This is a genomic window from Bradyrhizobium sp. SZCCHNRI3043 (assembly GCF_032377735.1).
Lineage (GTDB): Bacteria > Pseudomonadota > Alphaproteobacteria > Rhizobiales > Xanthobacteraceae > Bradyrhizobium.
Map to the genome: position 1 here is coordinate 56,679 of NZ_JAUHID010000016.1, position 86,936 is coordinate 143,614.

Here is an 86,936-nt window from a genome sequence, read left to right on the forward strand (position 1 = left end):
TTCATCCGGTGCACGGCGGCTCGGCCGCATGATTCTCTCCGTGAAAGCGCGCGAAAGACCGACTTTGACCGGCCTTGTAGGAGCCGCGACCGGCAGCGGCAAGGGCTTATCAAGGGTTTATCATGGCCTCGTCGCGCCCGAGAGCGCGCGACGACCGGCTTGCCACCGAGCCGCCGCATGGACACATTATAGGCAGCTGCGAGGAGAGCATCTGGTGGCCCACCACGATCCGATCAACCTGATGACACCGCCGGCCGGTCTGGCGCAGCTCAACGAGCGCTCGCGCGAGATCTTCCGGCAGATCGTCGAAAGCTATCTGGCGACCGGCGAGCCGGTCGGCTCGCGCAACATTTCGCGGCTGATCGCGGTTCCGCTGTCGCCGGCCTCGGTGCGCAACGTCATGGCCGATCTCGAGCAGCTCGGCCTGATCTACGCGCCGCACACCTCGGCCGGCCGGCTGCCGACCGAGGCCGGCCTGCGTTTCTTCGTCGATGCCCTGATGCAGGTCGGCGACATGACCGAGGCTGAGCAGCAATCGATCCAGAGCCAGCTCGCCGCGGTCGGGCGGGCGCAATCGGTCGAGGCCGCCCTGGACGAGGCGCTGACCCGGCTGTCGGGTCTGACCCGTGCCGCTGCCGTGGTTCTGACCGCCAAATCCAACACCCGGCTGAAGCACATCGAGTTCGTCAGGCTCGAGCCCGAGCGTGCGCTGGTCGTGCTGGTGGGCGAGGACGGGCAGGTCGAGAACCGGGTTCTGGTTCTGCCGCCGGGCGTGCCATCCTCGGCGCTGACCGAGGCGTCGAATTTCCTCAATGCCCGCATCAGAGGCCGGACGCTGGCGGAAGCACGGCTCGAGCTCGAGACGGCGCTGGCGCATGATCGCGCCGAGCTCGACCTGCTGACGCAGAAGGTGATCGCCGCCGGTGTCGCGAGCTGGTCCGGAGGGGACAGCGACGAGCGGCAGCTCATCGTGCGCGGCCATGCCAACCTGCTCGAGGACCTGCATGCGCTCGAAGATCTCGAGCGCGTGCGGCGGCTGTTCGACGATCTCGAGACCAAGCGCGGCGTCGTCGATCTGCTCGGACGGGCAGAGAGCGCGGAAGGTGTCCGCATCTTCATCGGCTCGGAGAACAAGCTGTTCTCGCTGTCGGGCTCGTCGACGATCGTGTCGCCCTATTCGGACGCCACGGGTCGCATCGTCGGCGTGCTCGGCGTCATCGGTCCGACCCGGCTCAACTATGCCCGGGTGATTCCGACGGTCGATTATGCCGCGCGTCTGGTCAGCCGGCTGCTGGGCGGCTGACGCGTGAGTTGGTTAACCCGCGGACAGCGCCTCCGGGCGCGATGGTCAGGCTGCGCTTGATTTTCGACGCCCAAAGCACGATATCCCGCCCCATATCCCCCAAACCCGTCAGCCGAACTTGCGAGTCTGTCCATGACCGATCCCGACCTGCACAAGAATGATCCGGAAAACCCGGCGCAGGCCAGCGAACCCGTCGTCTCCAAGCCCTACATCATGCCCGACGATCCTGAGACCGGCTCGGCCGAGGCCCTTGCCAAGGAGGCGGCCGACGCGCGCGACAAGATGCTGCGCACGCTGGCGGAGATGGAGAACCTGCGCAAGCGGACGGCCCGTGAAGTCGCCGATGCACGCATGTACGGCATCACCGGCTTCGCGCGCGACGTGCTCGACATCGCCGACAATCTGCAGCGCGCGCTCGATGCCGTGCCGGCCGAGACACGCGCCAATGCCGATGCAGGCCTCAAATCGTTGATCGAGGGCGTCGAGCTCACCGAGCGCTCGCTGCTCAACACGCTGGAGAAGAACGGCGTCAAGAAGTTCGATCCGACGGGACAGAAGTTCGACCCCAACTTCCAGCAGGCGATGTACGAGGTCCCGGATTCGTCGGTGCCGTCGGGCACCGTGGTGCAGGTCGTGCAGGCCGGCTTCATGATCGGCGAGCGCATCCTGCGTCCCGCGCTGGTCGGCGTGTCCAAGGGTGGCGCGAAGGCGGCGCCCGCGCCGAGCAACGATCAGTCGAACAGCGCCGCGTGACGGCGAGCATTAGGCAGGCCTTCTCCTGCCGTCCTGTCAGTCCAACGAAGAAGCCACGGGCGGTGATGCCCGTGGCTTCTTGTTTGTCGGCGCGAGTTTGTAGTTCGTGTCGCGGCAAGTGGACCGCGGCCGATGAGACCGCGGCGTCCGGATACCGAGTTGGGCTTAGCCTCTCGGCTGGATGCCGTCGCGGACGGCGCGGAAGCGCGGGAAGGCTACCGACCACTGATCGCGCGGCGCGCTGCCGATGATCCGCAGCGTATTCGGCCCGCCGAAGCGCAGCCATTGCACCACGGTCACCGGCGTATTGTCCTTGCCGCTGGTGGCTTCGAGCCGGGTCTCGTAGGCCGGCTGGCCGTCGATGCGGATCGGCTCGGACATCGTGATGCGCGCTTCGCGGACGCCCGGAATGGTGGTGGCCGCCTGCTGGGCGACACGCGCGCGGTCGCCCGCCTCCGGGGCCACCCCGGCCACGAGCCCGATCACCACGAAGGGCGCGGCTTCGAAGCCCTTGTCCTCTTCGCCGTCGGCCAGGATCAAGGCACCCGGCCCGAGCGTGCGGATGGTTTTGAACCCGGAGAGCTCGGTCACCTTGAACGGCATCATCGCGAGCTGCTCGTCGACGGGAACGTCCTTGCGGACGACGGCGGAGGCGAACATCTGACGCACGGCATCGTCGGTGTAGATCCGGCTCGCGGTCTCCGGGATCTGCACGGCCACGTAGCCGGAGAAGCCGTTGCCGGGCAGGATCATCGAGTAGCGCCGCACCGGCGTGGCGCCATCCCGACCGTTCTCAACCGTGTAGTAGGCGGTGCCGGCGGCGGTCTCGATGCTCTCCGGCTTGACGTTGCCGGTCCCGGCGGGATTGGCGGTAAACGCATTCTTCACCTCGCCATAGGCGGCCGCCGGCAGTTCGGTCAGCAGCACCTTGACGCTCTGGTCCTCGGTTTCGAAGCCGGAAAACGTCTTGGCCTTGGCGAGCCCTACCAGCGGCGCGAGCCCGATGCGGACGCCGGGCGGAAATATGGCTTCGGCGGCCATGGCGGAGTGCAGCAGCGACATCAGCAGGGTAGCCGCGGCGAAGAATCGAACGATCATCATCAAACATTGCCTCGTTGACCGAGGCCTCGCGCCGAGGCGGTCGGGGGTCCTCGCCAGCGTGGTCTTCGGCGGCACGCTTTTAGCGGCTTTGCGCCCCCCGCAACAGGCCGGGCGCGCGGTTTTGATCGCCTGCGGCGATCAGCGCGCCCTACGGGTCGCATTTCCCAGGTCATTTCGCCTCGAAAGGCGGGCTGATGGCGGTGCCGTGCTAGCCGCGCTTCAGGATTTCGACGCCATCGACGGTCTGCACCAGCACATAGGGCGCGAGCAGAGCCCTGATCTCGGGGTCGGAACGCGCCCAGTCGCCCCAGTCGCTGTTCTGATTGTCGATCAGGACGACGTCGGGCGGTTGCCTCCGGAAGTCGGCGATGATCCCGGCGCGTTCACGTTCCACATAGGGCGCGAGCCTCTGCGCAGTTTGTGAATCGATGGTTCCGTCTTGTTGCGACCGGCGAACGATTTCCCGGACCCAGAACGCCTCCTGGCGCGAGATCCAGGTGCCATCAAGGGTCCGCACCATGGGGTGCCCGATGACCGCCGCCGCGCTGAGCACCAGCATGCTCGGGCGCGGCCCGAGCCGGGCCACCTGGGCTTCGATCTGCTGGACGTCGACACTACCATTGAACCAGAAGCAGGTCTGCACGAAGAGCACGGCGCCGGCGAGAGCGGTGGCGACACGCGGCCAGCGTCGCGCGTCGCGGCTGGCGTCGATCGCCGACACGGCAAGGCCGGCGGCAAGCAGCGCCAGCGCCACCATCGGATAGGCATGGTAGCCCCAGCCCTTTTGCTGCGCGACGAATGACACCAGGAACCCGAGTGATGCGGCCAATGTGGTGAACGATGCGGCGTCGCGCTCGTGCTGCGTGCGCTGAAGAATGAGGATGATGACTGCTGCAGCCAGCCACAGGCCCATCGGCAGGGTCACGAGGATGGTCGGCACGGGCGCCTTCAGAAGCAGATAGACGTCGCGGACCAGCGGATAGATGACCGTGAAATATTCGGGAAAGAACAGGTAGATGCACGCCGCGTTGATCAGCACCAGGGCCGCGGCGATCCAGTTCTCCAGCGCGAACAGCACGCGCCAGTCGCGCGCCTGAGCCGCGGCGGCGAGTATGCAGAAGCCGACGCTGAAGGCGAAATAAGGCTTGAAGCTCATCGTGAGGCCGGCACTGAGCCCGGCGATGAGCATGGCCGCCGGGGCCACCCGCTCGCGCCTGGCGCGCAGGATGTACACCGCGATCGCCGGCAATATCGTGATCAGGGCCAGATGTTCCCGCTGGCCGAAATCATACATCGGCGCGATCAGAAGCAGGGCGGTCGTCCACCCCGCCAGCCTGCCGTCGGCGAGGCGATGGCGCAGGGCCGATGTCCGCAGCACCAGCCATACCAGCGTCAGGGATGCCGCGGTCAGCACGAAGATCAGGATATTCGTCGCCAGCTCGGGCCTGAGATGGATCGCACGCGCCAGCGCGACGGCCAGCAGATAGACCGACCCAGCCATCGGCGGGTTGGTCTCGAGGATGTCGACGTAGAGCCGCTGTCCATCGAGCATGCGCTCGCCGACGAGGAGCCACCAGCTGACATCGACATTGAGGGGAAGGACGTACCGCAGCCACGCCGCTGCAACCACGATGGCGCAGATCAGCAGTCCCGGGAACGTGGCTTGGCCGGCTTCGCGCGCGCGCTGCGGAAAGCTCCAATCGGAGTCGATGACCATGCCTCATTCCCGTCCCAGGAGTGCGGCAGGCTAGGGCCCGTGGGTTAACAACGCATTTCGGTCATTGGGGCAGATCAGCGGTACCGGATTTGTCGCACTTGCCCGCGACCGCACCTCCTATTTCGCACGGGGCCATTCGACGTGCCGGCAGGTGGATTCGCGCAGTCGCCTCCGGTCCGAGCCGCCGTTTCGCGTCGCCGCCAATTCCGATGGGCCGCTCTGATGTCTCCATGAGGTCGTTCGGCGACGGCCGTGATTTTCGTTGGGTCGAACCCCTGGTCCGGTCCTTGCGGGCCAGTCCCCCCCTCCTATATGACGCTCATCGTCGCAATATCGCGAGCATTTGATCTGAGGGGGTTTTGGATGGGGGCGCCGTCAGGGCCCCACCCAACCTGCCGCAAAAAGAAGGAATATGAGACCATGGGAAAGGTCATCGGGATCGATCTCGGCACCACGAATTCGTGCGTGGCCGTCATGGACGGCAAATCGTCGAAAGTCATCGAGAACGCCGAGGGCATGCGCACGACGCCGTCGATCGTCGCGTTCAGTGACGATGGCGAACGCCTGGTCGGCCAGCCGGCCAAGCGCCAGGCCGTGACCAACCCCGAGCGCACCTTCTTCGCGGTCAAGCGACTGATCGGCCGCCGCTACGACGACCCGATGGTCGAGAAGGACAAGAAGCTCGTCCCCTACAAGATCGTCAAAGCCGGCAACGGCGACGCCTGGGTCGAGGCCGACGGCAAGACCTATTCGCCCTCGCAGGTCTCCGCCTTCATCCTGCAGAAGATGAAGGAGACCGCGGAAGCCCATCTCGGCCAGAAGGTCGATCAGGCCGTCATCACCGTCCCCGCCTACTTCAACGACGCCCAGCGCCAGGCCACCAAGGACGCGGGCAAGATCGCGGGCCTCGAGGTTCTGCGCATCATCAACGAGCCGACCGCGGCTGCGCTCGCCTACGGCCTCGACAAGACGAAGGCCGGCACCATCGCCGTGTACGACCTCGGCGGCGGCACCTTCGACGTCTCGATCCTGGAGATCGGCGACGGCGTGTTCGAGGTGAAGTCGACCAACGGCGACACCTTCCTCGGCGGTGAAGACTTCGACATGCGTCTGGTCAGCTACCTCGCTGACGAATTCCAGAAGGAGCAGGGCATCAACCTGCGCAACGACAAGCTCGCCCTGCAGCGCCTCAAGGAAGCTGCCGAGAAGGCCAAGATCGAGCTGTCGTCGACCACGCAGACCGAGATCAACCTGCCCTTCATCACCGCGGACCAGTCCGGTCCGAAGCATCTGACGATGAAGCTGACCCGTGCCAAGTTCGAGGCGCTGGTGGCCGACCTCGTCGAGAAGACCATCGAGCCGTGCCGCAAGGCGCTGAAGGATGCCGGCCTGACCGCCGGCGAGATCGGCGAAGTGGTGCTGGTCGGCGGCATGACCCGCATGCCGAAGATCCAGGAGATGGTGAAGCAGTTCTTTGGCAAGGAGCCGCATAAGGGCGTCAACCCCGACGAGGTGGTGGCGATCGGTGCGGCGATTCAGGCCGGCGTGCTGCAGGGCGACGTCAAGGACGTGCTGCTGCTCGACGTGACGCCGCTGTCCCTCGGCATCGAAACCTTGGGCGGCGTGTTCACCCGCATCATCGACCGCAACACCACGATCCCGACCAAGAAGAGCCAGGTGTTCTCGACCGCCGAGGACAATCAGAACGCGGTCACCATCCGGGTCTTCCAGGGCGAGCGCGAGATGGCGGCCGACAACAAGATGCTCGGTCAGTTCGACCTGATGGGCATTCCGCCGGCCCCGCGCGGCATGCCGCAGATCGAGGTGACCTTCGACATCGACGCGAACGGCATCGTCAACGTCTCGGCCAAGGACAAGGCCACCGGCAAGGAGCAGCAGATCCGCATCCAGGCCTCGGGTGGTCTGTCGGAAGCCGACATCGACAAGATGGTCAAGGACGCCGAGGCCAATGCCGCGGCGGACAAGAAGCGCCGCGAGGCGGTCGACGCCAAGAACCATGCGGACGCGCTGGTGCACTCCACCGAGAAGGCGCTGGCCGAGCATGGCTCGAAGGTCGCCGACACCGAGCGCCGCGCCATCGAGGATGCCGTCAGCGATCTCAAGGAAGCGCTGAAGGGCGACGATGCCGAGGCGATCAAGGCCAAGACCAACACGCTGGCCCAGGCGTCGATGAAGCTCGGCGAGGCCATGTACAAGCAGCAGGCCGAGACCGATGCGGCCCGCGACGCCGCCAAGGATGACGTGGTCGACGCGGAGTTCACCGAGGTCGACGACGACAAGAAGAAATCTGCTTAACTGAGGCAGAGGTAGTGACCATGACCCCCATGCCAAAGAGCGCACTTTGCGGCTCGTTGGATGGGGGTCATTTTCATTGACCGGAACGCGCGCGGCGATCGCGCCAGCCGTTCCTATTGGGCGAAGTTCGGGCGGGTTTGATTGATGTCCACCAAGCGCTGCTACTACGAGACCCTGGAAGTCGAGCGCGACGCCGACGAGACCAAGCTCAAGGCCGCCTTCCGCAAGCTGGCCATGAAGTGGCATCCGGACAAGAATCCGGGCGATGCCTCCAGCGAAGTGAAATTCAAGGAAATCAACGAGGCCTACGAGGTGCTGCGCGACGCCGACAAGCGCGCCGCCTACGACCGCTATGGCCACGCCGCCTTCGAGCAGGGCGGCATGGGCGGCGCGCACGGCTTCGGCGCCGGCTTTGCCTCCTCGTTCTCTGACATCTTCGAGGACCTGTTCGGCATGGCCGGGCAGCGACGCGGCGGCACCGGGCGCGAGCGCGGCGCCGATCTGCGCTACAACATGGAAATCACCTTGGAAGAGGCGTTCCAGGGCAAGACGGCGCAGATCGAGATTCCGGTCTCGGTGACCTGCGAATCCTGCTCCGGCACCGGCGCCAAGGCCGGCACCAAGCCGAAGACCTGCTCGATGTGCGGCGGCGCCGGCCGCGTGCGGCAGGCGCAGGGCTTCTTCACCCTGGAGCGGACCTGCCCCGGCTGTCACGGCCGCGGCCAGATGATCGAGGACCCCTGTCCGTCCTGCTCCGGCTCTGGCCGCGTCACCCGTGACCGCACGCTGTCCGTCAACATTCCCCAGGGCGTCGAGGACGGCACCCGCATTCGTCTTGCCGGCGAGGGCGAGGCGGGGCTGCGCGGCGGACCGCCCGGCGATCTCTACATCTTCCTGTCGCTGACCCAGCACGAGTTCTTCCAGCGCGACGGCGCCGACCTGCATTGTCGGGTGCCGATCTCGATGGTGACGGCGGCGCTTGGCGGCGAGTTCGAGGTGCCGACGATCGACAAGGGCAAGACCAAGGTGAAGATTCCCGCCGGCGCGCAGTCCGGGCGCCGGTTTCGGATCGCGGCCAAGGGCATGCCGGTGCTGCGCTCGCGCCAGACCGGCGACATGTATGTCCAGATCGTGGTCGAGACGCCGCAGAACCTGACCAAGAAGCAGCAAGAGCTGCTGGCCGAGTTCGAGAAGCTGTCCTCGGGAGCGACCCAGCCCGAGGCGGCTGGCTTCTTCACCAAGGTCAAGGATTTCTTCGGCAAGGCGGCGAGCTGAGCCGTGAGTTCAAGCAAGCACGGCCAGGTGGCCTCGCCGAATGACTTCGGGATTCATGTGTCGAGCGAATTTGCTGCTTTGCACATGCAAAAAATTATCGAATGCAACTGTAAGAGCGCGGACCCGCCAGCCTTAATCGTACGTTACGGTTCGGCTTGACCGCCCCGCCTGCGCCCTATACGTCTTTGTGACTCTTTTCTGACATCGCCGTGAAGACGGTCCCGTCTGGTACTGAGATGCCCTTGCAAACGTCCGTGCGTGCGTCGAAAAAGCCTCTCCGTCTGGACGACGAAGTGCGCTTCCTCCGCTCATGGATCGAAAAGCCGCTGCACATGGGCGCCGTCATGCCGTCGAGTCGGCTGCTGGCCCGCACGATGGCGCAGTACGTCGATCCGCACGGGACAGGCCCCGTCATCGAGCTCGGACCGGGCACCGGCGCGATCACCAATGCGCTGGTCGAACATGGGATCGATCAGAAGCGGCTGGTGCTGGTCGAGTACAATCCGAGTTTCTGCGCCCTGCTGCGCGATCGCTACCCGCAGGCCAAGGTGGTCCAGGGCGATGCCTATCGCCTTCGTGACACGCTCTGGAACGTGCTGGGCGCCCCGGCCTCCGCCGTCGTCTCCGGCCTGCCGCTCGTGACCAAGCCGATGCTGACGCGCATGAAGCTGATCCGCGATGCGTTCGCGGCGATGTCGCCGAACGCGCCGTTCGTGCAGTTCACCTATTCCGTCGTACCGCCGATTCCGAAGTCGCTGCCCGGCGTCACCACGCAGGCATCCGAGCGCATCTGGATGAACCTTCCGCCGGCGCGCGTCTGGGTGTATCGCAAGCCCTGACCGGCGGCCGCGATCCTTCGTGGCGGGTCGTTGACCGACCTCACGATGTCCGCGCTGAAGATCCTCATCATCCCCGGTTCGACGCGGGTCGGCTCGCACAACGCGAAGCTCGCCGCGGCAGCCGCCTATCAGTTCGTGCAGGCCGGCGCCGACGTCACACGCATCTCGCTCGCCGACTTCCCGCTGCCGATCTACGACGCCGACCTCGAGGCGCAATCGGACATTCCATTTCACGCCGTGAATCTGACGCGCATGATCGGCGTTCATCATGCCGTGCTGCTGGTGACGCCGGAATACAACGCCTCGGTGCCGCCGCTGCTGACCAACGCCATCACCTGGATCTCGCGCGTCGACGAGCCGCCGGGCAGTCGCGGCGCGGTGTTCCGCAGCAGGCCGTTTGCGATCGCTGCCGCCTCCGAGAATCGCTTCGGCGGCGTGCGTGCACTCTCGGCGTTGCGGCTGATGCTGACTGCCTGCAACGCGACGGTGATCCCGAGCCAGCTTGCGCTGGCCTGCGCCGACAAGGCCTACAACGACATGGACCGGCTCAAACTGCCCGCCGACATCACGGCGCTCGACGCCCTGGTGCGGGAGCTGATCGTTGTCGCGCAACATACGATGTGAGGTGACATGCCGACCGAGATTGCTCCCCGCGACCGCCTGATCGTGGCGCTCGATCTCCCGAGCGTGGCGGATGCCGAAGCCATGATCATCAGGCTCGGCGACGCCGTGACATTCTACAAGATCGGCATGGAGCTGACCTATGCCGGCGGCCTCGGCCTCGCCGAACGGCTTGCGGCCGAGGGCAAGCACGTGTTCATGGACCTCAAGCTGCACGACATCCCGACCACCGTCGAGCGCGCCACCCGGCAGATCGCCAGGCTCGGCGCGCGCTTCCTCACCGTGCACGGCTTCTCCCAGAGCATGAAGGCCGCGCTCGCCGGCGCCGCCGGCTCCAGCCTCGAGCTGCTCGCCGTCACCGTGATGACGTCCTACGACGATGCCGACCTCGCCGCCGCCGGCTACGCCATGGGCGTCAAGGAGCTCGTGGCGCACCGCGCCAGGCAGGCCAAGGAGATCGGCATCCACGGCCTGATCCTGTCGCCCGAGGAGACCCAGCTGGTCCGGCCGCTGGTCGGCCCCGACATGCAGCTCGTGACTCCCGGGATCCGCCCGGCGGGATCAGACGTTGGCGACCAGAAGCGCATCATGACCCCGGCGCTGGCGATCGCCGGCGGCGCCGACCGCCTCGTCGTCGGCCGCCCGGTCACCGCCGCCGCCGATCCGGCAGCGGCCGCCGAGAGCATCGTCGCCGACATCGCCAGCGCCGTCGCGCTGGTCGGCAAGACCAACCGAGCTTGAGCAAGAGGGCCAGAGAGCAAGGAGACGACAGGGATGCCCAAGGCCTATTGGATCGCGCGGATCGACGTGCACAACATGGACGGCTACAAGGACTACGTCGCGCAGAACGGCGCCGTGTTCCACCAGTACGGCGCCAAATTCCTGGTCCGCGGCGGCCAGTACGAGACCAAGGAAGGCACCTCGCGTTCGCGCAACGTCGTGATCGAGTTCAAGGACTACGCGACCGCGCTGGCGTGCTACAATTCCCCTGAATACCAGCGGCTGGTGGCGATGCGCGCGCCGCATTCGCAAGGCGACCTGGTGATCATCGAGGGCTATGACGGACCGCAGCCCTGAGTGCGGCCCGGCTGCCCGCCGGCCTCGGTTGCCGCCGCTATCAGCCCCGGCTATAGCCCTTGAAGGGGCGGAGGAGTCGACATGTCCGAGATGCGCTTGATCGTTGCCGGAGCCGGTGGCCGCATGGGCCGCGCCTTGGTGCGTGCGATCGCCGAGACCGACGGCGCCGTGCTGGCGGGCGCGCTTGAAGCCCCCGGCTCGGAGCTGATCGGCAAGGACTCCGGCGCCCTCGCCGGCCTGCCCGCCAACGGCATCAAGCTGTCGGGCGACCTCTGGACCATGTCGGCGGAGGCCGACGGCATCCTCGACTTCACCGTCCCGGCCGCGACCATCGCCAACGTCGCCATCGCCGCCGAGCGCGGCATCGTCCACGTCGTCGGCACGACCGGCCTGTCGTCGTCGGACGACGCCGTCATCAAGAGCGTCACCAAGCGCGCCGTCGTCGTGCAGTCCGGCAATATGAGCCTCGGCGTCAACCTGCTGGCGGCACTGGTGAAGCAGGTGGCGAAGTCTCTCGACGCCGGCTTCGACATCGAGATCCTCGAGATGCATCACAAGCACAAGGTCGACGCGCCCTCCGGCACCGCGCTGATGCTCGGCCGCGCCGCGGCCGAGGGCCGCGGCATCGCGCTCGACGAGCATTCCGCCCGCGGCCGCGACGGCATCACCGGCGAGCGCCGCAGCGGCGACATCGGCTTCGCCTCGCTGCGCGGCGGCACGGCGGCGGGCGATCACAGCGTCATCTTCGCCGGTCCCTCGGAGCGGCTGGTGCTGTCGCACCAGGCCGAGGACCGCATGATCTTCGCCCATGGCGCGCTGAAGGCGGCGCTGTGGGCGCATGGCAAGCCGCCGGGCTACTACACGATGGACGACGTGCTCGGCCTCAAGGACCTTTTCTAGTTCAACGTCGATGGAAGCGAACTGATGAGCGAACGTCTCCTGGTGCTGGTGCGCCACGGCCAGAGCGAGTGGAATCTGAAGAACCTGTTCACCGGCTGGAAGGATCCGGACCTGACCGAGCAGGGCGTGGCCGAGGCCAAGGAGGCCGGCCGCAAGCTGAAGGCCCAGGGCCTGACCTTCGACGTCGCCTTCACCTCGGTGCTGACGCGCGCCCAGCACACGCTCGATCTGATCCTGACCGAGCTCGGCCAGACCGGCCTGCCGACCAGCAAAAACCTCGCGCTCAACGAGCGCGACTATGGCGACCTCTCCGGCCTCAACAAGGACGACGCCCGCGCCAAGTGGGGTGAGGAGCAGGTCCACGTCTGGCGCCGCTCCTACGACGTCCCGCCGCCCGGCGGCGAGAGCCTCAAGGATACGCTGGCCCGCGCGCTGCCCTACTACGTCCAGGAGATCCTCCCCGGCGTCCTCCGCGGCCAGCGCACATTGGTCGCCGCCCACGGCAACTCGCTCCGCGCCCTGATCATGGTGCTTGAGAAGCTGACGCCGGAGGGCATCCTGAAGCGCGAGCTGGCGACCGGCGTGCCGATCATCTACCGGCTGAATGCGGACTCCACGGTGGAGTCGAAGCTGGATCTGGCGGGCTGATCGCGCGCCCAAAGCGTTCCGTCTCCGATGCTCCCGCATCGCCTTGAGAACCATGAGGCCAAGGTCCGGGCCTCGCCCTTCGAGACGCCCGCCTGCGGCGGGCTCCTCAGGGTGAGGGGCGCAAGTTGCTCCGGAGCTCGACCCTTCCATGAGCACGCTGCTCATCGTCAATTCGCAGCTCCGAATGCGAAGCCGCCCCTCATGGTGAGGAGCGTCGCCCTTGCGACGCGTCTCGAACCATGAGGCCCGCGACGATGCGGAGGGAATCGGCCAGTGCGATCACCGGCACGCCGATCTTCTCCCCGATTCACATCTCAAACAGCCCCGCCCACGGCTCCACGATCTCGCGGCGCATCTCGCCCGAGTCCTGCTGCAACCATGTCCCTCCGAAATCCGAGAGGGCGCGGGGAATGCCGGATGCTGGCCGCACCCATGGCCCGCCTGCAGAAAAAAAGCAGGCGGCAGTCACCACAGGTTCAGCCGGAACAACCGGCATTCCCCGCGCGACGGTCTTAACGCTTATACGCAGTCTCCCTGGTGCGCCGGGCTTGTTGGCCACCATCACCACGCGGCGCGCTTCTGGCGCCCTCGCGGCTTGACACCAGCATCGGGGTGTCAGGACCCTGCGACTTCACGTCCGCAACCAACCGTTCGTCGGCGCGCCCGAAGACACGCTGCGGCAGACCGCGGCCATCGCTCCCCGCCCCGCGTGTCGTGACGATCGCGCGCAACGCCCCTCTCGTCGAGGCGGGATAAGCGGAGATAATCACTATTTCTGAAAAATAGCAAGTCGATTTTCGTAATCCGAAGATTTGGGAGGCGACCCTGTGCGGCGCAAACAGACGCGGGACCATAGATCGAGGAATAGCGGGGACAACATCATTTTTTTGCTGGCCATCTGCTGCCCGCTATCCCGTTACGAACAATGGATAATTGTCTCACTCACAGCAAATAACTTTCTTATATTTCAATGCGTTAGCAGGCTGATCGTCTGGACTTCTTGACGGCGAATCACTATCTCTTATTCTATGGCGTACCCAACCAACCATGTCCTGAACGCTATTCTCCAACGTGCCTTCAAAGAAGCGCGCACGGACGTGACGCCTATGAAGGCTCAGAAGCTGCTGTTCTATACGCACGGCTGGCACTTGGCGACGACTGGTCAACCGGCGATTGACCAGCCATTCGAAGTTTGGCAGTGGGGTCCTGTGGTGCCTGTCGTGTACCACGAATTGAAGCGTTTCGGCGGTTCCCCTATTACAGCGTACGTGAAGGACCCGGTTGCTGATAAGCCCTATGTGGTGAACGACAGCTGCAAACCGTTTTATGATGCGCTCGATATCGCATGGGAAAAGTATATCGGTATTAGTGGTATGCGGCTGTCAGCGATGACCCATGAACCGGGTTCACCCTGGGATATAGCCAAGCGCCAAGGCGAGACCGTTATTAGTGATGATCTCATCAGACAGTACTTCGTCAGGCTCGCCACCGGCGGCGCCACAGCCGGTTGGCCAGCCGCCTGAAACTGTTTCGGTTGATCAGGCCCGCCGCGCAGAGCCAACGGTTCGCGAACCTGATTCCCTTGCGCTTATCGAGCTAAAAAATGCTCACGAACAAGCGACTCAAAAGAACGAGCAGGGTGTAATCGGTCGGTGGCTCGGGTCGCGCGGCGAGAAGGCCGGAAACATTGCTTTTATTGTTATCCTAATTTGCTTTAGCTTAATCGCCTTCGCATTCTGCAAAATGGATCTACAAAAAGACTTCGATTCGTTCATGAAGTTCTCGGGTGCTATGTTCGCGATCATTACTGGCGCGCTCGGCTATTTGTTCGGGTCTAGCAATCACAGCAAGAATGATTAGCCAACGTAGCATTGCTTGAAGTCTCCCATCGCCCTAAATGGGCGGTAGCCGAAGTGTCCGAGGTCTGTGGACCGTCCTGCCGTTGCTGATCCAGGTGCTTCTTGCGCAATGGAAAATCGCTCGCATATTTTGTCAAATGATACTCGGCGACTTGATGGCAGCGCAGATATCGACACGTAACCGCAGGTGCGAGGAAGACGACGGTGCTTGTCTTCAGGAGGACAGGCATAGTAGGTATCGTCGCGGTCGAGGCTGATGCCTCGGGATAGAGTCTGGGGCAAATCGAAAGGTTGCTCGATCCAGTTACCCTATCCCCACCTGCCCAGCCTCCCACCCAAGCATCGCCTGCTTGCGTGTCAGCCCCCAGTGATAGCCCGTCAGCGCTCCGCTCTTGCCGAGCGCGCGATGGCACGGCACGACGAACGAGATCGGGTTCTTGCCGACCGCGGCGCCCACGGCGCGCGAGGCCTTCGGGGACTCCAGTCGCGTCGCGATGTCCGAGTAGCAGACGGCGCGGCCCATCGGGATCTTGAGCAGGGTCTCCCAGACGCGGACCTCGAAATCGGTGCCGATCAGCACGACGCGGAGCGGCTGGTCGGGGCGCCACAGGGTCTTGTCGAAGATGCGCTGGGCGAGGCCGGCGGTGCCGGGGACGTCCTCGACGTAAGCTGCGCGGGGCCAGCGGCTCTTCATGTCGGCGAGCGCTCCAGCCTCCTCGCCGGGATCGGCGAAGGCGAGGCCGGCGAGGCCGCGCGGGGTGGCCATCACCAGCGCGATGCCGAACGGACAGGGGTGGAAGCCGTAACGAAGCGTGGTGCCGGCGCCGCCGGTCTTCCATTCGCCGGGCGACATCGCTTCGTGGGTGACGAACAGGTCGTGCAGGCGGCCGGGGCCTGATAGCCCCGAGTCGAGTGCGGCGTCGAGCACGCTGGCCGAGCCCTTGAGCAGGCCCTTGGCGTGGTCGAGCGTCAGCGCCTGCATGAACGCCTTCGGCGTCAGTCCGGCCCAGCGCCGGAACAAATGATGCAGCTCGTCGGGCGTCAGGCTGGCGGCGTCGGCCATGTCCTCGATGGCCGGCTGCCGGCGCCAATGCTCGGAGATGAAGGCGATGGCGCGGCGCACCGCGTCGTAGTCGCGCAGCGCCGCCGTCTGTTGCGGGCCCGGCTTGGCCAGGGCGGAATCGTGAATGGCGAGGGTCATCATGGGCTTGGATGTAGGGCGGCCGGGGCGGGTACTCCACCCGATTTCTGATCGGGGGGCTATGGCGAATGTGATCGGCTGGGCTGATCGTTTCGGGCCTCATGGTTCGAGACGCGCCGCTTGGGCGGCGCTCCTCACCATGAGGGTCAAGCGCCGCAAACGGCCGCTGCACGCAAAACCACGAACACGCCGACAGCGTGTTCATGGCGAGGGAATGGACCACTGCTTATCGCCTTGGGGTCTCTTTGCGGGCGAAGGTCTTCCCCCCGAAAGCCGTTCTGCGCGCTGAGAGAGCCTGCAGCGCATCGAGATCGCCGCGGATCAAGGCCTCTTTCTTGGCGCGACTCCATTTCTTCAGGCGGCGTTCGCTTTCGATGGCATCCGTGATCCGCTCGAACCGCTGCGAGTAGAGCAGTTTGACGGGACGCCGGGTCAACGTGTACCCGCCGAAGGTCCCGTCATTATGCTGGGCGACCCTCAGCTCCAGCGATGTCCTCGTGGTTCCGACGTACAGGCGTCCGTCGGCGCAGAGCACGATGTAGAGATACGCGCCTTCGGTCATGACGATCCTCGTGCCCTGTCTCTCCTCACCCTGAGGAGCCCGCCGAAGGCGGGCGTCTCGAACGGCGAGGCCCGTGCTGTGGCCTCATGGTGCGAGACGCAAGGACGGCCGCGGGGTTGCTCCTCGTTCCCCAGGGGAGTGCTGGCCGAGATAACGCCCTACAGCGGATTATACACCGGCCCGCGTTTCGCGGCCTGCAGCCCCGCCGTCAGCGCCTTGGCGAAGCTGGCCTTTTCCTCCGGGCCCAAGAAGCTCGCAATGGCCACGCGCTGGCCGCGGGCGACGAGGTAGAGGCGCTCGATGCCGAACTCCTCGTGGGTTTCCTGGTCGAGCCGCACCCAGAGCGGGTTGAAGCGCCATTCCATGACGTGGCCCTTGTGGCTGACGCGGCGCAGGCGCAGCTCGGTCAGGGTGATCGAGACGTCCTCATAGGCGTTGGCGCGGCGGAAGTTGACCTTGAAGGCCCAGTAGATCGCCAGCGCATCCAGGCCGAAGAAGCCCAGCACGGGCCAGGCGCCCATCAGCAGCGAGGCGAGGCCGCCGATGAAGCTGATGGCGCAGACCACGACCATCAGCACCAGAAAGCCGGTGTGGCTGAGCGAGCGATGCGGCGTCAGCCGGGCCGCGAACAGCTCGGGATCAGCGGCGTCGGTGCCGGTCTCCTGATACGCAAAAGCGTTGCCTGGCGTCATGGGGCCTCAGTATACCCGGATCATGGCCAAAATCACCCGCCCCCAACGCGCCAAGCCGGCGCCGGTTCGCAGCCCCTTGAAGAAGGCCGCTCCCAAGGCCGCTCCCAAGTCAGCCCCTAAGGCCGCCTCGAAACGGTCCGCCAAGAAGGCCCCGACGGCCAAGCCGAAGAGCCCTGCCCCGCCGGTCAAGAAAGCGTTGAGCGCGGCCAGGCCGTGGACCCCGGCCGAGATCCGCGAGGCCTTCAGCCGCTTCGCACAGGCCAATCCGGAGCCGAAGGGCGAGCTCGAGCACCTCAACCCCTACACCCTGCTGGTCGCCGTGGTGCTGTCGGCGCAGGCGACCGACGCCGGCGTCAACAAGGCGACGCGGCCGCTGTTCGCCGTCGCCGACACGCCGCAGAAGATGATCGCGCTCGGCGAGGACAAACTCCGCGACACCATCAAGACCGTCGGCCTCTACCGCACCAAGGCCAGGAACGTGATCGCGCTGTCGCAGAAGCTGATCAGCGAATTCGGCGGCGAGGTGCCGCGCACGCGCGCTGAACTGGAATCGCTGCCGGGCGCCGGCCGCAAGACCGCGAACGTCGTGCTCAACATGGCGTTCGGCGAGCACACGATGGCGGTCGACACCCATGTGTTCCGCGTCGGCAACCGCACCGGCTTGGCCCCCGGCAAGACGCCGCTGGAAGTCGAGCTCGGGTTGGAGAAGGTGATCCCGGCCGAGTTCATGCTGCACGCGCATCACTGGCTGATCCTGCACGGCCGCTACACGTGCCTGGCGCGCAAGCCGCGCTGCGAGCTGTGCCTGATCAAGGACCTCTGCCGCTGGCCCGAGAAGACCGCCTGATACGTTGTGCGTGACGAACGGTTTCGCCTGAGAACGCGTTTGACAGTCACTATTGTGTCACGGCGCGACGCCGTCTCACCATGGCCGGGCCACATCGCCGCCCGCATTGGACATAAGATGACACCCATAATCCGGGGCGATGTGAGTGGCGCGTGACGATTCCCGCGTTCTCGGACCTTTCTGCGCCGGGACGTTGAAGGATCAGCCGCATGGACCATACCGCCGCACTCGTGTCGCTCGCGACCTCGGTGCCACCGCATCAGTTCCGCCAGAACGAGGTGATGGAGGCCGCCCGCGTGGTGCTGTCGCCGCGCTTTCCGCAGTTCGATACGATGGCGAGCCTGTTCGCCAACACCGGCATCCGCCAGCGCTACGGCGTCAAGCCGATCGAATGGTACATGGAGCGCCGCGGCTGGCCCGAGCGCACCGAGGCCTATCTCGAAGGCGCCGAGGCGCTGTTCATCGATGCGACCAACAAGGCCCTGGCGCAGGCCGATCTCGCAGCCGCCGACATCGACACCATCGTCACCGTGAGCTCGACGGGCATCGCGACGCCGACGCTGGAAGCGCGCGTCGCCGGGCGCCTGGGTTTCCGCGCGGACGTGTCGCGCGTGCCGGTGTTCGGGCTTGGCTGCGCCGGCGGCGTCTCGGGCCTGTCGATCGCGGCGCGGCTGGCGCAGGCCCGGCCCGGCACCAATGTGCTGTTGGTGACCTTCGAATTGTGCACGCTCGCCGTGCGCCATGATGAGTTGACGAAAGCCAACATCGTCGCGCTGAGCCTGTTCGGCGATGGTGCCGCAGCGGCGATCCTGCGCGCCGGCGATGGCGGCGCTATCAGGGTCGAGGCGACCGGCGAGAAGCTGTGGCCGGATACGCTGGATATCATGGGCTGGAGCGTCGATCCCGAAGGCTTCGGCGTGATCTTCCAGCGCACCATTCCCGATTTCGTCACCGAGAACATGGGCCCGGCGGTCACCGAGATATTGGAGCGGATGAAGCTCGCGCCTGCCGACGTCGACCGCTTCGTCTGCCATCCCGGCGGCGCCAAGGTGATCACGGCGCTGGAGCGCGCGCTGTCGCTCGGCCAGGGCACGCTGGATCATGAGCGCGAGATCATCGCCGACTACGGCAACATGTCCGCGCCGACGGTGCTGTTCGTGCTGGAGCGCGCCCGCGCCCGGGGCTTGCCGCCGCGCTCGGTGCTGACTGCGCTCGGACCTGGGTTCACCGCAAGCTGCGTATCATTGAGGAACGCCGCATGACCTTCGCCGCCTTCGTCCTCGCCCTCGTCACCATGCAACGGCTCGGCGAGCTCGTGCTCGCCCGCCACAACACCAAGCGCCTGCGCGCCATGGGCGCGGTCGAGGTCGGGGCGGATCATTATCCGCTGATGATCTCGATGCATGCGGCCTGGCTGGTGTCGCTGTGGCTGCTCGGCGCCGACCAGGATGTCGACCCGTGGCTGCTGTCGGGCTTCGTGCTGCTGCAGGGTCTGCGCTGGTGGGTGCTGGCGACGCTCGGTCCGCGCTGGACGACGCGCATCATCATCCTGCCCGGTGCGCCGCTGGTGACCGATGGTCCGTATCGTTACATCTCGCATCCGAACTATCTGGTGGTCGCAGCCGAGATCGCGCTGCTGCCGCTGGCGCTGCATCTGCCGCTGATCGCGCTGATCTTCTCAGGCCTGAATGCGGCGGTGCTGTTCATCCGCATCCGCGCCGAATCGGAAGCACTCACCGGCATCGGCGGCGGCCAGACCGCATGAGCGCATCGGCCGCGCCGCAGGATCGTCCGAGCCTCGCCACCTGGCTCGGCTTCATCCTGATGTGCGTCGGCATGTTCATGGCGATCCTGGACATCCAGGTGGTGGCGACGTCGCTGCCGACCATCCAGGAGGCGCTCGGCATCACGCCGGACGCGATGAGCTGGATCCAGACGGCGTATCTGATCGCCGAGATCATCGCCATTCCGCTCACCGGGCTGCTCACGCGCGTGTTCACGTTGCGCTGGCTGTTCGTCGGCGCCGTTGGCATCTTCACCGCCGCCTCGCTCGGCTGCGCGTTCAGCGGCGATTTTCACACGCTGCTGGCGTTTCGCGTGCTGCAGGGCTTCTTCGGGGGTCTCCTGATCCCCGTCGTGTTCTCCGCCGTGTTCCTGCTGTTTCCACCGCGCCTGCACGCGGTCGCGACGACGATCGGCGGCGTGGTTGCGGTGCTGGCGCCGACCATCGGCCCGGTCGTCGGCGGCTTCATCACCAACACCTGGTCGTGGCCCTGGCTGTTCCTGATCAACATCGTGCCCGGCATCATCGCCGCGTTGATGACGCCAAGCCTGCTGCCGAAGCAGCGCATGGATCTCGCGGAGCTCGACAAGCTCGACCTGTTTGCGCTGCTGCTGCTCGCGGTGTCCCTGGCCAGCCTCGAGCTCGGGCTGAAGGAGGCCCCGAAGGGCGGCTGGCTGTCGTCGAACTGCATTGCGTTCCTGGTGCTGAGCGCGTCATGCCTCACTTTGCTGATCCAGCGCCTGCTGGCCTCGCCGCATCCGATCCTGCGGCTCGGCAGCTTTCAGCGGCGGTCGTTCACGCTCGGCTGCCTGTCGAGCTTCTGTCTGGGTATCGGGCTGTTCGGCTCGGTCTATCTGATGCCGGTGTTCCTCGCCTTCGTACGCGGCCACGACGCGTTCGAGATCGGCAAGATCATGCTGGTCACCGGCGTAGCGCAACTGATTGCCGCTCCGCTGGTGACGGCGCTGGACGGCAAGGTCGACGCGCGTCTCCTGACGGCGTTCGGTTTCGTGCTGTTCGGCTTCGGTCTGGCCGCGAGCGCGTTCCAGCCGCCGGCTGCGGACTATCAGGAAATGTTCTGGCCGCAGGTGGTGCGCGGCGTCGGCATCATGTTCTGCCTGCTGCCGCCGACGCGGATCGCGCTCGGCGACCTGCCGCAGGCCGAGGTCGCCGATGCCAGCGGGCTGTTCAACCTGATGCGCAATCTCGGCGGCGCCATCGGCATCGCGCTGATCGACACCATCATCTATGGCCGCGTCGCCATGCATGCCCAGGCGTTTCGCGACCGCCTGCTGGCCGGCGATACCGCGGCGGCCAAGGCGATCGGGCTCGCGCCGGAGCTGCTGCGCAACCGGCCGCGCGGCGTCTCGGAGGAGCAGGCGATCGCCTATGTCCGGCCGCTGGTGGAGAAGGCCTCGCTGGCGCTGTGCGTCAACGAGGCGTGGTCGCTGCTCGCCGGCGTCGCGCTGCTCGGCTTCCTGCTGATCCCCTTCGCCCGCAGCAAGGCGGCGAGCCTGTCGCCGCGGATGATGGCGCTAGAGGCTGCGCAGCCGGCGCTCCGACGACGGCTCGATCAGTTCGGGCCGCGGTCCGGATAGGCGCTTGTGCAGGTGGACCATGAAGGCCATGCCGAACAGCGGCGTCGCCAGGTTCACGATCGGGATGGTGACGAAGGCCGCGATGATCAGCCCCGCGGTGAACACGGTCACCGCATTGTCGCGCCGCATCGCCTTGGCCTCCGCCGGTGGCCGGAATCGCATCGCGGCCAGCTCGAAATATTCGCGGCCGAGCAGCCAGGCCGTGGCGAGGAAGAAGATCACGAAGCCGGCGCCGGCCAGGAACACGAAGGGCAGGGCGACCAGATAGACCAGGATGGTGAGACCGGCGGCCTTGAGGCCCTCGATGATGGCGACGCCGAAGGGCAGGGCGACGCCGGGGCGCTCGGCCGGATAATGCTCGCGCTCGACGAGGTCCGCGACGTCGTCGACGAACAGGCTCGCGATCACCGAGGTGATCGCCGGCATCAGCATGATGCCGCCGAACACGACGCCGAAGCCGGCGGCGATCGAGATGATCCAGGTGAGCACCTCCAGGGTGCCGTGCGAGTTCGGCCCGAGCATGGCCTCCGCCCAGCCCTCGCCGGCGGTCGCAAGCCAGGTCAAGAGCCGCTGCAGCCCGATCGCGAGCACCGTGACCAGCACCAGCGCCAGCCCGATCGCGCGCCACAGGATCGAGCGCATCGGCGGCGACAAAATCTGCGAAATCGCCTTGATGGCGGCGTCGATCATGGCGGGGTCCCTCGCTGCAAAGCCCGCGGCAGAGGTAGACATGCCGGCGGGCTTCGGCAAGTCCGCCGGCATCGTATCAAAGTTCGGTCGCCCGCAGTCGCAGCGCGTTGCCGACCACGCTGACCGACGACAGCGACATCGCGGCGGCGGCGATGATCGGCGACAGCAGGATGCCGAACAGGGGATAGAGGACGCCCGCGGCGATCGGGATGCCGGCGGCGTTGTAGATGAACGCGAAGAACAGGTTCTGTCGGATGTTGCGCATCGTCGCCGCCGACAGCTTTCGCGCCCGCGCGATACCGCCGAGGTCGCCCTGGAGAAGCGTAATGCCGGCGCTCTCCATGGCGACGTCGGTGCCGGTGCCCATGGCGATGCCGACGTCGGCCGCGGCGAGCGCCGGCGCATCGTTGACGCCGTCGCCGGCCATCGCGACGATCTTGCCGCTGGCGCGCAGACGCGCGACCACCGCGCTCTTCTGCTCGGGCAGCACCTCGGCCTCGACCTCGGTGATGCCGATCTTGCGCGCGACCGCGGTGGCCGTGGTGCGGTTGTCGCCGGTCAGCATGATCACCTTGATGCCGTCGGCCGCGAGGGCCTTCAGCGCCTCCGGCGTCGAGGCCTTGACCGGATCGGCGATCGCAAACAGCGCAGCTGGCTTGCCGTCGACGGCCATCGTGATCACGGTGGCGCCTTCGCTGCGCAGCCGCTTGCTCTCGACGCCCAGCGTATCGGTGATGATGCCGAGTGAGGCCAGGTAGGTGGCGGTGCCGAGCACGATGGCTTTGCCTTCGACCTCGCCGCGGGCGCCCTTGCCGGTCGGCGCGTCGAAGCCCTTGACGTCGGCGAGCTTGATGTTGCGCTCGGTGGCATGACGGACGACGGCCGCGGCGAGGGGATGTTCGCTGGCGCGCTCTACGCTTGCCGCGAGCCGCAGCGCCTCGGTCTCGTCGAAACCATCGGCGGTGACGATCGCCGTCACCTTCGGCTTGCCCTCGGTCAAGGTGCCGGTCTTGTCGACGACCAGCGTATCGACCTTCTCCATCCGCTCCAGCGCCTCGGCGCTCTTGATCAGCACGCCGGCCTGGGCGCCGCGACCGACGCCGACCATGATCGACATCGGCGTCGCGAGACCGAGTGCGCAGGGACAGGCGATGATCAGCACGCTCACGGCGGCGACGAGGCCGAAGGCGAAGCGCGGCTCGGGACCGAACGCGTACCACGCGACGAAGGCGGCAATGGCAGCAGCGATCACCATCGGCACGAACCAGCCCGCGACCTGGTCGGCGAGGCGCTGGATCGGCGCGCGCGAGCGCTGCGCGTCGGCGACCATCTGCACGATCTGCGACAGCAGGGTCTCGCGGCCGACCTTGTCGGCGCGCATCACGAAGCTGCCGGTCTGGTTCAAGGTGCCGGCGATGACGCGCTCGCTTTCGGCCTTGGTCACGGGCATCGACTCGCCCGTCACCAGCGATTCGTCGAGCGAGGAGCGGCCTTCGAGAATGATGCCGTCGACCGGCACCTTCTCGCCGGGACGCACGCGCAGGCGATCGCCGACCGCGAGCTCGGCGATCTCCACCTCGTGGTCGTTGCCGTCGGTGTCGAGCCGCCGCGCCGTCTTCGGCGCCAGCTGCAGCAGCGCCTTGATCGCGCCCGACGTCGCGTCGCGCGCGCGCAGCTCCAGCACCTGGCCGAGCAGGACGAGAACGGTGATCACGGCGGCCGCCTCGAAATACACCGCGACCGCGCCGCCGTGGCCGCGGAACGCCGGCGGAAACGCCTGCGGCGCCAGGGTCGCGACCACGCTGTAGACATAGGCGACGCCCGTGCCCATGGCGATCAGGGTGAACATGTTGAGATTGCGGGTCTGGACCGATTGCCAGCCGCGGACAAAGAACGGCCAGCCGGCCCACAGCACGACTGGTGTCGCCAGCGCGAGCTGGATCCAGTTCGACAACATCGGATCGACAAAGCCATGGCCGCCGAGGAGGTGGCCGCCCATCTCGAGCACGACGACGGGAGCGGCGAGCAAGGTGCCGATCCAGAATCGCCGTGTCATGTCGGCGAGCTCGGGATTGGGCGCGTCGTCGAGGCTGATGACGTCGGGCTCCAGCGCCATGCCGCAGATCGGGCAGGTGCCCGGGCCCACCTGCCGGATCTCGGGATGCATCGGGCAGGTGTAGATCGTCCCCGCCGGCATCGCGGGCGGCGGCTCGCGTTCGCCGCGATATTTGTCGGGATCAGCCGCGAACTTGGTGCGGCAGCCGGCCGAGCAGAAATGGAAGGTGTGACCCTCGTGCTCGAGGCGATGCTTCGAGGTCGCGGGATCGACGCTCATGCCGCAGACGGGGTCGATGACCTTTGCCTGGTCATGCTGATGCGCATGGTGCTCATGACCGCCACAGCACGACTGCGCGGCTGCCGGTGCAGCGGCGGCTGCGAGATACTTGGCGGGATCAGCCGCGAACTTGGTGCGGCAGCCGGCCGAGCAGAAATGGAAGGTGTGTCCCTGATGCTCGAAGCGATGCGTCGAGGTCGCGGGATCGACCGACATGCCGCAGACCGGATCCGTCACCTTCGCCGGTTCAGGCGCAGCGTGGTCCGAGCCGCCGCAGCAGGCCCCCGAATCGCCGTCAGGCGCCGCGCCGGCACGATCGCTGCAACAGTTGTCCGCGGATGCTTGGTTGTGTCCGGTTTCCACCGCGCGCGCGTGCGATCCACAGCCGCATCCGCCCTCGCCGGCGGCCGCGCCACCATGCTCGTGTTTGGTTTCCGACATCGCCCAAGCCTCTTGAAACCTATACCCTGTAGGGGTATATAGGCCCCATGCGCGAGGACATCAAGACATCCTGTCAGAAACGTTTGAGCCGGATCGAAGGGCAGGTCAGGGGCTTGTCGAAGATGGTCGAGGACAACCGCTACTGCATCGACATCGTGACCCAGATCTCCGCCGTGAGGGCGGCGCTGCGCCGGGTCGAGGAGGAGATCCTGCGCGACCACGTCGCGCATTGCGTCGAGCACGCGATCGCTTCCGGCGACAAGGCCGATCAGCGGCAGAAGATCGCGGAGCTGATGGACGTGATCGGCCGGTCGGATCGCTGAGCAGAATGGATGACGATCAAATCGCGACCTTGCGCCGTCGGGCAGCCGCGCGCGGCGCGACCTGCCGCACCGGCTCGGTGACGAGGTAGTGCTCGTTGACGACGAGCCGTTCGCTGACTTCCTCGATCATCATTTCCTCAGCCGGAACCGGCTGCGCCGCCTCTTCGTCAGCCGCCTCAGGAACGAGCGGCGGCGCTGTGACGGAGCCTGGAAACACGGCGAACTCGCCCGCTACCTCCGCGAGCGGCTTCTGCTTGTCGGCCCAGTGCAGCGTCGTGTAGTCGAATCCATTGACGATGGTCGGCTTGATGATATCGAAATAGGGCGAGATGTCGAAGTCGCGCGGCATGTAGAGCGACGAATCGCGGATGTGCAGGATCTCGCGCTTGGCGCGCCGTGAGGGGGCCCGCGTGATCTTCGGCAGGATCGGATAGCGGACCGCGTCGAACGCCTGCGCGATCAGCGCCGAGCAGATCATCTTGGTCGGATCGCCCGAACCCAGCGCGATCATACGCCGCCGCCAGCGTTGCGGAACCGGCATCGGGATCAGATAGCGCATCAGGTCGATGATGTTCTTGGTGTCGTAGCCGAAGCCGATGCGATTGATGGCGTAGCGGCACACCGTGTGCCGGTCCTCATAGGTCAGGCCGACCGGACGGCACACGCGGGTATGATAGGCGAAGTATTTCGACAGCGGCGCCGAGATCACGCCGTCGCCGACATAGGCTTCGACCAGCACATGCGGCTCCCCGTCGGGCTCGACGGCGCCATCGATGGGGCCGACATAGAGCGCGGCGTGCGACCAGGTCGATTGCGTGAGATATTTGATGATGCCGGAGATGCGGCTGTTGCCCTCGACCAACAGCACGTCGCCGGGCTGGACGTCCTTGCGCAGGTAGTCCGGATCGCTCGGCGTGAACGGCTCATAGCCGGGGATCTCCTTCTGGAGATAGGCGGCAATCAGCTTGCCGATCTGGTCGAGCACGATACCCATAACGCTCCCCGGGCGACCTTGGCCGGTCGCCGGCTTTTCCCTTCTTCCATGATGGTCGATTGCGGTTGCAATTTGGTTCATAGTCGAAGCAGTCCGCACGGTATCGCGTTTACCATCCCGGTTGCCGCAGCGCGGCAGATACGGCAAATTCGGTCGGTATTCGTTTCGTTCAAAGCTTTCGGAAACCATGTCATGAACTTCACGCGCCGCGGCTTCCTCTCCGCTTCCGCGGCGCTGGCCGCGCTGCCCATCTCAGGCCGCGCCGCGCAGGCGGCTGTTCCGCGCGAGGCTGACATTGTCGTGATCGGGGCGGGTGCGGCGGGAATCGCCGCGGCCCGCCGGATCGTGGCCGCCAACCGCAAGGTCGTGGTGCTGGAGGCCGCGCCGCAGATCGGCGGTCGCTGCAGCACGGATGTCGCCACCTTCGGCGTGCCGTTCGATCGCGGCGCCCGCTGGCTGCTCAGCGCCGACAGCAATCCCATCGGAAGGCTCGCGCGCGGCGTCGGACTCGATCTCGTCGCGGCTCCCGTCGGGCAGAAGATCCGGGTCGGCCGGCGCAATGCGCGGCCCGGCGAGACCGAGCAGTTCCTGGCCGGGCTGGTGCGCGCCAATCGCGCCATCGACGAGGCGGCGCGCGGCAAGCTCGATACCTCCTGCGCCGCGGCGCTGCCGAAAGATCTGGGCGACTGGACCAGCACCACCGCGTTCGTGCTCGGCGCCAGCGCGACCGGAAAGGATCTCGCCGATCTCTCCGCGATGGACAAGGCGCGCGCACAGGGTCGCAGCGCTCCGCTGGCCTGCCGGCAGGGGCTGGGCACGTTCCTCGCCAAGCTCGGCGAATCGTTGCCGTCATCGCTGTCGACTCCGGCAACGCGCGTCGTGTGGACCAACCGCGACGTCGCGGTGGAAACGCCGGCGGGGCGAATCGCGACGCGCGCCATCATCCTCACGGTGTCGACCAACGTGCTGACATCAGGCGCCATCAAGTTCGTGCCCGAGCTGCCGAAGCGGCAGCTCGACGCCGCCGCCAAGCTCAGCCTCGGCAGCTATGATCACATTGCGCTGATGCTGGCGGGCAATCCGCTCGGCCTGTCGCGGGACGAGGTCATCATCGAGCAGAGCAATTCCAACCGCACGGGTCTGCTGCTTGCCAATATCGGTGGATCGTCGCTTTGTACCGTCGATGTTGCCGGCGCCTTCGGCCGCGAACTATCAGTGCAGGGCGAGGCGGCGATGGCCGACTTCGCCAGGGAGTGGATCGGCAAGCTGTTTGGAAGTGAAGCCGCCGCAGCGGTGAAGTCGTCAGCAGCCACGCGCTGGAACCAGGTGTCGGGCGTGCTCGGCGCGATGTCGGCGGCCACGCCCGGCAGCCAGGGCGCCCGCAAAATTCTCGGCGAACCGTTGGGCCCGCTGTTCCTGGCCGGCGAGGCCACGCACGAAACGCTGTGGGGCACGGTCGACGGCGCCTGGGACTCCGGCGAGCGCGCCGCGGAAGCCGCGCTGCGCCGGATCGGCGCGATCAAGGACGCCGAGCCGGAGCCGAGCAGTGAGCGGCAACGACCGCGCCGTCGCGGCAAGGTGCGCTCGGCCTCGCCGGAGGATTGACCGTCGATCCGCAAACTCATCAGCAAGATGGTGGGCACGGCGCAACTGCGATCTCAAGCGTTGAAATGGCACGGCTGCGCCTTTGCCCACCCTACGGCTGATGCAGGCGAGCTGCCGATTGAAGCACGCCTTGGCTACACAGGCAGCTTCAATTCCATCAGGTCTTTCGCGACCACGATGCGGCCCGTGTAGTTCTTCTTGACGTCCCGCGTCCAGTCCTCGTCCGTCACTTCGGGATCATCACCGGGTACGAAGTGGCTGAGCGCCAGCACTTTCACGCCTGCAGCCGCGGCGATGCGTCCGACGTCTTCCGTGGTCGTGTGACTGTCGAGCAGGTGCTTCTTCAGCGTCGAGCCGTTCTTCGTCTTGGCGACCAGCCGATCGACCGCGGGCACATAGAGGCATTCATGCACGAGCACATCGGCGCCCTTGGCAAACTCTGCAAGCTTCGGGTTATAGGCCGTGTCGCTCGAGAACACGATCGTGCCGTCGGGCGTCTCGAACTTGTACGCGAAGTTGTCGGTGATCGGCGGATGTGGCGTGCGGAACGCGGTTACCGTCACGTCCGCCGTCTTCAGCACGACGCCGTCCGCGTCGATATCCTTCGAGACCAGGAGTGGCCGCGGATCTGGCCGGCCTTCGTCCGCGATGCGGGTGTCGACGTCGAACTTGTTAGTTTCCCAGAAGCTCCTGGTCATCGCCTCCAGGCCCTTTGGTCCGAACGACTGGATCGGCGTCGACAATCCCGCGGCCCAGGCGTTGTAGAACAGGTTGCCGTATTCGAGATTGTGATCGGAATGGTGGTGGCTGATCAGGATGTACTTGACCGACGGGATCGGAACGCCCGCATTGACGAGCTGACGGCTGACGCCCATGCCGCAATCGATCACGAACGGCGTGCCGTTGACGACGACGAGATTGGCCGGATTCGAAGCGCCCACGCCGACGCGTGGGCCGCCCTTGGTGCCGAGGAAGACGATCCGCGTGCCGGTCTTTGCGCCTTGCGCGAACGCCGCGGGCGCCGCGATGGCGCCGGCCGTTCCCAGCGCGAGCTTGAGCATTGTTCGCCGATGGATCACGGTGGCCTCCCTGTCTGCTTCGTTGCAGGAAGGCTAACCCCGCCCGAGCACGCCGTCGAGGGCCGGCAGGCCGGCGATCACGGCGATTGCGATCAGCGCATAGCAGATGGCGCGAAACACCTGCTCGCTGGCACGGCCGAACAGCGACGCGCCGAACGCGACACCAAGCGCGTAGACCGGACCGATCAGCAGCGAAAGCTTCAGCGAATCCCAGGTGATCAGCCCGCTCATTGCGTAGCTCACCATGGCGAAGAAGTCCGATGCGCCGAAGAACAGCACGATATTCGCTCGCGCGATCTTTGGCGGGATCGGGCGTCCCAGCCAGTAGCCGACGATCGGCGGGCCCCCGGTCTGCGCCAGTCCGCTGCAGAATCCGGAGATATAGCCGACAGCGACCGACAGCGCGGTGTACTCCCTGCCGCGATAGCGCCAGCCGGACAGCAGCAGCGCAAGCAGCGCGATCACGAAACCGGTGATGATCCAGCGTACGGTGACAGGGTCCAGCCGGCTGAGGAAATAGGTGCCCACGGGCACGCCGACCAACGCACCCGCGACGATCACGGCGGTGGCCTTGCGGTCGGCCTCACGCCAGGCCGGCGCCACCATTGGGGCCATCGATACGAAGTCGATCACCAGCAGCAGCGGCGCGACCAGACGGGGCGTCGCAAAGCTGCTCGCGAGCGGCATGAAGATCAGCGCCGCGCCGAAGCCGGAGAAGCCGCGCGCGGTTGCGGCGATGAAAGCGACGATCGCCAGCGCGACCGCCGCGAACAGGCTGAGATCGGCAGGGATGAGCCCGGACAGGCTCATCCGCGCAACGTGCCGCCGGTCTTCTTGCCAACGTCGGCCGTGATCTTTGCCGTGACGGCGTCGATCTCCTCGTCCGTCATCGTCCTCTCGCGCGGCTGCAGGGTGACGGCGATCGCTACCGACTTCTTGCCGTCCTCGATGCCCTTGCCCTCGTAGACGTCGAACACGGCGACATCGGTGATCAGCTTCTTGTCGACGCCCTGCGCGGCGCGCACGATATCGCCGGCCTTGACCTTGCGATCGACGATGAAGGCGAAGTCGCGCGACACCGGCTGGAATGCGGACAGCTCCAGCACCGCCTTGGCGCGCGTCGGCTTCGCCTTGGCGGCCGGAATGCGATCCAGGATCACCTCGAAGGCGACGAGCGGCCCGTCGGCTTTCAGCGCCTCGAGCGTGCGCGGATGCAGCTCGCCGAAATGGCCGAGCACGTTCTGCGGTCCCATCTGGATCGTGCCGGAGCGTCCCGGATGCATCCAGGCGGGGCCGCCGGCGACGATCTGCAGCGACGCCATCGGCGCGCCGGCGGCCGCCAGCACGGCGAGTGCATCGGCCTTCGCGTCGTAAGCGCTCGCCGCTTGCGATCCCGTCCAATGTCGGCCGAGACCCTTCGCCGACGCGACGCCACGGCGGATGCCGCTCGCTGCCATGAGCTGGTCCGCGGGGCCATCGCCCTTGAAGATCTGCCCGACCTCGAAGATCGCGGCATCGCCGAAGCCACGATCGGCGTTGGCCTGCACGGTTGCGATCAGTCCCGGCAGCAGGCTCGGCCGCATGTCGGAGAGATCGGCGGCAATCGGGTTCGCAAGCGCGAGCTCGGCCTTGCCGCCGCCGAACAGCTCGGCCGCCGGCTTGGAAATGAACGACCAGGTCACGGCCTCGACCATGCCGCGCGCCGCCAGCGCGCGCTTGGCGCGCCGGGTGCGCAGCTGGATCGGCGTCAGCACCGGCTTGCGCGGGGCATCGCCGCGCTCGAACGGCGTCATCGGCACCTTGTCGACGCCGACGATGCGCACGACCTCCTCGACGAGGTCGGCCTTGCCATGCACGTCGCTGCGCCAGGAGGGCACCGCGACCTTCACGACCGGGCCGTTGCCGGCGACCACGAAGCCGAGATGCGTCAGGATCCGCCGCATCTCAGTCAGCGGCACCTCGATGCCCGCCAGCCGCTTCACCTCGGTCAGTGGGAAATCGATGATACGGTCATCACCAAACGGATTGCCGACGACGATGGTCTCCGACGGCGTGCCGCCGCAAAGCTCGAGCACGAGCCTGGTCGCCATCTCCAGGCCCGGCACCATGAAGGCCGGATCGACGCCGCGCTCGAAGCGGTAGCGCGCGTCGGAATTGATGCCGAGCTTGCGGCCGGTCTGGGCGATGTTGATCTCGTTCCACAGCGCCGATTCGATCAGCACGTCGGTGGTGCCTTCGTCGCAGCCGGAGGTTTCGCCGCCCATGATGCCGGCGAGCGATTCGACGCCGGAATCGTCGGCGATGACGCACATCGAATGGTCGAGCGTGTAGGTCCGGCCGTCGAGCGCGAGCAGGGTCTCGCCGTCACGCGCGCGGCGGACGACCAGATTGCCCTTCACCTTCTTGGCGTCGAACACGTGCAGCGGACGCGCGCGGTCGAAGGTCATGTAGTTGGTGATGTCGACCAGCGCGTTGATCGGGCGCAGGCCGATCGATGTGAGGCGCTGCTGCAGCCACTTCGGCGACGGGCCGTTCTTGACGCCGCGCACCAGTCGCAGCGCGAAGCCCGGACAAAGCTTCTCGTCCTCGACCGTGACCTTCACCGGGCAGGGGAGCTCGCCCTTCGCCGGCTTGATGCCGGGGTCCTTCAGCTTGCCCATGTCGGCGGCGGCGAGGTCGCGGGCGATGCCGTGCACGCCGGTGCAGTCCTGGCGGTTCGGCGTCAGGTTGATCTCGAACATGGGATCGCCGAGGCCGGCCCACTCCGCGTAAGGAGTGCCGATCGGCGCATCCTCCGGCAGCTCCATGATGCCGTCGTGATCGTCGGAAATCTGCAGCTCGGCCGCGGAGCACAGCATGCCACGGCTCTCGACGCCGCGGATCGTGCCGACCGAGAGCGTGATGTTCTTGCCGGGGATGTAGGTGCCGGGTGGCGAGAACACCGAGACCAGACCCGCGCGCGCGTTCGGCGCACCGCACACCACCTGCACCGGCGCGCCACCGTCACCGGTGTCGACCATGCAGACGCGTAAGCGGTCGGCGTTCGGGTGCTGCTCGGCGGAAACGACGCGCGCGATTCGATAGGGCGCGAGCAGCTTCGCTTTGTCCTCGAGATGCTCGACCTCGAGGCCGATCATCGTGAGCTTGTTGGCGAGCGTTTCGACCGACTCGTCTGTGTCGAGATGGTCCTTCAGCCAGGACAAGGTGAATTTCATGGCAGCGTTCCTGCGAAGTCAGTCCTGTTCCCTCCCCCGCTTGCGGGGGAGGGTCAGGGTGGGGGCTCTCGCCGCAACGGCAGCGGCAACGGTTTCAAGAACGCCGGCGCGATTGGCCAGTACGTCGTTGTTGGCAAAGCGCAGGACATGAAATCCTTTGGCTTCGATCACAGCTGAGCGCGCAGCGTCGCGCTGCTCGCCCTCTGTCGAGAAATGCTGTCCGCCATCGAGCTCGATCACCAGACGTGCCGCGTGGCAGACAAAGTCGACGATGTAGCGGTCGATCGGTGCCTGACGACGAAAGCCTGCGCCGAGCAGGCGATGGCCGCGCAGCTCCGACCACAAGATGCGCTCGGCATCCGTCGCGTTCTGGCGGAGGGCCCGTGCGTTTGATCGAAGCTTCGGCGCGACTGTCCAGGTGGGCTTGTCGTCGTCCATCGACGCCTCCTGCGCGGAGAGACCCCCACCCCAGCCCTCCCCCGCAAGCGGGAGAGGGAGTCCGACCACCCGTGCGGAGAGGTCGAGACGGATCACGCGCTCAGCCCTCCCGCCAAGGTCGGCACATCGAGCGGCTTGAAGCCGTAATGGGACAGCCAACGGACGTCGCCTTCGAACAATTGGCGCAGGTCGCTCATGCCGTATTTCAGCATCGCGATGCGGTCGATGCCCATGCCCCAGGCAAAACCCTGGTACTCGTCGGGATCGATGCCACAGGCGCGCAGCACGTTCGGGTGCACCATGCCGCAGCCGAGAATCTCCAGCCAGTCCTCGCCCTCGCCGAAGCGGATCTCGCCCTTGTCGCGGCGGCACTGGATGTCGACCTCGAGCGACGGCTCGGTGAACGGGAAGAACGACGGCCGGAACTTCATGTTGATGTGGTCGACCTCGAAGAACGCCTTGCAGAACTCGTGCAGGATCCATTTGAGGTGGCCGAGATGCGAGCCCTTGTCGATGACGAGGCCCTCGACCTGGTGGAATTGCGGCGTGTGGGTCGCATCCGAATCGATGCGGTAGGTACGGCCCGGGCAGATGACGCGGATCGGCGGCTTCTGGCTCAGCATGGTCCGCACCTGCACCGGCGAGGTGTGGGTCCGCAGCAGCATGCGCGAGCCGTCCGGCTTTGGATTGAAGAAGAACGTGTCGTGCATCTCCCGCGCCGGATGGCCTTCCGGGAAGTTCAGCTTGGTGAAGTTGTAGTCGTCGGTCTCGACGTCGGGGCCCTCGGCGATCGCAAAGCCCATGTCGGCGAAGATCGTGGTGAGCTCGTCCATCACCTGGCTGAGCGGATGGATGCGCCCGGTCTCGACCGGCGCGTCCTGCAGCGGCAGGGTGACGTCGATGGTCTCGGCGGCGAGGCGCGCATCCAGCGCGGCCGATTTCAGCACCTCGCGCCGTGCGGCGAGCGCCTGCGTGACCTTGTCCTTGGCGAGGTTGATTGCCGCGCCTTGAGTCTTGCGCTCGTCCGGCGACATCTTGCCGAGCGTCGCCAGCAGCGCCGAGATCGAGCCCTTCTTGCCGAGGGTGGCGACGCGCACGGCTTCCAGCGCGGCTTCGTCGCCGGCGGTGGCGATCTGGTCGAGGATCGAGGTTTCGAGCGAGGCGAGGTCCGACACGGGCAAATTCTCCGCGGAAAAGGCGGCTGGGTTGTCGCCGCGCGGGCGACACGGGTCAAGTGAAAGCGGGCAAGCAAAGCCGGCGAGCAAAGCCTTGTATTGCGCCGGATAGCAAAAAGCGGCCGAGATCATCGGCCGCTTTTGAAATCCTCGCGATGCGGAGGCGATCAGGCGGCGAGCGCCGCCTTGGCCTTCTCAACGATCGCCTGGAACGCGGCGGGCTCGTTGATCGCGAGATCCGACAGCACCTTGCGGTCGACGGTGATGCCGGACTTGGACAGGCCATCGATAAATCGGCTGTAGGTCAGCTCGAACGGGCGCACCGCGGCGTTCAGGCGCTGGATCCAGAGCGCGCGGAAGGTGCGCTTCTTGCGCTTGCGATCGCGGAACGCATACTGGCCGGCCTTCTCGACGGCCTGCTTGGCGGTGCGGATCGTGTTCTTGCGGCGGCCGTAATAGCCCTTGGCGGCCTTGAAGACTTTCTTGTGCTTGGCGTGGGCGGTCACACCGCGTTTGACGCGAGACATGCCGGGTATCCTTGGATTCAGAGATGACGATCAGCCGCGGCTTGGAGGCGGCCAGGGTTTCGGAAGCGAGAGGCCGGTCAGGCGTTCGGCAAGAAGTACTTCTTGACGTTGTCGCCGTCGGTCTTGAACAGCACGCGGGTGCCGCGCAGCTGCCGGATCTGCTTCTTCGTCCGCTTGATCATGCCGTGGCGCTTGCCGCGCTGGGCGTGCATCACTTTGCCGGTGGCAGTCACCTTGAAGCGCTTTTTGGCGCCGGATTTGGTCTTCAGCTTGGGCATTTGGCTCTCCTTCATGCCAACGGCAAGCCGCCCGCTAAAGCGGCGCCATCAGGCGAAAATGCTCGTTAGAGCGTTGGTTGTGCTCAGGTATTGGGTCCAAACAAGGATCCACCCGCACAGGGACATCGCCACGGCAGCCCTTGATCAGCCGGGCGACGAAGGCCGCGCTTATGCCAGAGACGGTGGCTCTTGGCAACGCTGAACCGCCGAATCGGCTCGTCCGAGCCATGGTCAGCCGACATGGTCAGCCGACATGCGAGCCGCGGGTACAGGTATCCCAGGGCGGCCCTCGGCCACCAGCACCGGCCCTGATCCGCGCCCGCAAAGAGCGGTTCTGACGGGGGCCTCAAGAGAAAAGCCCGCCAGACGTGTGGCGGGCTCGGTTTGGTGCGTCGGTGGCTGGCGACTAGCGCGGGGCCAGAACCATGACCACCTGGCGTCCCTCGAACCGCGCGTCCTGCTCGACCTTGGCGAAAGCCGCGACGTCGGACTTGACCTTGTCGAGCAGCTTGGTGCCGATCTCCTGGTGCGCCATTTCGCGGCCGCGATAGCGCAGTGTGATCTTGACCTTGTCGCCCTCTTCGAAGAAGCGCTGCATCGCCCGCATCTTCACGTCGTAGTCGTGATCATCGATCATCGGGCGGAGCTTGATCTCCTTGATCTCGACGACCTTCTGCTTCTTGCGGGCCTCGGCGGCCTTCTTCTGCGCCGAATACTTGTACTTCCCGTAGTCCATGATCTTACAGACGGGAGGATTGTTGTTCGGCGAAATCTCGACCAGATCCATGCCGGCATCAGCGGCCATCTTGATCGCAACCACGGTCTCGACAGTGCCGCGGTTGGTACCTTCTGAATCGATCAGCTGGATCTGCGCATTGCGAATCTCATCATTTGTGCGCGGCCCGTCTTTGACGGCAGCGGGCGGGGCTCGATTGGGGCGGCGAATGGGTAGTTCTCCAAGGTTGTGGAAGAAGGCGACTATTTTGAAGGAAGATGCCCTCGCGGGCAAGACAGCTGGCGTCCCGTGCGTCGAATTAACATCCGGCCGTCATGGCTCTTGCGTCGCACGCGCAGGACTTCGGCGCGGCCGTGCATTCCCCCAAAGAGACCGCATGGCCAAGAATGGCGATCAAAACCGCACTTTCGAGGCCTCGTGTCTCCGCTGGCGGACATAGAGTGCGCGGGGCCCTTTCGCAAGCGGCAGCGCCCGGTCGAGCGGATTGACGCGACCGGCTGGTTCGCCCACACAGCCCCCGAAATCGAGTAACGATCCATGAACCCTGCTGCAGAAAATGCCGATACGCCCGTCTTCGTCACCGTCGGCGCAGGCGAATCGTCGCGCCGGATCGCGGTGCGGGCGCGGCCAGGCCGCCCGCCCGGGCTGTTCTGGCTCGGTGGCTTCAATTCCGACATGAAAGGCACCAAGGCGCTGGCGCTCGACGCCTGGGCCGCCGAGCGCGGCCGCGCCTGCGTCCGTTTCGACTATTCCGGTCATGGTGAATCCGGCGGCCGCTTCGTCGACGGCACCATCGGCCGCTGGCTCGAGGAGAGCGTCGCGGTGTTCCGGCAAATCTGCCGCGGACCGCAGGTCGTGATCGGTTCCTCGATGGGCGGCTGGATGGCGCTGCTGCTGGCGCGCGAGCTGCTCAAGGACCCGGCGGAGGCGACGCTGGCTGGCCTGGTCCTGATCGCCCCGGCGCCCGATTTCACCGAGGAGCTGATGTGGAAGGGCTTCCCGTCGGCGGTCCGGACCGAGATCGAGACCAAGGGCGTCTGGATGCGTCCGTCGGAGTATGGCGAGCCCTATCCCATCACCAGGGCGCTGATCGAGGACGGGCGCAATCATCTCCTGCTCGGCGGTGCCATCAAGGTCGGCTGCCCGGTGCGCATCCTGCAGGGCGCGCAGGACCCGGACGTCCCCTGGCAGCACGCGTTCGCACTGACCCACCGACTGCCGGCCGAAGACGTGGTGCTGACCATGATCCAGGACGGCGACCACCGGCTGTCGCGTCCGCAGGACATCGCGCGCATGCTGGCCGCCGTCGGCGAGATGGGCTGAGGCGGCCCGCTTCAGCATCGGGCTTGCCATTCCGCGCGGACGCTCTCGTCGGTCTCCGACGTCAGCGCCGCCTCCGCACGCCGCGCGTAAGTAGCCTCGTCGAGCAGCCAAGCGAGCGCCCAGGCGGCGGCACCGCGCACCAGCGGACTCGGATCGGTCGCCAGCCGCTCGGCTGACGGCGTCAGCGCCGCATCGCCGGAGTTGCCGATCGCGATCAGCACGTTGCGCAGGAAGCGGTCGCGGCCGACGCGCTTGATCGGCGATTTCGTGAACAGTGCGCGAAACGCGGCGTCGTCGAGCGCAGCCAGCTCGGCGAGATCGGGGGACCGCAGCGATTCGCGGGCTGCCAGCTTCGCCTCGCGCCCCGCTTGCGCGAACTTGTTCCACGGGCAGGCGGCGAGGCAGTCGTCGCAGCCGTAGATGCGGTTGCCCAGCGCCCTGCGGAACTCGCGCGGGATCGGCCCCTTGTTCTCGATCGTCAGATACGAAATGCAGCGCCGCGCATCGAGACTGTAGGGGGCCGGGAACGCCGCGGTCGGGCAGCTGTCGAGGCAGGCCCGGCACGAGCCGCAATGATCGCGCTCCGGCGCATCGGCGGGCAGGTCCAGCGTGGTGTAGATGGCGCCGAGGAACAGCCAGGAGCCGAAACCGCGCGACACCAGATTGGTGTGCTTGCCCTGCCAGCCGAGCCCGGCCGCTTCGGCCAGCGGCTTCTCCATGACGGCCGCGGTGTCGACGAACACCTTCACATCACAACCAGCCTGTGCGACCAGCCAGCGGGCGAGCGTCTTGAGGTTCTTCTTGATGACGTCGTGATAGTCGTCGCCGCGGGCATAGACCGAAATCGCAGCGTTGCTGCGCTGGGACAGGACCGCGCGCGGATCCTCGTCGGGGCCGTAATTGACGCCGAGCATGACCACGCTGCGGACCTCCGACCACAACGTGGTGGGATCGGTGCGGCGGGACGGCTCGCGCGCCAGCCAGTCCATGTCGCCGTGCTGGCCGGCGGCGAGAAAGCGTTCGAACGCGGCGGCCCGCTCGGCGCTCACGACCGGGGCGGTGATGCCGATGGCATCGAAGCCCAGCCGTTGCGCCTCGGCGGCCAGCGCCGCCTTCAACGTCTCCGGCGTGGGCCTATCTGCGCTCAGAAGTCCAGGTCCACATAGGTCCGCGACGCCGGGACGCCCGCCAGCCAGTCGGAGAGCAGCGGCCGGAACGACGGCCGCGACTTCACCCGCGCGTACCACGCCTTCGCTGCGTCGTCCTCGATCCATGGCACGTCGCCCAGATAGTCGATCGCAGACAGATGCGCGGCGGCGGCCAGGTCGGCATAGGTCAGCCGGTCGCCGGCCAGGAAATTGCGCCGCTGCGCCAGCCAGCCGATATAGGCGAGATGATAGCGCACATTGGTCTTGGCGGCGCGAATCACGTCGGTCGATGGCGGCCCGCCGCCATCCTCCTCGCTCATGAAGCGCTTGTAGATGCGCTCGGTGACCAGCAGGTTCGAGGCCTCCTCGAAGAACTTGGTGTTGAACCAGTCCATCAGCCGGCGCACCTCGACGCGCTCGGCCGCCGACGCCGGCATCAGCCGGCGATCGCCCATCTCGGGCCCGCAGGTCTCGTCGATGAACTCGGCGATCACGCCGACACCGGGCACCGGCGGCAGGCCTTCGACCGACAGCACCGGCGTGGTGGCCGCGGGATTGAGCACGAGGAACGCCTCGCGGCGCTCCCAGGCGCGTTCCTCCACCAGGCGCAGATCAAGCCCGTATTCGCCGAGCACCAGCCGGACGAAGCGTGAATGCGGGCAGAAGGGATGGTGGTAGAGCGTGTACATGGAGCCTTTCGACGATTCCGCGGCTACGGCGCTTAACGAACAATCAACCATCGGTTCGCACCGACGCCTCGTCCCGATACCGGCGCGCGGGTGCGCTCGCGAATCGGACCATTAGCGCATGGTCGGCGAAAGTGTAAGCAGTAGGGCGACGGGCGGTCATGCGGGAAACGGCGCTTTCGGGAACAGCGATCAGCGCGCCCGATCCGCTGTCCGGCATTGCCTCGTTCTGATTCGCATGGCCGATCACACGCCGGTTCATTCATCGGATGTGGCCGGTTCGAGCGCTTTTTGCAATTGCGGGCGGGAGCCGAATAGGCGAGAAGGGCCGCGTTTTGCCGGCAATCCAGGATCCGATCAATGATGTCAGATACGCTGCGGGCGGTGCTTCTCGGCATAATCGAGGGCGTCACCGAGTTTCTTCCCGTATCCTCGACCGGCCATCTGTTGCTGGCGGAGCGCTTCTTCGGGCTCGGCGACGAGGGCTTCTGGAAGAGTTTTGCGATCCTGATCCAGCTTGGCGCCATCCTCGCCATCGTCGCGCTATACTTCTTCAAGCTGTCGCGCGTCGCCATCGGCGCGATGTCGAACGCTGACGACCGCCGCTTCATCATCGGCGTGCTGATCGCCTTCCTGCCCGCCGTCATCATCGGCCTCATCGCCGGCAAGTACATCAAGGCGCTCCTGTTCGATCCCTGGGTCGTGTGCTTCTCGCTGATCGTCGGCGGCGCCATCCTGCTGTGGGTCGATCAGATCGATCTCAAGCCGCGGGAGCACGACGCCACGCGCTATCCGCTGATGATGTATCTGTGGATCGGCGTCGCGCAGTGCCTCGCCATGATCCCCGGCGTGTCGCGCTCCGGCGCCACCATCGTGGCGGCGATGCTGCTCGGCGGCGACAAGCGCTCGGCCGCGGAGTTCTCCTTCTTCCTGGCGATCCCGACCATGGTCGGCGCCTTCGTCTACGACTTCTACAAGAGCCGCGCCGAGATGACGTCCGATCACCTCGGCCTCATCGCGATCGGCTTCGTCGTCTCCTTCATCACCGCCATGATCGTGGTGAAGGCCTTCCTCGGTTACGTCACCCGCCACGGCTTCGTGCTGTTTGCCTGGTGGCGCGTGATCGTCGGCACGCTGGGCCTGATCGCGCTGGCGCTGGGGAAGTAGTTATCGCGTAGGGTGGGCAAAGGCGCGCAGCGCCGTGCCCACCGTTCTCACCGAGTATGCCAAAGCAAGGTGGTGGGCACGCTTCGCTTTGCCCACCCTACAGATACCCTCACGCGTTCTTGCGCTGGAACTGCCCGGACGGACGGAAGCGCCAGAGATATTGCGGGGCGACCGCCTCGAGCGAGTCCGGCGTGATGCCGAGGCCCTGCAAGGTCAGCCCGGCCGCCTTTGCCGCCTCCGACACCACGTTGTCGTGGCGCAAGAGCTCGACCTGGTCCGGCGTCAGCTTCAGCGGCCCCGGCGCGAACTGCAGGATTGCGGCCTGCAGCTTGGCGAGCCCGAACGGCAGCGGCAGCAGCGCGCGGTCGCGATCGGTGATGTCGAGGATGATTTTCAGGATCTCCCGGAAGCTCAGCACTTCCGGCCCGCCGAGCTCGTAGGTCGCGCCCGGCTGCGCCTTGCCGTCGACCGCATCGGCCACCGCGGTGGCGACGTCGCCGACATAGACCGGCTGCATCTTCGTCTCGCCGCCGCCGATCAGCGGCAGGAACGGCGAGATCCGCGCGAGCCCCGCAAAGCGGTTGGTGAACTGGTCCTCGGGGCCGAACACGACCGAGGGGCGCATGATCACGGCCTCGGGCACCGCGGCCAGCACGGCGGCCTCGCCGGCCGCCTTGGCGCGGGCATAGCTCGATGCCGACTCCGCGTCGGCGCCGATCGCCGAGACGTGCACCATGCGGGCGCCAGCGGCGGCGGCCGCCTTGGCCACGGTGGCGGCGCCCTCGGCCTGCACGGCCTCGAAGGTCTGCGCGCCGCTCTCGGTCAGGACGCCGACCAGGTTGATCGCGACATGGCTGTCACGCAGCGCTGATGCGACCGAGTCGGGATAGCGCAGATTGGCCTGTACGGCGTGGATCTGGCCGACCCGGCCGAGCGGCTGCAGGTGGCCGGCGAGCTCCGGCCGGCGTACCGCGACGCGGATGCGGTAGTCGCGCTTGGCCAGCGCCCGGACCACGTTGCGCCCGACGAAGCCTGAGCCGCCGAAGACGGTAACCAATGTGTCCAGATTCGATGCCATGGAATGAGCCCTGGGATTGCCGGGCGGTCGGTCCGCCCCGGACGAGATAGCTGTCAGCGGCGATTCGCACCCCGCGGCCCGCCATCCTGGGCCGCTGTATAGCCCATCGTCCGCACTGCGGAAAAGGGAGCCGTGTTTTTGCGCATGGCTTCAGAAAAATTGTCATCTTGGGCGTTCAGCGGTTTGACAAGCGCCCGTTCGATCCGTACACAGCGCCCCCATGCCCAGGTGGCGGAATTGGTAGACGCGCTGGCTTCAGGTGCCAGTGGCTTAACGGCCGTGAAGGTTCGAGTCCTTTCCTGGGCACCATTTTTGGTGGTGACCTCCCCCGCACAAGAGATCTCCGACAGACGAGCGCGCTGACCCGCGTTGCGGTCGAATAGAGGTCGGTGTCGATTGGCCCGATGTCTTCGACATATCGGCCTCACGCGTTTCTCCGAGATTGCGAACGATTTTGCTTCAGGCTTCCGTGATGCCGCTGCTGCAAGCCGCGAGCTCCCACCCTCCCCTGGAGGGGGAGGGTCGATCGCGCGCGAAGCGGGCGAGCGGGGTGGGGTGATCTCTCGGCGGACGCCGGTGCCAGAGGAGAGATCACCCCACCCCGCCTCACGGTTCGCTTCGCTCTCCGCGAGGCGACCCTCCCCCTCCAGGGGAGGGTGGGCACCGTCCGCGTGTCTACCGATCACCATGCTTGTGGCCCCTCTCGGAGCAAGACTGCTCAATCTCGCGACGCATCCCGCGCCCGAGCTGTGAAGATCGTCTCGCCCCCGTCAATCATGAGGGCGCAGGGAGAGCCGGGTGCCGACCGCACCCATGGCCCGCCAGCGAAGGAAAATGCTGGCGGCAGGAACCACAGGTACGCGCCGGATCATCCGGCCCTCCCTGCGCGATTGGTTTTAACGGCTGCTTCGCGTTCTCCCTGGTGCGCCGGGCTTGTTGGCCACCATCCCCACGCGAAGCGAAGGCTTCGACATGAGTTGATATCAGCATCGGGATATCAGGACCGCGCGACTTGACCGTGCGTGCCTCGCCGTTCGTCCGCGCGAACTCATTCACGCTGCGTCGACACACGCCCATCGCATCCCACTGCCAACGATCCGTGACGGTCGCGAAACGCCCCTCATGCGGCAGCAGGGACGCGCGGAAATGTGAAGGTGATTTGCCCGACGGCGCAACGTTTCAGCATGCGACATAATAACTCGACGGGCTGCCTCAAACAGGTAGTCCTCGAAACCATTATCGCAGCCGTCAAACGTCGGTCCCTCGGGGGGCTGCCGTGACAGAAATCTGGGTTGATTGCACAACAATCCTGGCGGGATGAAGCCGTAGCCGAAGTGTTTATCAATCGCCGCACCTGGCGGGGATCATGCTGCGCAGATATCATTGAAATGTTGTTGGAGTTCTGAAGTAGATCACATCTGGTGCAGGTGACGGTCCAGGCTTTGCTGCCGCACAGGGAGCGATAACAATGGCATCAGCGTACGGATACGGTAATCTAAAGAGATTCAGCGACGAGTGGGACGAATTACATAAGAATCCAAAGAGCGATGAAATTGAATGGATCAGCGCAAGTCGCGCCTTGCAGATGTTAAAGAGCCTCCAACTTTCGATCGCAACGCGGCGGATCTGTGAGCGAGCTAACCATGGACTTGTCCGTGCTCGTGCTGAACGCCTTCAAATAAATGAGAAGCAGTTCGAGGATAGGGACATTCCCCGTGCGTTTTGGTGGGCTCACGGAGAGATCGCGCTAAAACAACAATGGGATTCCGGCGACTTTTCCACTTGGCTGGATAGCAAGATTCAGATCTTTGCGTACGGCGTGAAGTTTGATCGTGCCGCGATCGAGAAGATTTTGCCGGTGGAAGCCGTGAAGCCTGAAGTTGCTCCGCTCGTAGCTGGCGGTCGTCCACCGGCTGAGTGGTGGGATGACCTATGGGTCGAGATATGCCGACAGCTATACGAGGGCGACCTGAAACCAGAGAAGCAAGCTGACATCGAACAGGCCATGCTTACGTGGCTCACGGCCAAGGGCCACAATGCCAATGAAAGTACCGTGCGGCCGCGTGCCCGCAAGTTGTGGGCAGCCATAAAAGGCAAAAACTAGGTTTCTGGCCCTTTCTACTCTTACCTGCCCGACGTTAGGCCCGAACTTCCGCATGATGATCAGCACATTACTGGTGCGTTGCAGCGCCGACCGTAGCGGTTGACGCTCGCCTGCATCGGTTAGCGCTACTGGCCCCAATACGGGAGAGATCGGAAATGAGCTCGCGCGACAGGTTCGACAGCTTCAATAAGGTTGTTGTGGCCGTTGCCACCCTGATCACTGCTATCACTGGCGCCGCCAGCGTCGGCCACACCATAGGCTGGTGGTGATGCTCTAGATATCGCGAATTTGATCCAGCAAAGGCACGAATATCTATGATGATGAGTCGGTGTTTGCCGGGTCGACCTTCCAGAGCAGCCATAGGCTAAAGGTGACGAAATGTCTGGAGCAAGAAGCCGGCGCCCTTGATCGACTTAATCCCGTAGTGAATTTCTTACGCGACCCTTCCACTCATAACCGGTGTCGTCCCCGCGAACGCGGGGACCCATACCGCGTGATGTCTGAAATGGGCAGTCGGCACGTTCCGCGTGCCCCACTCCGTTCGGTGGTTATGGGTCCCGGATCTGCGCCCGCCGACGCGTTGCGTCGGCAGGCTTGTCCGGGACGACAGCGGAGCATGTGGCTGTCACGCCAACGATCGCAGGCGGCGGTTCGCCGGCCGAGGCTCGCGGCCGAGGCCGGCGACCGCCCAGTCCAGCTATCCCTTGTAGCCCATCAACAGGCGCGGCAGCCACAGTGAGAAGGCGGGGACGTAGGTCACGAACATCAGGGCGGCGATCAGTGCGGCGTAGAACGGCAGGATGGTGCGCATGACGGCGCCGACCGAGATGCCGCCGATGGCGCAGCCGACGAACTGGGTGGTTCCGACCGGCGGGGTGTTGAGGCCGAGCGCGCAGTTGATCAGCATCAGCATGCCGAACTGCACCGGATCCATGCCGGCCTTCATCGCGATCGGCAAGAAGATCGGGGTGCAGATCAGGATCGTCGCCGCCATGTCCATGAACGTGCCGAGCAGGAACAGGATGATGTTGATGAGCAGGAAGATCATCCAGGGCTGCGTCGAGACCTTGCTCATCAGATCGCCGGCGAAATCGGCGACCTCGTAGAGTCCCATCAGGTACTGGAACATCGTGGACACGCCGATCAGCAGCAGCACCACGCCGGTGGTCTTGACGGCCTTGGCGGCAGCCCGCAGGAAGTTCTGCAGGGTCATGGTGCGGTAGATGAAGAACGTCAGCAGGATCGTGTAGGTGACGGCGACGGCCGCGGACTCGGTGGCCGTGAACACGCCGGACAGGATGCCCGCCAGGATGATGCCGACGATCAAGAGGCCGGGCAGCGCCGCCGCGAACGAGCGGAACACCTCCGCCCAGCCGGGAAACTTGCCCGCGGGATAGCCGCGCTTCACGGCGACCGCGTAGGCGGCGACCAGCATGCAGACCATCAGCACGAGCGCCGGAAGAAGACCGGCGGCGATCAGCGCGCCGATCGACACCTTGCCGCCGGCGGCGAGCGCATAGATGATCATGTTGTGGCTGGTCGGCATCAGGGCGCCGACCAGCGAGGCGTGGGTGGTGACGTTGACGGCGTAGTCGGTGTCGAACCCTTCCTTCTTCATCATCGGGATCATCACCGCGCCCATCGCCGACACGTCGGCCACGGGAGAGCCGGAGACCCCGCCGAACAGCGTGCAGGCGACGACGTTCGACATGCCGAGCCCGCCGCGGATGTGACCGACGAGATTCTTGGCGAGCTGCACGATCTTGTCGGCGACGCCGCCATGCAGCATCAGCTCGCCGCTGAAGACGAAGAACGGGATGGCGAGGAACGAGAAGATGTTCATCCCCGACATCATCTGCTGGAAGATCACGGCAACCGGCAGGCCTTCATAGAGGATGGTGCAGATCGCCGAGAGGCCGATCGCAAACGCAACGGGAACGCCGAGGACCAGGAAGCCGAAGAAGGTGACGCCGAGAATGATCAGTTCCATGACGGGACGACCTCTTCACCGCGCAAGAGAGCCATGATGTGCTCGATGGAAAACATGACGATCAGGATTCCCGAAGCGATCAGCGGCACGTAGCGGACGACTTCGGGCAGGCCGAGATTGGCGATCTTCACGGTGCCCACGGAGGCGCCGAGGATCCAGCCGTTGTAGGCCATCGCGACGCCGAACATCGCGACCAGCACGTGGATGACGAGCTCGATCTTTTCCCGCATATGATCCGGCAGCATCACGAGGAGGCTGTCCATGCCGATATGGCCGGCGTCGCGAACGCCGACGGCGGCGCCGATCAGCGTGACATAGAGGATCAGGACCAGCGCCAGGTTCTCGGTCCAGGTCGGGCTGGAGTTGAGAACGTAGCGTCCGAACACCTGGTAGAAGACGATGGTGACGATGACGAGCAGGCCGGCGACGGACAGATACATGCCGACGCGCGCGATGACGGCGTTGATCCGCGAGAGCAGGCCGGTCGACGGACGTCCCTCCTGCTGCTCGTGGTCTCCAACATGAGGATCTGTCATTCCCGGCCCTCCCTGGCCTGAGTCCGGTGCCGCCGCACGGCGACGCCGGACCCGGTCCCTATTTTTATGTGGTTCTTACTTGGTGTCCTGGATGCGTTTGACGAGGCTCGAGAGCTTCTCGTCGCCGGCGAACTTCCGGTACACCGGCTTCATCGCGTCGACGAATTCCTGCTTGTTGGCAATCGTCACGACCTGGACGCCAGCGGCCTCGACGGCCTTGCGGGAGGTCTGCTCGCGCTCGTCCCAGAGCTTGCGCATGACCGGCACGGATTCCTTGGCCGCCTTGCGGATCATCGCCTGATCCTCCTTGCTCAGCGTGTCCCAGACCTTCTTGGACATCACGAGGACTTCGGGCGCCAGCGAGTGCTCGGTGACGTTGTAGAACTTGGCGGCCTCGAAGTGACGCGAGGACTCGTAGGACGGCCAGTTGTTCTCGGCGGCGTCGACGAGGCCGGTCTTGAGCGCGGTGTAGACCTCGCCATAGGGCATCGGGGTCGGGTTGGCGCCGAGGCTCTGGATCATGCCGACCCAGAGGTCGGACTGCTGGACGCGGATCTTCAGGCCCCTGAGGTCGGCGAGCGACTTCACCGGCGCCTTGACCGTGTAGATCGAGCGCGCGCCGCTGTCATAATAAGCCAGGCCGACCAGGCCCGCGGGCTCCATGGCGGCCAGGATCTCGTCGCCGATCGGCCCGTCCAGGACATTGCGCATATGCTGCGTGTCGCGGAACACGAAGGGCAGGCACAGCGCGACGGTCTCCGGCACGAAATTGTTGAGCGGCGAGGAGTTGATCCGCATCATGTCGAGCGCGCCGATCTTGAGCTGCTCGATCGTGTCCTTCTCGGAGCCGAGGGCGCCGTTCGGAAACACCTTCACGCCAAGCTTGCCGCCGCTCGCGGCTGCGAGCTGCTTGCCCATGAACTTGACGGCTTCGACGGTCGGATAATCGGCGGGGTGCACATCGGCGGAGCGGAAATCGCGCGCGGTCGCCAAAGGCGACGAGACCGCCAGCACAGCGGCCGCAATGATACCTGTAAGTGCCTTCATCTTGGCTTCCTCCTCAATTGATTATGTCGTTGTTGTTGGGCAGATGCTGCAGGCCGCCTTGGGTCGCTGCACTCCAGATGCGAAGTCATGCGACAATATCACGCGTACGGCCAGTGGCATTTTCTGTCCAAGCCAAAGGCGGCATCGATCAATGCAAGAGTTGCATCGATCGATTGGGTGCGATCTGGCGCGATGCAACCAGCGGGTCGACCGCCTCAATGATGAAGGCGCCGCCTCGAACGGCCGCGGAGACATTTGCCGGCGCCACCTCAGATGCGATCACCTGACCCTGTCCGGCCCTTGCGCCCGGGCGGCGGGGCTGGCATTCCCACGGCTGATCTCCGGACCGGCCCGGCGCGTTTGCCGGTTGGTTACCAGCGCCGGGCTACAGCCGGTTCCCGAGCGCTTCCCGCGGCGTTGCTCCGGCCCGTCGCGTCCGATTTCGATTCGACGAGGTTTTGAGAGCCATGACCGTACGCCTGCACCGCGGCGACCTGCCCGATCTTTCCCGCTACACCACCTCGGTGGCGATCGACACCGAGACCATGGGGCTCAATCCGCACCGCGACCGGCTGTGCGTGGTGCAGCTGTCGCCCGGCGACGGCTCGGCCGACGTGGTGCAGATTCCCAAGGGGCACACCGACGCGCCGAACCTGAAGGCGCTGCTCGGTAACCCGGACATCACCAAAATCTTCCACTTCGCGCGCTTCGACGTCGCGGCGCTGTTTCACGCGTTCGGGGTGATGCCGCAGCCGGTCTATTGCACCAAGATCGCCTCGCGGCTGGCGCGCACCTACACCGATCGGCACGGCCTGAAGGATCTCGTGCGCGAGCTGCTCAATGTCGATCTCTCCAAGCAGCAGCAGTCGAGCGACTGGGGCGCCGAGCAGCTCAGCGAGCCGCAGCTCGCTTATGCTGCCTCCGACGTGCTGCATCTGCATGCGCTGCGCGAAAAGCTCGACGGGATGCTGGCGCGCGAAGGGCGGCTGGCGTTGGCGCAGGCCTGCTTCGCGTTCCTGCCGCACCGGGCGACGCTCGATCTGGGCGGATTCGAGGCTGAGGACATCTTCGCGCATTCCTGAGGGGGGCGAATCGCAGCCGCGTTCACGATCATTAATGTCTCGTAATGATCGCGAGGCCCCTGCGTCGCGATTTAGCGCCAGTTCCAGGCTGCAATGGTGGGGCCCCCCATGGTAGGATGGGTGCTGTTTCGCGCGCATCCCGTGTCCGTCGGAGCCCTGGTGAACTCGGTCCACAACCCCGCCTATGATCCCACCCTGCAGGCGCGCTTCGCGGTCGCGGCGCGCCACAGCCGCTTCGTGCGCGTGCTGCGGGTCGCGGTGCCGGCGGCGGTCGGGCTGGCGATGGCGGTCGTGATCGGCATCGCGCTGTTCAATCCGTTCCACATGGAGATCAACACCCCGAATCTCACCGGCAACCTCGTCATCTCCGGCCGCAAGATCACGATGGAGACGCCGCATCTGACCGGCTTCACGCCGGACCAGCGGCCGTATGATCTCGTCGCCCGGAGCGCGGTGCAGGACCTCACCGATCCCGATCACGTCGAGCTCAACATTCTCCGTGCCAAGGTGCTGATGGAGGATCAGTCGACGGTGACGTTGAAGGCGAATACCGGCGTGTTCGACACCAAGCAGCAGCAGCTCGAGCTGACGAAGGACATCCTGCTGACGACGTCGACCGGCTACGAGGCGCGGCTGAGCCGGGCCTCGGTCGACATGGCCAAGGGCACCGTGAGCTCGGACGAGCGCGTCGACGTCAAGCTCACCAACGGTACACTTTCCGCCGACCGCCTGCGCATCACCGACAATGGCGAGGTCATCCGCTTCGAGGGCAATGTGATGATGAACCTCGACAACATGAATGCCGCTCCGGCCACGACGGCGAGCGCCGATCCGGGCCGTCCGGCCCGCAACGTGAAGTGAGCTCATGACGACGTGTCGTTTCATTCCCGTAGCGATTCGCGGCGCCGGCTTCGCCGCGCTGGCGTTGCTCGCGCTTGCCGACTCATCGCAGGCGCAGAGCGCGACCACCGGTGTTCCGAACGCGCTGCAGGGATTTTCCCAGAACCGCGACCAGCCAATCCAGATCGAGGCCGCCGCGCTGGAGATGCGCGACAAGAAGAAGGAGGCGACCTTCACCGGCAACGTCAAGGTCGTGCAGGGCGATACCACCATGACCTCGAAGTCGCTGGTCGTGTTCTACGACGGCGGCGCCCAGCAGGGCGGTGCCAAGGCGACCAAGGCGACGCCGGCTGCGACGCCCGGGCCGGACGGCAGCTCGGCGATTCGCCGTCTCGAGGCGCGCGGCGACGTCAAGGTGACGCAGAAGGACCAGGTCGTGACCGGCGAGACCGCAGTCTACGACACCAAGACCAACATGATCTCGATGCAGGGCGGCGTGGTGCTGACCCAGTGCAAGAACGTGATGCGCGGCGACCGGCTGACGGTCGACATGACGACCGGCGTGTCGCGGGTCGAATCGGACAGCGGGCGCGGGGTGCAGGTGCTGCTGCCGCAGGCGGGCGCGGGCGCGGGCGCGAGCGGCGGCTGCGGCCCGTCGACGGCCTCGGCTCCGGGCGGCGCCGGGCCGCTGCAGCTCGGTCCAGGCAAATCGAAGTGACTTCAATTATTTAGCAAAACGCCGGCGGCCCAGTTGAACCGCGGCGCTGCTGCCTCTATCTAGCGAGCGGGCGGTTCTGTCGCAGGACCGATGCAACGGGAGGCCGTGGAACCCGTTGCGTGGCTGCGAAAGAGTGATGCCGGACACGATTGCGATCTTGCGATCGGTCGCCTGCGTGGCGACCGCGACTTCGCCGTCAGACGACAAACTCCGAAGCGCGGCCTGCCGCGCTTTGGCCGGCCTCGCGCTCCCTGTGATCCGCGAGAGGTGAGATGCGTTCGCTCGCGGTGGGCGGGCGAGCCAGCGCTGCGGTCGATGACGGGCAGCCTCGAAGGGCGTAAGCGAAGCGGGGATGGTGGATCTACTCGGCATGTTTCGTGGGCGTCCCGCCAAGCGCGGCCAGCGAGGCTCCTCGCGCCGGCGCGACGACATCACGGCCATGGACGATCCGTTCGGCAATTCCTACAGCGATGATCCGCTCGCCGCGCTCGCCGACTCCGTGCGCGACGAAACGGTGCCACGCATCAATCCGCGCTCGCCGCAGAACACCGAGCAGATCCAGCGCAAGCGGCCGGCCTCGCAGCCGATGCCAGCCAAGCCGCGCAACAATGGCAGCGGCGGCCCGCAGCTGCTGCGCCGGCCAGGCTTCCTCGCCGTGCACTCGATCGAGAAGAGCTTTGGCAGCCGCCAGGTCGTGCGCGGCGTGTCGATCTACGTCCGCCGCGGCGAGGCCGTCGGCCTGCTCGGGCCGAACGGCGCCGGCAAGACCACCGTGTTCTACATGATCACCGGACTGATCAAGGCCGATCGCGGCGCCATCGAGCTCGACGGCCATGACGTCACGCGGCTGCCGATGTATCAGCGCGCCCGGCTCGGCATCGGCTATCTGCCGCAGGAAGCCTCGATCTTCCGCGGCCTCACCGTCGAGCAGAACATCCGCGCCGTGCTCGAGGTCGTCGAGCCCTCGCGCAAGAAGCGCGAGCGCGAGCTCGACGCGCTGCTGGAAGAATTCACCATCACGCGGCTGCGCAAGTCGCCGTCGATCGCGCTGTCCGGCGGCGAGCGCCGCCGCGTCGAGATCGCGCGCGCGCTGGCGACGCGCCCGAACTACATGCTGCTCGACGAGCCGTTCGCCGGCATCGATCCGATCGCGGTCGGCGACATTCAGCAGCTGGTGCGCCACCTCACCAATCGCGGCATCGGCGTTCTGATCACCGACCACAACGTCCGCGAGACGCTCGGCCTCACCGACCGCGCCTACATCGTCTATGCCGGGCAGATTCTTACCGAAGGCAGCCCGGAGGAGATCGTCGCCGATCCCGACGTGCGCCGGCTGTATCTCGGTGAGGAATTCCGGCTGTAGGATTACGGACGCGGTGTTTGTCGGCTTTTGTCGTCTGCGCGACATCAGGCGGAAACGCTACGATCAACGCTGTTTCCAGCAGGTTCGCGAGGACCGGTAACCTCGTCTTCTCCGCGCGCCATACTCCGTTTTTCTTATTCGTCAAGCCGTGTACATCGCGCGCGGATTAGGATAAGCAAGAATTGGACCAGTAAGGGAATGTTCTTGCTCCCATGGCGTTGACGCAGAGATTAGAATTCCGCCAGTCGCAGTCGCTGGTGATGACGCCGCAGCTGATGCAGGCGATCAAGCTGCTGCAACTGTCCAATCTCGACCTCTCCACGTTCGTCGAAGAGGAGCTGGAGCGCAATCCGCTGCTGGAGCGCGCGAGCGACGGTCCGGAAGCGCCGGTCGCCGGCGAGCAGCAGATGTCCGAGCGCGCCGAGTTCTCGGAAGGCAGCGAAGCCAACGGCGACGATTTCGGCGAGGGTGCGAGCGGCGGCGGCGAGAGCTTCGAGGGCGCCCAGGAAGACTGGATGAGCCGCGATCTCGGCACCCGTACGGAGATCGAACAGACGCTCGACACCGGGCTCGACAACGTGTTCTCCGAGGAGCCGGCTGAGGCCGCCGCGCGCACCGCGCAGGACGCAGCGCCGACCACTTACACCGAATGGGGCGGCGGCGCCTCCGGTGACGAGGACTACAATCTCGAAGCCTTCGTCGCGGCCGAGACCACGCTGTCGGATCATCTCGCCGAGCAGGCGGCGGTGGCCTTCACCGCGCCGGCGGACCGCATGATCGGCCAGTATCTGATCGATCTGGTCGACGAGGCCGGCTATCTGCCGGCCGATCTCGGCCAGGCCGCCGACCGCCTCGGCGCCGAGCAGGCCGACGTCGATGCCGTGCTCGGCGTGCTGCAGACCTTCGATCCGCCGGGCATCTGCGCGCGCAATTTGAGCGAATGTCTCGCGATCCAGCTGCGCGAGCTCGACCGCTACGACCCGGCGATGCAGGCGCTGGTCGAGCATCTCGATCTGCTGGCGAAGCGCGACTTCGTTGCCCTTCGCAAGCTGTGCGCCGTCGACGACGAGGACCTCGTCGACATGATCGGCGAGATCCGCAGGCTCGATCCGAAGCCGGGGCTGAAGTTCGGCACCACGCGCACGCAGACCATGGTGCCCGACGTCTACGTCCGTCCCGGTCCCGACGGCGGCTGGCTGGTCGAGCTCAACAGCGACACGCTGCCGCGCGTCCTCGTGAATCAGGTCTATTACTCCGAGCTGTCGAAGACGATCCGAAAGGACGGCGACAAGTCCTACTTCACCGACTGCCTGCAGAACGCGACGTGGCTGGTGCGCGCGCTCGATCAGCGCGCCCGCACGATCCTGAAAGTGGCGACCGAGATCGTGCGCCAGCAGGACGGCTTCTTCACCCATGGTGTCGCGCATCTGCGTCCGCTCAACTTGAAGGCCGTTGCGGATGCGATCCAGATGCACGAATCGACCGTGTCGCGCGTTACCGCCAACAAATACATGGCGACCAATCGCGGCACGTTCGAGCTGAAATATTTCTTCACCGCCTCGATCGCATCGGCCGATGGCGGCGAGGCGCATTCGGCAGAGGCCGTGCGTCACCACATCAAGCAACTGATCGATGCGGAAGATCCCTCCGCAATTCTCTCCGATGATACGATCGTCGAGAAGCTGCGCGCCGCGGGCATCGACATCGCCCGCCGCACGGTCGCGAAATACCGGGAGGCGATGCGGATCCCGTCCTCGGTGCAGCGCCGCCGCGATAAGCAGAGCATGCTGGCGCATGCCCTCTCGGCCCCCGCCAGCGCCGACCGCACCCGGGATACCGCGTCAGTTTGACCGCTGCGCAAGATTGCGCCTTCACCAAATAGGCTTAGTGTCATACTTGGTTCACATGAATCGAGGCGGCACATGACCCTGCGGATTTCCGGAAAGAGCATCAGCGTCAGCGAAGCGCTGCGTGGGCGCGTCAGCGAGCGCACCGACGAGGTCTTGCGAAAATACTTCGACGGCAACTATTCCGGCCATGTCACGCTCTCCAAGGACGGTTTCGGGTTCAAGACCGATTGCGCGCTGCACCTCGATTCGGGCATCACGCTCGAGGCCGAATCGAACGCGCCGGACGCCTATGCCAGCGCCGACCAGGCGCTCTTGATGATCGAGAAGCGCCTACGCCGCTACAAGAGCCGGCTGAAGGACCGCTCGGGGCGCAAATCCCATGCCGCCAATGCAGCGCTCGCCAATCTCGACGGCGCGGTGCTGGATGCGCCGAGCTACGTGATCGAGGCGCCGGCCGAGGGCGACGAGGAGATCACCGGCTATAGCCCGGTGATCATCGCCGAGAACACCACGGCGTTGAAGCGCCTGTCGGTGTCCGAAGCCGTGATGGAGCTCGATCTTTCGGGGGCACCCTGCATGGTGTTTCAGCACGGCTCCAGCGGCCGGGTGAACATCATCTACCGCCGCGCCGACGGCAATATCGGCTGGGTCGATCCGCCGGCGGTGAAGCCGTAGTCCCGCGGATGCGTTCCAGGGATCTTCCGGCGGCGCGAAAACCGGTTCCCGATCAGGCGGTTGGCCGACTGGTTGCGACGTCACGCCACGGCAATGAACAGATGCGATCAAGCGGTTGGGGCGCTGGCGCCTTCAGGCCGCCACGCTCCGGCGATCTTTAAGGATAGGCTGCGGGAACACGCTTGCGGGTGTTGGCACGGCCGTTGCGTTGGGGTAGAAGCCCCACCCATCGGACACGGGTTAAGCCCGCCTGCCGCCTCAGCTTCTTGACGCCGGTCTGTCCCGACCTATTTCGCACCCTGACGGTTCAATCACCTCGGAACGCCCTATGCCGATTACCGATCTGGTCGCACCCGAGGCGATCGTGCCGGCTTTGAAGGTCATCAGTAAGAAGCAGGCGCTGCAGGAGCTGGCAGCGCGCGCGGCTGCGCTGACCGGGCAGAACGAGCGCAACGTGTTCGAAGTCCTGCTGCAGCGGGAGAAGCTCGGAACCACGGCCGTCGGCTACGGCGTCGCGATTCCCCACGGCAAGCTGCCGAAGCTGGAGAAGCTGTTCGGCCTGTTCGCCCGGCTGGAGCGGCCGATCGATTTCGAAGCCATGGACGGCCAGCCGGTCGATCTCGTGTTCCTGCTGCTGGCGCCGGAAGGCGCCGGTGCCGACCATCTGAAGGCCCTGGCGCGGATCGCCCGCCTGCTCCGCGACCAGGATGTCGCCAAGAAGCTCCGCGCCTCGCGCGACGCCCAGGCGATCTATTCGGTGCTGGCGCTGCCGCCCGCTTCCGCGGCCTGACGTCGTATCGCGCCGCCCTGCAACGACCGAGAAAGCCTGCTGACGAGCCTCCGCGCGGCACCGAACCCGTTCGTCCGCGCGGGCGTGTGCAACGGCGTCGGCTCGTAGCCGAACTCGACGACGAGCTCCTGGAATGCCTCGCTGCGGAGCAGGTCGAAATGATGCGGCATCATTCGCTCCTTGTAGATGCCGACCTTCCGGCCGCGTCCCGATGACGTCAGGCCGCGGCCGAGCACATCGAGCTCCGCGGCCGTCTTGCGCGGAAGTCCCAGGTAGTCGCAGATGCGGTTAAGGACAGGAAACGACGACCGCGCCACATCGTCGATCGCGAGCTCTGAATAGAGCTCTTCGAACTTCACGGTCAGGCAGGCTGGCGAGTCCAGCCAGCTCATGAACTTTTTGATGCCCGATCGGGGCAAAGAGAGGAGGGTCGATGTGATTCGGGAGGCGTCATCGGGGTGGGCGGCCGATCCGGCCGACCGCAGATAGGCGTTCCACTTCCGCATCTTCGGGTAAGCCGCCGAGTGGTAGACGAAGTCGACCCAGCTCACGACGATGTCGCGGGGGTCGCGGACGATGAACAGCATCTTGTGTTCCGGTCTGCCCAGGAGATATTGCTCGAGATAGGGACAATACTCGGTGTGCGAGGCGCAGGAGTAGCCGGAGCGCAGGGCCGACGCCCAGAGCGGGGCCGGAAGCGCGCGTCCGTAGTCGAGCGAACCGTCCGGATTCAGCTTGCTGATCGATGACGTGTAGGTGTGATAGCCGACATCGACATGACCGCCCAGCGCTCTGACGAGTTCGACCAGCAGGTACGTCCCCGCTTTCGGCACGCTGTTGCAGATGACGTAGTAAGGGCTCGGCCCCGGCGGAGGACTGCCAAGAAAGACGTGTCGGTTGGGTAGGGTCCCGAGTGCAAGTTCTCGAAAGACGCCTGCATCAAGCCGTGATCCATGCATTTGCCATCCCTACACATGCTCGTCACACAGCGGACTAGCGCGTGCCGCAACAGGGACAACTTAAGGATTGGACACCTTCGCCTTAAACCGGGTCGGATTGTATCCGGTTGTCAAATCGACCGTTACGGACATCGACGGAAACAATTTTCTCAAAAGCACTTCGGCAGCCGCTTCGTCCTTCCCCGGCTATCGCAATGATCTCGCCAGGTAGCGCACCGTCTTGGCGCCGCCATGGATGCTGGCCGCCGCCAGCGGCGCGAAGCCGAGCGCAGCATGAAACGCGTCCGACTGCGGATTGGGCGGATCCAGATTGACCTCGCAGACGATGCGGTCGTGGCCCGCTGCGGTCGCTTCCCGAATCAGCTCCTCATAGAGCTGCCGCGCCAGGCCCCGGCCGCGGGCGGCCGGCGCCACCACGATGCGGTCGACATAGATGAACCGATCGTAGCGCGCGCGAAACCAGCGGTGATTGGGATTGTCATAGGCGGCGGCGTGGTCCAGCGCGATCATCAGCGCATCGGCCTCGCCAATCCGCCAGGCCCGCCATGCCTGATCGAGCAGCTGCATGAACGTTTCGGGCGTGAGCCACGACAGCTCGGAGGCATGCGCGTTGTTGAGCGCGAGCAGTGCGTCCGCGAGCGCAGGATCTGCACGCAACCCGGCCGCGCTCATGGGTGTTGTCAGCAAGGTCATGCGCGGCGATCGTTCCGGGCAGAAAAACGGGCCGTCCCCGTTTCCGGGGACCGCCCTCGTGTCAGTCCGTGAGCCGCGTGCTCCTCATGAGCATCGAGTCTCACGAGAGCGGTCGCTGCAAGCGCTGCGGCTCGGCCTTTGCGTCAGTGGACGCTCACGGCCTGGAGTTCGTGGCTCCACGCATTCGCAATCGCTGCTTCGCGGCTGTCGGTAAGCATGATCGGCGTGCCGTCGGCGGCATGCAAGGCGAACAGCTTCAGTCCCGGCGCGATGTGCGGCGCCTGCGGAAACAGTCCCGGTACGTCTTCGGAGCGGATCTGCTTCACATAAGCGATGTGGCCCTCGCCCAGGGTCGCCAGTGACTCCAGGGAGACGGGGGATTCCGACGCGACATTACCTTCAGTCATGGTCTCGACTCCTTCTGAGACTCAAGCGGTCGAGTCCGCTACTCGTTCCATCAAACCATTATTCGTGTTCATTGATAGCGATTGTCTTAACGATCCGCTCAGGCTCCGGCCTGGCCAGATCGACCGACAACAACCCGTTCTTCAGGTCCGCACCGAGCACATGCATTCCCTCCGCCAGCACGAAGGTGCGCTGGAAGTGGCGCGCGGCGATGCCGCGATGAATGTATTGCCTGGTCTTGTCGTCCTGCTGCCGGCCGCGGATGACGAGCTGGTTTTCCTCAATGGTGACATCGAGTTGGTCGCGGGTAAAACCCGCCACCGCCAGCGTGATCCGCAGACGCTCGGGCTGGCCATTGGTGCGCTCGAACCGCTCGATATTGTAGGGCGGATAACCGTCGGCACCTTTGACGACGCGGTCGAGCACGCGCTCGATCTCGTCGAAGCCCAGCAGGAACGGACTGGAGAGCGAAGGAACACGAGACATGGTTTACAAAGTCCTCTCGAAGCGACTTTGATGTATCAGGGCCCTGACGGCACCCCTTGAGCAGCAATATGGGCACGATCCGGGGCGCGTTCAAGCACCCCGAATGCGCCGGAACGGCCAGCCTGTGGAAGGGTTTAAACGGACAGCCGCTGCCGGCCGTCGGCCGAGAACAGATGCAGCTTGGCCCGCGGCGCCACGGCGCGGATCCGCGCGCCGATCTCCGGCGCGGCGGTGCCCGGCAGCCGCACGATGATGTCGTTGGCGGTCGCGGTGAGCCGGTCATCGCTGCCCATATCCTGGCGCGCGCCATAGACATAGGTCTCGGCGCCAACATGCTCGATCGCCTCGACGCGGAGGTCGAGCCCGACCCCGCCCGCCGGAACGGTGTCGCCGAGCTGGAAATCCTCAGGCCGGATGCCGAGCTGGCCCGCCTCTGCGGGAACCGCGTCGGCGCCGTGCAACTGGGCGCGCACGCCATCGGTCGGCATCAGGTTCATCGGCGGTGCGCCGATGAAGGACGCGACGAAGGTGGTCGCGGGCTTCTGATAGATGTCGAGCGGATTGCCGATCTGCTCGACCTTGCCGCCGTTCATCACCACCAGGATGTCGGCGAGCGTCATGGCCTCGAGCTGGTCGTGGGTGACGTAGATCGCGGTGGTGTTGAGCCGGCGCTGCAATTTGCGGATCTCGACCCGCATCGCGATGCGCAGCTTGGCGTCGAGGTTGGACAGCGGCTCGTCGAACAGGAACACCTTGGGTTGGCGCACGATGGCGCGGCCCATCGCCACGCGCTGGCGCTGGCCCCCGGACAGCTGCCGCGGCTTCCGCTCGAGCATGGAGCCGAGCTCGAGAATGCGCGCTGCGTCCTCGACGCGCGTCCTGATCTCCTTCTCCGCCATGCCGCGATTGCGCAGGCCGTAGGCCATGTTGTTATAGACGGTCATGTGCGGATAGAGCGCATAGTTCTGGAACACCATCGCGATGTCGCGATCGGCAGGCTCGATGGCATTGACAATGCGGCCGCCGATGTCGATCTCGCCCGACGTGATCGTCTCGAGCCCCGCGACCATCCGCAGCAGGGTGGATTTGCCGCAGCCCGACGGCCCGACCAGCACGCAGAACTGACCATCGCCGACATCGACATCGACGCCTTTGATGGCTTCGAAGCCGCCGGGATAGACCTTGCGGACGTTGCGGAGTGTGACGTTGGCCATGGGTTACCTAGCGAATAGCGAATGGGGAGTGGCGAAGAGGGAAGGGGGACGAAGCGAGCCGTTGCGCGAACATCCCTGTTCGCCACTCGCCATTCGCTATTCGCCCCCTCGTCACTTTTCCGTCTCCACCAGCCCCTTGACGAACAGGCGCTGCATGACGACGACGACGAACACCGGCGGCAGCATCGCGAGCACGGCGGTCGCCATGACGACCGGCCACTCCGTCAGCGCGTCGGTCGTCGTGATCATCTTGCGGATGCCGATCTGGATGGTCTGCATGTCGTCGCGCGTGGTGATCAGCAGCGGCCAGAGATATTGATTCCAGCCGAGGATGAACAGGATCACGAACAGCGCCGCCATGTTGGTGCGCGACAGCGGCAGCAGGGTGTCCCAGAAGAAGCGGAGCGGCCCGGCGCCGTCGATGCGGGATGCCTCCAGGAGCTCATCCGGCACGGTCATGAAGAACTGGCGGAACAGCAGCGTGGCGGTGGCGGACGCGATCAGCGGCAGCGCGAGCCCCGCATAGCTGTCGAGCATGTGCAGGTCGGCGACGATCTTGTAGGTCGGATAGATGCGCACCTCGACCGGCAGCATGAGGGTGATGAAGATCAGCCAGAAGATCGGCATGCGGAACGGGAAGCGGAAGTAGACGACCGCATAGGCCGAGATGATCGAGATCGCAATCTTGCCGACGGCGATCAGCAGCGCCATGACCAGCGAGTTCAGCAGCATGGTCGCCACCGGCTCGCGGGTCGAGCCGCTCGTGCCGACGAAGATGGTCTGATAGTAGGTCGACAGGAAGTGCCCGCCCGGCAGCAGCGACATCTGCCCGTTGGCGATGACCGCATTGTCCTGCGTCGAGGCGACGAACGCGAGATACACCGGGAACGCCACGATCGCGATTCCGATCCACAGGATGGCGTGCGCGACGTAGCGTCGAATGCCTTCTTGCTCGACCATCAGTAGGTCACCTTGCGCTCGACGAAGCGGAACTGGATCGCCGTCAGCACGATGACGATGACCATCAGAACGACGGATTGTGCGGCCGACGAGCCGAGATTGCCGCCGAGCAGGCCGTCCGTGTAGACCTTGTAGACCAGCGTCTCGGTGGACTTGCCCGGGCCGCCACGGGTCATCGTGTCGATGATGCCGAACGTCTCGAAGAAGGCGTAGACGATGTTGATCACCAGCAGGAAAAAGATGGTCGGCGACAGCAGCGGGAAGGTCACGGTCCAGAACCGCCGCATCGGCCGCGCGCCGTCGATCGCGGCGGCCTCGAGCACGCTGCGGGGGATGCTCTGCAGCCCGGCGAGGAAGAACAGGAAGTTGTAGGAGATCTGCTTCCAGGCGGCCGCGAGGATGATCTGCAACGCCGCCTGGTCGCCGTCGAGCAGCGGATTCCAGTCGATGCCCATCGCGCGCAGATAGCGCGAGATCACGCCGAGCGACGGATGCAGCATGAAGATCCAGAGCACGCCCACCACCGGCGGCGCGACCGCGTAGGGCCAGATCAGCAGCGTCCGGTACAGCGTGACGCCGCGCAGCGGCTTGTCCGCCATGACCGCGAGCAGCAGCGCGACCGAGAGCGACGAGAGTGCGATGGCGAAGGAGAAGCCGAAGGTGCGGAGAATGGCTTGAAAATAGTCCGGCTGACTGAGCAGGTCGGCGTAGTTCTCGAACCAGACGAAGCTCGTGGACAGGCCGAACGCGTCCTGCAGCAGGAACGACTGGATGACGGCCTGGATCGCGGGCCAATAGAAGAAAATCAGCACGATCGCGAGCTGGGGAGCGACCAGCACGAACGGCAGCAGTTTTGATTGGAAGATGGCGTTCTTCTGCATGGTCGGTCGGCGAGCCGGCAGGCCGCGGGTGGCCTGCCGGCTCTTGGCCTCACTTCACGGCCGTCTTTTCGAACTGGCGCAGCATCTGGTTGCCGCGCTCGACCGCGGCGTCCAGCGCCTGCTTGGCGGTCTTCTTGCCGGCCAGAGCCTGCTCGATCTCCTCCGACCAGACGTCACGCAGTTGCACCATGTTGCCAAGACGCAGGCCGCGGGAATTCTCCGTCGGCTCCTTGTTGGTCAATTCGAGCAGCGGCGTCTCCAGGTAGGGCTGATCCTTGTAGAAGCCCTCGGCCTTGGCCTTCGCGTAGGCCGCCTTGGTGATCGGCAGATAGCCCGAGGCCTTGTGGATATAGACCTGACGATCGGTGTCCGAGAGGAAGGTCAGGAACTTCGCCACGCCCTTGTATTCGTCCGCGCTCTTGCCGCCCATCACCCAGAGCGAGGCGCCGCCGATGATCGAGTTCTGCGGTGCGCCCTTGGCGTCGGGATAATAGGGCATCGGCGCAGCGGTGAAGGCGAACTTGGCCTGCGCCTTGACGTTGCCGAAGAACGCCGACGAGGTCAGGTAGATCGGGCATTCGCCCGAGGTGAAGCGGCCCTCGCCGGTGTTGGTGCGGCCGGCATAGTCGTAGGTCTTGTCCTTCTGCAGCTCGACCAGGTTTTCGAGATGCTTCACCTGCAGCGGACCGTTGAACTCCAGCACGGTGTCGAAGCCGTCGAGACCGTTCGCCTTGCTGGCGAGCGGCACGTTGTGCCAGGCGGAGAGCTGCTCGAGATTGACCCAGGTGACCCACGAGCCGGAGAAGCCGCAGGTCGGATGGCCGGCCGCCTTCAGCTTCTTGGCGGTCTCGAACAGCTCGGGCCAGGTCTTCGGGATCTCGGCGTTGACCTTCTTCAGCTCGTCGAGATTGACCCACATGACGGTGGACGAGGAGTTGAAGGGGAAGGAGAGCATTTCGCCCTTCGAGGTCGAATAGTAGCCGGTGATGGCCGGCAGGTAGCTCTTGGGATCGAACTTCTCGCTGGCGTCCTGCATCAGCTTGTAGACCGGCTTCACGGCGCCGGTGGCGGCCATCATCGTGGCGGTCCCGACCTCGAACACCTGCATGATATGCGGCGCATTGCCGGCGCGGAAGGCGGCAATGCCGGCATTCATCGTGTCGGCGTAGTTGCCCTTGTAGGTCGGAACGACCTTGTAGTCGGTCTGCGAGGTGTTGAAATCGTTGGCGAGCTTGACGATGACGTCATTGTTGGCGCCGGTCATCGCGTGCCACCACTGAATCTCCGTCACCGCATGTGCGGGTGCGGCGGCGCCAAGGACCAGCGTGGCTGCCGCAGCGGCGGCGGTCCAGAATTGTCGAAGTGACATTAAAAAATACCTCCCATGGAACGTCATCGGCGTCGCGGCCGTAGCAGCGCGAGATGACAGTTTTGTGAATGTATAACCGGTTGGACCGTCAGCGGAAAGCGCGTTCGTCGCGGCTTCGCGGCGGAATGCCGCGACTTGCGCGAGACAGCGCGGCGCCGGGGCGATGCCCCAGGCGACGCTAGCGTGGGGAGACGACAGGCTGATGGCGCTTCAGCGCTTGCGCTCGGCGCACACCGTGCCCTGGGACAGCAGGGCCTGGATCTCGTGCTCCGAATAGCCGAACTCGCTGAGCACCTCCTGCGCATGCTGGCTGAACTTCGGCGGCGTGGAGCGCAGGGTCGGCTTGGTGCGTTCGAGCCGGATCGGCGACGCGACGCCCTTGTACCAGTCCTTTTCGATGACATCGCCGCGGTAGATCGTGTGCGGATTGGTCAGCGCCTGGTCGATCTTCTGCACGGGTCCCGCCGGCAGGCCGGCCGCGAGCAGCCGGTCGCACAGCGGCTCCGCCTCGAATTGGCTGAAGACGGCGGCGAGCTCGGCGCGCAGCGCCTCGCGATTGGCGACGCGATCCTTGTTGCGGGCGAAGCGCGGATCGGTGCCGAGCTCCGGCCGGCCGATCTCCTTGGCGAGCTTGCGGAAGGTGCCGTCATTGCCGACGCCGATGAAGATATCGTCCGTCTTGGTCGGGAAGATCGCGTAGGGAACGAGGTTCGGATGCTCGTTGCCGGTCAGCGACGGCGGCTTGCCGTGCATGAAGTAGTTTGCGGTATGCGGATGCATGATCGCGAGGCCGGTCTCATACAGCGTGACCTCGAGGAACTGGCCGAGCCCAGAGCGCTGCCGTTCCGACAGCGCCATCAGGATGCCGATCGCGGCATAGAGTCCGGTGGTGATGTCGACCAGCGGCACGCCGATCCGCATCGGTCCGCTCTGCGACGAGCCGGTCGCGGCGATCATGCCGGTCATCGCCTGGATGATCGCGTCATAGCCGGGATTGCCGCCGCGCGGACCGTCGGCGCCGAAGCCGCAGATGCGGCAGTGCACCAGCTTCGGGAATTTCTCGCGCAGTGTGTCGCTGCCGATGCCCCACTTCTCCAAGGTGCCGGGCTTGAAGTTCTCGATCAGCACGTCGGCGGTCTCGAGCATCCGCATCAGCACGACGCGGCCACCCTCGGAAGCGAGATCGAGGCCGATCGAACGCTTGTTGCGGTTGATCCCGACGAAATAGGCAGCGTCTTCGTCGTGGAAGGGAGGGCCCCAGTCGCGGACCTCGTCGCCGGCCGGCGGTTCGACCTTGATCACGTCGGCGCCGTGATCGGCCAGGATCTGTGTGCAGTAGGGCCCGCCGAGCACGCGCGTCAGATCGATCACGCGCAGTCCGGCCATGGCGCCGGGAGCAAATTGGGGTGTCATCGGATGTCGCGAGGTTGGTTTCAGCTCGCGGCCATTAAGCATTGCTGCGGCGCTGGTGCAAACGCGGCTCGCCGAATGGCGCCGTCGCGAAAACGCGAGGCCTGCCCTGCGGCGGACGCGGGAAAACGCTGCCGCAGGGCGGAATTCAGCCTCAGACGACGGTCAGCTTGACATCGACATTGCCGCGCGTGGCGTTGGAATAGGGGCACACCTCGTGCGCCTTGGCGACCAGAGCCTCGGCGTCGGCCTTGGCGAGGCCGGGCAGCGACACCGCGAGCTCGACGGTGATGCCGAAGCCGCCTTCTGAACGCGGGCCGATGCCGACGGTCGAGGTCACCGACGTGTCGGCGGGAACCTTCGGGCCGCCCTGCGAGCCGACAAACTTCATCGCGCCGATGAAGCAGGCCGCATAGCCGGCCGCGAACAACTGCTCCGGATTGTTGCCGGCGCCACCGCCGCCGCCGAGCTCCTTCGGGGTGGAGAGCTTGACCTTGAGCGAGCCGTCGAGGGTCGCGGCTTCGCCGTCGCGGCCGCCGGTCGCCTTGGCGCTGGTCTTGTAGAGCACGTTCACGGACATGGGGTGTCTCCCGGGTTGGATGGACGAATTCAGTGGAACCATATTGCACACAATTAAATTGTGAACAATATAATTGTTCGGTAGAAAATTCGTGATCGGGGCGCCGGGCCCGTTGTCGACCCGAGGCGTGCGGGCTCAAGATGCCGATAGGATCGACCTGTGGTGACCTCGATGCGAAAGAAGTCCGCGGCAGACCTGCCGCTCCAGCTCGGCAACCAGCTCTGCTTCGCCGTCTATTCAACCGCCCATGCCTTCAACCGGGTCTACAAGCCTTTGCTCGACCGTCTCGGCCTCACCTATCCGCAATATCTGGTGATGCTGGTGCTGTGGGAGCGCGACGGCCTGTCGGTGAAGGAGATCGGCGAGCGGCTATTCCTGGATTCCGGCACGCTGACGCCGCTGCTGAAGCGGATGGAGGCGCTGCATTTCATCAGGCGGACACGATCGGCCGAGGACGAGCGTCAGGTGATCGTCACCCTCACCGCCCAGGGCGCGGGACTACGCGACAAGGCAAGGTCGATCGTGCCGCCCGCGATCCTGGATGCGACGGGCTGCTCGCTCGCGGAACTGGCCGACCTGCACGGCAAGCTGGTGCGCCTGCGGGAGCATTTGAATGCGGCGGTGGAGGGGTGAGGGCCCTAAAGGCGCTTCTTAGCGAAAGCGCGGCCTGAACCGGACTTGAGATATTTCTCAAAAGCAACTGCCTGCTTTACGTCGTTGAAGGCGACGTATGTCTTGAGCCTCCATGGCCGAAATTTTGACGTATGCGGAACTTCACCGGCATTGTGCTTCGTGACTCGGGCCGGAACGTCGTCGGTGATTCCAGCGTAGAAGTGCTCACCATCCAAACTTTCGAGAATATAGACGAACTTCATGCCCGCGCGCGTCCATAGTGCGGTTCAGGCCGGCATTTTGGTGAGCTTACACGTGGAGTCTAGCTACTTCTTGGAATTGCCCGCTAACGAGACGCGGTGGATCAATCAGGTCCGCCTTCGCCTTCCCGCCTCCGCCCAACAGGGCTGCGGCGTCCAGGCTACGGCGCGACAGCCTTCACTCGCTTCGCGCAATTGGCAGATTGGGGTGGCTTGCCGAGCCGAAGCTCGCGAACGTTGAAGGTCCGCCTTCGCCTTCCCGCCTCCGCCCAACAGGGCTGCGGCGTCCAGGCTACGGCGCGACAGCCTTCACTCGCTTCGCGCAATTGGCAGATTGGGGTGGCTTGCCGAGCCGAAGCTCGCGAAGCGAGCGAAGGCTGGTGGAGCCAGGCGGGATCGAACCGCCGACCTCTTGCATGCCATGCAAGCGCTCTCCCAGCTGAGCTATGGCCCCTGAACCGAGCCGGCGGTCTGGGTGACCGCCGGGGAGCACCGTGAACCACAGTTCGCGGCTGATCTCAAGTGTCTTCGACGATTATTCTTCGTCGCCGCCGACATCACCGATGATGTCGGTCACGTCCTCGTCGCCTTCTTCCTCGTCGGCGATGAAGGTCGAGTCATCATCCTCGTCGTCGTCGAGGGTCTCGTCGATCTCGATGTCGTCCTCGGTCTCAGGCACGACGGCCTTGACCTTGCCGGTGTTCTCCTCGGCATCGGCCTCCTCGAGCGACACCAACTCCTCGGCCTCGGCGGGCTCGACCACGTCGGCCGCCGCAGCGGCACGCGCAGCCTCGCCGCGCATCGCGCGGGTCGGAGCCACCGGCGCGATCGGCACGACCTCGCCGGTGTAGGGCGAGATCACCGGGTTCTTGTTGAGGTCATAGAACTTTTTGCCCGTCGTCGGGCAAATGCGTTTGGTTCCGAGCTCGGATTTGGCCACGTGCAGGCGTCCTGGCAATGTCTGAAAAGCGGTGTCTCACTTGGCTAGTTGCCGCGCCGCTGTCAATAGCGCTGTCAACGGGAAAATCACCGCTCGTGACGGAGGGCGGGGGCTGTGATACCTGCCGCGTCCGAAACACGAGGATCCTGCCGTGAGCACGTCAATCGCCCCGACTTCCCTGGAATCACGCGCCTCCGGGCCCCTCTCGGGCACGATTCGCGTGCCCGGCGACAAGTCGATCTCGCACCGGGCGCTGATCCTGGGGGCATTGTCGGTCGGCGAGACCCGAATTTCCGGCCTGCTCGAGGGCGAAGACGTCCTCAACACCGCCCAATCGATGCGGGCCCTGGGTGCGAAGGTCGAACGCACCGGCGACTTCGCGTGGACCGTCCGTGGCGTTGGGGTCGGCGGCTTCGCCCAGCCGAGCGCGCCGCTCGATTTCGGCAACTCCGGCACCGGCTGCCGGCTGGTGATGGGCGCCGTCGCCGGCTGCCCGATCTCGGCCGTTTTCGACGGTGATGCCTCGCTGCGCAGCCGCCCGATGCGGCGCATCCTCGACCCGCTGGTGCTGATGGGCGCCAAGGTCACCGCCATCGCCGAGGGCGGCAAGCTGCCGTTGACCCTGCAGGGGGCCAGCAACCCGGTCCCGATCGAATACCGCACCCCCGTCGCCTCGGCCCAGATCAAGTCGGCCGTGCTGCTGGCCGGCCTCGCCGCGCCCGGCGTCACCACGGTGATCGAGCAGGAGGCGAGCCGCGACCATACCGAGCTGATGCTGAAGCATTTCGGTGCCGAGATCGTGACCACGCCGGAAGGCACCCACGGCCGCCGCATCGCGCTGACTGGCCAGCCGGAGCTAACAGGCGCGCCGGTAATCGTGCCGGCTGATCCGTCGTCGGCGGCGTTCCCGCTGGTCGCCGCGCTGATCGTCGACGGCTCGGATCTCGTGCTGTCCGACGTCATGACCAATCCGCTGCGGACTGGCCTGTTCACGACCTTGCGCGAGATGGGGGCCTCGATCGAGGAGGACGACGTCCGCGGCGATGCCGGCGAGCCGATGGCGCGCCTGCGCGTGCGCGCCTCCAAGCTGCGCGGCGTCGTGGTGCCGCCGGAGCGGGCGCCGTCGATGATCGACGAATATCTCGTGCTGGCGGTCGCCGCCGCCTATGCCGAGGGCACGACCGTGATGCGCGGCCTGCATGAGCTGCGCGTCAAGGAATCCGACCGGCTCGAGGCCACCGCGGCCATGCTGCGTGTCAACGGCGTCAAGGTCGAGATCACCGGCGACGATCTGATCGTCGAGGGCAGGGGCCATGTGCCGGGCGGCGGGCTGGTTGCGACCCACATGGACCACCGCATCGCGATGTCCGCGCTGGTCATGGGGCTGGCCTCCGACAAGCCGGTCACCGTCGACGATACCGCCTTCATCGCCACCAGCTTCCCCGATTTCATCCCGCTGATGTGCAAGGCGGGCGCGGATTTCGCATGATCATCGCCATCGACGGCCCGGCTGCCTCGGGCAAGGGCACCATGGCCAAGCGTCTCGCGGCGCATTACGGCCTCAGGCACCTGGATACGGGCGTGATCTACCGAGCGGTCGCGCATGCGCTACTGACCGCCGGCATCGATCTCAAGGACGAGACGCGGGCGGCGGACGTCGCCATGGCCCTGGATCCCTCGACCTTCGACAACCCGGCGCTCAGGTCGCACCAGGTCGGGTCCGCGGCCTCCGTGGTCTCGGCGTTGCCGAAAGTGCGCGAGGCGCTGGTGGCTTTCCAGCGTCAGTTCGCGAGCCAGCCGCCCGGCGCCGTGCTCGACGGCCGCGACATCGGAACCGTGATCTGCCCGGATGCCGAGGTGAAGATCTACGTCGTCGCCGATCCCCGCATCCGGGCGCATCGTCGCACCCTCGAGGCGCTTTCACGTGGGGAACCGGCGGACGAGGCGGCCATTCTGGCCGACATCCTGGCGCGCGACGAGCGTGACCAGAACCGGGCCGTCGCGCCTTTGAAACAAGCCCCGGATGCTTACTTGCTTGACAACTCCCATTTGGATATAGAAGGCGGCGTCCGGGCCGCCATCGATATCGTCGAGGCCGTTCGAGCGGGCCGTCAGCGGGTTTGATTTCCGCCGGCGTCATTGGAGGAATGCCCGCTCCCGCCCTTGACCGTCGATAGCTCGATTGCGGTTCAATCGAGTCCGATCATCCGGACGCACTTCATACGTATCGCATGTGCAGGCACTGCCGGCCCGCGTCGTTTGCGCTTATAGCGCGGCGCGCGGACGTCTGGGGATTTGTGGACCTCCAGGCACTGTCCATTCGATGCGCCGATCAACCCAAGCTGGCGAGAATGTCCGCATCTGGAGAACAAATGGCTTCGAGTACCTCTGCTTCTTCCTACAATCCCAGCCGCGATGATTTCGCCGCGATGCTGGACGAGTCCTTCACCAAGGGCAACCTGCAGGAAAGCTCCGTCGTCAAGGGCAAGGTTGTTGCGATCGAGAAGGACATGGCCGTCATCGACGTCGGCCTGAAGACCGAAGGCCGCGTGGCGCTGCGCGAATTCGCCGGGCCCGGCCGTGACAGTGAATTGAAGGTCGGCGACGAGGTCGAGGTGTTCCTCGACCGCATCGAGAACGCGCTCGGCGAAGCGGTGCTGTCGCGCGACAAGGCCCGCCGCGAAGAGAGCTGGGGCAAGCTCGAGAAGGCGTTCCAGAACAACGAAAAGGTCAACGGCGTCATCTTCAACCAGGTCAAGGGCGGCTTCACCGTCGACCTGGACGGCGCCGTGGCCTTCCTGCCGCGCTCGCAGGTCGACATCCGTCCGATCCGCGACGTCGCGCCGCTGATGAACAACTCGCAGCCGTTCCAGATCCTCAAGATGGACCGCCGCCGCGGCAACATCGTCGTGTCGCGCCGCACCGTGCTGGAAGAGACCCGCGCCGAGCAGCGCCAGGAGCTGGTGCAGAACCTCGAAGAGGGTCAGGTCATCGACGGCGTCGTCAAGAACATCACCGATTACGGTGCGTTCGTTGACCTCGGCGGCATCGACGGCCTGCTGCACGTCACCGACATCGCGTGGCGCCGCGTCAACCATCCGACCGAGGTGCTCAGCATCGGTCAGACGGTGAAGGTCAAGATCATCAAGATCAACCACGAGACGCACCGCATCTCGCTGGGCATGAAGCAGCTGCTCGACGATCCGTGGCAGGGCATCGAGGCGAAGTATCCGCTGCAGGCCCGCTTCCACGGCCGCGTTACCAACATCACCGACTACGGCGCGTTCGTCGAGCTCGAGCCGGGCATCGAAGGCCTGATCCACGTCTCCGAGATGTCGTGGACCAAGAAGAACATGCACCCCGGCAAGATCGTGTCGACCTCGCAGGAGGTCGAAGTGCAGGTGCTCGAGGTCGACAGCGTCAAGCGCCGCATCTCGCTCGGTCTCAAGCAGACGATGCGCAATCCGTGGGAGGTCTTCGTCGAGAAGCATCCGACCGGTTCGGTGGTCGAGGGCGAGGTCAAGAACAAGACCGAGTTCGGCCTGTTCCTGGGTCTCGAAGGCGACGTCGACGGCATGGTCCATCTGTCGGATCTCGACTGGAAGCAACCCGGCGAGCAGGTCATCGACAACTACAAGAAGGGCGACATGGTCAAGGCCGTGGTGCTCGACGTCGACGTGGAGAAGGAGCGCATCTCGCTCGGCATCAAGCAGCTCGAAGGCGATCCCTTCGCCGAGCCGGGCGATGTCAAGAAGGGCGCGGTCGTCACCTGCGAAGTGCTCGACGTCAAGGACGGCGGCATCGACGTCAAGATCACCGGCACCGACTTCACCACCTTCATCAAGCGCTCCGAGCTGGCGCGCGATCGCAACGACCAGCGCACCGAGCGGTTCGCCGTCGGTGAGAAGGTCGATGCCCGCGTGATCCAGTTCGACAAGAAGGCCCGCAAGGTGCAGGTGTCGATCAAGGCGTTGGAAGTCGCGGAAGAGAAGGAAGCCATCGCGCAGTACGGCTCGTCCGATTCGGGCGCCACGCTGGGCGACATCCTGGGCACCGCGCTCAAGAACCGCGACTCGAAGTAAGCCTTCGGTTCGCGTGATCAGATCAAAGCCCCGGCGAAAGCCGGGGCTTTTTTTGTTCCAGCGAAGCAGAGATACGCGCTCTGTTCCGGGCGGACCGGGCATCCGGCCGCTTCGCCGCAAGCCTTCCTTTCTTCAAATTGCGCCGCGATTGATGTAATCGGATAACGAGATATTCAGGCTGCGGATGCAAAACGCGCCGAGACTTCCAGGAGCTGTCCATGTCGCTTGATTCGGATGTGATCGTCGATCGCCGCAGGCTGCGCCGCAAGCTGACGTTCTGGCGCGTCGTCGCGGTGCTGATTGCGATTGCGGCTCTTTCCGCCATCGGTCTGGCGATGTCGCCGCGCGGCCGCACCGCGCTCTCGACCTCTGGCTCGATCGCCCGCGTCAATATCGAGGGCCTGATCCGCAGCGACCATGAGCGCGTCGCGGCGCTGGAGCGGCTGGAGAACTCCTCGGCGGAAGCCGTCATCGTTCACATCAATTCGCCGGGCGGCACCACCGCCGGCTCCGAGCAGCTCTACGACTCGCTGGTGCGGCTGAAGGCGAAGAAGCCGCTGGTCGTCGTCGTGGAAGGCCTGGCGGCTTCCGGCGGCTATATCGGCGCGATCGCTGCCGATCACATCGTCGCGCAGCAGAGCTCGCTGGTCGGCTCGATCGGCGTGCTGTTCCAGTATCCGAATGTCGGTGAGCTGTTGAAGACGGTCGGCGTGAAGATCGAGGAGGTCAAATCCTCGCCGCTGAAGGCCGCCCCCAACGGCTATGAGCCGACCAGCCCGGAAGCGCGCGCGGCGCTCGACGCCCTGGTCAAGGATTCCTACGCCTGGTTCCGCGGACTGGTGAAGGACCGCCGCGCCATGAACGATGAGCAGTTGGAGAAGGTGGCCGACGGCCGCGTCTTCACCGGCAGGCAGGCGATCGAGCTGAAGCTCATCGACGAGCTCGGCGACGAGAAGGCCGCCGTCGCGTGGCTCGTCGCCAACAAGAACGTCAAGAAGGACCTTCCGGTGCGCGACTACAAGCTCACGCCGCGGTTCGGCGATCTGACCTTCCTGCGAACGGCGACCTCGATCGCGCTCGATGCCGTCGGCCTCTCCGGGATCGCCCGCCAGATCGAGCGCACCGGCGTGGTCCAGGCGGTCGATCGGATTGGTCTCGACGGCATGCTCGCGCTCTGGACGCCCGCGCCGGGCAATTGAACCCGCCAAGACCATCCTCAGGGCGATCTTCCCGTTTTGCGTGTGCCACGGCGAGGCCCCGTACCGGGCCTCGCAACCCGATTCATGGCCGCGATGAATGATTTAGCGTCTTGACAGTCCAGCATATTTTCACGGAAATGGGACTTGTCTCCCCGGGTACATTTTCTCGATGATCAAATCCGAGCTTGTTCAGCGTATCGCCGAGCACAACCCGCATCTCTACCAGCGGGATGTCGAGAACATCGTCAATGCGATCCTCGATGAGATCGTCGCGGCGCTCGCCCGCGGTGACCGCGTCGAGCTGCGCGGCTTCGGCGCCTTCTCGGTCAAGCATCGGCCGGCCCGCGCCGGGCGCAACCCACGGACCGGAGCTCATGTGCCGGTGGACCAGAAAAGCGTCCCGTTCTTCAAGACGGGCAAGGAAATGCGCGAGCGGCTGAACCGGGACAATCCCGCCGGCGCAGCGGCTGACGACGCCGACGATTGAAGCATCTCGCGCCGGCCGTGCTAATCGTCTGCGGCTGATTTCGAGGCGAATCCGGCCTGACTGACACGAGCGAGCGCATGCGAAAATTCTTCACTGTCGTGGTCGTCCTTCCGCTGCTGGTGCTGTTCGTCATCTTCGCGGTCGCCAATCGGCATTTCGTTACCGTATCGTTTGATCCCTTCAACGCGACTGATCCGGCGCTTGCGGCGTCGGTCCCGCTGTTCGCCTTGATCATCGCCGTCGCGATCCTGGGCGTGATCGCGGGTGGCTGTGCCACCTGGATCGGCCAGCGCCGCTGGCGCCGGGCCGCGCGCCGCCATCAGGCCGATGCCGAAGCGGCCCGCGCGCAGGTGGCGCAGTTGAGCGCCGCGGCGCGTGCAAATCAGGGCTCTGCGCAATCTCTGGTTCCGGCTGCGCCGGCGCGGCTTTTCGCCCCTTATGGGCGAGACAAGCAGGGCGCCGCGTTGTAGAAGGCGCCAAAGCTCGGCGGCCTTCGAAGCCGCCGGCTTCTGGTGATCCTTTCCGCCCGGACGTGCGTTGTTCATCGATGTCCCTGATCGTCAAAATCTGCGGCCTGACCACGCCCGACACCCTCGCTGCGGCGCTCGACGCGGGCGCCGACATGGTGGGCTTCGTGTTCTTTCCGCCGTCCCCACGCCATGTCGGTCTGACGGCCGCGCGTGAGCTGGGTCGTGACGCCAGGGGCCGCGCGCTCAAGGTGGCGCTGACCGTCGATGCCGACGACGCGACTGTCGAGAACATCGTCGAGACCCTGCACCCCGATCTCCTGCAGCTGCACGGACGTGAAAGCGTCGCGCGCATCCGTGACCTCAAGCAGCGCTTCGGCCTGCCCGTCATGAAGGCCATCCCGGTCGCGACCGCCGCCGATCTCGCGCCGCTGGCGGGCTATGCCGATGTGTGCGATCGCATCCTGTTCGATGCGCGGGCGCCCAAGGATGCGACCCGCCCCGGCGGCCTCGGTGCCACCTTCGATTGGCGTCTGCTACAGGGCCTGAAGCTCGATCGCCCGTTCATGGTCTCTGGCGGCCTGAGCGTCGACAACGTCGCCGAGGCCGTGCGGATCACCCGCGCGGGCGGCGTTGACGTGTCATCGGGCGTCGAGCGGGCGCCGGGTGTGAAGGATTGCGACATGATCCGGGATTTCATTCGCGCGGCGCGGGCCGCTGAAGAGTTGAGCGTTCAATGACGACAGCCATTCCCAATTCCTACCGCAGCGGTCCGGACGACCGCGGTCACTTCGGCATTTTCGGCGGCCGCTTCGTCGCCGAAACCCTGATGCCGCTGATCCTCGATCTGGAAAAGGCCTATGCGGAGGCCAAGGCCGATCCCGCGTTTCATGCCGAGATGAACGGCTATCTGAAGAACTACGTGGGCCGGCCCTCGCCGCTGTATTACGCAGAGCGCCTGACCGAGCATCTCGGCGGCGCCAAGATCTACTTCAAGCGCGAGGAGCTCAATCACACCGGCTCGCACAAGGTCAACAACGTGCTCGGCCAGATCATGGTCGCGCGCCGCATGGGCAAGAAGCGCATCATCGCCGAGACCGGCGCCGGCCAGCACGGCGTGGCGACGGCGACGCTGTGCGCGCGCTTCGGTCTCGATTGCGTCGTCTACATGGGCGCGGTCGACGTCGAGCGGCAGCAGCCCAACGTGATCCGCATGGAGATGCTCGGCGCCAAAGTGGTGCCGGTGCAGTCCGGTGCGAAGACCCTGAAGGATGCGATGAACGAGGCGCTGCGTGACTGGGTCACCAACGTCCACGACACGTTTTATTGCATCGGTACCGTCGCCGGCCCGCACCCCTATCCGATGATGGTGCGCGATTTCCAGTCGGTGATCGGCAACGAGACGCGCACGCAGATGCAGGAGGCCGAGGGCCGGCTGCCGGACTCGCTGATTGCCTGCATCGGCGGCGGCTCCAATGCGATGGGTCTGTTCCATCCGTTCCTCGATGATCCCTCGGTCGAGATCTATGGCGTCGAAGCGGCGGGCCATGGCCTGACGCATCTGCACGCCGCCTCGATCGCCGGCGGCCGCCCCGGTGTGCTGCACGGCAACCGCACCTATCTGCTGATGGACGAGGACGGGCAGATCGAGGAGGCGCATTCGATCTCGGCCGGTCTCGATTACCCCGGCATCGGGCCAGAGCATTCCTGGCTGCACGACGTCGGCCGCGTGAACTATTTGTCGGCGACCGACGAGGAGGCGCTTGCGGCGTTCCAGCTGCTGTCGCGGCTCGAGGGCATCATTCCCGCGCTGGAGCCGGCGCACGCGATCGCCAAGGTCATGGACCTCGCGCCGAAGAAGCCGAAAGACCACTTGATGGTGGTCAACATGTCCGGCCGCGGCGACAAGGACGTGCCGCAGGTCGGCGATATCCTGCGAGGAAGGGCGAAGGCATCGTGACCAGACGGATGGATGCGCGCTTCGCGCAGTTGAAGCAGGAAGGCCGCTCGGCGTTCGTCACCTTCGTCATGGGTGGTGATCCCGATCCCGAGACATCGCTCGCCATCGTCAAGGCGCTGCCGCAGGCGGGCGCCGATATCATCGAGATCGGCATGCCGTTCACCGATCCGATGGCCGATGGTCCGTCGATCCAGGCGGCGGGTCTGCGCGCGCTCAAGGCGGGGATGACCCTGAGGAAGACGCTGCAACTGGTGCGCAGCTTCCGCGAGAGCGATGCTGACACGCCGATCGTGCTGATGGGCTACTACAACCCGATCTACATCTACGGCGTCGACAAGTTCCTCGATGATGCGAAGAGCGCCGGCGTCGACGGCCTGATCATCGTCGACCTGCCGCCGGAGGAAGACAGCGAGCTGTGCATTCCCGCCCTGAAGGCCGGGCTGAATTTCATCCGGCTGGCGACGCCGACGACCGATGACAAGCGGCTGCCGGCCGTGCTCGCGAACACCTCCGGCTTCGTCTACTACGTCTCGATCACCGGCATTACCGGCGCGGCGGCGGCGGATTCGTCCGCTGTTGGAGCCGCCGTGGCCCGGATCAAGCGGCATACGGCGCTGCCTGTCTGCGTCGGCTTCGGCATCCGGACACCGGAGACCGCCCGCGCCATCGCCGCCAATGCCGACGGCGCCGTGGTCGGCACCGCCCTGGTCGACGCGCTCCGCGCCAGCCTCGATGCCGAGGGACGCGCGACCGCCAAGACGGTGAGCGCCGTCGCCGATCTGGCCGCTGCGCTGGCAAGGGGCGTGCACAGGGCGCAACAGGCCGCGGAATAGGCCGTCAACCACTATTCGACCGGGCGTCGCGGCCGTCTTGCCGTGACCCCGTCGTCCCGCCATATATCCGGGCGACCGCAACACGGAGCGACACATGAACTGGCTTACCAACGTGGTCCGGCCGAAGATCCGCAACATCCTGCGCCGCGAGACGCCGGAGAACCTCTGGATCAAGTGCCCGGATTCCGGACAGCTCGTGTTCTACAAGGATGTCGAGGCCAACCAGTTCGTCATTCCCGGCTCCAACTACCACATGCGCATGGGCGCGGTGGCGCGGCTGAAGTCGATGTTCGACAACGAGACCTGGTTCGACGTCGCCCTGCCCGAGGTGACGCCCGATCCGCTGAAATTCCGTGACGAGCGCCGCTATGCCGACCGCATCAAGGATGCCCGGGCGCGGACCGGCATGAACGATGCGGTCAAGGTCGGCTTCGGCAAGCTCGAAGGCATGGGCGTTGTCATCGCCGTGCAGGATTTCGATTTCATGGGCGGCTCGCTCGGCATGGCCGCGGGCGAAGCGATCGTGCGTGGCCTCGAGCTCGCGGTCGAGAAGAAGTCGCCGTTCATCGTGTTCGCGGCCTCCGGTGGCGCGCGCATGCAGGAAGGCATCCTGTCCTTGATGCAGATGCCGCGCACGACCGTGGCCGTGCAGATGCTGCGCGAGGCCAAGCTGCCCTACATCGTCGTGCAGACCAATCCGACCACCGGCGGCGTCACCGCGTCCTACGCGATGCTCGGCGACGTCCACATCGCCGAGCCCGGCGCGCTGATCGGGTTCGCCGGCGCCCGGGTGATCGAGCAGACCATTCGCGAGAAGCTGCCCGAAGGTTTCCAGCGCGCTGAATACCTCCTCGACCACGGCATGGTCGACATGGTCGTGCATCGTCATGACCTGCGCCCGACCCTGGCGCGGCTGTGTCGCCTGCTGACCAAGGCGCCGGCTGTCGAACACGCCAAGCCCGCGCCGCAGCTGCCGCCGCCCGCGAAGGCCGTTGAGGCGGCGGATGCGCCGGCGGTCGCGCCGACCGCGTGAACGATCTCGCCAAGTCACCGCCCTCGCTCGACGAGTTGATCGCGCGGCTGTCCGTGCTGCATCCGAGCAAGATTTCGCTCGGGCTCGAACGCATGCACCGGCTGCTCGGCCAGCTCGGTCATCCCGAGCGCAAGCTGCCGCCGGTGATCCACGTCGCCGGCACCAACGGCAAGGGCTCCACTGTCGCCTATCTCCGTGCCATGCTCGAAGCGGCGGGCCTGCGCGTCCACGTCTTCACCTCGCCCTGGCTGGTGCGCATCAACGAGAGCTATCGGCTCGGCAAGGTCGGCGGCGGCGTCCTCGTCGACGACGAGGAGCTGATCTCCGCGCTGCTGGAATGCGAGCGTGTCAATGCGGGCGCGCCGATCACCTTCTTCGAGGTCAAGACCGTCGCGGCGCTCGTGCTGTTCGCGAAGCATCCGGCCGATGTCGTGCTGCTCGAGGTCGGCCTCGGCGGCCGGCTCGATTCCACCAATGTGCTCGAGCAGGTCGCAGCGTCGGTGCTGACCCCGATCGGCATGGACCACATGGAATTTCTCGGCGACACCCGCGCGCTGATCGCGGCCGAGAAGGCCGCCATCATCAAGCGCGGCTGTCCGGTGATCTCGGCCGCGCAGGAGCCCGATGCCATGGCCGTGATCGAGCGTGAGGCCAGGCGCCAGCGCGCGCCGTTGTTTGCCGCCGGCGAGAGCTGGCACGTCAGTGTCGAGCGCAACCGGCTCGTCTATCAGGACGACCGTGGTCTTCTTGATCTTCCGGCGCCAAAACTGTTCGGCCGGCATCAGTTCGACAATGCGGGCCTCGCGATCGCGACCTTGCGCGCGGTCGATCAGTTCAAGCTCACCACCAAGGCGTTCGAGGACGGCATCGTCGGCGCTGAATGGCCGGCGCGCATGCAGCGGCTGTCGAGCGGTGCGCTCACCGCCATCGCCCCGCAGGGCGCGGAGATCTGGCTCGATGGCGGCCACAACGCGGACGGCGGCCGCGTCGTTGCGGCGGCGATCGGCGACCTCGAGGAACGCGTGTCGCGGCAGCTCGTCGTGATCGTCGGGATGATGGGCAACAAGGATGCGGCGGCGTTCCTCGCCAATTTCGCGGGCCTGACGCGGCACATCATCGTCGTGCCGATACCCAATGAGAGCAAGGCGATGGCGCCGGCTGATCTGGCCGCCGCCGCGCGCACGCTCGGCATGCGCGTCGAGATCGCCGATGGCGTCGCGTCCGCGCTCGCCAGCATCGCGCGGCTTGCCTATGAGGTCCCGCCGCGTATCCTGATCACGGGGTCGCTCTATCTCGCAGGGCACGTGCTCGACCTCAACGGCACGCCGCCGACCTGAGGGGAATAGCGCATGCGCTTTGCCGCGATCGCAGACGTCCACGGCAACCATCTCGCGCTCGAAGCCGTGCTGGCCGACATCCGGGCGCAAGGCGTGACTGATATCGTCAACCTCGGCGACATGGCCAGTGGTCCGCTCGACGCGCGCAAGACAATGGACTTGCTGATGCCGCTCGACGCGATGCATGTGCGCGGCAATCATGATCGCTGGCTGATCGATCGGCCGCCGGAGAAGATGGGAGCTTGGGAGCGACCCGCCTACGCCCAGCTCGAAGCTGATCATCTCGACTGGCTGCGCGCGATCCCGGCAACGGCCGTCTATCGGGACCAGGCCTTCCTTTGTCACGCGACGCCCGATGACGATAACGTCTACTGGCTCGAGAGCGTCGCTCAGGACGGTGCGATCACTTGCGCGCCGCTCGATGCGATCGAGAAACTTGCCGCTGATATCTCGCAGCCGCTGATCCTGTGCGGCCATACGCACACGGCCCGCGCGGTGCGCCTGCGCGACGGGCGGCTGATCGTCAATCCCGGCAGCGTCGGCAGTCCCGGCTATTCCTACGACGTGCCGCATCCGCATGTCGTCGAAGCGGGCACGCCCGATGCGCGCTACGCGATCCTGGAGCAGCGGTCGGCCGGCTGGAGCGTGACCTTCCGCCACGTGCCCTATGATCACCAGGCCATGGCCGCGCTCGCGCGCGCCAATGGTGACGGCGAGTTTGCCGCTGCGCTCGCGACCGGCTGGATCCGCTGACCTCACGCGAGCAGCTTCAAGGGATCAGCAACCTTCTGCCTGAGCTGCTCGAAGGTGCACTGCCGCGGCGACTTGTCGGGGCGCCAGCGCAGGATCGAGGTGCCGTGGCGAAAGCGCTCGCCGGAGAAATGGTCGTAGCAGACCTCAATCACCAGCTTCGGCTTCAGCGGACACCATTCCGCCGAGCGCTCGGTCGACCACCGGCTCGGCCCGCCCGGCGTATTGCCGGTGAAGCCGGGCGGCGAGATCAGCGGCTCGAGCTTGTCGGTCAGCGCGGGCTTCTCCTCCTTCTTGAGCGCGGAGGTGAAGCCGACGTGGTGCAGCAGGCCGTCATCGTCGTAGAGCCCGAGCAGCAGCGAGCCGACCAGCTTGCGCCCGTTGGCGCCCTTGTTGGTGGCGTAACGGAAGCCGCCGATCACGCAGTCGGCTGAGCGGTAGCGCTTGATCTTCTGCATGCCCTCGCGGTTGCCGGCCTGGTAGGGCAGGTCGACGCGCTTGGCGATCACGCCATCCGAGCCGCCGCCGGACTGCGCCAGCCAGCTTTGCGCGGTCGCGAAGCGCCTCGTCGCCGGCGACAGCCGGAAACTCGGATGTCCGGCGAAGTTCGCCTTCGCGAACGCTTCCAGCACCGGTCGCCGTTCCTGCAGCGTCTGTGTCATCAGCTCCTTGTCCTTCGCGGTCGCCAGCAGGTCGAAGGCGAGGAACAGCGCCGGCGTCTCGATTGAGAGCTTCTTCACCCGGCTCGCGGCGGGATGAATCCGCTGCAGCAGCGCGTCGAACGCGAAGCTCTTGCCCTGTGGCACCACCAGCTCGCCGTCGAGTGTGAAGCTGGTCGCCTTCAGCTCGCGCGCCGCAGCGACGACCTCGGGGAAGTAGCGCGTGAGGTCCTCGCCGGCCTTCGACTGCATCGTCACCGTTGCGCCGTCGCGCGTCAGCAGGCAACGGAAGCCGTCCCATTTCGGCTCGTATTGCCAGTCCTCGCCGCGCGGGATTGCATCCACCGAGCGCGCCTCCATGGCCAGCAGGCCGGATTTGCGGGAGGGCGAGCGATGGGCGCGGGCGGGCATGGCGACATCCGAAAACGCTGACTCACACCCCTCAACGCGAACGGCCGGCGATTCCGCCGGCCGCTCGACAAAAATCGTGGTTCTCGACGCGTCACACCGCCGACGAGATCCACTGCTGCAGCTTCGCCTTCGGCGCGGCGCCGACCTGGCGCGAGGCCATCTCGCCGCCCTTGAACACCATCAGGGTCGGGATCGACATCACGCCGTACTTCGAGGCCGTCTTCGGGCTCTCGTCGACGTTCAGCTTCACGATCTTGACCTTGTCGCCCATCGCGCTCGAGATCTCGTCGAGGGCCGGGGCGATCATGCGGCACGGGCCGCACCACTCGGCCCAGAAGTCGACCACGACCGGGCCGTCGGCCTTGAGCACTTCGCTTTCGAAATCGGCGTCGGAAACCTTGCCAACGGCCATGGGATTACCTCGTTCGGTTGGAGGGAGCGGCGCGGACGCGCCGCCTCAGCGTGGGTGTCAAAGTAGGAATGGCGTGATGCCGGGTCAAGCGGGCTCACTCAGTCGGGATCGGATGGCAGCATGGCGTCCAGCGCGGAGGCCGGAAGCTCCATGAATTCAGCGGCTTCGGTCCAGAGCAGGGCGGCCCGGACGGCGCGCCCGGGGTACAATTGGCCAAGCACGGCGCGGTACAGCGCAAGCTGCCGGACATAGGCCGGGGGCACGTCGGCCAGCTCCGCGGGCGGCTGCTGGTTGGTCTTGAAGTCGACGATCAGCACCTCGGCCTCGGTCACCACCAGTCGGTCGATCTGGCCGGAGACCAGCGCCGGCGCCTGGCCGGCCAGTGCGAGGCGGCCCACGATCGAGACTTCCGCCCGGCTCCCGGCCGCGAACACCGCGGCAAAGCGCGGGTCTTCGATGACGGCGAGCACGCGTTCCGCGAGACCCGCACGCTCGTCGTCCGGCCAGTCGGCGGCATTGCGAATCAAATATCGCAGCGCGGCGTCGCGGCGCCGCTCCGGCAGCACGTCGGGCAGCGACTGCAGCAGGCGATGCACCAGCGTGCCGCGCTGCATCGCAAGACTGCGCGCCGCCAGCGATTCGCCCGTGCGCACCGGCCGCTCGTCGGCGGATGGATCGGACGGCCTGAGCACGGCGACCTCACCGGGCGCCTCCGCCGCCGCCGTACGCAGCCACGCCGGCAGCTCGACGGCCGTCTCCACCATGCGCCGCGTTTCGTCAGCAGCGGTTTCCGCGATGTCCTCGGCCCGCGCATAGCGCTTGACCGGTCCGTCTTCGGTTTCGATCACCTCGACCTGCAGCTCCGCGGCATCGAGCCCGCGGGCCATCAAGTCGTACCAGCTGCCGCCGCGGACATTGTTCATGTTGCCCGGCATGCAGCCGCCGATGACCAGCCGATCCGCGGCGCGTGTCATCGCGACATAGAGCAGCCGGCGATATTCGTCCTCGGTCTCCTTGAGCATTGCCACGCGTGCCGCCGCGACGGGCTGCGGATCGTCGGCCTTGCGGCCGGCCCAGACCACGATCTCCTGCTCGCCATGCGGCACGTGGATCAGTCGCAGCCGCTGCGAATCCGCCGGCGACGAGGTGGTGTCGACCAGGAAGACGACGGACGCCTCGAGGCCCTTGGCACCGTGCACGGTCATCACCCGCACTTCGTCGCGCGAGATCTCCATGTCGCGCTTCACCTCGGTGTCGGCGGCACGCAGCCAGGCGATGAATCCCTGCAGCGAAGCCGGCGCCTTGCGCTCGTAGGACAGCGCCAGCTCGAGGAACTCGTCGAGGGCGTCATTGGCCTCATGGCCGAGCCGCGCCAGGATGCGCCGCCGGCCGCCATCGCCGCCGAGCAGCCAGGCATAGAAGGCGAACGGCGTGTCCTCCGCGGCGCGGCGCTCACATTGTTGCAAGCGCCGTACGACCGCCTGCAGCCGCGCGTCGTCAGCGGCGTGCGCCGTGAGTGCGTCGCGTAGCGAGCCGCGACGCTGCCACGCCAGCTTGAACAGATCGTCGTCGTCGAGCCCGAACAGCGGGCTCTTCAGCGCGGTCGCCAGCGCCAGATCGTCCTGCGGCAGCAGCAGCGCGTCGGCGAGGTTCATCAGGTCGATGATCGCGATGTGCTCGGTGAGCTTCAGCCGGTCGGCGCCCGCGACGGGGATGCCGGCATGCTTCAGCGCCTGGATCACCGCGTCGAACGCGTTGCCGCGACGGCGCACCAGGATCAGCATGTCGCCATAGCTCAGCCGCCGTCGCGCGCCGTCATGGCCGGTCATCGTGCCCGTCGAAATCAGCCGCTTGATCTCGGCCTGGATGCGCCTGGAAAGCTTGACCTCGGGGCTGGTGACGGAGACGCCGTCGAACGGCGCACGCCAGCCCTCGATCTCCTTGCGGTCGTCGCGCTCGCACAGGCTCCATAGCTCGACCATGCTCGGTCCGGCATCGGTCAGCGCGTTGTGGATGGGATGGCCGATGTCAGGCGAGTGAATGCTGCTGTAGACGTCGCGCTCGCGGAACACGTGGTCGACCGCGTGCAGCACCGTCGGCCCGGAGCGGAACGAATAGGTGAAGGACACCGGGTCGAACAACAGCCCGGCGTCGGTGAAGCGCTTCTGCAACTGTCGCCGGCGCGCATCGAACTCGTGCGGGTCGGCGCCCTGGAACGAGAAGATCGACTGCTTCTCGTCGCCCACCGCGAAGATCGTGCGCGTGAGTCCGTCGCGCGCCCCGGCGCCGGCGGTGAACTCTTCGATGATGTGGGCGACAATGTCCCATTGCCGTGGGCTCGTGTCCTGCGCCTCGTCGATCAGCACGTGATCGACGCCGCGGTCGAGCTTGTAGTGCACCCAGCCGGCGGAGACTCGGTTGAGCATTGCCAGGGTCTTGTCGATCAGGTCGTCATAGTCGAGCAGGCCGCGTTCCTCCTTCTCGCGGCGATAGTTCGCAGCCGCCGCGGTGGCGATCTGCAGCAGCGCCTCGGTGCGGTCGCGCACGACAGCGGCGCGGCGCTTCTCGATCAGGCGGTCGAGCCGGCGCGCTTCCGATTCGAACAGGCCGGCGATGCCGGGATTGGCGTCGGCGAACTTCTTGGTGAGCAGGGACTTCCGCGGCTCCTTGTCCTCGGTCAGGAATACGCGGAGATATTCATCGACCTGATCGGCGCCCGAGAACGCCAGCGCCGCGCGCAACTGCTCGGCCTGCTTCTGATCGGTCTTGGCGCCGCCGTCGAGCCGGCCGGCGATGTCGGTCCAGTCCCTCAGTGGCAGATTGGGGCCGTCGACAATGTCGCGCTCGATGGCTTCCAGCGTCTCGTCGGCGCTGATGCCGAGCACCTCGCCGAGCTGTTGCGCCGCGACCTCGACGCGCCCCGCGCCATCGGTCCAGGCCATGAAGTGATCGCGGCTGAGACAGGCGTCGCGCACGACCTCCTTGAAGGTCGAGTCCGCCGCATTGGCCATCGCCACCTGCAGCGCGCGGCCGACCGCGCTGTCGGGCGCCCGCGCGGCGTCGAGCAGCACCTTGAGATTGGCGCGCTCCATCATCTCGGTCTGGTCGCGCTCGTCGAGCACCGAGAACCGCGCCGGCACGTTGGCTTCGAACGGGAACTGTTGCAGCAGCCGCGTGCACAGCGCGTGAATGGTCTGCACCTTCAGCCCGCCCGGCGTCTCCAGCGCGCTGGCGAACAGCTTTCGCGCCGAAGCCCGCAGCTTCTTGTCGGGGTTTGGGATGCCGGTGGATTGGATCGCGCTGTCGAGCGCGTCGTCGTCGAGCGTCACCCAATGGCCGAGCGTCGAGAACACGCGCTCGGCCATGTTGGCGGCGGCGGCCTTGGTGAAGGTGATGCAGAGGATCTTCTCCGGCGGCACGCCGTCGAGCAGCAGTCGGATCACGCGCTGCACCAGCACATGCGTCTTGCCCGAGCCGGCATTCGCCGACACGAAGGCCGACGCCGCCGGATTCGACGCGCGCGTCTGCGCGTCGCGCACGGCCTGCGGAATGGGGCGGGGCGCCTTCACCATTCTTCGACTCCCAGTCCGCCGGCCGCCGACCATTCCTTGATGCGGGCGAGGTCGTCATAGCTGCCGTAGCGGTTCGCCCACATCGACAGGTTCAGTGAGGTGTAGCCTTGATTGACATCCTCGAAGCTGCGGATCAGTGCTTCGAGCTTGGCGCGCGCCTCCTGCGCGGCCTGGTCCGGGTGCTGCGGCGTGTCGCTCTTGTTGATCTTCAGCTCGAGGATGCGCTCTTCGCCTGGCGGATTGTTGCCGGACAGCCTGACATAAACGAGCTGACTGATCATGCTGCCGGTCGGGATGCCCTCGAAGCCGCCTTCGCGCAGGATCGCGGCTTCGAGTGTGAGCTGCGGCGACAGCCCCATGCGCACCTGCTTGGCCGTCGGCGGCTGGCCAGTCTTGTAGTCGAGAATGGCGTAGGTGCCCTCGGCACGCTGTTCGATGCGGTCGGCGCGCGCCGACAGGATGAAGGTGCGGCCCTGATCCAAGGGAATGCCGATCTCGCCGCGGATCTCCGCGGTGATGGCGCCGATCTGCGCGCGCCGCGCGGTCTCCCACGCCGCGAACCAGCCGGCGATGCGCTGGAAACGCGGCCACCACAATGCCCGCGCCTCGGGCCGCTCCATCAGCGGCGCAAAGTGTTTCTCGCCGATGACGCGCAGCGCATGCGCCGGATGCAGCGGCAGGGCATCAGCATAAGTCTGCGTGAATTCGCCGATCGCTTCGTGAATCGCCGAGCCGCGATCGGCCGCCGACAGTGGCATGTCGACAGGATCGAGCGGATCGAGCCGCAGGATGTAGCGCGCGAAGATGGTGTAGGGATCGCGCAGCCAGTCCTCGATGGCGGTCACCGACATGCGCAGCGGCCGTGCTGCCAGCGGCGGCTTCGGCGCCGGCTGTTCGACCGGCTTCACCGCGGCCGGCTGGTCGAGCACCTCGGCATAGCGGACGTAAGTCTCGCCGCGCGCGGTCGCCGCCTTCCAGCGCTCGGCGCCGGCGACGGCTTCGAGACGGTGCAGGAAGCGCGAGGCCACGGCCGGCGCGCCGCCGGACTTGGCGGCGTGCGTCAGGATCACCTCGGGCGCGCCGAGCAGTTGGGCGAAGTCGTGCGCCGACAGGCCGATGCGGCGCTCGGGCAGATCGAGGCCGAGCTGATGCCGCATCGGGCGGCTGAGCCAGGGATCGATGCGCGGCGCCGGTGGCCACACGCCCTCGATCAAGCCGCCGATGATCATGCGATCGGCCTGCATCAACCGCGCTTCGAGCGGACCATAGATCTGCAATTGCGCACCGTGGCGCTCGGGGCGGCGCACCGCGCGATCGGAGAAGGCGGTATGGAACAGATCCGGATAGTCCGACAGCGGCGCCATCAGGCCGCAGCGCTCGCCGGACGCGAGCAGGTCGTCGAAGCAGCGCGCCAGCGCGGCGCCGTCGCGATCGGTGAAGGCGGTGCTGAGACCGACATCGTCGGTCGACAGCGCGATCAGCACCTCGCGATGCCGCGCGGCGAGCTCGGCGAAATCCTGCGGGCGCGGCGAGGCGAGGTTTTCGAGCGGCGCCAGGGCCGTCTGCAATTGCGCGATCAGCGCGCCGGCGCGGTCGAGCTGCTCGGGACTGAGACGCGCGCGCGGCTCGGCCTTGTGCAGCGATGATGCTTCGCCCTGGTGCAGCTTGGTGTGCTCGTCGCGGAAGCGCGCGAAGTCGCGCGCGAGCCCGCTCGTGCCCGCTTGCGGCCGGGTGCCGCGGAGCATGGCGAGCTCCAGCGTCTCGATGGCCCCTCTCCAGCCATTCGCGGCGCGGCCGAGCCGGCACAGCGGATGCTTGAGCAGCGCCAGCAAGGTCGGCGGCTCCAGTCCGCGCGCGGCGGCTTCGGCGGCGAGGCGCGCGAAGATGCCGGCCGGCGTCTCCAACAGCGCATCGCCGCCGGAATCGTCGAAGGTCAGATGCCAGCGCGTCAGCGCCGCCATCACGCGGCGCGCCAGCGCGCGGTCCGGCGTCACCAGCGCGGCCGACTTGCCGAGATGCCGCGCCTCGCGCATCGCGATCGCAATCGCCAGCGCCTCCATCTCCGGATTGGGGGCCGCGACGACAGCGAGATTGTCCATTGCTTCGGCGATGTTGGCGGCGATGTCGAACTGGCGCAGCCGCTCGTGCCACATCGCCGTCGCTTCCGACGGCCGCATCGCTTCTGAGATCAGCACCTCGCGGCCGCCACGGCCGGTTGGGGCGAGACGGACCACGTCGCGCCGCTCCAGGCCGAAGCGTTTGAGCAGCAGGTGCATCGCATATTGCGGATGGTTGACGGCAGGTGGCGTCAGCACGCGGCCGCCGCGATCTTTGCTGCCGCCGATCGAACTCCACGCGGCTTCGTCGAGATCGGTGTCGAGCCCAGGCAGCACCACCGCGCCATGCGGCAGCTTGGCGACGGCGAGCAGGAATTTTGCCGTGGCCGGCATCGAGCCGGTGGAGCCTGCGGCAATGACGGGACCATCGGGATGTGCCGACAGCCGCGCCGCTTCGGCCGCGATCAGCAGATCGCGCCGCGCCGCCGGCTCGATGCGCTCGATCTCCTGCAGATAGGCAGGCCACGCGGTCCGCGCGATGCGCAGGAACTCGAGCGAATACTGCCAGTATTTGTCGAGCTGATCCGGCACCAGCGCGTCGAGCGCATCCCAGGACACGCCGCGCGTCACCATGTCGTCGATCAGCCGCGCCAGGTCGCCGGCCAGGGCCAGCGTCGAGGCCGGGCCGCCGATCACCAGCGGCGCCGACACCGGCGTCTTGGCCCAGGCCGCGACCAGCCGCGCCAAGGTGAGCCGGCGCTGCAGGTCGTCGAGCCGTTCCGGAATCTCCAGCGGCGCCGGCCCGAGGAACGCGTCGCGATCCTCCGCGAAGGCGAGCTCGTCCTCGTCGATGTCGCCGAGCGCGACGAGCCGCGGCAGCACCGCGGCATCGGTCTTCAGCTCGTCGAGGAACATCTCGCGCGCCACCCGCAGGGAGCGCCGTGTCGGCAGATACAGCGTCGCGGTCGCGAGCCGGGCGGGATCGCTGCGCGCCTCGAAGCCGTCGACCAGCCGGCCATCGACCAGCGCGGCGATCACGCTGCGCAGGAACGGTGCCGAGATGGGAACGGTGAAGACGCGCATGGCCTGCGATTCGGGTTGCTCGAGGCGTCTATATAGGGAGCGATCGGCCGCAGGTCATATCGGGGGTGTGGATGGGTGTTGATAGGTGCGGCTGCGCTCGGCTGCCTAGAACTTGCGGGTGGGGCAGTTCGCGGCGTGAAGCGGCGGTCCGGGATGACGTTCGCCACTCGGATGAAGTGAGGTGAGTACGCGACCTCCGCATATTCGCCGTCGTCCCGGGCAAGCCTCTGACAGCGCGTCAGCGCTGTCAGAGGCGCCGAGCCGGGACCCATAGCCCCAGGCTGATGTTTGTGGCGCGATGGTCATGGCTAGCCTACGCAACACGCCCCCCTGTGGATATGGGTCCCGGCTCTGCGCCCTGGCCTCGCTGCGCGATGCCAGGGCTTGGCTGGGACGACACTGAATATGAGGAAGCAGTTTCGCCCGATTCGCCATCTTAGGCAGGCCACCGACCGCGCCTCATGCGTCCTCATTCCCGCGACGCCGTCGCGCCCGAGTGATGCAAATCGTTCGCCCTCATCCGAAGCAAGGGCGCAGGGAAGGCCGGGCCTCGGCTGAGGCCCGTGGCCCCCGTGCGTGAAAGAGTGCACGGGGCAGGAACCACAGGTTCAGCCGGAACGACCCGGCCTTCCCTGCGCGATGGGTTGACGGCTTATACGTCCTCTCCTCGGTGTGCCGGCTTGTAGCCACCGTCGCCCGCGCGCGGCGTCAGCAGCGGCGCGAGCTTGGCATCAGCATCGGGATGCCGGGACCTTACGATTTCGCCGTCCTGCCAAAACCGTTCGTCGGCGCGCATGAGCGCGCTGCGGTTCTGACAGGCCATCGCATCCCGCGCTCAACGTTCGTGACGACCGCGATACGCCCCTCGCAACGAGGCGGGATGCGCATGAGAGAACACGAATTCTGTAAAAGCGAAAGAAGAATTTTGTGCGCGTCGAATGCGACGAGCGGGATCGGGTTGAATGTGCGGACGAAAATAGTTTCTCGACGCAGATAATTTGAGCGATGCCAGCGCAGGGTCGGCGCCGACGAGGCGGAGCAAATCGCGCAATGCGCCGACTTGATTCGCCCGTCGGGCAGTCCGCTACGCCGCACTCTCCATCAGAGCCTCTTCCGCTTCCGTCACCGCGGCCGGCGTGCCGACATGCATCCACACGCCTTCGAGGCGGAGGCCGAACAGGCGGTCCTGCTCGTTCGCCTTGTCGAACATCTTCGTCAGCGAGAACTCGCCCGACGGCGCGCCATCGAAGATCGCGGGCGAGATGATGGCCGCTCCCGCATAGACGAACGGCACCACCTGATGCTCCCGGCGCTTGCGCAAGGTACCGTCGGCGAGCATGGCGTAGTCGCCTTGACCCGCATAGCCGATCGAGGTCGCGGTCGGCGCCATCAGCAGCATGATGTCCATGCGTTCGGGATCGAACGCGTCGGCGAGACGCGAGAGGTTCTGGCGCACGCCCTCGATCCACATCGTGTCGGAGTTGACGTGGAAGAACGGCTCGTGGCCGAGCAGCGGCAGTGCCTTGACGACGCCGCCGCCGGTGCCGAGCACCTGGTCGCGCTCGTCGGAGATGATCACGCGGGGCGTGCTGCGCGCGGCCGTGTGCGCGATGATCTGGTCGGCGAGATAGTGGACATTGACGACGGCTTCGGTGACCCCGGCTTCGGCGAGGCGGTCGAGCACATGGTCGAGCAGCGGGCGGCCGGCGACGCGCACCAGCGGTTTGGGCATCGTCTCCGTCAGTGGGCGCATGCGCAATCCGAGACCTGCGGCGAGGACCATGGCTTTGTGCGGCTTGACGGGCATCTCAGGCAATCTCGATCAAAGGTGGTACGCACGAATCATACCACGCAAAAACATCTATCGTCTCGGTCGGTTGCGATAGCCCGGCGCGATGACGAATGTGCGACGGCGGCGCCGTCGTCCCGATGCAAGATGCCGCAGGTGTCTCCCGGTACGCCGTCAGGCCTCCGCTGTGGCGCGCTTGTTGGTCTTCTTCTTGCCCTGCTTCAGGAAGGTGACGCCGATCTGGTCGCCATTGACCCAGGCCAGCTCGCAGCGCCGGTAGGCCAAGCCGGTCGACGACAACAGCAGGAAGAACTCCTTCAGGTGCAGGCCTTCGACCGAGCCCTCGACCGTCAGCTTCGCCCCGGTCTCCGAGACGTCCTCAATGGTGCAGTTGCGCCGCCAGGTGCCGTCGATGCCCATCATGAAAGCCGGGATGCCGCGCTCGAAGACGACGCGTTCGCCCTTCATCCGCTCTGCCATCGCAACCTCCATTCATGCGCGGCGCGCAACCGGCGCCGCGGGCGCAAGGTAAGGGGGGATGGCTAAGAACCGGTAAAGCGACGCGGGTGGGTGGTTTTGGCGCGTCCTCTTCCCACAACGGCGGTCCGCTCCCCTCCCCCTTGCGGGGAGGGGTTGGGGGTGGGGGGGGCCAGGTATGAACCGGGCTGAGTCCTGACAATTCAGACCGGGTTGATTCCTGACAGGCAAGCT

Annotated in this window: 81 protein-coding genes and 2 tRNA genes (1 of these 83 only partly in view); 41 read left to right on the forward strand and 42 right to left on the reverse strand. The window is 66.0% G+C overall.

Annotated elements, in window-relative coordinates; genetic code table 11:
* A protein-coding gene (rph, locus tag QX124_RS25170; protein ID WP_315759102.1) for a ribonuclease PH crosses the window boundary here: on the reverse strand, nucleotides 1–30 show its start. It extends 684 nt beyond the left edge of the window; 30 of the gene's 714 nt are visible here — the first part of the coding sequence; its start codon is at nucleotides 28–30; its stop codon lies beyond the left edge, outside the window.
* A 184-nt stretch (nucleotides 31–214) separates the two neighbouring features.
* Between rph and hrcA the strand changes: the two genes are divergently transcribed.
* Together hrcA and grpE are read left to right on the forward strand one after the other, a co-directional pair.
* Nucleotides 215–1,303 carry a heat-inducible transcriptional repressor HrcA gene (gene hrcA / locus QX124_RS25175; protein ID WP_315740393.1) on the forward strand — a complete coding sequence of 363 codons (1,089 nt, stop codon included), beginning with the start codon at nucleotides 215–217 and terminating at the stop codon, nucleotides 1,301–1,303.
* Nucleotides 1,304–1,435: 132 nt separating this feature from the next.
* Complete coding sequence (grpE, locus tag QX124_RS25180; protein ID WP_315798588.1) at nucleotides 1,436–2,056, forward strand: nucleotide exchange factor GrpE; 621 nt, start codon at nucleotides 1,436–1,438, stop codon at nucleotides 2,054–2,056.
* Between the two features lie 165 nt (nucleotides 2,057–2,221).
* On the opposite strand, the gene QX124_RS25185 is transcribed toward grpE, so the two are convergent.
* Both QX124_RS25185 and QX124_RS25190 read right to left on the reverse strand, forming a co-directional pair.
* Nucleotides 2,222–3,157, reverse strand: a complete 936-nt coding sequence (locus QX124_RS25185) for a hypothetical protein (protein ID WP_315798589.1) — start codon at nucleotides 3,155–3,157, stop codon at nucleotides 2,222–2,224.
* A 208-nt stretch (nucleotides 3,158–3,365) separates the two neighbouring features.
* Complete coding sequence (locus QX124_RS25190) at nucleotides 3,366–4,874, reverse strand: hypothetical protein (RefSeq protein WP_315798590.1); 1,509 nt, start codon at nucleotides 4,872–4,874, stop codon at nucleotides 3,366–3,368.
* A 420-nt stretch (nucleotides 4,875–5,294) separates the two neighbouring features.
* Between QX124_RS25190 and dnaK the strand changes: the two genes are divergently transcribed.
* The 9 genes from dnaK to QX124_RS25235 all read left to right on the forward strand — a co-directional run bounded on the left by dnaK (nucleotide 5,295) and on the right by QX124_RS25235 (nucleotide 14,073).
* Nucleotides 5,295–7,190 carry a molecular chaperone DnaK gene (dnaK, locus tag QX124_RS25195; protein ID WP_315740389.1) on the forward strand — a complete coding sequence of 632 codons (1,896 nt, stop codon included), beginning with the start codon at nucleotides 5,295–5,297 and terminating at the stop codon, nucleotides 7,188–7,190.
* 144 nt (nucleotides 7,191–7,334) lie between these two features.
* Nucleotides 7,335–8,465, forward strand: coding sequence for a molecular chaperone DnaJ (dnaJ, locus tag QX124_RS25200; RefSeq protein WP_315740388.1), 1,131 nt, complete (start codon nucleotides 7,335–7,337; stop codon nucleotides 8,463–8,465).
* 236 nt (nucleotides 8,466–8,701) lie between these two features.
* Nucleotides 8,702–9,304 carry a class I SAM-dependent methyltransferase gene (locus QX124_RS25205; protein WP_315740387.1) on the forward strand — a complete coding sequence of 201 codons (603 nt, stop codon included), beginning with the start codon at nucleotides 8,702–8,704 and terminating at the stop codon, nucleotides 9,302–9,304.
* 45 nt (nucleotides 9,305–9,349) lie between these two features.
* The gene (locus QX124_RS25210) at nucleotides 9,350–9,928 is read left to right on the forward strand and encodes an NAD(P)H-dependent oxidoreductase (RefSeq protein WP_315798626.1); all 579 of its coding nucleotides are present in this window, start codon (nucleotides 9,350–9,352) and stop codon (nucleotides 9,926–9,928) included.
* Nucleotides 9,929–9,934: 6 nt separating this feature from the next.
* Nucleotides 9,935–10,666 carry an orotidine-5'-phosphate decarboxylase gene (pyrF, locus tag QX124_RS25215; protein ID WP_315740386.1) on the forward strand — a complete coding sequence of 244 codons (732 nt, stop codon included), beginning with the start codon at nucleotides 9,935–9,937 and terminating at the stop codon, nucleotides 10,664–10,666.
* A 33-nt stretch (nucleotides 10,667–10,699) separates the two neighbouring features.
* Complete coding sequence (locus QX124_RS25220; RefSeq protein WP_315716832.1) at nucleotides 10,700–11,002, forward strand: DUF1330 domain-containing protein; 303 nt, start codon at nucleotides 10,700–10,702, stop codon at nucleotides 11,000–11,002.
* A gap of 81 nt (nucleotides 11,003–11,083) precedes the next feature.
* Entirely contained in the window at nucleotides 11,084–11,902 is an 819-nt protein-coding gene (gene dapB / locus QX124_RS25225; RefSeq protein WP_315798591.1) for a 4-hydroxy-tetrahydrodipicolinate reductase, read from the forward strand.
* A 24-nt stretch (nucleotides 11,903–11,926) separates the two neighbouring features.
* Nucleotides 11,927–12,550 (forward strand): 2,3-bisphosphoglycerate-dependent phosphoglycerate mutase, encoded by a 624-nt coding sequence (locus QX124_RS25230; protein WP_315798592.1) that lies wholly within the window; start codon nucleotides 11,927–11,929, stop codon nucleotides 12,548–12,550.
* Nucleotides 12,551–13,656: 1,106 nt separating this feature from the next.
* The gene (locus tag QX124_RS25235; protein WP_315798593.1) at nucleotides 13,657–14,073 is read left to right on the forward strand and encodes a Panacea domain-containing protein; all 417 of its coding nucleotides are present in this window, start codon (nucleotides 13,657–13,659) and stop codon (nucleotides 14,071–14,073) included.
* A 640-nt stretch (nucleotides 14,074–14,713) separates the two neighbouring features.
* Here QX124_RS25235 and QX124_RS25240 read toward each other — a convergent pair.
* From QX124_RS25240 to QX124_RS25250, 3 genes are all read right to left on the reverse strand, one after another.
* Entirely contained in the window at nucleotides 14,714–15,613 is a 900-nt protein-coding gene (locus tag QX124_RS25240) for a bifunctional helix-turn-helix domain-containing protein/methylated-DNA--[protein]-cysteine S-methyltransferase (RefSeq protein ID WP_315798594.1), read from the reverse strand.
* Between the two features lie 223 nt (nucleotides 15,614–15,836).
* Nucleotides 15,837–16,172 (reverse strand): GIY-YIG nuclease family protein, encoded by a 336-nt coding sequence (locus QX124_RS25245; RefSeq protein WP_315798595.1) that lies wholly within the window; start codon nucleotides 16,170–16,172, stop codon nucleotides 15,837–15,839.
* Nucleotides 16,173–16,330: 158 nt separating this feature from the next.
* Nucleotides 16,331–16,864 (reverse strand): DUF2244 domain-containing protein, encoded by a 534-nt coding sequence (locus tag QX124_RS25250; protein ID WP_315798596.1) that lies wholly within the window; start codon nucleotides 16,862–16,864, stop codon nucleotides 16,331–16,333.
* 22 nt (nucleotides 16,865–16,886) lie between these two features.
* On the opposite strand from QX124_RS25250, the gene nth reads away from it, so the two are divergent.
* From nth to QX124_RS25270, 4 genes are all read left to right on the forward strand, one after another.
* Nucleotides 16,887–17,711 carry an endonuclease III gene (gene nth, locus QX124_RS25255; protein ID WP_315798597.1) on the forward strand — a complete coding sequence of 275 codons (825 nt, stop codon included), beginning with the start codon at nucleotides 16,887–16,889 and terminating at the stop codon, nucleotides 17,709–17,711.
* 209 nt (nucleotides 17,712–17,920) lie between these two features.
* Nucleotides 17,921–18,973: a type III polyketide synthase gene (locus QX124_RS25260; protein ID WP_315798598.1), complete on the forward strand. Its 1,053-nt coding sequence runs from the start codon at nucleotides 17,921–17,923 to the stop codon at nucleotides 18,971–18,973.
* A complete protein-coding gene (locus QX124_RS25265; protein ID WP_315778135.1) occupies nucleotides 18,970–19,476 on the forward strand; it encodes an isoprenylcysteine carboxyl methyltransferase family protein in 507 nt (168 codons plus the stop codon). Before QX124_RS25260 ends, QX124_RS25265 begins: the two co-directional genes overlap by 4 nt.
* On the forward strand, nucleotides 19,473–21,092 hold the full coding sequence (locus QX124_RS25270) for a DHA2 family efflux MFS transporter permease subunit (protein ID WP_315798599.1): 1,620 nt from the start codon (nucleotides 19,473–19,475) through the stop codon (nucleotides 21,090–21,092). The genes QX124_RS25265 and QX124_RS25270 overlap by 4 nt, the downstream gene beginning before the upstream one ends.
* Here QX124_RS25270 and QX124_RS25275 read toward each other — a convergent pair.
* Entirely contained in the window at nucleotides 21,030–21,782 is a 753-nt protein-coding gene (locus QX124_RS25275; RefSeq protein WP_315798600.1) for a sulfate transporter family protein, read from the reverse strand. The genes QX124_RS25270 and QX124_RS25275 overlap by 63 nt on opposite strands.
* A 76-nt stretch (nucleotides 21,783–21,858) precedes the next feature.
* Nucleotides 21,859–24,558 carry a heavy metal translocating P-type ATPase gene (locus QX124_RS25280; RefSeq protein ID WP_315798601.1) on the reverse strand — a complete coding sequence of 900 codons (2,700 nt, stop codon included), beginning with the start codon at nucleotides 24,556–24,558 and terminating at the stop codon, nucleotides 21,859–21,861.
* 47 nt (nucleotides 24,559–24,605) lie between these two features.
* Here QX124_RS25280 and QX124_RS25285 point away from each other — a divergent pair, with 47 nt between their 5' ends.
* Nucleotides 24,606–24,881 (forward strand): metal-sensitive transcriptional regulator, encoded by a 276-nt coding sequence (locus QX124_RS25285; RefSeq protein ID WP_315716843.1) that lies wholly within the window; start codon nucleotides 24,606–24,608, stop codon nucleotides 24,879–24,881.
* Nucleotides 24,882–24,897: 16 nt separating this feature from the next.
* Here QX124_RS25285 and QX124_RS25290 read toward each other — a convergent pair whose 3' ends face one another.
* Nucleotides 24,898–25,875 carry a YiiX/YebB-like N1pC/P60 family cysteine hydrolase gene (locus tag QX124_RS25290; RefSeq protein ID WP_315798602.1) on the reverse strand — a complete coding sequence of 326 codons (978 nt, stop codon included), beginning with the start codon at nucleotides 25,873–25,875 and terminating at the stop codon, nucleotides 24,898–24,900.
* Nucleotides 25,876–26,067: 192 nt separating this feature from the next.
* Here QX124_RS25290 and QX124_RS25295 point away from each other — a divergent pair, with 192 nt between their 5' ends.
* On the forward strand, nucleotides 26,068–27,480 hold the full coding sequence (locus QX124_RS25295; protein ID WP_315798603.1) for a flavin monoamine oxidase family protein: 1,413 nt from the start codon (nucleotides 26,068–26,070) through the stop codon (nucleotides 27,478–27,480).
* A 134-nt stretch (nucleotides 27,481–27,614) separates the two neighbouring features.
* On the opposite strand, the gene QX124_RS25300 is transcribed toward QX124_RS25295, so the two are convergent.
* The 8 genes from QX124_RS25300 to infC form a co-directional block, all read right to left on the reverse strand.
* On the reverse strand, nucleotides 27,615–28,559 hold the full coding sequence (locus QX124_RS25300) for an MBL fold metallo-hydrolase (RefSeq protein ID WP_315798604.1): 945 nt from the start codon (nucleotides 28,557–28,559) through the stop codon (nucleotides 27,615–27,617).
* Between the two features lie 33 nt (nucleotides 28,560–28,592).
* A complete protein-coding gene (locus QX124_RS25305; protein WP_315740370.1) occupies nucleotides 28,593–29,369 on the reverse strand; it encodes a sulfite exporter TauE/SafE family protein in 777 nt (258 codons plus the stop codon).
* Entirely contained in the window at nucleotides 29,366–31,774 is a 2,409-nt protein-coding gene (gene pheT, locus QX124_RS25310; protein ID WP_315798605.1) for a phenylalanine--tRNA ligase subunit beta, read from the reverse strand. The genes QX124_RS25305 and pheT overlap by 4 nt, the downstream gene beginning before the upstream one ends.
* 18 nt (nucleotides 31,775–31,792) lie before the next feature.
* The gene (locus QX124_RS25315) at nucleotides 31,793–32,212 is read right to left on the reverse strand and encodes an endonuclease domain-containing protein (protein WP_315784924.1); all 420 of its coding nucleotides are present in this window, start codon (nucleotides 32,210–32,212) and stop codon (nucleotides 31,793–31,795) included.
* Between the two features lie 92 nt (nucleotides 32,213–32,304).
* Nucleotides 32,305–33,387: a phenylalanine--tRNA ligase subunit alpha gene (pheS, locus tag QX124_RS25320; protein WP_315798606.1), complete on the reverse strand. Its 1,083-nt coding sequence runs from the start codon at nucleotides 33,385–33,387 to the stop codon at nucleotides 32,305–32,307.
* A 167-nt stretch (nucleotides 33,388–33,554) separates the two neighbouring features.
* On the reverse strand, nucleotides 33,555–33,914 hold the full coding sequence (rplT, locus tag QX124_RS25325) for a 50S ribosomal protein L20 (RefSeq protein WP_012040570.1): 360 nt from the start codon (nucleotides 33,912–33,914) through the stop codon (nucleotides 33,555–33,557).
* Nucleotides 33,915–33,991: 77 nt separating this feature from the next.
* On the reverse strand, nucleotides 33,992–34,192 hold the full coding sequence (rpmI, locus tag QX124_RS25330; protein ID WP_008539890.1) for a 50S ribosomal protein L35: 201 nt from the start codon (nucleotides 34,190–34,192) through the stop codon (nucleotides 33,992–33,994).
* Nucleotides 34,193–34,598: 406 nt separating this feature from the next.
* Nucleotides 34,599–35,138 carry a translation initiation factor IF-3 gene (gene infC, locus QX124_RS25335; protein ID WP_315740503.1) on the reverse strand — a complete coding sequence of 180 codons (540 nt, stop codon included), beginning with the start codon at nucleotides 35,136–35,138 and terminating at the stop codon, nucleotides 34,599–34,601.
* A gap of 327 nt (nucleotides 35,139–35,465) precedes the next feature.
* On the opposite strand from infC, the gene QX124_RS25340 reads away from it, so the two are divergent.
* Entirely contained in the window at nucleotides 35,466–36,251 is a 786-nt protein-coding gene (locus QX124_RS25340) for an alpha/beta hydrolase (protein WP_315798607.1), read from the forward strand.
* Nucleotides 36,252–36,262: 11 nt separating this feature from the next.
* Here the strand turns inward: QX124_RS25340 and queG are convergent, their stop codons facing one another.
* Nucleotides 36,263–37,447: a tRNA epoxyqueuosine(34) reductase QueG gene (queG, locus tag QX124_RS25345; protein WP_315798627.1), complete on the reverse strand. Its 1,185-nt coding sequence runs from the start codon at nucleotides 37,445–37,447 to the stop codon at nucleotides 36,263–36,265.
* Nucleotides 37,396–38,088 carry a glutathione S-transferase family protein gene (locus QX124_RS25350; RefSeq protein ID WP_315758183.1) on the reverse strand — a complete coding sequence of 231 codons (693 nt, stop codon included), beginning with the start codon at nucleotides 38,086–38,088 and terminating at the stop codon, nucleotides 37,396–37,398. Before QX124_RS25350 ends, queG begins: the two co-directional genes overlap by 52 nt.
* 357 nt (nucleotides 38,089–38,445) lie before the next feature.
* On the opposite strand from QX124_RS25350, the gene QX124_RS25355 reads away from it, so the two are divergent.
* Nucleotides 38,446–39,252, forward strand: coding sequence for an undecaprenyl-diphosphate phosphatase (locus QX124_RS25355; protein WP_315740364.1), 807 nt, complete (start codon nucleotides 38,446–38,448; stop codon nucleotides 39,250–39,252).
* A 109-nt stretch (nucleotides 39,253–39,361) separates the two neighbouring features.
* Here QX124_RS25355 and QX124_RS25360 read toward each other — a convergent pair whose 3' ends face one another.
* Nucleotides 39,362–40,330 (reverse strand): complex I NDUFA9 subunit family protein, encoded by a 969-nt coding sequence (locus QX124_RS25360; RefSeq protein ID WP_315716856.1) that lies wholly within the window; start codon nucleotides 40,328–40,330, stop codon nucleotides 39,362–39,364.
* A 222-nt stretch (nucleotides 40,331–40,552) separates the two neighbouring features.
* On the opposite strand from QX124_RS25360, the gene QX124_RS25365 reads away from it, so the two are divergent.
* Together QX124_RS25365 and QX124_RS25370 are read left to right on the forward strand one after the other, a co-directional pair.
* Nucleotides 40,553–40,639, forward strand: a tRNA-Leu gene (locus tag QX124_RS25365).
* A gap of 1,159 nt (nucleotides 40,640–41,798) precedes the next feature.
* Nucleotides 41,799–42,434 (forward strand): hypothetical protein, encoded by a 636-nt coding sequence (locus tag QX124_RS25370; protein ID WP_315798608.1) that lies wholly within the window; start codon nucleotides 41,799–41,801, stop codon nucleotides 42,432–42,434.
* Nucleotides 42,435–43,131: 697 nt separating this feature from the next.
* Here QX124_RS25370 and QX124_RS25375 read toward each other — a convergent pair.
* The 3 genes from QX124_RS25375 to QX124_RS25385 form a co-directional block, all read right to left on the reverse strand.
* The gene (locus QX124_RS25375; protein WP_315741256.1) at nucleotides 43,132–44,424 is read right to left on the reverse strand and encodes a TRAP transporter large permease; all 1,293 of its coding nucleotides are present in this window, start codon (nucleotides 44,422–44,424) and stop codon (nucleotides 43,132–43,134) included.
* The gene (locus tag QX124_RS25380; protein WP_315741255.1) at nucleotides 44,415–44,960 is read right to left on the reverse strand and encodes a TRAP transporter small permease; all 546 of its coding nucleotides are present in this window, start codon (nucleotides 44,958–44,960) and stop codon (nucleotides 44,415–44,417) included. The genes QX124_RS25375 and QX124_RS25380 overlap by 10 nt, the downstream gene beginning before the upstream one ends.
* 75 nt (nucleotides 44,961–45,035) lie before the next feature.
* Nucleotides 45,036–46,007, reverse strand: a complete 972-nt coding sequence (locus tag QX124_RS25385) for a TRAP transporter substrate-binding protein (protein WP_315798609.1) — start codon at nucleotides 46,005–46,007, stop codon at nucleotides 45,036–45,038.
* Nucleotides 46,008–46,474: 467 nt separating this feature from the next.
* Between QX124_RS25385 and QX124_RS25390 the strand changes: the two genes are divergently transcribed.
* The 7 genes from QX124_RS25390 to ptsN all read left to right on the forward strand — a co-directional run bounded on the left by QX124_RS25390 (nucleotide 46,475) and on the right by ptsN (nucleotide 53,325).
* Complete coding sequence (locus QX124_RS25390; protein ID WP_315741253.1) at nucleotides 46,475–47,089, forward strand: ribonuclease D; 615 nt, start codon at nucleotides 46,475–46,477, stop codon at nucleotides 47,087–47,089.
* Nucleotides 47,090–47,248: 159 nt separating this feature from the next.
* Entirely contained in the window at nucleotides 47,249–47,950 is a 702-nt protein-coding gene (gene lptC / locus QX124_RS25395; protein ID WP_315716868.1) for an LPS export ABC transporter periplasmic protein LptC, read from the forward strand.
* 4 nt (nucleotides 47,951–47,954) lie between these two features.
* Entirely contained in the window at nucleotides 47,955–48,647 is a 693-nt protein-coding gene (locus QX124_RS25400; protein WP_315798610.1) for an LptA/OstA family protein, read from the forward strand.
* 352 nt (nucleotides 48,648–48,999) lie between these two features.
* Nucleotides 49,000–50,010, forward strand: coding sequence for an LPS export ABC transporter ATP-binding protein (gene lptB / locus QX124_RS25405; RefSeq protein ID WP_315784894.1), 1,011 nt, complete (start codon nucleotides 49,000–49,002; stop codon nucleotides 50,008–50,010).
* 212 nt (nucleotides 50,011–50,222) lie between these two features.
* The gene (rpoN, locus tag QX124_RS25410; protein WP_315741250.1) at nucleotides 50,223–51,860 is read left to right on the forward strand and encodes an RNA polymerase factor sigma-54; all 1,638 of its coding nucleotides are present in this window, start codon (nucleotides 50,223–50,225) and stop codon (nucleotides 51,858–51,860) included.
* Between the two features lie 72 nt (nucleotides 51,861–51,932).
* Complete coding sequence (gene hpf, locus QX124_RS25415; protein WP_315741249.1) at nucleotides 51,933–52,535, forward strand: ribosome hibernation-promoting factor, HPF/YfiA family; 603 nt, start codon at nucleotides 51,933–51,935, stop codon at nucleotides 52,533–52,535.
* Between the two features lie 328 nt (nucleotides 52,536–52,863).
* Nucleotides 52,864–53,325 (forward strand): PTS IIA-like nitrogen regulatory protein PtsN, encoded by a 462-nt coding sequence (gene ptsN, locus QX124_RS25420; RefSeq protein ID WP_315716874.1) that lies wholly within the window; start codon nucleotides 52,864–52,866, stop codon nucleotides 53,323–53,325.
* Here ptsN and QX124_RS25425 read toward each other — a convergent pair.
* The 10 genes from QX124_RS25425 to QX124_RS25470 all read right to left on the reverse strand — a co-directional run bounded on the left by QX124_RS25425 (nucleotide 53,286) and on the right by QX124_RS25470 (nucleotide 62,282).
* Nucleotides 53,286–54,284, reverse strand: coding sequence for a sulfotransferase domain-containing protein (locus QX124_RS25425; RefSeq protein ID WP_315798611.1), 999 nt, complete (start codon nucleotides 54,282–54,284; stop codon nucleotides 53,286–53,288). The genes ptsN and QX124_RS25425 overlap by 40 nt on opposite strands.
* Nucleotides 54,285–54,470: 186 nt before the next feature.
* Entirely contained in the window at nucleotides 54,471–54,977 is a 507-nt protein-coding gene (locus tag QX124_RS25430) for a GNAT family N-acetyltransferase (protein ID WP_315798612.1), read from the reverse strand.
* Between the two features lie 143 nt (nucleotides 54,978–55,120).
* Nucleotides 55,121–55,384, reverse strand: a complete 264-nt coding sequence (locus tag QX124_RS25435) for a DUF1150 family protein (RefSeq protein WP_009026315.1) — start codon at nucleotides 55,382–55,384, stop codon at nucleotides 55,121–55,123.
* A 58-nt stretch (nucleotides 55,385–55,442) separates the two neighbouring features.
* On the reverse strand, nucleotides 55,443–55,868 hold the full coding sequence (locus tag QX124_RS25440; protein WP_006613108.1) for an Hsp20 family protein: 426 nt from the start codon (nucleotides 55,866–55,868) through the stop codon (nucleotides 55,443–55,445).
* A gap of 134 nt (nucleotides 55,869–56,002) precedes the next feature.
* Nucleotides 56,003–57,082, reverse strand: coding sequence for a sn-glycerol-3-phosphate import ATP-binding protein UgpC (locus tag QX124_RS25445; protein ID WP_315758164.1), 1,080 nt, complete (start codon nucleotides 57,080–57,082; stop codon nucleotides 56,003–56,005).
* 111 nt (nucleotides 57,083–57,193) lie between these two features.
* Nucleotides 57,194–58,042, reverse strand: a complete 849-nt coding sequence (gene ugpE, locus QX124_RS25450; RefSeq protein ID WP_315758163.1) for a sn-glycerol-3-phosphate ABC transporter permease UgpE — start codon at nucleotides 58,040–58,042, stop codon at nucleotides 57,194–57,196.
* On the reverse strand, nucleotides 58,042–58,923 hold the full coding sequence (gene ugpA / locus QX124_RS25455) for a sn-glycerol-3-phosphate ABC transporter permease UgpA (protein ID WP_315741244.1): 882 nt from the start codon (nucleotides 58,921–58,923) through the stop codon (nucleotides 58,042–58,044). Before ugpA ends, ugpE begins: the two co-directional genes overlap by 1 nt.
* 49 nt (nucleotides 58,924–58,972) lie before the next feature.
* Nucleotides 58,973–60,292, reverse strand: a complete 1,320-nt coding sequence (gene ugpB, locus QX124_RS25460; RefSeq protein WP_315758162.1) for a sn-glycerol-3-phosphate ABC transporter substrate-binding protein UgpB — start codon at nucleotides 60,290–60,292, stop codon at nucleotides 58,973–58,975.
* A 210-nt stretch (nucleotides 60,293–60,502) separates the two neighbouring features.
* Nucleotides 60,503–61,705 carry a CaiB/BaiF CoA-transferase family protein gene (locus tag QX124_RS25465; protein WP_315798613.1) on the reverse strand — a complete coding sequence of 401 codons (1,203 nt, stop codon included), beginning with the start codon at nucleotides 61,703–61,705 and terminating at the stop codon, nucleotides 60,503–60,505.
* Between the two features lie 151 nt (nucleotides 61,706–61,856).
* Nucleotides 61,857–62,282 (reverse strand): organic hydroperoxide resistance protein, encoded by a 426-nt coding sequence (locus tag QX124_RS25470; RefSeq protein WP_315741241.1) that lies wholly within the window; start codon nucleotides 62,280–62,282, stop codon nucleotides 61,857–61,859.
* A 171-nt stretch (nucleotides 62,283–62,453) separates the two neighbouring features.
* On the opposite strand from QX124_RS25470, the gene QX124_RS25475 reads away from it, so the two are divergent.
* Entirely contained in the window at nucleotides 62,454–62,915 is a 462-nt protein-coding gene (locus QX124_RS25475) for a MarR family transcriptional regulator (RefSeq protein ID WP_315741240.1), read from the forward strand.
* 5 nt (nucleotides 62,916–62,920) lie between these two features.
* Here the strand turns inward: QX124_RS25475 and QX124_RS25480 are convergent, their stop codons facing one another.
* From QX124_RS25480 to QX124_RS25490, 3 genes are all read right to left on the reverse strand, one after another.
* Complete coding sequence (locus QX124_RS25480; protein WP_315778433.1) at nucleotides 62,921–63,157, reverse strand: GIY-YIG nuclease family protein; 237 nt, start codon at nucleotides 63,155–63,157, stop codon at nucleotides 62,921–62,923.
* A 375-nt stretch (nucleotides 63,158–63,532) separates the two neighbouring features.
* Nucleotides 63,533–63,608: transfer RNA gene (locus QX124_RS25485), tRNA-Ala, on the reverse strand.
* A gap of 81 nt (nucleotides 63,609–63,689) precedes the next feature.
* Nucleotides 63,690–64,094 carry a TIGR02300 family protein gene (locus QX124_RS25490; protein WP_315741238.1) on the reverse strand — a complete coding sequence of 135 codons (405 nt, stop codon included), beginning with the start codon at nucleotides 64,092–64,094 and terminating at the stop codon, nucleotides 63,690–63,692.
* 151 nt (nucleotides 64,095–64,245) lie between these two features.
* Between QX124_RS25490 and aroA the strand changes: the two genes are divergently transcribed.
* The 12 genes from aroA (at nucleotide 64,246) to QX124_RS25550 (ending at nucleotide 76,245) form a co-directional block, all read left to right on the forward strand.
* Entirely contained in the window at nucleotides 64,246–65,583 is a 1,338-nt protein-coding gene (gene aroA, locus QX124_RS25495) for a 3-phosphoshikimate 1-carboxyvinyltransferase (RefSeq protein WP_315798614.1), read from the forward strand.
* Nucleotides 65,580–66,218: a (d)CMP kinase gene (cmk, locus tag QX124_RS25500; protein WP_315784873.1), complete on the forward strand. Its 639-nt coding sequence runs from the start codon at nucleotides 65,580–65,582 to the stop codon at nucleotides 66,216–66,218. The genes aroA and cmk overlap by 4 nt, the downstream gene beginning before the upstream one ends.
* A 248-nt stretch (nucleotides 66,219–66,466) precedes the next feature.
* Nucleotides 66,467–68,176: a 30S ribosomal protein S1 gene (gene rpsA, locus QX124_RS25505; RefSeq protein ID WP_315741235.1), complete on the forward strand. Its 1,710-nt coding sequence runs from the start codon at nucleotides 66,467–66,469 to the stop codon at nucleotides 68,174–68,176.
* Nucleotides 68,177–68,394: 218 nt separating this feature from the next.
* Nucleotides 68,395–69,375, forward strand: coding sequence for a signal peptide peptidase SppA (gene sppA, locus QX124_RS25510; RefSeq protein ID WP_315741234.1), 981 nt, complete (start codon nucleotides 68,395–68,397; stop codon nucleotides 69,373–69,375).
* Nucleotides 69,376–69,544: 169 nt separating this feature from the next.
* A complete protein-coding gene (locus QX124_RS25515; RefSeq protein ID WP_315716888.1) occupies nucleotides 69,545–69,862 on the forward strand; it encodes an integration host factor subunit beta in 318 nt (105 codons plus the stop codon).
* 77 nt (nucleotides 69,863–69,939) lie between these two features.
* On the forward strand, nucleotides 69,940–70,332 hold the full coding sequence (locus QX124_RS25520) for a lipopolysaccharide assembly protein LapA domain-containing protein (RefSeq protein ID WP_315798615.1): 393 nt from the start codon (nucleotides 69,940–69,942) through the stop codon (nucleotides 70,330–70,332).
* A 77-nt stretch (nucleotides 70,333–70,409) separates the two neighbouring features.
* Nucleotides 70,410–71,069, forward strand: a complete 660-nt coding sequence (locus tag QX124_RS25525; RefSeq protein WP_315798616.1) for a phosphoribosylanthranilate isomerase — start codon at nucleotides 70,410–70,412, stop codon at nucleotides 71,067–71,069.
* Nucleotides 71,066–72,289, forward strand: coding sequence for a tryptophan synthase subunit beta (gene trpB / locus QX124_RS25530; RefSeq protein WP_315778428.1), 1,224 nt, complete (start codon nucleotides 71,066–71,068; stop codon nucleotides 72,287–72,289). Before QX124_RS25525 ends, trpB begins: the two co-directional genes overlap by 4 nt.
* Nucleotides 72,286–73,122 (forward strand): tryptophan synthase subunit alpha, encoded by an 837-nt coding sequence (gene trpA, locus QX124_RS25535; RefSeq protein WP_315798617.1) that lies wholly within the window; start codon nucleotides 72,286–72,288, stop codon nucleotides 73,120–73,122. The genes trpB and trpA overlap by 4 nt, the downstream gene beginning before the upstream one ends.
* 94 nt (nucleotides 73,123–73,216) lie before the next feature.
* Nucleotides 73,217–74,155 (forward strand): acetyl-CoA carboxylase, carboxyltransferase subunit beta, encoded by a 939-nt coding sequence (accD, locus tag QX124_RS25540; RefSeq protein WP_315741229.1) that lies wholly within the window; start codon nucleotides 73,217–73,219, stop codon nucleotides 74,153–74,155.
* Nucleotides 74,152–75,492 carry a folylpolyglutamate synthase/dihydrofolate synthase family protein gene (locus QX124_RS25545; protein WP_315798618.1) on the forward strand — a complete coding sequence of 447 codons (1,341 nt, stop codon included), beginning with the start codon at nucleotides 74,152–74,154 and terminating at the stop codon, nucleotides 75,490–75,492. The genes accD and QX124_RS25545 overlap by 4 nt, the downstream gene beginning before the upstream one ends.
* 12 nt (nucleotides 75,493–75,504) lie before the next feature.
* Entirely contained in the window at nucleotides 75,505–76,245 is a 741-nt protein-coding gene (locus QX124_RS25550) for a metallophosphoesterase family protein (protein WP_315798619.1), read from the forward strand.
* A 2-nt stretch (nucleotides 76,246–76,247) separates the two neighbouring features.
* Here QX124_RS25550 and QX124_RS25555 read toward each other — a convergent pair whose 3' ends face one another.
* From QX124_RS25555 to QX124_RS25580, 6 genes are all read right to left on the reverse strand, one after another.
* Nucleotides 76,248–77,261: an ATP-dependent DNA ligase gene (locus QX124_RS25555; protein WP_315798628.1), complete on the reverse strand. Its 1,014-nt coding sequence runs from the start codon at nucleotides 77,259–77,261 to the stop codon at nucleotides 76,248–76,250.
* A 142-nt stretch (nucleotides 77,262–77,403) separates the two neighbouring features.
* On the reverse strand, nucleotides 77,404–77,724 hold the full coding sequence (trxA, locus tag QX124_RS25560) for a thioredoxin (RefSeq protein WP_015663255.1): 321 nt from the start codon (nucleotides 77,722–77,724) through the stop codon (nucleotides 77,404–77,406).
* 98 nt (nucleotides 77,725–77,822) lie between these two features.
* A complete protein-coding gene (gene addA, locus QX124_RS25565) occupies nucleotides 77,823–81,296 on the reverse strand; it encodes a double-strand break repair helicase AddA (RefSeq protein WP_315798620.1) in 3,474 nt (1,157 codons plus the stop codon).
* Nucleotides 81,290–84,436 carry a double-strand break repair protein AddB gene (gene addB / locus QX124_RS25570; protein WP_315798621.1) on the reverse strand — a complete coding sequence of 1,049 codons (3,147 nt, stop codon included), beginning with the start codon at nucleotides 84,434–84,436 and terminating at the stop codon, nucleotides 81,290–81,292. The genes addA and addB overlap by 7 nt, the downstream gene beginning before the upstream one ends.
* A 1,084-nt stretch (nucleotides 84,437–85,520) precedes the next feature.
* Nucleotides 85,521–86,243 (reverse strand): nucleotidyltransferase family protein, encoded by a 723-nt coding sequence (locus tag QX124_RS25575; protein ID WP_315798622.1) that lies wholly within the window; start codon nucleotides 86,241–86,243, stop codon nucleotides 85,521–85,523.
* A 156-nt stretch (nucleotides 86,244–86,399) separates the two neighbouring features.
* The gene (locus tag QX124_RS25580; RefSeq protein WP_008963143.1) at nucleotides 86,400–86,705 is read right to left on the reverse strand and encodes a PilZ domain-containing protein; all 306 of its coding nucleotides are present in this window, start codon (nucleotides 86,703–86,705) and stop codon (nucleotides 86,400–86,402) included.
* Nucleotides 86,706–86,936: the final 231 nt, after the last annotated feature.

What these genes read in the sequence shown, in the direction of transcription:
- grpE (WP_315798588.1), top strand. Translation starts at nt 1,436, where the DNA reads ATGACCGATCCCGACCTGCACAAGAATGATCCGGAAAACCCGGCGCAG.
- QX124_RS25185 (WP_315798589.1), bottom strand. Translation starts at nt 3,157, where the DNA reads ATGATGATCGTTCGATTCTTCGCCGCGGCTACCCTGCTGATGTCGCTG.
- QX124_RS25190 (WP_315798590.1), bottom strand. Translation starts at nt 4,874, where the DNA reads ATGGTCATCGACTCCGATTGGAGCTTTCCGCAGCGCGCGCGCGAAGCC.
- dnaK (WP_315740389.1), top strand. Translation starts at nt 5,295, where the DNA reads ATGGGAAAGGTCATCGGGATCGATCTCGGCACCACGAATTCGTGCGTG.
- dnaJ (WP_315740388.1), top strand. Translation starts at nt 7,335, where the DNA reads ATGTCCACCAAGCGCTGCTACTACGAGACCCTGGAAGTCGAGCGCGAC.
- QX124_RS25205 (WP_315740387.1), top strand. Translation starts at nt 8,702, where the DNA reads ATGCCCTTGCAAACGTCCGTGCGTGCGTCGAAAAAGCCTCTCCGTCTG.
- QX124_RS25210 (WP_315798626.1), top strand. Translation starts at nt 9,350, where the DNA reads ATGTCCGCGCTGAAGATCCTCATCATCCCCGGTTCGACGCGGGTCGGC.
- pyrF (WP_315740386.1), top strand. Translation starts at nt 9,935, where the DNA reads ATGCCGACCGAGATTGCTCCCCGCGACCGCCTGATCGTGGCGCTCGAT.
- QX124_RS25220 (WP_315716832.1), top strand. Translation starts at nt 10,700, where the DNA reads ATGCCCAAGGCCTATTGGATCGCGCGGATCGACGTGCACAACATGGAC.
- dapB (WP_315798591.1), top strand. Translation starts at nt 11,084, where the DNA reads ATGTCCGAGATGCGCTTGATCGTTGCCGGAGCCGGTGGCCGCATGGGC.
- QX124_RS25230 (WP_315798592.1), top strand. Translation starts at nt 11,927, where the DNA reads ATGAGCGAACGTCTCCTGGTGCTGGTGCGCCACGGCCAGAGCGAGTGG.
- QX124_RS25235 (WP_315798593.1), top strand. Translation starts at nt 13,657, where the DNA reads ATGAAGGCTCAGAAGCTGCTGTTCTATACGCACGGCTGGCACTTGGCG.
- QX124_RS25240 (WP_315798594.1), bottom strand. Translation starts at nt 15,613, where the DNA reads ATGATGACCCTCGCCATTCACGATTCCGCCCTGGCCAAGCCGGGCCCG.
- QX124_RS25245 (WP_315798595.1), bottom strand. Translation starts at nt 16,172, where the DNA reads ATGACCGAAGGCGCGTATCTCTACATCGTGCTCTGCGCCGACGGACGC.
- QX124_RS25250 (WP_315798596.1), bottom strand. Translation starts at nt 16,864, where the DNA reads ATGACGCCAGGCAACGCTTTTGCGTATCAGGAGACCGGCACCGACGCC.
- nth (WP_315798597.1), top strand. Translation starts at nt 16,887, where the DNA reads ATGGCCAAAATCACCCGCCCCCAACGCGCCAAGCCGGCGCCGGTTCGC.
- QX124_RS25260 (WP_315798598.1), top strand. Translation starts at nt 17,921, where the DNA reads ATGGACCATACCGCCGCACTCGTGTCGCTCGCGACCTCGGTGCCACCG.
- QX124_RS25265 (WP_315778135.1), top strand. Translation starts at nt 18,970, where the DNA reads ATGACCTTCGCCGCCTTCGTCCTCGCCCTCGTCACCATGCAACGGCTC.
- QX124_RS25270 (WP_315798599.1), top strand. Translation starts at nt 19,473, where the DNA reads ATGAGCGCATCGGCCGCGCCGCAGGATCGTCCGAGCCTCGCCACCTGG.
- QX124_RS25275 (WP_315798600.1), bottom strand. Translation starts at nt 21,782, where the DNA reads ATGATCGACGCCGCCATCAAGGCGATTTCGCAGATTTTGTCGCCGCCG.
- QX124_RS25280 (WP_315798601.1), bottom strand. Translation starts at nt 24,558, where the DNA reads ATGTCGGAAACCAAACACGAGCATGGTGGCGCGGCCGCCGGCGAGGGC.
- QX124_RS25285 (WP_315716843.1), top strand. Translation starts at nt 24,606, where the DNA reads ATGCGCGAGGACATCAAGACATCCTGTCAGAAACGTTTGAGCCGGATC.
- QX124_RS25290 (WP_315798602.1), bottom strand. Translation starts at nt 25,875, where the DNA reads ATGGGTATCGTGCTCGACCAGATCGGCAAGCTGATTGCCGCCTATCTC.
- QX124_RS25295 (WP_315798603.1), top strand. Translation starts at nt 26,068, where the DNA reads ATGAACTTCACGCGCCGCGGCTTCCTCTCCGCTTCCGCGGCGCTGGCC.
- QX124_RS25305 (WP_315740370.1), bottom strand. Translation starts at nt 29,369, where the DNA reads ATGAGCCTGTCCGGGCTCATCCCTGCCGATCTCAGCCTGTTCGCGGCG.
- pheT (WP_315798605.1), bottom strand. Translation starts at nt 31,774, where the DNA reads ATGAAATTCACCTTGTCCTGGCTGAAGGACCATCTCGACACAGACGAG.
- QX124_RS25315 (WP_315784924.1), bottom strand. Translation starts at nt 32,212, where the DNA reads ATGGACGACGACAAGCCCACCTGGACAGTCGCGCCGAAGCTTCGATCA.
- rplT (WP_012040570.1), bottom strand. Translation starts at nt 33,914, where the DNA reads ATGTCTCGCGTCAAACGCGGTGTGACCGCCCACGCCAAGCACAAGAAA.
- rpmI (WP_008539890.1), bottom strand. Translation starts at nt 34,192, where the DNA reads ATGCCCAAGCTGAAGACCAAATCCGGCGCCAAAAAGCGCTTCAAGGTG.
- QX124_RS25340 (WP_315798607.1), top strand. Translation starts at nt 35,466, where the DNA reads ATGAACCCTGCTGCAGAAAATGCCGATACGCCCGTCTTCGTCACCGTC.
- QX124_RS25350 (WP_315758183.1), bottom strand. Translation starts at nt 38,088, where the DNA reads ATGTACACGCTCTACCACCATCCCTTCTGCCCGCATTCACGCTTCGTC.
- QX124_RS25355 (WP_315740364.1), top strand. Translation starts at nt 38,446, where the DNA reads ATGATGTCAGATACGCTGCGGGCGGTGCTTCTCGGCATAATCGAGGGC.
- QX124_RS25360 (WP_315716856.1), bottom strand. Translation starts at nt 40,330, where the DNA reads ATGGCATCGAATCTGGACACATTGGTTACCGTCTTCGGCGGCTCAGGC.
- QX124_RS25370 (WP_315798608.1), top strand. Translation starts at nt 41,799, where the DNA reads ATGGCATCAGCGTACGGATACGGTAATCTAAAGAGATTCAGCGACGAG.
- QX124_RS25375 (WP_315741256.1), bottom strand. Translation starts at nt 44,424, where the DNA reads ATGGAACTGATCATTCTCGGCGTCACCTTCTTCGGCTTCCTGGTCCTC.
- QX124_RS25380 (WP_315741255.1), bottom strand. Translation starts at nt 44,960, where the DNA reads ATGACAGATCCTCATGTTGGAGACCACGAGCAGCAGGAGGGACGTCCG.
- QX124_RS25385 (WP_315798609.1), bottom strand. Translation starts at nt 46,007, where the DNA reads ATGAAGGCACTTACAGGTATCATTGCGGCCGCTGTGCTGGCGGTCTCG.
- QX124_RS25390 (WP_315741253.1), top strand. Translation starts at nt 46,475, where the DNA reads ATGACCGTACGCCTGCACCGCGGCGACCTGCCCGATCTTTCCCGCTAC.
- QX124_RS25400 (WP_315798610.1), top strand. Translation starts at nt 47,955, where the DNA reads ATGACGACGTGTCGTTTCATTCCCGTAGCGATTCGCGGCGCCGGCTTC.
- lptB (WP_315784894.1), top strand. Translation starts at nt 49,000, where the DNA reads ATGGTGGATCTACTCGGCATGTTTCGTGGGCGTCCCGCCAAGCGCGGC.
- rpoN (WP_315741250.1), top strand. Translation starts at nt 50,223, where the DNA reads ATGGCGTTGACGCAGAGATTAGAATTCCGCCAGTCGCAGTCGCTGGTG.
- hpf (WP_315741249.1), top strand. Translation starts at nt 51,933, where the DNA reads ATGACCCTGCGGATTTCCGGAAAGAGCATCAGCGTCAGCGAAGCGCTG.
- ptsN (WP_315716874.1), top strand. Translation starts at nt 52,864, where the DNA reads ATGCCGATTACCGATCTGGTCGCACCCGAGGCGATCGTGCCGGCTTTG.
- QX124_RS25425 (WP_315798611.1), bottom strand. Translation starts at nt 54,284, where the DNA reads ATGCATGGATCACGGCTTGATGCAGGCGTCTTTCGAGAACTTGCACTC.
- QX124_RS25430 (WP_315798612.1), bottom strand. Translation starts at nt 54,977, where the DNA reads ATGACCTTGCTGACAACACCCATGAGCGCGGCCGGGTTGCGTGCAGAT.
- QX124_RS25435 (WP_009026315.1), bottom strand. Translation starts at nt 55,384, where the DNA reads ATGACTGAAGGTAATGTCGCGTCGGAATCCCCCGTCTCCCTGGAGTCA.
- QX124_RS25440 (WP_006613108.1), bottom strand. Translation starts at nt 55,868, where the DNA reads ATGTCTCGTGTTCCTTCGCTCTCCAGTCCGTTCCTGCTGGGCTTCGAC.
- QX124_RS25445 (WP_315758164.1), bottom strand. Translation starts at nt 57,082, where the DNA reads ATGGCCAACGTCACACTCCGCAACGTCCGCAAGGTCTATCCCGGCGGC.
- ugpE (WP_315758163.1), bottom strand. Translation starts at nt 58,042, where the DNA reads ATGGTCGAGCAAGAAGGCATTCGACGCTACGTCGCGCACGCCATCCTG.
- ugpA (WP_315741244.1), bottom strand. Translation starts at nt 58,923, where the DNA reads ATGCAGAAGAACGCCATCTTCCAATCAAAACTGCTGCCGTTCGTGCTG.
- ugpB (WP_315758162.1), bottom strand. Translation starts at nt 60,292, where the DNA reads ATGTCACTTCGACAATTCTGGACCGCCGCCGCTGCGGCAGCCACGCTG.
- QX124_RS25465 (WP_315798613.1), bottom strand. Translation starts at nt 61,705, where the DNA reads ATGACACCCCAATTTGCTCCCGGCGCCATGGCCGGACTGCGCGTGATC.
- QX124_RS25470 (WP_315741241.1), bottom strand. Translation starts at nt 62,282, where the DNA reads ATGTCCGTGAACGTGCTCTACAAGACCAGCGCCAAGGCGACCGGCGGC.
- QX124_RS25475 (WP_315741240.1), top strand. Translation starts at nt 62,454, where the DNA reads ATGCGAAAGAAGTCCGCGGCAGACCTGCCGCTCCAGCTCGGCAACCAG.
- QX124_RS25480 (WP_315778433.1), bottom strand. Translation starts at nt 63,157, where the DNA reads ATGAAGTTCGTCTATATTCTCGAAAGTTTGGATGGTGAGCACTTCTAC.
- cmk (WP_315784873.1), top strand. Translation starts at nt 65,580, where the DNA reads ATGATCATCGCCATCGACGGCCCGGCTGCCTCGGGCAAGGGCACCATG.
- rpsA (WP_315741235.1), top strand. Translation starts at nt 66,467, where the DNA reads ATGGCTTCGAGTACCTCTGCTTCTTCCTACAATCCCAGCCGCGATGAT.
- sppA (WP_315741234.1), top strand. Translation starts at nt 68,395, where the DNA reads ATGTCGCTTGATTCGGATGTGATCGTCGATCGCCGCAGGCTGCGCCGC.
- QX124_RS25515 (WP_315716888.1), top strand. Translation starts at nt 69,545, where the DNA reads ATGATCAAATCCGAGCTTGTTCAGCGTATCGCCGAGCACAACCCGCAT.
- QX124_RS25520 (WP_315798615.1), top strand. Translation starts at nt 69,940, where the DNA reads ATGCGAAAATTCTTCACTGTCGTGGTCGTCCTTCCGCTGCTGGTGCTG.
- QX124_RS25525 (WP_315798616.1), top strand. Translation starts at nt 70,410, where the DNA reads ATGTCCCTGATCGTCAAAATCTGCGGCCTGACCACGCCCGACACCCTC.
- trpB (WP_315778428.1), top strand. Translation starts at nt 71,066, where the DNA reads ATGACGACAGCCATTCCCAATTCCTACCGCAGCGGTCCGGACGACCGC.
- accD (WP_315741229.1), top strand. Translation starts at nt 73,217, where the DNA reads ATGAACTGGCTTACCAACGTGGTCCGGCCGAAGATCCGCAACATCCTG.
- QX124_RS25550 (WP_315798619.1), top strand. Translation starts at nt 75,505, where the DNA reads ATGCGCTTTGCCGCGATCGCAGACGTCCACGGCAACCATCTCGCGCTC.
- QX124_RS25555 (WP_315798628.1), bottom strand. Translation starts at nt 77,261, where the DNA reads ATGGAGGCGCGCTCGGTGGATGCAATCCCGCGCGGCGAGGACTGGCAA.
- trxA (WP_015663255.1), bottom strand. Translation starts at nt 77,724, where the DNA reads ATGGCCGTTGGCAAGGTTTCCGACGCCGATTTCGAAAGCGAAGTGCTC.
- addA (WP_315798620.1), bottom strand. Translation starts at nt 81,296, where the DNA reads ATGGTGAAGGCGCCCCGCCCCATTCCGCAGGCCGTGCGCGACGCGCAG.
- addB (WP_315798621.1), bottom strand. Translation starts at nt 84,436, where the DNA reads ATGCGCGTCTTCACCGTTCCCATCTCGGCACCGTTCCTGCGCAGCGTG.
- QX124_RS25575 (WP_315798622.1), bottom strand. Translation starts at nt 86,243, where the DNA reads ATGCCCGTCAAGCCGCACAAAGCCATGGTCCTCGCCGCAGGTCTCGGA.
- QX124_RS25580 (WP_008963143.1), bottom strand. Translation starts at nt 86,705, where the DNA reads ATGGCAGAGCGGATGAAGGGCGAACGCGTCGTCTTCGAGCGCGGCATC.